Genomic DNA, 110456 nt, shown 5'->3' with positions numbered 1-110456 from the left:
CCTGCCCCCGCAACCAAAATCAACAAAATACCATTCAAACCCCGTAGAAAATCTACGGGGTTTTTTGACGTCTATAGCCAAAAATACAAATCAAGCCAGATCCCTACCCGGAAAAGCAATTCCGCGCGGATCCTCCGCGTCGATATCATCCAAGGGCGACGGACCAAGGTGGATTAGCACGTGATGGCGTCAGGCAACCAATTCAGAAAGCCTTCATCCGAAGTTTCAATGGTCTTTGGCTGACCGACACTTACCGAGTTCAATCAGACGACAATCTGCCGAATGATCCGGTCGCCGCGCGGCTGAAGAGGGGCCGCATCGCGACCCGCTGTTACCGCCGCACATACAGAAGCTCTAAATCACCGGAACGAACTTAAAACTCGATGAAGATTTGGCAGTTTCAGCTTTTATTACTCCGGTTCAATGCAGAAGGGCCAAATGAATGCGGGAGTTGAAGCTTCAACGATTCAAGTATATCGTTTAGAAATATGTAATTTGCATTACAATTGAAATGTAGTTCCATTTGTCAGTGTATCTGGAGGTGTTATGGCGTCTGTTGTTGCTCATAGTATCGAAAGCGCCATCCATCGCGCTACAGTTCAGGGTTCTGTGAAGTGGAGAAGCACCAAATCATTACGCATATGGCTGTTTGCGTCTGTCTCAATAGTACCTCTTCTAATTGGCTGGACCCAAGCGCAAGCTGCGTGTGATCCTGCGGGCCGGTCTCTCCCGAGCAATACAACAGTCACTTGCACCGGTACTGACAGTCAAGGGAGCCGGGCGGGCAGCAATACAACGGGCGTCTCAATTACAGTCGATTCCGGCGCGACAGTCACGCGATCCACCAACGACTCGGAACGAGTGCTTTCCGTGTTCAGCGAGAGCAGCATCACAAACAACGGCACTGTGACGAGCATTGGGGACAGCGCGCACGGAATGGAGGCGCGGGCTGGAAACAACATCCTCGTAAACAACGGCCTGATCAGTACAACGGGCCCTTCAGCAAGAGGGATGCGTATTCGCGCTGACGGCAGTGGCAGTACCATCATCAACAACGGCACTATTACCACGTCCGGGCACGATGGTGATGGCATGGACCTCTTTGGCAGCAATAACATTGCAATCAATAACGGCACCATCAGTCTGACGGGCATTGAAGCTGACGGAATGCAGGCGACCGGCGATTTTCTGACCGTCATCAATACCGGATCGATAACAACACGGCCACCAGCTGGTTCAAATCAGGATACGGACGGGATAATTGTACGGGGCAATAACAATACCATCCGCAATACGGGTACGATTGATGTCGATGGAAAGGATTCCCATGCTCTTGATATCGTCGGGACCAACAATACTGCGGTCAATGAAGGTGTTCTGATTGCAAATGGCCTGAATGAAAGCGCGGTCTATTTCGAAACGACCGCGGGGCAGATCAATAGCCTTGTCAACACAAGCACATCAAGCGTGACTAGCCGTCAATCAGTCGCGATCGTTGGTCTGGACGGAGATGAGCTGGTCGATAATTCCGGTACGGTGACAAGCGGTTCCGGTCCCGCCATTCAACTACAGGGTGGGAATGATGTGTTCATCATGCGAGCCGGTAGCCTGAATGCAGTCGGACCCGTTGCGGTTGATTTGGGTGAAGGCAATGATCGTTTCGACTGGATTTCCGGCGGAATTATTAATGGTCAGGTCTTGATGGGCAATGGCGATGACGTTGCCAATCTGAAGAAACTGGACGATGCCACCTTGCAGTTCACACCAGCCGTGGACGGCGGGCTTGGCACTGACACAATCACGCTTGCCAATGTAAATACATCAAACCCCGGGCGTTTTATAAACTGGGAGACCATCAATCTCATCACAGGTTCGCAATTGACCATGGGAAGCGACCTGATACTTGGCGACTCCGTAACCGGAACAGGAGTACTGAACATCGACGGTACCAGCACGGTTATTGCGAGCAATGGAAATCATTTCATCTCACCAAGCATTGCCGGGGCAGCCGTTGGTGTCAACAATGCCGGCCTGATTGATCTGGCTGCTGGCGGCAGCTCGGTGGGGGATCGTCTCACCATCAATGGAAACTATACAGGGTCGAGCGGTGAACTACGCCTCAACACAGTATTGGGTGATGACAATTCCGCAACGGACATGCTGATCGTTACCGGGGATACAGCAGGCAACACTTTGGTCGATGTTGTCAATGTCAACGGGACAGGTGCCATCACCAGTGAAGGCATCCGCATCATCAACGTCAACGGAGCATCGGATGGTTTATTCACACTCCTTGGCGACTATGAGTTTGAGGGAGGCCCTGCTGTTGTCGGCGGTGCTTACGCCTATCGGCTTTATAAAGGCGGCGTATCTACACCGAATGATGGCGATTGGTATCTCCGCTCGGCAATGACGCCCGTCGAACCAGAGCCAGGGCCGGAGCCTGAGCCAGAACCCGGAGAGGAATTGCCCCTCTATCAGCCGGGTGTTCCTGTTTATGAAGCCTATCCGCAGTTATTGCTTGGCTTGAACGGCCTTCCGACATTGCAGCAGCGCGTTGGCAATCGGTACTGGAGCCGTGCGGGCAACGTCATGCTTTCGGAAGGGGCCGACCCGATCGGCTCGCCCTATGCGCCGCCACAGGAAGCCGGCGTTCTCGTCGAAAACAATGGAATATGGGGACGTGTCGAAGGCATGCATACCAGCATGGAACCGCGCTTCTCAACGTCCCGCACGGATTATAATTTCAATACTTTTCGTATGCAGGCCGGACTGGACGGACTGTTCGTCGAGAATGAAAACGGCAAGCTGATTGGCGGTGTGACCGTACATTACGTACATGGCAAGGCGAAAACGCGCTCCGTCTATGGCGATGGCGAAATATCGACGGATGGCTACGGGCTGGGTGGAACACTGACCTGGTATGGCGAAAGCGGCTTTTATGTTGACGGACAGGCGCAGGCGACTTGGTATAAGAGCGATCTGAATTCCATGCTTGCCAATCTTGCCCTGACTGATGGCAATGACGGCTTCGGATACGCCTTGTCTCTGGAAAGCGGAAAACGCGTCATGCTCAACGAGCAATGGTCCGTCACCCCGCAGGCGCAGTTGGTTTACTCGAACGTGGATTTTGACAGCTTCAACGATGTATTTGATGCCACCGTCGATCTCAATCGGGGTGACAGCCTGCAGGGTCGTCTCGGATTAAGCATCGACCGTCAGAACTCATGGTACAACGACAAGGGATTGATCGATCGAACGTATGTGTATGGTATCGCCAATCTCTATTATGAGTTTTTGGATGGGACGAAGATCGACGTTTCAGGCACAAGCTTTACCAGTCGCAATGATCGTTTCTGGGCTGGTATCGGACTGGGAACCAGTTACAACTGGAACAGTGACAAATACTCTCTTTATGGAGAGGGCTCCATCAACACCAGTCTGAGCAATTTCGGCGACAGCTATGCCTATAAAGGAACAGTCGGTTTCCGGGTGAAGTGGTAGTTGATCTGTTTTAAAACACTGTTTGCAGGGATAATTAGAGCATAATCTGATCGGAGCGGAACGAGGATCGATAAGATTATGCTAAAAATTAAGATGTTAGAGCGCCGATCCGATCCAGTTAGATCGAAACGCGCTCTAAAGCATATCTCCCCAAAGCGGGAACTTTTTGGGGATGAGGATATGTGTGAGAACGAAGACTTAAAGCGTGTCGCAGGGATATAGTAAAACGCGACGCGCTTAAAATAGTACCTATCTGCTTCAATTGGACCGAAACTCTTATCGCATAAGAAACAACTCCTTGGGGGCTAACAATGCTTATTTGCGGCTGCTGTGTTTCATCTTCCAACAATGTCTATCAAGGTATAAATCCGTGTCGTTGCGCGGCGCCCGAAACGCTTGCTGCCTATCGACGGATACATGCAGATCTGTCGCGTCGGGAGATTCTTGGCGGGATGACTGCGGTTCTTGGTATGTTTGCCGGGTTCGGGTTATCGACAACACCAGCCAAATCACAAACGCCGCCTCGTCCGATACTCCTTACCAATTTACGCCTGTTCGACGGTGAGAATCTGAAGATTCGGGAGGACGTGGATATTCTGATCGACGGCGGACGCATATCCGCCCTACCTGCCAAGGGACAAGGGCCAGCGGATGCGGAGCGTATCGATTGCGGGGGACGAACGGTCATACCCGGCCTTATTGATGCCCATTGGCACAGCACCCTTGCCGCTGTAACCCAGACCACGGCAATGACAGGCGATATCGGCTATGTCCATATGGTGGCGGCAAAAGAAGCAGGTGCGACCTTGATGCGCGGCTTCACGACTGTGCGTGATATGGGGGGGCCGGCTTTCGCCCTAAAACGCGCCGTTGACGAGGGCGTCGTACCAGGCCCCCGTATTTTCCCATCCGGTGCAATGATTTCCCAGACCTCCGGCCATGGTGATTTTCGCACGCTGACCGAATTGCCCAGAACGAACGGAGAGTTGAGCTATCCTGAGAAAGTTGGCGTAGCTGCAATCGCCGACGGGGCTGATCTGGTCCTCATGCGCACCCGCGAACAGCTAATGCATGGTGCAAGCCAGATCAAAGTTATGGCCGGTGGCGGTGTGGCATCGCCCTACGACCCTCTGGAGGTCACACAGTATACTGAGCGCGAGCTTCGTGCAGCAGTGGAAGCCGCTGAGGATTGGGGCACATATGTTTGCTCTCACGCCTACACTTCCGCAGCCGTTCAAAGAGCGATACGCGCCGGCATCAAGAGCATCGAACACGGCCAACTGGTGGATGAAGAAACCGTGAAGATGATGGGGGATGCAGGTGTATGGTGGAGCTTGCAACCATTTCTGATGGACGAAGACGCTAATCAATACCCTGATGCCGAACGACAGGCAGCCCAGAAACAGGTGTCGGAAGGCACGGTCAGGGCGTTTGAATGGGCCAAGGAATATAAAATCCCAACAGCCTTTGGAACGGATATTCTTATGACCCCCGCAGGCACCGCGTCGCAAGGACGGCAGTTGGCCAAGCTTGCCCGTTTCATGAGCCCGCTCGAAGCGCTGCATATTGGTACGGGAGCCAATGGAAAACTGCTTGCCATGTCAGGCGGGCGATCTCCTTACAGTGGGAAACTTGGTGTTATAGAGCCTGGCGCTTTTGCCGATCTGCTTGTGGTGGAAGGTGACCCCGAGAAAGACCTTTCGTTCTTGTCGACGCCCGATGAAAATTTTCACCTTATCATGAAGGGTGGCCAGATTTTCAAGAACACACTTTAAAAGTGCCTGCCTGAGCGTGCGCATTCGTTCACTCTGATCGGCGCAGATTGTTGAGTGAACGATGCGTGCGGTTTGGGACGCTTCTGGACGATCACGATGAAAAAGCAAAAATCCCGGACAAAGCCGGGATCTTGATACCTGAAGCTGATCGGAAAAACTGGAGCGGGCGAAGGGATTCGAACCCTCGACCCCAACCTTGGCAAGGTTGTGCTCTACCCCTGAGCTACACCCGCTCGCGCCAGTCGTTTCGGAAACCATTCGTTTCCGTCAGGCAGGCGCTATATGGACCAACGCTCTGGAGATTGCAACAGGGAAATTTGCTTCTTTATATAAGATATTTTCCGACGCTCTCCAAAGCTGTGGATGAAGTCAGCGTCCAAGGCGTGTGACGCTGATCAGCGAGGCAAATAGCGCGAAGCCTGATGCGAAGAAGAGAATATAGGGAGTTCCTTCCACGCCCCATTGTGACAGCAGAAAGGCAACGAATGCCGCACCCAATGACTGGCCGAGAAGGCGTGCCGTGCCCAGCATTCCGCTTGCGGCACCGCTCCGTGAGCGCGGCGTTGAAGTAATCATCATGCGATTGTTCGGTGCCTGAAAAAGGCCGAAACCAATTCCGCAAATTGCCATGCGCCAGCAGATATCCGGGATAGATGGATGTTCCGGCAACATGCCGACCAGCGCAAGGCCGATGGAGAACGTGATGAGGCCAACCAGGCCCAGAATCGCTGGAGAGTGTTTGTCGGACAGTTTGCCTGAAAGCGGTGCGACTATGGCAAGTGCGATAGGCCAGGGCATCATCAGGAAACCGACTTCGATCGGCTTGAAGCCGAAGACGACCTGAAAGAGGAACGGCAGCGAGATGAATGCCATCATCTGTGCCAAGAACGACATGATCGAGGTGCAGATGGAAAGCGTGAAAACCGGAATGCGCAAGAGGTCGAGTGGTAGCAGCGGATCGGTCATACGCAGCGACCGCCGTGTGAGGAGAACAGCCGCAGTCACGCAGCCCGCCGCTTGCAGTAGCACAACGAAGGAGCCGATTTTGCTGCCTGCACTATCGATCGTCGTGACCAGTAGGCCAAAGGTGAGTGCAGACAATATGGCACTGACAACATCGAATTTACGCACAGAGCGGTCATTCTCAGGCAGGCTTTTGAAGCCCATCAGAACGGCTGCGACGCCGAGTGGAATATTGATCACGAAAAGCCACGGCCAGCTTAGGGAGGATAGCATGACGCCGGCAAGGGTCGGCCCGATGGTCGACGAAACCGCGACGAAGAGTGCATTGAGGCCAATAGCTGTGCCGAATTTCGCCTGTGGCACTGTATAGCGCAGAAGGGCTGTGTTCACACTCATCAGGCCGGCGGCACCCAGCCCCTGTATAATGCGGGCGAAAGTGAGTGCTTCCAGCGAGCGCGAGAAAACGCAGGCCACCGAAGCGACGGTGAATAATGCCACGCCGCCAAGATAAACGCGCCGATAGCCATAGATTTCGCCAAGTGCTGCAAGTGGAAGCAGGGTGACCACAATTGCAAGTTGGTAGCCGTTGACGATCCAGATCGAAGCGGCAGGACCAGCCGAGAAATCGGCGGCGATGGTTGGCAGGGCGACATTGGCAATCGTGCCGTCGATGACAGCGAGTGTGAGACCCACCACCAAAGTTGCCCATGCCCAATAGATTCGCGGCTTGGGCAAACCGTCCAGAGCCGAGGACGTGCTTTGGTGGATAGCAGTTTCGTGCTTCATTTCATGACCAGTATTCGGCACCAGAGCAGTTCTGACGAGCCCGTCTTAACGGGAACCGCTCCACGTGCCGTAAATAAACGACAGATTGCTGTACCTTAACCGCATTGGGAAGGTCAGCAAGCTATCTATCCGAAAACCGCCTGCCGAGAACTGTTTTCGGGCCATAAACCGGACAGGTAACGCTATTGTGTGCCAGTTTCGGCCTGAATCGGCAGTTCCATGACATACGCATATTGGCGCGGATTAAAGCTCAGATAGAGCGGGCAGATGCTTGCGAGCAGAACGAGATGCATGATCCAGCCTGATGCGAATGAACCGGTCAGGCCATGCAGGAAGGCGGTCGCGACAGGACCGAGAGCTGCGATCAGGAAGCCACCGCCCTGCATCATGGCAGCCAGTGCGCCTGCTTCTTCAGGTATGGGCAGGTGGTCGAGCGATGTAATAATGGCGAGGGCGAAGCTGCCGCCAAGACCCGCGCCGCAAATGGCTGACCAGAAGAAGGGCGAAAACTGTGGTGTGAAGGCGAGGCCCGCAAAGCCGACTGCCTGCATGGCCAATGTCAGCAATAGCCAAGGGCGGCGGTCAGTGTTGCGACGGGCGAACAGGGGTAGTCCGAAAGCAGCGATCGCCTGTGCGGCAGCCATCGCCGCGACGAGATTGCCGGTTGTAGAGGCCGCCAGCCCCAGCGACTGATAATAAGGAGCAAGCCATGCGACCATGGACGAATAGCCCGCATTGACGAAACCGAAAGCAGCCATCAGCATCCATGTGCGCGGGCGGCGCAACAGGTAGCCAGTTATGCCTGACTTTTTGCCCGGCGATGAAGATTCGCGGAGGATGGGAACCGCCGTCAGCAGGGCCAAAACCGCTGGAATCGCAAGGACGGCAAGTGCCAAGCGCCAGTTATGCTCCGATCCTGCAAGCCAGGGTGTTAACCGTGCCCCCAGAGCACCGCCGCCCATGATCGTGGCAGAATAGAGCCCGGTCACTGTGGCGATGCTTGCCGGGAAATTGGCCTTGATAAAGCCTGGCATCAATGCCTGAATCATCGCGACGCCCATGCCGCATAGAACTGCGGTCAGTATCAGCGAAACGCCATTCGGCACAAAGCCACGCAGGAGGGATCCTGCTGCAAGAATCGTAAGTGCTGCTAACATGCTGCGCCGGGTACCGAGCCGAAACTGAACGCGCGGAGCGGCGAAAGCGCCAAGCCCCATCAGCATCATTGGCACGAAGGTGAGCAGGGATAGTACACCGAAGCCCATTCCGGTGTCAGCAGCAATGTCAGAAAGTACCGGCCCCGGCGCGGTCAGGAACGGACGCAGGTTGAGCCCGATCAGGACGACAAGCGCGATGAGGGCAAGGCTTGATGTGTTCTCGTTGCTTGTCGCCGAACGACGGGTTGTCTGCATGTCTCAAGCGCCTGCCTTCTGCTTGTTGCTCCAGACCAGATAGAGTTCAGGATCGTTCTCCGGCGGGGAATGCTCGAAACTGATGCCTGTCTGTTCGCTGAAAGATTTGGCAAGTTCAGCGGCGATTCTGGCGGTGGAAAGACCGAAAGAGGCTGCCTGCTCGTTGGAATAGGCGAAGCGGTTTTTTTCGACCCCGGCCATGCGCATCGCGGCAAAACACATGGGGCAGGGCTGGCCGCTGGCATAGACTTCGCAGCCGTCGAGTCGCGGTGATAGCAGCGCCTTACCTGCTGCGCGCAATGCCAGCAATTCGGCATGGGCGGTCGGGTCACAATCGGCCTGCATGCGATTGACGCCTGTAGCGATGACTTTGCCGTCCTTGACGATCACGGCGCCGAACGGTCGTCCGCCTTGTTCAACATTGTCGAAGGCGAGCTTTATGGCCTGATCAAGATATGTGCTGTCGCTGCTCATTTCGCTCCTGCCTTTTCCAGCAGGACCACCATCGGCGCATAGCCCCGGTTGCGGGCATGTTGAAGCGGCGTAATGCCGTCCTTGTCTGCCAGACTGACGTTGGCACCGGCGTCGATGAGAAGCTTCACGATATCGATATGGCGCTGGCCGCCATCGCCGAGCATGATGGCTTCAAGGAGCGCCGTCCAGCCGAGATTGTTGACGTGATCGACCTTGACGCCAGCTTCGATTAGCGTGCGCACCGTTTCGACATGCCCGCGTTCGGAGGCGGGAATGAGTGCCGTTCCGCCATAGCGATTGGTGCTCGTCAGATCAGCCCCATGCGCGAGTGTCATCTTGAGGATTTCGAGGTGTCCGCGTGCACCCGCATAAAGATAGGGGCTGTCCTTGATGGCGTCCTTGGCATTGACATCAGCCCCCGCCTCAATCAGTGCGCGGGCAACATCGATGTGATTGGCATGGGTTGCCGCAAGAAGAGCTGTCTCGCCATTCTTGCCGCGCGCTTCAAGGTCTGCTCCGGTCTTGATGGCTGCATTGACCGAGGCCAGATCGCCGATTGCTGCGGCTTGAAGAAGAGGCGTTTCGGCATGGGCTGCGGTGGGATAAAAGGGTAATGTCGGTTCGGCCATAACGATCGTTCCTGCAATAAACACCAAGGCACTCAAGCTGAATCTGGTTTGACTCATCGGCGGGTTCTCCTGCTTGTTGTGTTCATACAAGCACGGTGGCATATTCGGAAATTAAATATTGAACTAACAATCAGTGGATTTATGAATACTTCTTTCAGCTTGGATCTTTTGCGGGCTTTCGTGGCTGTTGTCGACAGCCGTAGTTTTACGGCTGCGGCCTTTCAGTTGCACTCGACCCAATCGACAATAAGCCAGAAGATCATACGGCTGGAAGAAGCTGCCGGTCAGGCGCTTCTGGAGCGTGCCCGGCATGGTGTGCGCCCGACCGATGCGGGCGAAAAGCTGTTGGGTTATGCGCGCCGCATCCTGTATCTGCATGATGAGGCCGCATCCGCGATGGCCGGGACGGCGCTCACCGCTGCGTTTCGCCTCGGCCTGCCGGAAGATTTCGCTTCACGCCTGGTTACGCCTGTTCTGGCGCGTTTCATGCGCACGCACCCCAACACAAAACTTGAGGTGACAAGTGGGTTAAGCCGTGACCTGCAGAAAGGTTTCGAGACCGGTGAGTTCGACCTAGTCATGGTGAAGCAGAAGCGCGGTGAAACAGTCGGGACTATACATTGGCCTGAACCGCTGTCTTGGCTTGATAGCGCCGATTTTCCCGTTTCCCATGTCGATCCGCTGCCGCTTGTCGTGTTTCCACCGAACGGGCTTTATCGCAGCGACATGATGGAGGCTCTTGATCGCGTGGGCAGGCGGTGGCACGTGGTTTTCACCAGTTCCAGCTTGGCAAGTATCCAGAGTGCCATCGCCGAGGGGCTGGGCGTCAGCCTGCTGCCGACGCGTGTTGCGCTTCCCCGTCATCACGTGGTGCCTGCCGCCGCGGGATTGCCAGCTGTCGAACCCATGGAAATCGTTATCCGGCATATGGACAATGGCCCCGACCAGCTTCACCAGCTCGCCGAAATGCTAGCGGAAATCGTCGGCGAGTGAATGACTTGTGAAAGTTTGTCATTGGCCGTTGAGACGAATTGTATCGTTTCGAGGGGCATCTGTGAAATTTTCGGTCTCCCATTGCCCTTCTGATTTCTGAAAACATGTTCTTTTTTCAGATTGACTGATTTTGTATCCAGGATATTGTACCTAGAAAAGTTGGGAGGCTTTTCTATTGGCAGCTTTTGAATGGCGCAGTCAGACCCGTTTGCTGGACGAAGTGGCAGAGGCACTTCGCGAGCGAATCTATGCTGGTGACTATGCGCCGGGCGCGATACTCAGGCAGGAACATATTGCCGCGGAGTTCGGCATCAGCCGCACGCCCTTGCGTGAAGCCTTGCGCGTTCTGGAACGGGATGGGCTGGTCATCCACCTGCCAGGCAGGGGGGTGCGCGTCGCTTCTGCTGATCTTACCCGCCTGATCGATGCCTACGCGGTGCGTGAAGTGCTGGACGGTGTGGCCGCGCGTTTTGCCGCCGAGCGAGCGAGCGACACGGATATTGCAAAACTGCGCGCACATGTTGCGGGTCAGGGTACGGTCGTCGATCCGTGGGACCCGAAAGCCTATACCCAGTCTAATGTCGATTTTCATATGGCCGTCATGAACACGGCAGGTAACGCCTCGCTGATCGCCTTCGTGCCGCTTTTGCGCATGACGTCGCAGGTTTTTGCGCCATCCTTTTCGCTGTCAGTAGACCGGGCGCGCGAGGCAATTCGTGAACATGGAGCCATTGTCGAAGCCATCGCGTCGCGCGATGGGGAAGAGGCCGAGCGGCTGGCGCGCGCGCATATCCGCGCGACAACCGCAAGATTGGAGGCGGAAATGCCTCTTCGGGAGAATGAAAATGAAGCATGAAGACAGGACGGGAGGAGCTGGCTTGCTCCGTTATGGCAATTTCATCGCGGGCGCATGGCAGGATGCCGTTGGCGGCGAGCTTATCACCCTCCGAAATCCTTCCGATGGCAGCGAACTGGCGCTGATTGCACGCGGAACCAAAACCGATATCGATCTGGCGGTGGCTGCGGCGCGTGCCGCACTGTCTGGTGAGTGGGGCAAGCTGACGGCGACCGAGCGTGGTCGTTTGCTGCACCGTATTTCGGAAGAGGTTTTGAAGAATGTCGATCTCCTGACCGATCTGGAATCAAAGGATGTTGGCAAGCCGATCACGCAGGCACGTGCTGACGTCGTGGCGCTGGCGCGTTATCTGGAGTTTTATGGCGCTTCCGCCGACAAGGTGCACGGCGACACGCTTCCCTATCAGAACGGCTTTACGGTTCTGTCGATCTATGAGCCACATGGCGTCACGGGGCATATCATTCCGTGGAACTACCCTATGCAGATTCTGGGACGCAGTCTGGGCGCGGCGCTGGCTATGGGCAATGCCGCCGTGGTGAAGCCGGCTGAAGAAGCTTGTCTGACCATCTTGGAATTCGCCAGGATTGCCGAAAAGGCTGGCTTGCCGAAGGGAGCGCTCAATGTCGTGACCGGGCTTGGCGTGGAGGCCGGCGCGGCGCTTTCCGAACATCCTGACGTCAATCACATCTCGTTCACGGGATCAGTGCGCACGGGCGAGGCGGTTCAGGCCGCAGCAGCGAAGAACACTGTGCCGGTGACGCTGGAACTTGGTGGCAAATCTCCGCAGATTGTTTTTGCAGATGCTGATCTTGATCGCGCCGTACCTTTTCTGGTCAATGCGGGTATTCAGAACGCCGGTCAGACCTGTTCGGCGTCATCGCGTATTCTGGTCGAACGCAGCATCTATGAGGATGTCGTGGCGCGTATGAGCGAACGCTATCGCGCATTGAAAGTCGGTCCGGCCAGTGCCGATCTCTCGGTCGGCCCGGTGGTGTCGCAGCGCCAGAAGGCGATTGTCGAGAACTATCTCGACCTTGCCGGACAGGACGGTCTGGCAATTGCCGCGCAGGGCGTGCTTGTCGATGATGCGCCGGAAGGCGGCGCCTATGTGCTGCCGACGCTGATCCGCGACGTGCCCGCCGGTCATCGTCTTGCGCAGGAGGAGATCTTCGGTCCGGTGCAGGTCATCCTACCTTTTGATACGGAAGAAGAAGCCATCGCGGTTGCCAATGGGACTTCATACGGCCTTGTCTGCGGCATCTGGACCAATGACGGCGGACGCCAGTTCCGCCTGGCGCGAGCCATTCATTCAGGTCAGGTGTTCATTAATAATTACGGCGCCGGTGGCGGCATTGAACTGCCGTTCGGCGGCGTGAAGAAATCCGGCCATGGCCGCGAGAAGGGCTTTGAGGCGCTCTACGGGTTTGCCTCGTTGAAGACGATTTCCGTGTATCACGGCTGAAAATAGCATTCGGGAGAATTATAGTGTCGCTTGAAGGTAAGGTCGCGCTCATCACGGGAGCAGGTTCGGGGTTTGGCGAAGGCATGGCAAAGCGCTTTGCTGACGGCGGCGCAAAGGTCGTTATCGTTGACCGCAACAAGGCAGGCGCTGAGCGCGTCGCAGGCGAAATCGGCGACGCGGCGCTGGCCGTGGCTGCCGATATTTCCAAGGAAGCCGATGTCGATGCAGCGGTGGAAGCTGCTCTGTCGAAATTCGGGAAAATCGATATTCTGATTAACAATGCCGGCATTGGTCACAAGCCGCAAAATGCTGAGCTGGTGGAACCGGAAGAGTTCGACCGCATTCTCGGCGTCAATGTGCGCGGCGTCTATCTGATGACGCGCAAGCTCATTCCACATTTCAAGGACAATGGCGAGGGCGTAATCCTAAACGTCGCTTCGACCGGCGCTGGTCGTCCCCGTCCGAATCTCGCTTGGTACAATGCCACAAAGGGCTGGGTCGTGTCCGTCACCAAGGCGCTCGCTATCGAGCTTGCTCCAGCAAAGATACGTGTGGTTGCATTGAACCCGGTTGCAGGTGAAACGCCGCTTCTCACCACCTTCATGGGCGAAGACACCCAGGAAATCCGCAAGAAGTTCCGCGATTCCATCCCGATGGGTCGCCTGTTGAAACCCGATGATCTGGCTGAAGCGGCGGCTTTCCTTTGTTCGCCCGCTGCCTCTATGATTACCGGGGTTGCGCTCGACGTGGATGGCGGGCGTTCAATTTAAAAGAAGAGGCAAGGGGAGCCGGAGAGGAACGATGGGTAAACTGCTGAAGGCCGGGCTGATAACAGCCGCGATGCTGGCATCGATCAACGGTGCATTTGCAAAAGATACGCTGGTGGTTGGCGAAGTGCTCGAGCCGCCGGGCCTTGATCCGACGGCCAACGCCGCCGCCGGTATCCGGCAGGTTACCTATGCCAACCTTTATGAAGGTCTGGTGCGTATTGTCGAGGATGGCACGGTGAAGCCGCTTCTGGCTGAAAGCTGGACCGTATCCGACGACAGGAAGACCTATACGTTCAAACTGCGTCAGGGCGTGAAGTTTCATGATGGTACGCCGTTCGACTGTTCAGTCGTTAAGTTCTCCTATGAACGCGCGGTGGCTCCAGATTCCACCAATGCGCAAAAAGGGTTGTTTGAACCGATTGCCAGCACGGAATGTCCTGATCCAGCGACTGCCGTCATCGCGCTGAAGCGCCCGACCTCGAATTTCCTGTTCAATATGGGTTGGGGCGATGCGGTGATGGTTGCGCCGAATTCGGCTGCGGATAACAAAACCAAGCCGGTTGGCACGGGCCCTTTCAAATTCAAACGTTGGGTACAGGCCGACCGCGTCGAGCTGGAGCGCAATGCGGACTATTGGGGTGAGCCTGCAAAGCTTGCCGCCGTCACGTTCCGCTTCGTGAGCGATCCGTCGGCGGCGGCCGCTGCTATCCTTGCCGGTGACATCGACGTATTCCCGATGTTTCAGGCGCCGGAACTGATCAGCCGCTTCAAAAGCGATGACAATCTTCAGGTGGAAGTCGGCAATACGGCGGGCAAAGTTCTGCTGTCGCTCAACAATGCCAAGGCGCCGTTCGACAATGTGAAGGTGCGTCAGGCGCTGGCCCATGCCATCGACAGCAAGGCGCTGATCGAAGGCGTCTATTCCGGTTTTGGTACGCCAATCGGTTCGCATTATGCGCCGGTCGACCCCGGCTACGTCGATCTGTCGGAAACCTATCCGTACGATCCGGCCAAGGCGAAGCAACTGCTGGAAGAAGCTGGCGTTCCGGCTGGCACGTCGATCACCATCACGCTTCCGCCTCCGGCCTATGCGCGCCGCGGCGGCGAAATTATCGCGGCCATGCTGGCGGAAGTCGGCATTCAGGCCAATCTCGTACCGATCGAGTTTGCGCAATGGCTGGATCAGGTGTTCAAGCGTTCGGATTTCGACGCGACGATCATCGCTCATACAGAAGCGCGCGATCTCGATATCTATGCCCGCGACAAATATTACTTCAACTACAACAACCCGGAATATAAGGCGCTCTACAAGGCTTATGCCGAGGCGGGAAGCGATGAGGAACAGCTTGAACTCGTGAAGAAACTGCAGGAAAAGCTTGCTGCCGACGAGCCGAATATCTTCCTTTATGCGCTACCGAAAATTGGTGTTTGGAACAAAAACGTCAGGGGTCTGTGGAAGAACATGCCGATCCCGGCTGACGATCTGACGCAGGCCTATTGGGCTGAATAACCAGTTTGCCCCGTCGTTTGTTCGGCGGGGCGGCTTTAAGCGCATACCCGAAAAGTGTGAAGCGGTTTTCGGGTATGCGCATTGAATCAATTTGAACAGCCGCGCAGCCCATAGCGATAAAGGGCAGGGCGCGCAGCGAGTTGGAATGTGGAAAGCGGATATCCGTCTTTTCAGGGAGGTCGCTTTGCTGGCTTACATATCCGGGCGATTGGTTTCGCTTCTGCTTACGACGCTTGCGGCTTCCGTCATCGTCTTTCTGCTGATGCAGGTGCTGCCGGGTGATCCGGCGGCGGTGATCCTGGGCATCAATGCGCAGCCCGAAACACTGGCAGCGCTTCACAAGCAGCTCGGCCTCGATCAGCCACTCTGGTGGCGCTATCTTTCCTGGATTGGCGGCTTTCTGAAAGGCGATTTCGGTACGAGCTACACCTATTCCGTTCCGATAAGCGAATTGCTCGGCCCTCGCATCATGGTCACGTTACCGCTGGCGCTTCTTTCCATGGTGCTGTCGGTCGCGGTCGCTATTCCGGTTGGTGTTTACGCCGCTTCCAAGCGCGGCAAGATGGGCGATGTTTTGTCCATGGGGATGGCTCAGGTCGGTGTCGCCATACCGAATTTCTGGCTCGGCCTGCTTTTGATCCTGCTCTTTGCCTTGCAACTCGGCTGGTTTCCGGCTTCGGGTTTCGCCGGCTGGGAGGGTGGCTTCTGGATTGGCTTCCGTTCGCTGTTCCTGCCGGCATTGGCGCTTGCGCTGCCTCTTGCCGCCATTCTGGCCCGCGTAACCCGATCCGCAGTCATCGAAACGCTGGGTGAGGATTTCGTGAGGACAGCGCGCGCCAAAGGCCTGACACGCAAGGCCGCGCTCTGGCGTCATGCGGTGCCGAATGCGCTGATCCCGGTTGTCACCATCATCGGCCTGCAATTCTCCTTTCTGCTGGCAGGAACCATCATCATCGAAAACGTCTTCAATCTGCCCGGTCTTGGAAGACTGGTTTTTCAGGCCATTGCGCAGCGTGATCTCGTCACTGTTCAGTCGCTGGTGACGTTGCTTGCCGCGTCCGTGATTGCGGTCAATTTCATCGTCGATCTTGTCTACGGCTTTATCGATCCGCGCCTTTCGACGGGAGGCACCCGATGAGTGAAACGCAGGCTCTCCCGAAGCCAGGTGTGTTCAAAACGGTGCTGCTGAGCCGCAGCCTGGCCATTGGCTCTATCATTACGATCATTCTGGTCGCGATGGCCGTCATTTCCTACGTGTGGACGCCTTATTCGCCGACGGGCATGAATTTCCGTGACAAGTTGCAGGGGCCAAGTCTTAACCATCTGTTTGGCACAGATAATTTCGGGCGCGACGTTTTTTCCATGATCATGGTCGGCGCGCGCAACTCCATCGCCGTGTCGATCATTGCCGTTCTCGTTGGTGCTGGAATTGGTATTCCACTTGGTGCTTTCGCGTCTGCGCGCGGGGGCATGGTGGACGGCTTCGTTATGCGCATGACTGATCTGGCCTTCGCCTTTCCGGCACTTCTGACAGCGGTTATCATCACAGCAATCTTCGGTCCCGGTGCCGTGAATGCAATGATCGCCATAGGCATTTTCAATATTCCGGTCTTTGCGCGCGTCACGCGTGGAGCATCGCTTGGCTTGTGGAAGCGTGAATATGTGCAGGCGGCGCGGTGTGCCGGACGCGGCGATGTGTCGATCACGCTTTTGCACGTGCTACCCAATATAAATCATGTGCTGATCGTACAGGCGACGATCCAGTTCGCGCTGGCCATCGTGGCGGAAGCAGGACTTTCCTATGTCGGTCTTGGCACCCAGCCGCCGATGCCAAGCTGGGGCAAGATGCTCAACGACGCACAGACCTTTATTTATGACGCGCCTTGGCTCGCCATTTTCCCCGGCCTCGCCATCACGCTCGCTGTGCTTGGCCTCAACATGTTGGGTGATGGTTTGCGCGACGTACTCGACCCGCGCGTCAGGAGGCAAAGATGACGACACCTTTGCTCGAAATGGACAAGATGTCCGTCGAGTTGCCTATCGGCCTCAGGATCGCGGATATCGTGTCCGATATCACGCTGACACTCAATCGCGGTGAACGCCTTGGTGTGGTTGGTGAGTCCGGCAGTGGAAAATCGATTACCGCCCTTGCCGCCATGGGTCTGCTGCCTGATCGGATGGGTGTGCGCGGTACGCTGCGTTTCGACGGTGAGGATCTGGCAAACAAGCCGGAGGCGGAACTGTGCAAGATGCGTGGACGGCGCATGGCAATGATCTTTCAGGAACCGATGACGGCGCTCAATCCGGTTAAGACCATAGGCGCACAGATTGCAGAAGGTCGCCGTCTGCATTTGGGCGAAAGCCGCACCGATGCTGAACGCAGGGCGCGCGAATTGCTTGATCGTGTCGGCTTGCCAGCACCGCGTTTCAATCTCGATCTTTATCCGCACCAGCTTTCGGGCGGGCAGCGCCAGCGTGTGATGATCGCTATGGCGATTGCCTGCGAGCCGGACCTGCTGATTGCCGATGAGCCGACAACCGCTCTCGATGTGACCGTGCAGGCGCAGATTCTCGATCTGATGGACGAACTGATTGACGAAACCGGCACGGCTTTGATGCTGATCACCCATGATCTTGGCGTGGTTTCGGAAATGACCGACCGGATCGCCGTCATGTATGCGGGCCGCATCGTAGAGACCGGACGCACGGAAGAGGTGTTCAATCGCATGGCGCATCCTTATGCCCGGGGGCTGTTCCAGGCTTCTCCACATGGCGCTGCGCTGGTGCGCGCCCATGGCACGGGACGCCAACGCCTTGCCGCTATCCCCGGTGTCGTGCCCGATCCGCTGGCGCGTCCGCCTTATTGCACCTTCGCTGACCGTTGCGCATTCGTGCAGGACGATTGTCGACAGGTTATTCCGACGCTCGATCTGATCAGCGAAAGCAAAGGCATTGGGCATCGCGCCGCCTGTCTGCATCCACGCGCCGGTGACGTTGTGGCCGAGGTTCCCGCATGAGCAAGTTGATTTTGCAGGTGCGTGATGTCGTGCGCGAATACCAGCTTCCACGCGCATCGTTCTTTTCGAAACCCAGTGCTTTGCGCGTGTTGCATGGTGTGAATGTCGAGATCGAAGCCGGTCAAAGCCTTGGCATTGTCGGCGAGAGCGGTTCCGGTAAATCCACGCTGGCACGTGCCGTGATGGGGTTGGAGCGTCCGCAATCGGGGCAGGTTCTCATCAACGGGCAGGATATATATGCGCTTGATCGCTCGGGCCTGCGTGAGGCGCGCAAAGGCTTTCAGGCGATCTTTCAGGACCCATACGGTTCGCTCGATCCGCGCCATACGGTGAAGCGCATCATTTCCGAGCCCATTGTGGCGCTGGAAAGTGGTACCAGTTCCAAAGAGCGCGATGACCGCGTGGCGGAAGTGCTGGAAGCAGTTGGCCTTCCCAAGGAATCTGCGGAAAAGTATCCGCATGAGTTTTCCGGCGGGCAGCGCCAGCGCATTGCCATAGCGCGCGCGCTGATCACCAAGCCGGCGCTGATCGTCGCGGACGAGCCCGTTTCGGCGCTCGACGTTTCCATTCAGGCGCAGGTGTTGAACCTGATGATGGATCTGCAGGAGAAGTTCGGCCTCTCCTATTTGTTCATCAGCCACAACCTCGGTGTCGTGCGGGCTATCACCGACCGCGTTGCGGTGATCTATCGCGGCAATATTGTCGAGCAGGGGCCGACCAATGCGGTCTTCGACAACCCGCATCATGATTATACGCGGGCGCTGGTCGATGCCGTGCCAAAGCCATTTTCCGGTCGCCGCAAGCGAGCGCAACGCCTAAATCCCACACTGAAATTGCCTGAGTGATCTGAGGAAGTATCCAATGTCGAATCTAGCCGATTTGTCAGCCGTTGAACTCGTGTCGGCCTATAAGGCGAAATCGCTTTCGCCGGTCGAGGTCACGGAAGCTGTCATCACCCGCATCGAAGCCTATGAGCCGAAACTGAATGCGCTTTGGGCTTACGATCCTGATGCTGCGCTGCTGGCGGCCAAAGCCTCGGAAGCGCGCTGGGCGAAGGGCGAGCCTGCTGGACCCATCGATGGTGTGCCGCTGACGATCAAGGAGAATATTGCAACTCAAGGAACAGCGGTTCCGCTTGGCTGCGCGGCACTGCCGCTGAAGCCAGCTGCCGCTGACGCACCGCCTGCAGCGCGCAGCCGAGAGGCTGGCGGTGTGCTGCTCGCCAAGACGACCATGCCCGATCTCGGCATGTTGTCATCGGGCCTGTCGAGCTTCCACAAGCTTGCGCGCAACCCGTGGGACCTCAGCACGAATCCCGGCGGTTCGAGCGCTGGCGCGGGCAGTGCGGGTGCGGCCGGTTACGGCCCCTTGCATATCGGTACGGATATTGGTGGCTCCATTCGTCTGCCTGCGGGGTGGTGCGGCCTTGTCGGCCTGAAGCCGTCCTTCGGACGCATTCCTATTGACCCGCCATTCCTCGGTCGTGTCGCCGGGCCGATGACCCGCTCGGTTGCCGACAGCGCACTCTATATGTCTGTTCTGTCCCTACCGGATCGTCGTGACGGCATGAGCCTACCCCCGCAGAATATCGACTGGATGAACCTCGACATCGACGTTAAGGGTTTGAAGATCGGTCTTTGGCTTGATGCCGGTTTCGGCGAGCCTGTCGGCGGGGAAACGAAGGCCGCAGTAGAAGCGGCTGCAAAACTTTTTGCCGATGCTGGCGCGATAATTGAACCGGTGGCGCCATTCCTGAACCGCAGCATGATCGATGGTCTGGACCGATTCTGGCGGGCACGTTCCTGGTCGGACATCAGAAAAATGACGCCGGAAAACCGTGCGAAGATTCTGCCCTATATCTATCGGTGGACCGAGACGGCGGACGGGCTGACAGGAGAGGAAGTCTATCTTGGCTTTGCCCAGATGGATGCCATGCGCAATGCAGCGCTTGCGGCTTCCAAAGGCTTCGACTTCATCATCTCGCCCACCTCGCCGATGGCTACCTATCCGGCGGAATGGGCATCACCGGTCAACGATCCGCAGCGTCCGTTTGAACATATCGCTTTCACCGTTGCGATGAATATGTCGGAGCAACCTGCCGTCTCGATCAATTGTGGTTATACATCGACGGGCCTGCCGATCGGCTTGCAGATTTTCGGCCAACGTTTCGATGATATCGGCGTGTTGCGATTGGCGCGAGTCTATGAAGAGATGCGGCCTGAACAACGCCCTTGGCCTGTTATAACGTGATCAGCAAATCCTGCACCTTGTCCTGAGAAGGTGACCTTCTCAGGACAAGGGCAAGGTGGGCGCTCGGAATGTGGGAGCCGTTACTTCTTCGGGCGAAGCGGTGACCGCTCTTTGTAGCGGTCCATGGCAGTGAGCTTCTGGATTAGCGGATCGGCGTCGCGCCATCCATAAATCTCGGTACGGAGATATTCGAGTTCGGCTTCGAGTTCCTCTTCGCCAATTTCTGTCCACCATGACTTCGGACGTCCGTCGGTGCCATCCGACCAGCGATAGCCGCGTGCCTTCAGGTGATCCTTCATTTCGAACGGGCTGTTTTCGGCATAGACACGCATCCGCGCGCGCTGGCTTGTCTTGAGCAATTCGGCAAAGGGCGTGGTTTTGCCCGATTGCGCTTTCAGCACCGCGAGCAGGGCCTGACAATCGTCTTCAGCCCGGTGCCCGTTGTGGAAATAACCGCTTTGGCCAATCAGGTAGCCAAGCTTGGTGCCTTCAAAACCACGTGCGGTCCAGTCGATCTCCTTGACCGAGCATGCCCAGGGCTTGTTCGCGAAAGCGATTGAGAAGCGCTCGAGAAACGGGCGATCAAAACCCGCATTGTGCGCGATGATAATATCGGCTTCGGCGATGAGCGAATCCAGCTTCTCACGCGGGATCGTCTGGCCTTTTACCATCTCGTCGGTAATGCCGGTGATGCGGGTGATGTCAGCGGGTATCGACTTGGACGGCTGTTGTAACGCGCCGAACGTGGCGCAGATATCACCAATAGAGCCGTCGTCCGCATAGCGGAAAGCAACCGCACCGATCTCAATGATTTCCTCTTGTGCGGGATTGAGACCGGTTGTTTCCGTGTCAACGACGACGCCCAGCCGCGGAAAGGCCACCTTGTCGGCATCGGGAACGGTCGGTGGTGGATCGAGACGCTGCAAGATACGGTAACGCCCGCTGTCTTTTAGTCGCTTTACCATCTCCGCTTCATCAATGCCGGTCGTCTTGCCTGGCCTGATGCGTGCAGGGCGCTGTTCTGCCCGTTCATGCCTTTCCGCTGGTCCTTCCGCAGGAGAAGGAGCAAAAAGATCGAACTGATGGCGCATGGAACTTCTCCGCATGGGGGAACGGGTTTCACAAAGAATGCCATTTTGCGGTGCTGCAACCAAGGCCGCATTCGTATAAGTAACAGGTAATGACCCTGTCGAGCGTCAGCGAGGTGGCGTTTGCGCCGGGAAAAGGCATGAGGAGGGGACTTCGTGGCAGACTTTGATTATTGTGTTATCGGTGGCGGTATTGTCGGGCTTGCGACAGCAAAGGCCATGCAGGAGGCGGAGCCGGGCGCAAAGATCATTCTTTTGGAGAAGGAAAGCGATTTCGCACGTCATCAGACCGGACACAATAGCGGCGTCATCCATGCCGGTATCTATTACCAACCGGGTTCGTTGAAGGCACAGTTGTGCCGGGCAGGTGCCGAAGCCACGAAAGCCTTTTGCAGACAGTATTCCATTCCATTCGAAACATGTGGCAAGCTTCTGGTCGCAACCTCTTCTGACGAGGTCGAGCGCATGGAGGCTCTGGCCGGGCGCGCGGTCCAGAACGAGATTACGTTCCAGCATGTGGACCAGCTGGCTTTGCGCAAGCTCGAACCTGCTGTTGCCGGTCTCGAGGCACTCCTCGTTCCTGCGACAGGCATTGTCGATTATGCGAAAGTATCGCGGGCGATGGCTGCAGAAATTATTGAGCGCGGCGGTATTGTGCGGCTCAATGCGCCGGTTACGGCAATTCGGGAGGATGCCAGCGGCGTTACGATAACAGTGAAAGACCAGACCGTGCGCGCTTCCAAACTGGTCGCCTGTGCTGGATTGCAATCAGACCGCATTGCGCGGCTTGCCGGACTGGATATCACCCATCGTATCGTGCCGTTCCGCGGCGAGTACTACACCTTGCCGCAATCGAAGGCGACGATCGTCAAGCATCTGATCTATCCGATCCCTGATCCTGACCTGCCATTTCTCGGCATCCACCTGACCAGAACGGTTGACGGCGGCGTCACGGTCGGCCCGAACGCGGTTCTGGGCTTTTCGAGAGAAGGGTATAGCAAGGGTAGTTTCCACGCAGGCGATGTCGCGGATATGTCGACATTCCCCGGCTTCTGGAAAATGGCGATGAAGAACTGGCGCTCGGCACTATCCGAGTTCAGCAATTCCGCATCGCGCACGCGCTATCTGAAGGAGTGTCGCAAATATTGTCCGGCGCTGGAGCTTGCCGATCTCGGTGCGCCAGGCGCTGGAATACGAGCGCAAGCCGTTCTTGATGATGGCACGCTGGTGCACGATTTCCTTTTCAAGGAAACAGAGAGAATGCTGCATGTGTGTAACGCACCGTCACCGGCCGCGACCTCTTCTATTCCTATCGGCCGTATGATTGCCGAAAAGCTTCTGGGGATAAAGATTAAGGTAAAAACTGTGTGAAGAGACGTTTTCGCCGAATGATCTTGTTTTCAATTTATTTTTAGCATTTGCTTATTCTCGATGTTGCTCTTTTAGGGGGTGGTATTAAGCAATATTGCGATCCGAACAACTTGACTTTGATGCATCTTTGTCATTGCTCATTGGGTTCTGTTTGAAAGCACGTTTTCTCATTTTCGTTTTCAGCCGATTTAGGACCTGTTCGTGAAGTTTGTGCCGCCGTTGGTAGTGTTGCTGTTTGCTGCGACGATGTTGGGCGTTTGGATGCTCGACACGAAGCGAAGGCATCTTTTACTTTTCGGTCTGAGCTTTGCCAGCTTTGCTTTCGGGCTTCTGGTGCCGATATCGCTGATCTCCGACAGCCTCCTCCTGACCTCGCCAATTGCCACGACTTTTCATTTTATGGGCGGCTGGCTGCTTTGCGAAGGCGTGATGATACGCATGGGCAAGCATTACTCCCGCTTCGCTTCGAGCCTGATCGGCCTCGCTCTTCTGGGGGCAATGATTTATTTCATTGCGAATGACGCGGGCTATGCACGGATTGCTCCTGCGGTCCATCTGGCCCTGGGCGGTTTGGTGGCGGTTCTCTGCATTCAGGCGCGCGATCTTGCACACGGAAGCTGGATTGAGCGCGTTCTGTTTGGCGCCTTGTTGTTGTTGACAGTCCATTTCTATGTGCAGGCTGGCATGGCGCTGGGGCTCCCTGTTGAAATTTCACGACCTTCCGAGCTGATACATTCGCGCTATTGGCAGGGTGTTATGATTTTCGGTGCCTTTGCGGGCGTCTTTGCCGGACTCGTTCTTCTGGTTGTGACGACTTCCGATGTGGTGAAGGAATTGCAGGCGGAGCTCGACTCTGACCCGTTGACGGGTGTTTTGAATCGTCGCGGCCTCGAGCGTCATGCCCAACTGCGCTTGGCTGAAGCGCAGCGCGGTGATTATGGGGTTATCATCGCCGATATAGATCACTTCAAGTCGATCAATGATGAATTGGGCCATGCAACCGGCGATAAGGTTCTGGTGGAGTTCGCCCGTATCCTGCGTATGTGTTCGGCCAACACGACGGTTGTCGGGCGCGTCGGCGGCGAGGAGTTTTTGCTTCTGGTCCACGGCGACGCCGAGGCATGCGAACGACTAGGCAACAGGCTGTGCGGACGCGTCGCGCATTACAGTTTTCCGACGCTGCCTGTAGGGCGCCAACTGACATGCAGTTTCGGCATCGCCATGGTACGTGGCGGCGAAACTTTATGGGAAACGGCGGCCCGTGCAGATCTTGCTCTGATGCGGGTCAAAAGCCGCGGACGCAACCGCGTTGCGGTCGAGGGTCTTGAGTTTCCAAGTGCCAAACAAGGTACGTATCTCCTGAGCGCCTGATCCGATCTCTGGGATAAGCTGAATGGATTTCTTCATCGCGTAAAGGATTTGGTTACCATAATTGGCGATGCTGGAGATGACCTTCCAGTCACCGCCTTGCCATGTCTTGCTCGTCTTTTTGCCGAACTGACATGCGAGGCGGTGCCGTGAAAGTTGATTTCCAGACGGATTTTTTCTCATGGCGTGTGTAACAGAAGTGTATGGCTACGCGGCTCCGCGCAGCAATGGCATCAGGCTTCCATTCGGTTTCAAGCGCTTTACGCGCGTTGCGCTGTTCGCCGCGACGGGCCTTGTGGCCGGAAGCTGGATGATGACCGCGCTCGGAACGCTGGATATGGTCGTGCCGGCCTTCGCTCCTGTCGCGCCGATCATGCGCCGCGTTTCCCTGACTGCACCGCAGGTGCTTGCCGTCGTTGATCATAAAATCGCACCATCACGTCGTATTCGGCAAGGCTTCATCGATGCCTATACCACCGATACGGCCTATTCCAATCTCGATTGGCGTCGCACCAAAAACACGAGTGATGAGCCGATCGTCGCGGATATCGGTCCAGATTCCGTAATTGAAGACAAACCTGTCGATACGGCATCTCTCGTCGAGCCGCGCGCGGATCGTGTCCGGCGTGAAGGGCCCGTTGTGGCGAGTGCACGGACAGAACAACCTGCTGCGACTGTGGTTGCATATGCGCCTGTGCCGGCCACCTTGAACCTTAACAGGATTGAGCCGCTTTCGCAGGCCGAAGAAGTGGATGCGGCTGAGAAGCAGGCCCATCTTCCTATCGGAAATGCCGTTCCTGTTCCGCAACTTGCTCCTGGTTTGAAAAGGGACATGGCCGCAGAAGGCGAAGCCACACAAGACGCATTCCTGCCCGATGACGTGCCGCTGCCCGGCGCCAAGCCTTCGCTGCGCCGTTCCCGCTTGCATGAGAAGACCGAGCTTGCCTATGCGCCGGAAAGTGGTGCAACCGAAGAGCCGCGCCCTGGCCTGTTCAGCTCGCTTTTCACTCCGGCCGCACGCAGCAAGGTCGCTATCTACGACATCTCTGCGGCCACTGTTTATCTGCCGAGCGGCGAGCGTCTTGAAGCCCATTCCGGCCTCGGTCCGATGCGCGACAATCCGCGTTACGTAAACCAGAAAAACCGTGGACCGACGCCGCCCCATACCTATGATCTGCGCTTGCGCGAGGCATTGTTCCACGGTGTCGAGGCGATCCGCCTCACGCCTGTCGACGGCAACAACCGCTATAACCGCGATGGTCTTCTGGCGCATACTTTCATGCTAGGACGTCGCGGTGATTCCAATGGCTGCGTGGTATTCAAGGACTATCCACGTTTTCTGCGCGCCTTCAAGCGTGGCGAGTTCAACAAGATGGTTGTCGTGACGCGCATGCCGTCAGCGAAGTCTGCACGGATCGCTTCGCTTTTCTGATAAATCGCGTGGTTGGTCGATCTCTGGAATCAGGGGTACTTTCTTCACCAGGTACTTATGCTTTTGTGGTCCTCGGCTGCGACATCGGGTTGAAGCTTGAATTGAGCGCTTATCCCAAGACACTGAAGCTGTATGAGTGCGTGCTGGCCCGCCTGAAGTGCAAAATTCGTTCAAGGAAGAAGGTCTGAATTAGTGCGCATCTTGAGCTGATTCAATCAGGTCGACCTTCCGAATTGTTGCTTTGGACCAGACGTCGCTAAAACCGTTTCACACTCTCGGCATGCGTTTCAAATTGCAGCCAGAGCCGTAAACCTTCGGCCTTTAATTGCCTCAGCTAAGGATCTGTTAACCATCTAAGACAGATAACGCTCATCTGTTGTTGGAGAATAAAATGGCGGAGAGAGAGGGATTCGAACCCTCGATACGGTTTCCCGTATACACGCGTTCCAGGCGTGCGCCTTCAACCACTCGGCCACCTCTCCGTCTGCCTTGCTGTCTGGAAACCGTGTCTCACGGTGAAAACTGACTGCAAACGTGACACCGCTTTTCGAAACAGGCGCTGGTTAATCGCCAACTAGCGGGTGCGGCGCGAATATAGCCAGAAAATGCATATGTTCAACAGCTATTTGCAAGTTTTTGCCTCTAAATTGTCGAGCCTGTGCAAAGAGCGACAGTTTCACCATAACCATATGAAAATATTATATTTATTCTATGCAAGCAATTGTGTCCCGATGGGGCTTTGAGCCCGACTGGTTCTGTGTGCTATGCTTTAGTAATGTCAAAAAGACAAATCTTCGGGAGACCGGACTGAAATCCGGGGCCGAGATCAGGGTAAGAAATCCGGGACTGAGAATCGTGATCCGATTTGTATTGCGTAGTTTTGCGGTTGTTTTTCTGGCTTTTGCGGTGATTTTCGCAGTCCTTGACGGGGCGCGGTCAGTCGGCGCGTCGCAGTTCATAGCGAAGCCGCTTTTGTCCATGTGGTCGCGCAATGCGCCCGAAACATTGGCCGATGCAGAAGCCTTCGTAACGCACTATATAGGGGGAGGAGCTTGGGATGCCGTCTTTATCCCTTTGCTTGAACAGCCAGGCTGGCTTCTTTTCGGCATTCTCGCCCTGTTATTCTATATAATCGGTCATCGTCGGGAGCGCCCTCTGGGGCGGTTCACCGCTCGATAATCAGGAGGTGGAGACCATGAGTTTCTTGGACAGCTATCGCAAGAAGATGCAGATGCCTTCGACGGATGAGGCTCTGTCGGGACGCACGCAGCCGATCCCGACATCCGCCACTCACTTCGTTAATGGTCGTCCGCTGAAAGGACCTTGGCCGGAAGGCTACAAGCATGTTCTGTTCGGAATGGGCTGTTTCTGGGGCGCCGAGCGCTTGTTCTGGCAGGTGCCGGGCGTGTACGTGACTGCTGTCGGTTATGCGGGGGGAGTTACGCCCAACCCAACTTATGAGGAAACCTGCACAGGTCTTACCGGTCATGCGGAAGTTGTACTAGTTGTATATGACCCGAAAGTTGTGAGCCTTGATGAGCTGCTGACCCTTTTCTGGGAAGAGCACGATCCGACACAGGGTATGCGGCAGGGCAACGATATCGGCACGACCTATCGTTCGGTCATCTACGCATTCGACAAGGCTGATCTCGACGTTGCGAAGAAGAGCCGGGCGGCCTATTCGCAAGCGCTTGCGGGTCGTGGTCTCGGTCCGATTACCACGGAAATCGAAGATGCGCCGGAGCTCTATTATGCTGAAGACTATCACCAGCAATATCTGGCGAAAAACCCGAATGGTTATTGCGGTTTGCGTGGTACTGGCGTGAGCTGTCCGATTTCGCCGTCACATTAAGCGGGTTTTAATCAACAGATCGCGCGGTCCTTACCGCGCGATTTTCTTTTTCAGGATCAGCATCCCGGCATAGTCGCCTTCCAGATGCTCGAAATCGCTCCAGCCGATCTGCCGGTAAAGGTCCGGCTTGTCGGTGTAGAGAAAAGCTTCCGCATAGCCGAGTTCCTGCGCGGCGCCCTCAATGGCACGGACAAGGCTTTTCGCGATCCCCTTTCCGCGATAGTCAGGCGCGACGAAGACGCTTGCCACCCAGGGCTTCAGATAAGGATGCGTTTCGAGATCGCTGTGGATCAGAAGGGCAAGACCTGCGGGTTGGCCGTTCCAGAGCGCGACCCTTGCCGCTTGGCCGTCGTCTTCACGGGAAATATCACCAAAAGCCTCGGCGGTCTGCGCGAGGGATGAGCCGGTAAACTCGCCCCATTCCGCATGGTTCCATGCGGCGCAGATGGGTATGAGATCGGTGCGGTCGGTGAGGGAGACGATCTGGAGCATGATGTTACCAGTGCGGCGGTTTGGTGACCGGCACGTCCGGTGCGGTCTGTTCTTCTAGTTCCAGAAAACGGTCGGTCAATGCGCCGAGCTTTTTGGATAGCCGGTCTATGGTTTTCCATTGTTCGGCCAGGGCGGATGACAACTCGTCGATTGTCTTTTCCTGTTCGGCTACGCGAATTTCTAGCTCGGTCAGGCGCTGGTCGGGTGTCATGGCTGGCTTCCGTTACATAGTATTTTGCTGTCGGTGATCAGCGAGGTTTAGCCGCTTCCGGCCATTATCGGAAGCACGGTATTACATCATTGCGTCAGCACGAGTACACCGTTTGAAACTTCATAGTGGCGCAGACGCCTCAAAAAGCTCATGCCGAGAAGCGTGTCGGACAACGCGTCGTCACGAAGAACCATGGCTTCCACATCCTCCACACGAATGCGCCCGATTTCAATGCTTGGCAGGAGGGCGGATGCGGCGACTGCTTCGCCATTGGCGGTCGAAACGCGATATTTGAAATCTGCGGGTTTGAGGGAGAGGCCGATACGGCGCGCGGCACTGGTGTTGATCGCGACCAGGCTCGCTCCAGTATCCACCATGGCGCGGAGCGATTGACCGGCAATTTTTATGTCCGATATGAAATGGCCGCGACTGTCCGGCGCAATCTGTGTCCGGCGCCCGCTATAGGCCGAGAGGACTGGCGAAGGAGCGGTTGAAGCGCTCGAAGATGTGCTTGAGCCGGGCTTCGGTTGCTGACCGAACTTTTCAAACAGAAGCGGGAACGCAATTGCCAGTCCCGCAAATACCAGAAGGATTGTAAAAGCCCGCGCCATGCTGCCCCCGTTTGCGGGTATATTAGCAGGCGCGGGTTAATGCTTACTTCGTGCCGTACATGCGGTCGCCGGCATCGCCGAGACCTGGAACGATATAACCCTTTTCATCGAGACGTTCGTCGATGGAAGCCGTGAACACGTCGACATCTGGGTGGGCTTCGGTAAAGCGCTTGATGCCTTCCGGTGCCGCCAGGAGGCAGAGGAAGCGGATATTTGTCGCGCCGCGTTCCTTCAGCTTGTCTATTGCTGCGATTGCCGAATGACCCGTTGCCAGCATCGGGTCGACCACGATGATGAGGCGATTGACGATGTCTTCCGGCGCCTTGAAATAATATTCGACCGGCTGAAGCGTGTCGTGGTCGCGGTAGAGACCGATATGGGCGACGCGCGCGGCGGGCACCAGATCGAGCATGCCTTCCAGAAGGCCATTGCCGGCGCGCAGGATCGAGGCGAAGACAAGCTTCTTGCCTTCAAGGACCGGCGCGTCCATCGGCATCAACGGGGTTTCGATGGACATGGTGGTCAGTTCGAGATCGCGCGTCACTTCATAGCAGAGCAACAGCGATATTTCCTTCAGCAGCCGCCGAAAGCTGGCTGTGGACGTTTCCTTCTTGCGCATGATGGTAAGCTTGTGCTGGACAAGCGGATGGCTGACGACTGTAACGCCCATGTTCTTTCCACTTTTCTTGTTATCTTTTTGACTTTAGCGGCAGTTTGCGCCGGAGAAAACGCCGGGCCAAGCGCGCACACACAGTTTTATGTCTCTTTGGCTATTTTTAAACGCTAACGCAAGACAGTTCACAAGTGCCAGATCACAAAAGGGTATTGGAAGAAGGTCTCTGCTTGTATAGTCCGGGACAAGCTTTATATGCATATCAGCAATCGTTTTCGTCGTAATAATCAAAAGCAGGATGAGCTATGAGCCAGCAGAACGGCAATGCGGACCGCGTGGGCGCACAAGGTGGCATGGAGCATTCATTCGGCTTCAAGGCGGTTGATGAAAACGAAAAGCAGGGCCTGGTCAACGACGTTTTCCATAAGGTTGCCAGCAAGTACGATGTGATGAACGATCTCATGTCGGCGGGCCTGCACCGCGTCTGGAAAGATGCGATGATCGCATGGCTGGCGCCGTCGAAGCGCTCCGGCTGGACCTCGCTCGACGTTGCAGGCGGCACTGGCGACATTGCTTTCCGTATTGTAGAGGCTTCGGGTCGTCAGGCCCATGTCACCATTCTCGATATTAATGGCTCCATGCTCGGCGTGGGGCGTGAACGGGCGATCAAGAAAGGCCTTGCCGATAATCTCGAATTCGTTGAGGCCAATGCCGAAGAACTGCCGTTCGAGGATAACAGTTTTGATGCCTATACTATTGCTTTCGGCATTCGCAACGTTCCGCATATCGACAAGGCGTTGTCGGAAGCCTATCGTGTGTTGAAGCCAGGCGGTCGTTTCCTCTGCCTCGAATTTTCCGAGGTTGAACTGCCGATTCTCGACAAAGTCTACGACCAGTGGTCGTTCCACGCCATTCCACGCATTGGCAAGATGATTACCGGCGATGCCGATTCCTACAGCTATCTGGTCGAATCGATCCGCAAATTCCCCAAGCAGCAGGATTTTGCCGCGATGATCGAGAAGGCCGGCTTTGAGCGTGTGAGCTATCGCAATTTCACCGGCGGCATTGCCGCGCTTCATTCCGGCTGGAAGCTTTGATTGTGCCTGTGATGAATTGGGGTCGCGAACGGGGCATTGAGGCATGAGCAACCTATCCGCTGCTTTTCGGCTGATGCGGGCCGGATGGATATTGACGCGCGAGGGTGTCATCAGCGCACTTCCGGTGGAGGGGCTTTCCGGTCTTCCTGCTTTCGGGCATAAGATTGCGGGCATGCTGGCGCGTCCGCGGGCGCGGCATATGCAACGTTCGGAGCGCATGTCGCGCGCCATGAACAAGCTTGGTCCTTCCTATGTGAAGCTTGGCCAGTTTCTGGCGACGCGGCCTGATATTGTTGGTCGCGATGTCGCTGCCGATCTCGAACTCTTGCAGGACAGGCTCGACTTTTTCCCGCAGGCCGACGCGGTTGCCGCTATCGAAGGTTCGCTTGGCCGCAAGATTGATGATCTTTACCTGCATTTCGATGCGCCGATAGCGGCGGCGTCGATGGCACAGGTGCATCCGGCGGAAGTCATGAAGGACGGCGTGCGCCAGAAGGTTGCCGTCAAGGTTATCCGTCCGGGCGTGCGCCAGCGTTTTGCCCGCGACCTTGAAGGTTTCTACATGGTTGCGCGCATGCAGGAGCGCCACGTTCCATTCACGCGCCGTCTGCGCCCGGTTCAGGTTGTAGAGACGCTGCAGCAGACTACTCGCATCGAGATGGATCTGCGTCTGGAAGCGGCAGCACTTTCCGAGATCGCGGAGAACATCAAGGACGATGCGGGTTTTCGCGTTCCCAATGTTGATTGGGAGCGTACAGGCCGCGATGTGCTGACGCTTGAATGGATCGACGGCATCAAGATGTCGGATATTTCCGCGCTTGAGGCTGCGGGTTTCAATCTCAAGAAGTTGGCTGAAACGCTGATCCAGTCCTTCTTGCGCCATACGTTGCGTGACGGCTTTTTCCATGCCGATATGCATCCGGGCAATCTGTTCGTGGATCATCAAGGGCTGATTGTGGCGGTTGATTTCGGTATTACCGGGCGCCTCAACAAGCAGCAGCGCCGCTTCCTTGCCGAAATTCTCTATGGCTTTATCACGCGCGATTACATGCGCGTGGCGGAAGTGCATTTCGAAGCCGGTTACGTGCCGCACACGCATGATGTGGCAAGCTTTGCGCAGGCTATACGCGCCATTGGCGAACCGATCCACGGCCAGCCTGCCGAAACCATTTCCATGGCCAAGCTTCTGACGCTGTTGTTTGAAGTGACAGAGCTCTTCGATATGGAGACCCGGCCAGAACTGCTGATGCTCCAGAAAACCATGGTTGTCGTGGAAGGCGTGTCGCGTACGCTTGATCCGCATTTCAATATGTGGAAAGCGGCGGAACCAGTCGTCGGCGATTGGATACGCAAGAATCTCGGGCCGCAAGGCATGCTTATCGACGCAAAGGACAGCGCTTACTCGCTGCTGCATTTCACGCGCAAGACGCCGGAACTTGTGGCGCGCGTGGAGCGTGTGTCGGTTGCGCTGGATGACATGGCTGCAAATGGCCTGCGCTTTGACGAAGCGACGGCTGAAGCTATCGGTCGGGCCGAGGCACGCCACTCGCGTTGGGGGCGCATTGCACAGATCGTGATTGCGATCTCGCTCGCAGCGATCGCGGCGAAGCTTTATATTTGGCTGTAAAGTCACTTTTGAGGTGACATCCACCCTTTAAAGTGATTTCAATGATTGCACTTGTAACGAGCGAGTGCAATCAAATGGCCAGTCTCACCATTCGTAATCTCGATGATGCCGCCAAGGAACGGCTGCGCATCAGGGCAGCGCAAAACGGGCGTTCCATGGAAGAGGAAGCGCGCATTCTGCTGGCCGGGCAAGATGCAGCTCCACAGGCTGCCGCGGTGTCTCCCGCTGGCGTGGCTTCACTGGCTGGAAAACGCATTCTTCTCATTATTGGCGGTGGCATTGCTGCCTATAAGACACCGGATCTCATTCGCCGGTTGCGTGAGCGTGGCGCGCATGTGCGTCCCTTGATGACGGCGGCGGCGCAGCAATTCGTGACAGCATTGACTATTGGCGCGGTTTCGGCTGATCGTGTCTTCACCGATCTGTTCTCGCGCGAGGACGAACAGGATGTCGGGCATATCCGGCTTGCCCGCGATGCTGACCTGATCGTTGTCGCACCTGCGACCGCTGACCTGATGGCCAAGATGGCGAACGGGCTTGCCGATGATCTGGCCAGTGCGGTGCTGCTGGCCCGCAAAGTTCCAGTCCTTGTTGCGCCTGCGATGAATCCGGCCATGTGGGACAATCCCGCGACGAGACGCAACCGCTTGACGCTCGAAAAAGACGGCGTTCGCTTCATCGGCCCGGAGAGGGGCGAGATGGCGGAAAGCGGCGAGGCGGGAATAGGACGCATGAGCGAGCCGCTGGCAATAGTCGCTACAATCGAAAGCCTGCTGGCGCCGCAAGCAAGGTCGCTTGTCGGCAAAACCATTGTCATGACTTCCGGCCCCACGCACGAGCCAATTGATCCGGTGCGCTATATCGCCAATCGTTCGTCGGGCAAGCAGGGCCACGCTATCGCCGCAGCACTCGCGCGGCTTGGTGCTAAGGTGCATCTGGTGTCCGGCCCGGTCGCCATTCCCGACCCTGAAGGCGTGGACGTGATCCACGTCGAGACGGCGCGCGAAATGCAGGCTGCTGTGGAGCGGCATCTTCCCGCTGATGCGGCGATTATGGTTGCTGCCGTTGCTGATTGGCGCACGGCCAGCGAGGCTGGGCAGAAGATCAAGAAGAAACCCGGTGAAAGCGCTCCGACGCTTGCCATGGTCGAGAATCCCGACATTCTGGCCGGTGTCGGCCATAGCGACAAGCGGCCCGGCCTCGTCGTTGGTTTTGCGGCAGAAACGCAGAACGTGGCCGAAAACGCGCAGCGCAAGCTTGAGAAGAAAGGCGCGGACTGGATCGTCGCAAACGATGTCTCGCATTCCCCGGACGGTAGCAGCGTCATGGGCGGCGACCGCAATCATGTCCGCATTCTAAGCCGGACCGGCATCGAGGAATGGTCGGAAATGAGCAAGGAAGAAGTGGCCGAGAAGCTGGCAGAGAAGATTGCCGAGCGCCTTCTCGAAGCAAACAAGTAAGTTTTTCTGCGGTGCATGTCACATTCGGGCTGTCTGCTTCGTCTTGATAGTGAGCGACGATGGGTCGTTAACCTCAAGGAGACATGTGATGGAAGCGAGACTCGTTCCCTATAAGCTGGCACCAAAGATCATGCAGGCCATGATTGACCTGGACAAAGCCGTATCGGAAGCAGGGCTGGAATATAGTCTTTATGAACTCGTTCGCATTCGGGCATCACAGATCAACGGATGCGCTTATTGTATTCATATGCATACGCGCGATGCTCGTAAGGCCGGTGAAACCGAAGAGCGTCTTTACCTGGTGGCGGCATGGCGGGAATCGCCACTTTTCACGCCACGCGAACGAGCTGCACTGGCCTGGACTGAAGCGTTGACACTGCTTGCGCAGACGCGCGCGCCTGACGAAGATTTTGAGGCGTTGAAAGCGCATTTCACCGATGAGGAGATCGTCAAGCTGAGTATGGCCATCACTACGATCAATGCCTGGAACCGTGTCGCGGTCGGGTTTCGTACTGTGCATCCGGTTGCCGACGCGGCAACCAACTGAGTACGGAACCGGCGTTTCGAGCGAGGTCGGAGCGCCGGTCCGGTTAGAAAAACTCGTCCAGCAAACGGTAGTAGGCAATCTTCGCATCGTCGATTGCGGGACCGCCATAAATACCGATAAATGGCTGCACCCATTCCTCGCCCAGATTATGGCGAATGCTCCAGCACGCCAGTGCGAGATCCTGATGGCGGTCTGCAAGGCCGAGCCTGCCGCAATCAATAAAGCCGGTGAATGTGTTGTCGTTGGCCATGAAATTTGGCAGGCAAGCATCGCCGTGGGTGACGACTAAATCTTCCTGCAATGGTTTCAGGCGGTAAAGTTCGCAGAAAAGGTCTTCGGCGCTGCTACCTTCGCGCTCGGCATCGAAATCATCTTCATCGACGGCACCGGCTTCGACCCGCGTGCGGGCGTCGTCAATGCGACGGTCCAGCCGGTGGTTGAAGGGACAGGCGGCGGGATCGACGCTGTGCAGCGTCTTCAAGGCTACCGCAAGAATGGAGACAATTCTGGCTGCCGGGAGATCGCCGACAGACGAAGCGAGATCTGCCCCGGCAAGCCGTGTCATCAAAAGAAAATGCCGGTCGGTCTGCGTTTCGTAAGCAACGATCTTGGGGCACGGCAGTCCCTGCTTTGCGAGCCACTCGAGCCGGGCGCATTCCCCGGCAAGTTCGCTGACGGTACTTGCTGGTTCGATTTTCAGAACGAGCGGTTCGCGCGTATCATGATCGAGCAGAAACACATTGGCTGACGAACGGCCAAGTTCATCCTGCTGGCTGCTGTAACCCGTGAGCCGTTGACGTAGTGCATCGGGCAAATCGAGAGCAGCCAGAACAGGATCTGTCATATCACCTTACTCATCAGGACTTGTCGCGGACCTGATAGTCCTTGACGGTGGCAAAGCGGATATCCTTCCAGCGTTCGGCTTCGTAATTGAGCGAGAAGCCGTTCTGGGCGAGGAAGACGGGATCATTGTCGAGGTCATGCGCGATGTCTGCGCGATGAGAAGCAATGAAGCGGTCGAGTTCGGCTGGATTGTCGGCGGAAATCCACCGGCATACCGAGAAGCGCGACATTTCAAAGCCGACCGGCAGCGAATATTCCACCTTGAGACGCTCGGTCAGAACATCAATTTGCAGGGCTCCAACGACGCCGACAATGGCCGGAGATCCGTCATCCGGTACGAAAAGTTGCACGACGCCCTCTTCAGCCATTTGCTGTAGCGCTTCACGCAGCTTCTTGGCCTTCATAGCGTCGTCCAAACGTACGCGGCGCAGGATTTCCGGCGCGAAGTTCGGCACGCCGCGGAACAGGATTTCCTCACCCTCGGTCAGTGTATCACCTATGCGCAGCGTGCCGTGATTGGGGATGCCGACCACGTCGCCTGCAAATGCTTCATCGGCAATCTGGCGCGAGCGCGCGAAGAAGAACTGTGGTGCCGAGAGACTCATCGGCTTGCCGGTGCGCACCAGTTTCGCTTTCATGCCGCGCGACAGCTTGCCCGAACAGACGCGCAGGAAAGCAATACGGTCGCGGTGGTTCGGGTCCATATTGGCCTGAATCTTGAACACGAAGCCGGTCATCTTGTCTTCGGTCGCTGCCACCATGCGGGTGTCGGCCTGCTGGTCGCGCGGCGAGGGGCCGAAATCGCAGAAGGCTTCGATCAGGTCGCGCACGCCGTAGTTCTTCAGTGCCGAGCCAAAATAAACAGGCGTCATATGGCCTTCGCGGAAAGAGGCAAGGTCGAACGGTCGGCAGACGCCGCGCGCCAGTTCCAAACCGTCCAGCCAGGCTTCACGTTCGTTTTCGGGCAGTAAGGCCGCGGCTTCTTCGGGGCCGCTGACCTTGGTCGGCTGCTCTTCATTGTCCTGACGGCGCATTGTATCGTTATGAAGGTCGAATGTGCCTGCAAAGCTCTTGCCGGAGCCGATCGGCCACGTGATCGGTGCTGTGTCGAGCGCCAGCTTTTCCTCGATCTCATCCAGAATCTCAAGCGGGTCGCGCGCTTCACGGTCCATCTTGTTAACGAAGGTGACGATGGGAATGTCGCGCATGCGGCAGACTTCAAACAGCTTCAACGTGCGTGGCTCGATACCCTTGGCGGCATCGATGACCATGACGGCACTGTCCACTGCAGTCAGCGTGCGATAGGTGTCGTCCGCGAAGTCTTCGTGGCCCGGCGTGTCGAGCAGGTTGAAGATGCAATCCTTGTACTCGAAGGTCATCACCGAGGTGACGACCGAGATGCCGCGGTCGCGCTCGATGTTCATCCAGTCCGAACGGGTCTGGATACGATCCTTCTTGGCCTTCACCTCACCGGCGAGCTGGATGGCGCCGCCGAACAGCAGCAGCTTTTCGGTCAGCGTGGTCTTACCGGCGTCCGGGTGCGCGATGATCGCGAATGTGCGGCGCTTGGAAACGGGATGGTCAGCGGGCATGAAGAAACTCGTGATGGCGAAACGTTGGGCTGCGCGTGAAAGCGCGCCGCGAAGATGTTGGGCAGCATCTAGCAGGACTTGGCCGAAAGGTCGAGTTCAAATGAAAAGCGGCGCAGTGAGCGCCGCTTTGCCAGTGATGCGTGAAAGTTTATCGGCTCTTGATGCCAAGGCCGAAAGCAATGAAAGCCCAGCCCTGGAAGATCAGATCAATCGCGAGGAAGAGGCCAAGAATGAACAGGCTGTTGACTGGCCATTGCATGGCGATGATCAGCCCCAGCAGCACGGTGACGACACCACCTGCGACGATCCAGCCCCAACCGGCAGCCGGTTTCGACTTGAAGCCAAGCCAGATGCGGAAAGCACCGGAGCCGAGAAGAGCCGCGGCCAGAAGGAAAGTCAGCACGCCCGCCGCCAGCACCGGATTGATGAAGGCAACGATACCGGCTGCCGTATAAAGCAGACCGCTTAGTAGCCAGAAGAAGAAGCTGCCCCAGGTTTTGACGCCGAAGGAGTGGATGATCTCGATGACCCCGCCAATCAGCATCATCAGGCCGACATAGTAGACCGAGACCACAGTGGCCAGAACGAGATTGCCGAAGGCGATGCCTCCGAGGATCAGCAATGCGACCCCAAGGGCGACGAACCACCCCCACTTGCTGGAAAGTTCCTTTGGAAAGGTCGGCCGGTCGAAATCATTGTGAGCTGTTGCCATGAGACGTCCCTCAAATTGTCATGCCTCATGGTCAATATAAGGCATGCGCTGAATTTGACCAGCTTTTGTGGAGGGTAGAACTGATCACCATGGCGCCACTGTTCGTTTGCCCTTTTGAGCGTTATATCTCTTTGCTATCGCAGTCGTTTTCCGCGTAAAGTTCATGTGATGTTCGATCTCGTTTCCCACTATTGGCCGCATATCCTGTTTGTCCTGTCGGTTGTTCTCGGAGCGATCGCCGCTATCCATGCGACCATGACAAAGGAAGAGGTGCGCACCGCCATCGGCTGGGTTGGTGTTATTGTGCTGTCGCCTATCGTGGGGGCAGTGGTCTACGCCATTGCGGGCGTGAATCGTATCCGCCGTTCCACGCTTACCCACCAGCGTGCCAATATGGGCAAGATCGCTCTCTATCACCTGTCGCATTTCGATACCACGAATGACCTCGTGCGTGCCACCTTCGGGCGCCAGTTCGGGGCGATGAAGATACTGGGTGACGCCGTTAGCCTCTATGATTTCACCAGCGGCAACAGCATTGAGATGCTGGAAACGGGCGATGATGCCTACGCCGCAATGCTCGACGCCATTGGTAGGGCCGAGCGTAGCATCATGCTGGAAACCTATATTTTCGACCGGGACGGTATTGGCGAGAAATTTGCTGATACTCTGGGCGATGCGGTCAGGCGTGGTGTGGAGGTGCGTGTGCTGGTCGATGCGGTTGGGGCGCGCTATTCTTTTCCGAGTATCGTCAAGCTTTTGAAAGATAAAGGCGTCGCCGTCGATGTGTTCAACGGCAATATCATCATCGGGCTGCGTCTGCCTTATGCGAACTTGCGCACCCACCGCAAAATCCTGATCGTTGACGGCAAGATCGCCTTTACCGGCGGGATGAATATTCGCGCGGGTTTCGTGCGCCTGATTGCGGGCGATGCGGTTGCCTTCGATACGCATTTCAAGCTCAAAGGCCCGGCGATTGCCGATCTCTTTCATATCGCATCCGAAGACTGGCGCTTTGCGACCGGCGAACTGCTGACCGGAGAGGCATGGAAGATAGCCCCGCCGGAAAACCCGCCGGGAACCGGAACGCTGGTCCGTGTGGTCGGGTCGGGCCCAGACAAGAATGTTGAAACCAACCAGCGCATGATGATGGGGGCCTTTTCGATTGCCGAGCAGCATATTCTCATCATGACGCCATACCTTTTGCCGGATCGCGAACTCATCAGCGCGCTGGTGACGGCGGCGCGGCGTGGCGTATCGGTTGATATCGTCGTGCCGGGCGTCAACAATCTGAAGCTGGTGGACCGGGCCATGCGCGCGCAGTTCGACCAGTTGCTGAAGGATGGTTGCCGCATCTGGCGGGCGAGCGGCGCTTTCAATCATTCGAAGTTGATGACCATCGACGGCGCCTGGTCCTATGTTGGATCGTCCAACATCGATCCGCGCTCGCTGCGGCTGAATTTTGAGGTCGATCTTGAAATCCTCGACCACGATGTGGCGCGTCAGGTGGAGGAACGCATCGGCAAGGTGATAGAGGAGAGCCGCGAGGTCAATCTCGCGCGCCTCAAGAACCGGCCATTTCTGGAACGGCTTCTGGACCGGATTATATGGCTCGGTTCGCCTTATCTCTGAGAATCATCCCGTCCGGCTCGCGAATATTTCCGGGCTGTATTTTTCCAGAAGGTCCGTTGCCGATTTGAGATCGAGATGCGCCTTGATGGGCAGGTGATCGGATGCCAGGCGCGCAAGCGGCGTATTATGCACTTCAACCGATGTGATGAGATTATGCGGAGCGCCCAAGACGCGATCCAGCGCAAAAACCGGGAAGCGTGACGGGAAACTCGGGACAGCGGTAGCCACATGATTGAATGTCGGCATGAGGGCTGCGAGTGACGAGCGTTTGCCGATACGCCACTCGTTCAGGTCGCCGATCAATAGGGTAGGGAGCGTGTCGGCCTCCTGCAAAGCGGTAAGGATGCTTTCGGCCTGCTGTTCGCGGGAACGCTTCAGGAGGCCAAGGTGAGCGGCGATGATGCGTATGGGGCCTGCCGGGAACTGCAGGTCCGCGACCAGTGCGCCGCGCGGCTCGACGCCGGGAAGCTTGAGCTGCTGCACATTACGCACCACGCCTTCGCGAAACAGAAGCACATTGCCGTGCCAGCCATGGCCTTTTGGCATTGTTGCGGTTATCGGGACGGGCACGAGACCATGGCGGCGCTCAAGCAGCCCCAGGTCGAGCAGGCCGGAGCGTTCACCGAAGCGCCTGTCGGCTTCTTGCAGCGCGATCACATCTGCATCTATTTCACTGATGACTTCAGCTGTACGCTGTGGATTGAACTGCTTGTCGATGCCGATGCATTTGTGGACATTGTAGGATGCAATGACAATGTCGCCACCGGTAATATTGGCGTTGAGTGGCCTGAAGCCCGGCCTGTTCCGGATCGCAGTCAGAATGGACTTGGATATCCGGTTTGGTTCTTTCTTTTTCAGCACCCGTGATTCACCTGTCAGGTATTCGGTTCCGAAAGATTACGACTTGGGCCGGAGCGATGCCCCGGCGACCCGGTTATATATAATCAGATTGCAGCCCCGTTTGAATAGCGATTGCCTACACAATTGGGCGACCTTTTCTAAATGCAAAGCTTGCACATACGGTTCCCTGCTTCATCTTGCAATGAATCTGATCAGCCGGTCGGTGAGGCCGGTATAGGGCGGCTTGATAAGATCGCTCGGCGCAGGGGCGTATTTGGTCAGGATCGGCATCGCCTTGGAAAAGGTCAGAAAACCGTCATGGCCGTGATACTGGCCCATGCCGCTTGCACCTACGCCGCCGAACGGCAGGCTATTACAGGCGAAATGGTAGAGCGTATCATTTACACAGACGCCGCCAGACACGATGCGACCGAGCATCATTTCAATCTCTGCCGTATTGTCGCTGAAACAGTAAAGCGCCAGAGGACGATCAAGCTTGACAACAAAGCCGATCGCATCGTCGAGCAGGCGATAGCTGACGATTGGCAGAAGCGGACCGAAAATCTCCTCCTGCATGATCGCGCTGTCTGCAGCAGGTTCCAGCACGAGCGTTGGCGCCATTGATCGCGGCTGGCTGGAGCCCGCTGGAAGCTCAATGACCGCGTCGCTCCGGTTCTTGGCATCGGCTAGCAGTTGTGACAGTCGTGCTTGTTGAGCATCGTTGATGATTGTTGTGCAGTCTTGTTCCGCTGACACGCCGCCATAACGCGCCTGCATTTCGGCACGTAGAAGATTCACGAATTCGTCGCGCTTGCTGTGGTGGATGAGGACATAGTCCGGTGCGATACAGGTTTGCCCTGCATTGAAAAATTTTCCCGTCGCGATTGCGCGGGCTGCCCGCTTGAGATTAGCGTTCTCGCTGACGATGGCTGGCGACTTGCCGCCAAGCTCCAGCGTCACCGGGGTCAGGTTCGGTGCCGCAGCAGCCATGATCTTGCGTCCGACTCCAGTGGAGCCGGTAAAAAAGAGATGGTCGAACGGCAGCGACGCGAATTGCGCGGAAAGCGATGCATCGCCAAGCGCCACCGCGACCCTATCTTCAGGGAAGACTTCTGAAAGCAGGCTTTGCAGGAATTCGGCGGTGCGCGGCGTGTGTTCGGAAGGTTTCAGCAAAACATGGTTTCCGGCTGCAATGGCCGCGACAAGCGGTGCGAGTGCCAGGTTCACCGGATAATTCCATGGCGCGATTATTCCCACTACGCCAAGCGGAACATATCGGATTTCAGCCTTGGCTGGCCACATTTTCCACCCTGCCTTGCGCCGTTTCGGTTTCATCCAGCGCTTGAGGTTGTGCAGGGCATCGTCGATTTCGGCGAAGACGACGCCGGCTTCACCAAGCAGGGTTTCATGCAGCGAGCGATTGCCGAAATCCCCGCTGATGGCTTTTGCCATTTCATCCCGTCTTGCTTCCAGTTTTTCACGCAGGCGTTTCAGGTCGTCCAGACGCTGCTCGTAGGCGGGGCGGTCTTCAAGCCAAGCCTGCCGCAGGCGCTCGAATGCGGGTTGCAATGTCTGTTCTTCAGTCGGCATAAGCAAAATCCTCGGTCGAGCGGGCAAAGAGGAATTGCGCGGCATAATAGGTCGCAAGCACCCAGAGGCCATTCATCGGAATATCGAGGCTGAACCGTCCATAGGCAAGCAACGTATCGCTTGTCATGAAGAAGAGGCCACCCGCTGCGGCAAGCCAGGCGCCGTAGCGTTGCGGCGTTTCCGGTTCCGTACCGAGCGCGCGGCTCATTGCCTGTGCCGCCATGATGCAAAGCGCGGCTGCATAGATAATGACGGGTATTTTCAGGGCATCAGGCAGCGACGACCAAAGCCCGGTTATTATGGCAAGGGCGGCGATGGCGAAAAGGACGAAAATGCCTTTATGCGCTGCAAAGCGCGTATTGCGGCAAAGCGCATAGATATAGGCGCAATGGGTGATGAGAAAGCAGATCAGCCCCGCCATGAAGTAATCGCCAGGTAGCATCAGGAAAAAGTCGCCGAGCGCGGCGAAAGCCAGACCAAAGGCGACCGCAAAACCATAGAATTTTGATTTGGGGCGCGCCGCGCAAAGCACGGCGGCGAGCAGCAACAGAGTCGCGGTCGGCTTGGTCAGATAGTGCAGCCAGCGCCAGGCAGAATCCTCGCCGCTATAGCTCATGAGACTGCCCGCGATGGCGCAGACTGTACAGAACAGAAACAGGCCGTAAAGTGTTCCGTTCCCTTCAAATTCCAGCAAGCCTTTTCGGCGCATATTTGCTCCCCGATATTATAATTGTAAGCAAATGGTTTAAGGACGCCGGATTGTGCCGCCAATTGCGAGATCAGCGCAATAGGCACAATTTATCGGGCTGTTGACAAAGCCTTGCCGAAGAAATCCGGTTGAAATCAGGAAAGGTTCTTACGCCTCTCGATTTCTTCTTCTGAAGGGTGGTCCATCGCAAAAGAACCGGTTTTGAGATTGCCTGAACGCTGATAATTGGCAATGATGACGCCACTTGGCGACGTCGTGGAGCTGATAAGCTTGAAGGCCGACGGTACTGATTGCTCGTCGAAGAGGCGTTTGCCCTTGCCGAGGACCACAGGATAGATCAGCAGTCGTAACTCGTCGACCAGATCGTTGGCAAGCAATTGATGAACCAGCTCGCTGCTGCCTGAGACTGACAGGTCCGGGCCTTCGGTGGACTTGATGGCTTTCAACGAGGCTACGATATTGTCGCCCAAGAGTTCACTATTCTGCCAGTTCAGACTTTCCGGCCTGTGTGTCGCAACATACTTCGTTACATCATTGAACATCTTGGCGATCTCGCCTTCGCCAGGCACAAAGCCGGGGGCGTTGGGGTCTGTTTCCTGATGCGGCCAATGGGCAGCAAAAATATCGTAGGTGCGTCGGCCCAACAACAGGTCGAACGGTTTGGAGAAGCTTTCTCCCATGGCTGCGGCAACCACATCGTCCCAATAGGGCACTGTCCAGCCGCCATATTCGAATTGGCCGCTGCGATCCTCTTCCGGTCCACCTGGTGCCTGCATGACGCCGTCGAGGCTTAGAAACGTCCCAACAATGATCCGTCGCATGATTTTCCTCCCAATAAAGCCCGCCTCGCAGGGCCGATCTTACAGGTTAGGCGCGGATCGGGATAGGCGAGGGCTGTCAGAACTTGATCCTGCCGCTTTGCGGCGCGTGCCTTCTAGAAACGGCGCCAGACCGTCGCGTTGTTTTTCTGCCAGCCGTTTCTGTGCAACAGCGGCGTATCATTATCGGTGTGTGTGGCCTGCGGCCAGCCGATGCACACATAAAGGCTGAAGCGCCAGCTGCTCTCGACCCGGAAAAGTCTTTCCATAGCGTGTGGATCGAGAATGGAAATCATGCCGACGCCGAGCCCGAATGATCTTGCCGCCAGATTGAGATTCTGGACTGCCATTGCCGTGCTGTGCTCCAGAGTCATGGCCATGGACTGTCTGCCGAGGCCGTGCCCTTCGGCGGGTGCGGTTTCGGTAAAAATGGCAAGCTGCACGGGGGCGACTTTGATGCCTTCCAGCTTCAAGTCGCGGTAACGCTCTGCGCGCGCCCCATCATAGATTTGTGCGGCTGATCGGTTGGCTTCCAGAAAGTTATCGTGGACTGCTGCGCGCGCTGCGGGACTCTCAACTGCAATCACGCGCCAGGGACGGGCATTGCCGACGGAGGGAGCATAATCCATCGATTCTCGCAAAGAATCGATAATTCCGTCATCTACCGCTTCGCCGCTAAAGTGACGAATATCACGCCGCCATTTCAGTAATTCGAAGAAAGTCTCGCGTTCGGAGGGAGAAAACTGCATTGCCTGCCAAATCTGTTGATCGGACTAATCGGCATAAAGCCTGACTTCGCTGGAACGACGTTCCAGAAACAAAAAAGCCCGCTTTCGCGGGCTTTTTGGGGTGCTTCTGGACCTTGGTAGTGGTCTGAAGACTTGGAAATGGTGCCCAGAAGAGGACTCGAACCTCCACGCCCTTGCGAGCGCCAGCACCTGAAGCTGGTGCGTCTACCAATTCCGCCATCTGGGCGACGAGGACCCATCTAAGGGGTCGACCTGCCTCTGTCAATCGCGATTTCGACATTCAGTCAGCTTTTTTTAAGCCAGTGCTTTTTTCGCGTTGAAAAGAGGGACGGGCGCTCGGACGCGCCCGACAAGTCCACAGCCAGGCCGCGATCAAGCTTCGAGAATTTCCTTCGAAGCGACAGTCGAATCAGCATTGAGCCGGTAAATAACAGGAACGCCGGTGTTAAGTTCCTGCTTGAGAATCTGTTCCGGCGTCAGACCGTCGAGCGCCATGATCAGCGCACGAAGCGAATTGCCGTGGGCGGCAACCAGAACCGTCTCGCCGCGCAGTACATGTGGTTGCACCGTATGCAGATAATACGGCCATACGCGCGCGCCGGTGTCCTTCAGACTTTCACCTCCCGGAGGTGGAACGTCATAGGAACGGCGCCAGATATGGACCTGTTCTTCACCCCATTTTGCGCGTGCATCGTCCTTGTTGAGGCCGGACAGATCGCCATAGTCACGTTCGTTCAGGGCCTGATCGCGGATTGTCTTGAGATCAGACTGACCGAGTTCATCAAGAATGTGCTGGCAAGTCACCTGTGCGCGTGACAGCGCGGACGTGTAGGCGATGTCGAACTTGAGACCAGCAGCCTTCAGGCGCTGGCCAGCAGCCTTGGCTTCGGCATGGCCCTGTTCGGTCAGGCCCGGATCGCGCCAGCCGGTGAACAGGTTCTTGAGGTTCCATTCGCTTTGACCGTGGCGGACCAGGACGAGAGTACGAGACATATGCAACGCTCCGTTAATAAAGAAAATCAGTCGTTCAGCCCGAGAACATCGAGCATGGAATAGAGACCGGGCTTTTTGCCATAGGCCCAAAGTGCAGCCTTGATGGCGCCGCGCGCGAAGATAGAACGATCCTCGGCATGATGTGAAAGAACGACGCGTTCACCGGGGCCGGCAAGAATCACGGAATGATCGCCGATGACCGAACCGCCGCGCAAGGTTGCAAAGCCGATGGAGCCGGTTTCGCGCGGTCCCGTATAGCCGTCGCGTATGCGAACACTGTTTTCCGCCAGTGCAATATTGCGTCCTCTGGCTGCGGCTTCTCCGAGAAGCAGCGCGGTGCCGGACGGGGCGTCAACCTTATGCTTGTGGTGCATCTCAAGAATTTCGATGTCGAAATCTGCGGGGTCGAGTGCTTGCGCCGCCTTCCGCACCAGAACCGATAGAAGATTGACGCCAAGGCTCATATTGCCGGATTTGACGATGGTTGCATGACGGGCGGCGGCGCGGATTTTCTCTTCGTCGTCATCCGAACAGCCCGTCGTGCCGATGATGTGTACGATACGCGCCTGCGCAGCAAGCCCTGCAAATTCTACGCTTGCCGCAGGGCTTGTGAAATCGAGGACGCCCTGCGCCTTGGCAAAAACCGGCAGCGGATCGTCAGTGATTGTTACGCCGAGCGGACCTATGCCGATGACTTCCCCCGCATCCTTGCCCAGAAAGGGAGAGCTGGAGCGTTCGATAGCACCGACCAGCTTCGCGCCTTCAATGGTTTGGATGGTTCGGATCAAGGTTTGCCCCATGCGCCCGCCAGCACCGACGACGACGAGGCCCACTTCGCTGTTCTGCGTATCTCCGCTCATCGGGTTTCTCCTGTCCGCAATTCTTCTGCCGTCTGCTCGGTGATGATATCGCCGCTGCCACTCTGCAATTGATAGAAGCGCGCATAGACGCCGTTCTGGATCGCGATCAGATCGTCGTGACGGCCTTCTTCCACCACGCGACCGGCTTCCATCACCACGATGCGATCTGCATTGACCACCGTGGAAAGGCGGTGCGCAATCACGATAGTGGTGCGGTTCTGCATGATGCCTTCCAGCGCCTGCTGGACCCGCTTCTCCGATTCGTTGTCGAGCGCGGAAGTCGCTTCATCAAGCAGGAGAACCGGCGCATTGCGCACGATGGCGCGAGCGATGGAAACCCGCTGGCGCTGGCCGCCGGAGAGCGTCACACCATTTTCGCCGACCGGTGTATCGTAGCCCAGTGGCTGCTGCAGGATAAACTCATGCGCATGGGCGAGCTTGGCCGCCTCGATTATTTCCTCGTCCGTGGCGTCAGGGCGGCCATAGCGGATATTGTCGGCAATGGTACCCTCGAACAGATAAGGCTGTTGCGAAACATAGGCGATGGCGTGGCGCAGCGAGCGCTTCTTGACCTGCGCGATATCCTGTTCGTCGAACAGAATCTTGCCGCTGTCGACATCGTAGAAGCGCTGGACGAGATTGATGAGCGTCGATTTGCCTGCACCTGAGGCGCCGACCACGGCTGTGGCCTCACCTGCCTTGGCGACGAAGCTGACGCCATGCAGCACCGGAGCGGTTTCATTATAGGAGAAGTAGATATTCTCGAAGCGGATTTCACCGGGACCTGCTTTAAGTTCCACGGCACCCGGAAGATCGCGCTGGCGCGGCTCTATGTCTAGCACTTCATAGATCATGCGTGCATTCACGAGCGCTTTTTCCAGCCCGACTTGGAGACGGGCAAGGCGACGCGCAGGGTCATAGGCAAGTAACATTGCGGTTATGAAGGCAAAGGTTGCGCCGGGGGGCTGTTGTTCAAGAATGGCGCGATAGCCGCTATAGGCCAGCACGCCCGCTACGGCGAAACCGGCCAGCATTTCGGAAATGGGCGTCGTACGTTCGGAGACCTTGGCGATCTTGTTGCTGCGGCCTTCGGACTGGTCGATGAGCTTGCCGATCTTGGCGCGTAGCTGATCTTCCATCGTGAAGGCCTTGACGATGGCGATGCCCTGAATCGATTCCTGCATCGCGCCCAGCAGATGGGAGTTGAGATGGACAAGATCGCGGGTGACGGAGCGAATACGACGCGAAATATAGGCAACGGCCAGAATGAGTGGCGGTCCGATGAGGAAAATCGCAACGGACAGTATCGGGTCCATATAGAACATCGTGCCGATGAGGCCGATAAGCGAGATGAGGTCGCGCGCGATCGACGAAATCGTCATGTTGAGAAGGTCACGAATGCCGGAAACATTCTGGTTGATCTGTGCAGCCAGATGACCCGAACGTGTATCATTGTAGAAATCGAGACCGAGCTTCATTAGATGGTCAAAAATGCGCTTTTGATAGCGCGCGACCAGATTATTACCGATCTTGGCAAGCTCCACGGCCTGTATGTAGCCGGAAAAGCCGCGCAGTATGAAGATGACCAGCAATGTGCCGCAAATAACCCAGACCAGACCGAGATTCTGCTCGTAGAATATCTTGTCGATCATCGGCTTCATCAGATAGGCCAGCGCACCGTTTGATCCGCCGACGATGAGCGATGCGAGGATGGCGATAATGTAATTATTCTTATATTCGCGGATGTTTTCTGACATCATCCGCCGGATTACGCGGGTGGCTTCGCCCGTATCGATCTTCTTGTTTTTCTTCTTGAATAGACTCACGTGCAAAAGCGCTTTTTATCTCTTAGCCTTCCGGCATGCCGGCGGCTCTCGTTGAAAAATACGACTTCCCATACGGAAACGCTGCATTGAAAAAGCCGTCGGCAATTTCAGTGCAGCGTTTCTATAACGTTATCCGTGCGGCTTGACCATCCTCAAGCTTTGCGGGTCAACCGGTCTGCCAGCGGCGTCCTTCGGTCGAGACCTCAAAGCGGGCAGGTGCCTGTGCGAAGGCGGAAAGCCCCGCAAGGGCTGCAAGCTGATGCGTGATCACACGGACAGGAATATCGCGCATGATGACCTTGTGAGGAGCCTTGTCCTCGAAAGCTTCGCGGAACGCGCCTGTCTTGAGTGCGGAAAGGATACGCTGCGGAATGCCGCCTGAAAGATAGACGCCGCCATGCGCCATGAAAATCAACGCCAGGTCGCCTGCGACCCGCCCTAGATAGGTGACGAACAGATGCAAGGTTTCTTCCGCCTGCGCATCGCTTCCGTCAAGCCCGGCTGAGGTAATGTCGGCGGGGGTTTCCAGCGTCGGCGTCACCTTGTCGGCGGCGCATATGGCAAGATAAAGATTACGCAAGCCGCGACCGCAAAGGATCTGTTCGCCAGCGACGCGGCCTTCGATGCGTTCGATATGCGGGAACACCTGATAATCGCGTGTTGTGCGCGGACCAATATCGATATGGCCGCCTTCACCTGGCACCGGCACCCACGCATGACGTGTGCGGACAAGACCGGCCACCCCCAGCCCCGTGCCCGGCCCGAGCACAACGCGGGTGGCAATCACTTCTTCCGGCTTGCCGCCGATCTGTTCCAGATGACCGCTGCCGAGAGACACAACGGCGAGCGCCTGTGCCTCGAAATCGTTGAGCACCGTCACGTCCTCGAAACCGAGATTGGCGATCATCTTTTTCGGGCGCACGACCCAATCGCAATTGGTGAGGTCGATCTCGTCACCGTCGACGGGACCGGCCACTGCGAGAATCGCGGAGCGTGGCCGGATCGAGGTGTGATCGAGAATGGCGCTCTGTATTGCCTCGTCGATGGTCGCATAATCCGCCGTCTGGAGAACGGGAAACTCCTTTGGCTCGGCATTGGAATCCACCAAGATAGCAAAACGGGCATTGGTGCCGCCGATATCGCCGACAAGTACTGGAAACCGGAAACCCTGTTCGGTCCGCTCTATTTCTTTGCTTTCACGCATGTCTTTTTCCCAAAACCGGTTCCCACTTTTGGGAGACATGCCGTCGTCTCTGGCATGTCCTTCTCCCTGGTCATGTCTTTCGCCTGCAATGATCCTAGGCCGGCGAGGCTGTCTTGTGTCGGATTTAATCAAGCGCCTTGATGAGCTTCTCGGCAGTGGCGCGATTGAGCGCCATTGGAATATCGTAGACGCTGCCAAGGCGTGTCAGCGCCTTCACATCAACATCGTGTGGGAGCGGGGACAGCGGGTCGATGAAGAAGATAAGCACTTCCACCGTGCCTTCCGCGATCATTGCGCCGATCTGCTGGTCTCCTCCGAGTGGCCCGCTTTTCACACGCTGAACGCTGAGTGAAGGGCAAGCATCCAGAATGAGACCGCCAGTCGTTCCCGTCGCGACGATGTCATAACGGGCCAAGGCCAGCTCATGCGCTTTGGCGAAGGCGACCATGTCATCCTTCTTCTGGTCGTGGGCAATCAGAGCTATGCGCAGGCGTTCTGTCATGAATGAGCAACCTTACAAGTTGATAACCTTGTCATTAACATCCTAAATCGTTTTAAATCTATAGCGAAGCACAATGGGCCTGAAAAGAGGATTTGCGATAAAGCCCTTTTACTGCACGCCGTAGGTGACTTCCGCGACCGAATTCGGCGCAGGGCCGTTGAGGACGGCAGCACACGCCTTCGGTAGATCGGAGACCATAACCGGACGCGGCTTTTTCGGTGGTTCCTTCGACGGCTTCGCAGGCTTCCATGGTTCGTCGGTGAACCACCAGGCAAGCGACTTGTCACAACCGTCGCCTGCAGCAACTTTCGGCTGCGGCTTGCACTGGGGCGAGCCGGGCTGGCATGTCAGGCGCACGTGGAAATGGTAGAAGTGACCCCAATAGGGGCGAACCTTGCCGAGCCAGCTTCGATCACCTGTCACTGTGTCGCAAAGCTGCTTCTTGATGCCGGGATGCACGAATATGCGCTCAACTTCCGGATAGCTTGCGGCATGTTTGATAAGGGCTGTGCGGGCAGGGGTCCACTTCTTCGGGTCCACATAAAGAGAATCCGGCTTCAGCATCGAAACGGCGGAAACATTCTCGCGCTCGGCATCGGTAAACCGCTTTTTCGGCATCGGCGTCAGCCAGATGTCGGCATCGAGACCAACCTGATGCGAGGCGTGGCCGGTGAGCATCGGGCCGCCGCGCGGCTGCGAGATGTCGCCGACGAGCAGGCCGGGCCAACCGTCTTTTGCTGCGTCTCGGGATAATTTTTCCAGAAGAGCGATCATACGCGGATGGCCCCAGCGTCGGTTGCGCGAAAGGCGCATAACCTGCCAGTTTGGTCCATCCGTCGGCAACGCGACAGCGCCGGCGAGACATCCCTTGGCATAAAAGCCGATAGACTGCGGCTGCTGCGCCAATACGGGAAGCTTTTCGCTGCCGAAGGCCTGTTTGGCTGGCATGTCTTCCGCCATGCTCACCGGCACAAAGTCGGGCGCAATCATTGCGGTCAGCGATGCTGCAAGAATGATCTTCTTCAATTTTTTTGCGATCATGGGGCAATTCCATGTTTTCCTACAACATCGGCTCGAAAATCGGTTACGGTTTTCGGAAAGCACGATGCGCGGCTTCAATTGGTTAGAGCGCCGGGCTGCGAATCAAGGCAGTCGGATTGCGGGCATTATGCTGTGTGAATGGCGGGGCTTCAATGGCAGTCGACAGTTCACGCTGCCGACTGCCATTTCACTCAGCTCTGTTGTAGCCTCGCAAGCATGGCCATAACCAGCAATGGCATGAATGTGCAGAAGATGATCAACGGCCATGCGGTATCGCCGGGCAAGAAGATGACCAGTGCGGTTCCCGCGAGACTGACGATCAGGCTCTGGATGCAGAAATAGACCGCGACCGCCATGCCTGCACTGTCGTCAAAGGCAGCAAGCGCACCATTTGCTGTCATCGAACCGGTGAGGACGATCCCAACAGCGGCAAGCCACATCGGAACGATGAGGCTTGTAAATGATGGCTGCAGCAATTTCTCACCCGCCACAAGCAGGAGCCCACTGGCGAGGAGCACGGCCATGCCAAGGGACACGCTTGTACGAGCGCCCCATTTCAGTGTGTGACGTGGCAGGATGCGCGTGGCGGCGATCATGACGATGGCGACACTTGCGAAGGCAAAACTAAAGGTAGTTTCGCCGAAGCCGCCGCGTTCGATCAGAATGCGTGGCGCCGTGGAAAAGAACACGAAGAAAGTGCCCATCGCCGTCGCAAAGCCAAGCGTATAGGTCCAGAAGCGGAAATCACTTATGATCCGGACTATACTGCCCGCGCGTGGAGGGCTGTTGTTTGGGCGCGTCTCGTGCCAATGGTGCAAGGCCCGCCATGTCGCAACGAGACCGAGCACACCCAGCAACGCAAAGATTGTCCGCCATCCGAAACCCTTTGCAATCAGCGCACCGGCAATCGGCCCGAGGGCCGGGACGAAGGAAAGCATAGCGCTGAAAAGGCTGTAGATTGTCGCACCTTCGGGACGCGCCGCGTAGACATCGCGGACCGTCGCGAAAGTGGCGACAAGCGCCGCCGAAGCTCCCGTTGCCTGGACGAGCCGAAGTGCTACGAAGAGTGGTGCATTGTCGGTAATCGCCAGGCCAAAGGACGAAAGAGCGAATACCAATCCGCCGCCAAGCAGGATGGGCCTGCGTCCGAAGCGGTCCGATAATGGGCCGAACAGTAGTTGCCCGACACCCAGCATCACCATGTAGAGGCTAAGCGTCAACTGCACCATCGCGGGCGTCGTTTGCAGGATGGCGGGCATGGACGGCACGACCGGCAGGTAGATGTCCATGGCCAGTGAGGCGAGAATGTCGAAGGGGGCCATCAACGCGAGCGCGAATGGCAGGGAATAGCTCCAGTCCGGAGTTTGCTTGTTATTAAAAGGCATGACGGAACATCCGCTCGAGAAAGTAATCGGGCGGCGATCTGCCTTATTTATAAGGCGCACCTTATCCCAAAGCCGTTACACATTTTCGGGGTGCGCTTTAATGGAGATTTATCCGGGGCAGATGCCGCAACAGGTCGGAAAAGCTGTTGCGGCTTATTTCTCTGCTGATTTTTCGTTACGCATCGTTTTATCCCGGTTTGACACCGTTGCATTTTTAGCAGCCGCACAAGAGTAACGCAAATCAGCGCCAGCTATCGTCGCGCCACATGGCCGAAAATGCCGTCTTATAGTCAGGATAGACAAATTCGTAGCCCAGATCCCTGATGCGCTGGTTGGAGACGCGCTTGTTCTCGCCATAGAAGGAGCGCGCCATCGGTGTCATGTCGGCTTCCGCGAAGGCGATCGCTGGCGGCGGCGTCACGCCCATCAGTTCGGCTGCATAGGTGACGACATCCTGCGGGGGGCTTGGTTCATTGTCAGTGACATTGAAGATGCCGCCCGTATTGGTTCCCGCCAGAAAACGCAGGCTACCGGCGATGTCCTCGACATGGATGCGGTTGAAGACCTGATCGTCTTTAACGATGCGCCGTGCCGTGCCCCGCTTCAGATTGACGAAGGCGTTGCGGCCCGGCCCGTAGATGCCGGAAAGGCGCAGGATCGCAAGCGGTGTTCCATGCCGTTCACTCAATTGTCCCCATGCTTCTTCGGCCTCGACGCGCTCTAGACTGCGACGGGACACTGGCTTGCAGATCGCGGTTTCATCCACCCAGTCGCCTTGATGATCGCCATAGACGCCGACTGTAGACAGATAGCCGATCCAGCGAATGGTGTTGTCCGCGCGGCGAAGCGCTTCCTCAACAACAGCGACCGCCGGGTCTCCGCCTTCGCCGGGAGAAATCGAAACCACTACGTGGGTGGATTGGGCAAGCCGGTCGAGAAGTTCGGGCGAGGGCGTCTCACCATCGAAAAGCAGGGGCTTTATGCCTGCCTGTTCAAGAAAAGGGAATTTCTGCTCGTGCCGTGTGGTTCCGTCGATGCGTTCCGCTTCGCCGATGATCCTTTGAGCAAAGGCCTGGGCAGAATAACCGGCTCCGAACAGAAAAACGCGCATCAAGCTTCCTCCTTTATCCACTCTGCCCTTACCGTAGCATCCTCTTCTGAGGAGGCCAGACGTTTCTGCATTTCGGCCACGCGGTCGGGGCTGGCCAGTTGTTGCATGGCCCATACTGCAGCACCGCGCACAACCGGCGCTTTGTCTTCCAGTAATCGTTCGACATCTGGCAGAAGAGTGACGTCGCCGGAATTGCCAGCGGCGATCAGCACGTTGCGTATGAAGCGGTCACGCCCGATCCTTTTCACCGGCGAGCCGGAAAACAGGGTGCGGAAAGCCGGATCATCCAGTGCCAGCAAATCGGCCAGACGTGGTTCCTTAAGGTCAACACGGGCTTTCAGCTTCATTTCCCTGGTCGTCTGCGCGAACTTGTTCCACGGACACACGGAAAGGCAGTCATCGCAGCCATAGATGCGGTTGCCCATCGCCTTGCGGAATTCCTGCGGTATCGGCCCCTTATTCTCGATTGTGAGATAGGAGATGCAACGCCGTGCATCAATGCGATAGGGCGCAGGGAAAGCCTTGGTGGGACAAGCGTCCAGACAGGCGCGACAGGAGCCGCAGTGATCGCGTTCAGGCTGGTCGGGCGGGATTTCCGCCGTTGTGAAGATGGAGCCAAGGAATAGCCATGAGCCAAGTTCGCGGCTTACCAGGTTGGTGTGCTTGCCTTGCCACCCGAGCCCTGCGGCCTCAGCCAGCGGCTTTTCCATGACGGGTGCAGTGTCGACGAAAACCTTCACGTCCTGTCCGGCGCGCGCGGCAAAACGGCTCGCCACATGCTTGAGCTTGCCCTTGATGATGTCATGATAGTCGCGGTTCTGCGCATAGACCGAGATTGCCGCGCGATCTTGTCTTTCCAGAATGGCCAGCGGATTGACGTCCGGTCCGTAATTCATCGCGAGCATCATGATCGAACGGACTTCCGGCCATAGCACGCTTGGATCGCTGCGGCGGGCCTCGGTCTCCTCCATCCATTCCATGTCGGCGTGGTGGCCCTCGGCAATGTACTGGCGCAACCGTTCCGGCGCTTGCGGAATTGCATCCGGCGTCGTGAAGGCGACGGCATCGAAACCGACCGCCTTCGCTTCTTCGGTCAGGAAGCGCTTGAGTTTCTGCTCGCGGCTATCAGAAGTCGAGGTCGCCATAATGGGCCACCGGGGCAAGCCCGCGCACGCGGTCAGAAAGCAACGGGCGGAAAGCCGGACGCGATTTCATCCGCGCATACCAGTCGCGCGCTGCTTTGGTTTCGCCCCATTCAATTTCACCGAGATAGTCTAGCACGGAAATAGAGGCAGCCGCAGCCATGTCCGCGTAGCTCGGATGCGCGCCGCCAAGCCAGTCACGGGTCGCGGCCAGCCAGTCGATATATTTCATATGCTGGCGGATGTTGGTGCGGGCGGCACGGATGGCGGTCGAATCCGGCGCGCTGCCACCCATTTCGGCAGCCATCTGCAGCTTGAACACGCGTTCGCGGGCTATGTGACGGGTCACTTCATTTTCGAGTTTCAGCAGAAACCAATCGACAAGACGGCGCACTTCGGCGCGTTCCATCGGGCTTTCCGGCAGAAGGCGGCGACTACGCTTCAGCGCCCCGCGTGTTTCATCGAGATATTCGGCGATGACCGTTGCGCCGACGACTGGAAGGTCGTTCTCCGCCAGAAGTACAGGCAGGGTCCCTGCCGGGTTCAGTGCAAGAAATTCCTTGCGTCGCGACCACGGTCGTTCCTCGATAAGCTCCGCTTCAACGCCATACTCACCGAGGATGAGCCGCACATAACGCGAACCCGAAGACATGGGATGATGAAAAAGCGTAAGCATGATCGACGCGAGACTCTCGACTGAAGCTTGAATTGAACGTCCGGAGTTTGCACGGCGGCTGGCCTTTGCGCATGTAGCAGGCTATTCCTGCTACCAAGCGATTCGGCACCGCCTCAACGGAACATAAGGTCTATAAGGGCTATGCCTGCGAGAGACAAGCAATCGCTTGAGCGTGTCTCCTGAAAGTGGGAACCGGTTTCGGGACACAGACGTGCTTAAACCCAAGTGAACTGAGCTTCCTTTGTGCGCCTGTGAGGACGCCCAAAAGGAAGCTCTAGAAGTATGTTTTCGTCTGATCGTTCCGCAATCGCGGTCTTGCTGCCATCATGGTGCCCAATATTCTAAGGTGCTGACTTCATGGATGTTTTTAATCTGCTGGAAGCCGCGTTTCTCGGTCTTGTAGAAGGCTTGACCGAGTTTATTCCGGTTTCCTCTACCGGACATTTGCTGCTGATCGGCCATTTTCTCGGTTTTGAATCCACAGGAAAGACCTTCGAGGTTCTGATCCAGCTTGGTGCCATTCTGGCCATCCTGACTGTCTATTCGGCAAAACTCCTCAAAATCCTGACCGACTTCCCCCGCGATGCCCGCACGCGGCGCTTTGTCTTGGGCATTCTGGTCGCCTTTCTGCCAGCCGCGGTGATCGGCGCGCTGGCGCATGGATTCATCAAGAGCGTGCTGTTTGAAACGCCGATGCTGGTTTGCGTCATGCTTATCATTGGCGGGTTCATCCTGCTCTGGGTGGACCAGCTCGACCTGCGTCCGCGCTATCATGATGTCATGGATTATCCATTGCCGATCTGCCTTGCCATAGGGTTCATCCAGTGCCTGGCCATGATACCCGGCGTGTCGCGTTCCGGGTCCACCATTGTCGGTTCGTTGCTACTTGGCGCTGACAAGCGCTCGGCGGCAGAGTTCTCTTTCTTTCTCGCCATGCCGACCATGGCAGGCGCTTTTGCCTACGATCTTTACAAAAGCCGCAATATCCTGTCCTTCAACGACGGCGCGCTGATCGGCGTCGGCTTCGTCATGGCCTTTATCTCGGGCGTCTTCGTCGTGCGCTATTTGCTCGATTACGTGTCGCGCCACGGTTTCAAGCTGTTCGCCTGGTGGCGTCTGATCGTGGGCTCCGCCGGTCTCGCTGCTTTGTTGATCTGGAACTGACCAAAGAAAAGGGGCCTTTCGGCCCCCTATTCATTTCTGCTTTATGTTGCTGCTCACGCAAAACCGGTCTTGGTGTACTGACCGGCGACGCGGTATCGCCACAGATAGGATGGCAGGATGGCGTCGACGCTTTCAGGCGTGATGCCGATGCCTTCCAGTGTGCGGCCTTCCTTGATTGCTTTTTCAGAAACGACATTGTCGAATTTCAACAGTGTCACCTGATCATTTGTGAGCATCGGGTTCGGTAGCAGGCCGAGGATTGAAGCCTGCAAACGGGCAACCCACCAAGGCACGGAAATGATGAGGCGTTTGCGGGCGATCACGCCGAGCATGTCTTTCATCCAGTTCTTGAATGGCTGCACATCCGGGCCACCGAGCTCATAGACGCCACCCGGCATCAGCTTGCCGTCGACTGCACGGGCGACGGCTTCCGCCACGTCACCGACATAGACCGGCTGGAGCCGGGTTTCGCCACCGCCGATCGCTGGCAGGAATGGCGAAAAGCGGGCCATGTTGGCAAAGCGATTGAAGAAGTGATCTTCCGGCCCGAAAATGATCGACGGGCGGAGGATAACAGTTTCCGGCAGAACGGAAAGAACGGCATTTTCCCCTTCAGCCTTGGTGCGTGCGTAATCAGAAGGCGAATTGACGTCGGCAGCAAGCGAGGACACATGCGTCATACGGATGCCAGCGGTCTTGGCGGCTTCGGCAATGTGCTTCGCGCCCAGCACCTGAACGGTGTTGAATCGCTGGCGACCGCTTTCGGCGAGAATGCCAACGAGGTTCACGACATGGTCTGAACCCTTGACGACGTGTTCGACCGAAGCGCGATTGCGGATATTGGCCTGCACCATCTGGATCTGGCCGACGTTGCCGAGCGGAGCCATGTAATAGGCAACTTCCGGTTTGCGCACGGCGACACGCACACGATAGCCGCACTTGGTGAGTGCGGCGACGACCGCGCGCCCTACAAAGCCGGAGCCGCCGAAAACGGTGACAAGTTTCGGCCTGTTGTGGACTTCGTTCGGTTCGGTCTTCATCCTAAACTCCTGCATGAAAGCCAGATGCGCCGCTTACAATGAGCGGTCGCGATGCGTCTATATTGCCGGTGATTTATCGCCTTTTGGCCACAAGGCAAAGGGGACTTGTTGTCACGATCACGATAGCGAGGCTTTTTCCCATGTTCGTTTTTTTGTTTCAGCATGATCTAATCGGAAAACTGCGTCACACTTTTCGGGATCACGCTCGAATACCGCTTTGAGATTCTGCTTCTTGCTGTTAAATCGCGCGCATGAGCACACCACTTGACCATATTCGCAATTTTTCGATCGTCGCCCATATCGACCACGGCAAATCGACGCTGGCCGACCGCCTCATTCAGTTGACCGGCGGGCTGGATACGCGTGAGATGAAGGATCAGGTCCTCGACTCGATGGATATCGAGCGCGAGCGCGGCATCACCATCAAGGCGCAGACCGTCCGCCTCAGCTATAAGGCGAAGAACGGCGAAGATTATGTGCTGAACCTGATCGACACGCCCGGACACGTCGACTTCGCATATGAAGTCTCGCGCTCGCTGGCCGCGTGCGAGGGGTCGCTTCTGGTGGTGGATGCGTCCCAGGGCGTGGAAGCGCAGACCCTGGCCAATGTCTATCAGGCCATCGACAACAATCATGAAATCGTGGTTGTGCTGAACAAGATCGACTTGCCCGCCGCCGAGCCGGAGCGCGTCAAGCAGCAGATCGAGGAAGTGATCGGCATTGATGCATCGCAGGCCGTGCATATTTCCGCCAAGACCGGCCTCGGCATCGAGGATGTGCTGGAAGCCATTGTCACGCAGTTGCCCGCGCCGAAGGAAGGCGATCGCAATGCGCCGCTCAAGGCCATGCTGGTCGATAGTTGGTATGACTCCTATCTGGGCGTGATCGTTCTTGTGCGCATTATCGATGGTGTCCTGAAAAAGGGCCAGACCATTCGCATGATGGGCACGGGTGCGAAATATCCGGTGGAACGTACCGGTGTCTTTACGCCGAAGATGGTTCAGGTCGACGAACTTGGCCCCGGTGAGCTTGGCTTCATAACCGCTTCGATCAAGGAAGTGGCTGATACCCGCGTCGGTGATACGATCACCGAGGATCGTCGCCCGACGAGCAAGATGCTGCCCGGCTTCAAGCCTGCGCAACCGGTCGTGTTCTGCGGCCTTTTCCCGGTCGATGCGGCTGATTTTGAAGATCTCCGCGCTGCCATGGGCAAGCTGCGTCTCAACGATGCTTCGTTCTCGTTCGAAATGGAAACGTCCGCGGCGCTCGGTTTCGGCTTCCGCTGCGGTTTCCTCGGTCTTCTGCATCTGGAAATCATTCAGGAACGTCTTGAGCGCGAGTTCAATCTTGACCTCATCACGACAGCGCCTTCGGTTGTCTATCGCCTGAACATGCAGGACGGATCGCAGAAAGAGCTTCACAACCCGGCCGATATGCCGGATATCGTGAAGATCAACGCGATTGAAGAGCCCTGGATCAAGGCAACCATCATGACGCCGGATGACTACCTTGGCGCGATCATGAAGCTTTGCCAGGAACGCCGTGGCATCCAGATTGATCTGACCTATGTCGGCCCGCGCGCCATGATCACCTATGATCTGCCGCTCAACGAAGTGGTGTTCGATTTCTACGACCGTCTGAAGTCGATCTCGAAGGGCTATGCTTCATTCGACTACAATCTTTCGGATTACCGTGAAGGCGATCTGGTCAAGATGTCGATCCTCGTGAATGAAGAGCCGGTGGATGCGCTTTCGATGCTGGTGCACCGCTCGGCGGCTGAAAAGCGTGGCCGCGCGCTCTGCGAAAAGCTGAAAGAGCTGATCCCGCAGCACATGTTCAAGATTCCGATCCAGGCGGCTATCGGTGGTCGCATCGTGGCGCGCGAGACGATTTCGGCGCTGCGCAAGGACGTGACGGCCAAGTGCTACGGCGGCGACGTGACGCGCAAGCGCAAGCTTCTGGAAAAGCAGAAGGAAGGCAAGAAGCGCATGCGCCAGTTCGGCAAGGTTGAAATCCCGCAGGAGGCCTTTATTCAGGCGCTCAAGATGGGCGATGATTGATTCCAAGGTTGTTTCAGGGGCACTTCGGTGCCCCTTTTTATTTCTGCTTTTTCTTGAATATTTTATAAGGAGTTGAGCATGTTTGGGCTGGTGAAAGCATTTATTGAACTTTGCAATTTGGGTTTTAATTTTTTTATAGCGCGATCGGAAAAGACAGAAAAAAGCCGACAGGCAGAAGAGCAGAAAGCTTGGCAATGGTTAGAACATCATTTGCCAGCATTGGAAAATGCGGCGCGAGATGCTTATTCCTTCATTCTGCAAAAATCATCTGAACAGGTTCCGGGAGAATATTCAGAAGCGACTTATCCATTTGTTGAAAAGTTGAACACTTTCCCATTAGACGACCGGAATGCCATTAAGGCCAATTTTCAACAGCTTCGTGGACGGGATTCTAAGAGAGCTTGGGCGAAGTGCAAATCCTATGTTGACCTATGGGCAAAGTGCATGAGCCAGTTTCCTGGTGATCTGCCGGATTTTCCATATGAAATTGAGAGTTTCAATAAGGCTTATCGTGTTTTCAAAACAGTGACAGAAACCAAGTAATCTGGACGAGCTGAACATGCCTCCATCGATCTCCATCACCTATTGCACCCAATGCAATTGGCTGCTGCGGGCGGCGTGGATGGCGCAGGAATTGTTGCAGACTTTCGGGCAGGACTTAGGCGAAGTGGCGCTTCGTCCGGGAACCGGGGGTGTTTTTGAAATCCGCGTTCAAATGCCGGACGGCAGCGAAGAGCTGATCTGGGAGCGCAAGCGCGACGGCGGTTTCCCGGAAGCCAAGGTGTTGAAGCAGCGCGTGCGCGATCTGGTCTGGCCGGAACGCGATCTCGGTCATTCGGACCGACCAGCCAATCTTTGAGGGCGAGGTCGCCCTCAACTCCCGGCAAGCTTAGGGTGAGCGCTGGCGGTGAACGGTTACCCTCATCCTGAAGAGGTGCATAGCACCGTCTCAAAGGACGAGGGCAACAGAAGCATGGTCAATCTTCATCCACTACGCGCAGGCGCATTTGGGTGGGAGCGCTTTCCGCCTGTCTTGCCTGTGGGCGGGATGCCTCCTCAGCAGGCGCAGGGCCGAATTCCAACGCCTCGATCTTCGCGCCGCGTTTGGTGACTTTGCTGGACGAGACCAGAATATCGTCAATATCCTTGTTGGCCTGCACGAAATGCGTCTGCAGCTTGCGCACGCGCTCATCCAGGCGGCCGACATCTTCCATCAGCCGGATCACTTCGCCCTGAATGACATGCGCCTGCTCGCGCATGCGGGCATCCTTCAGGATCGCCTGAATGACCTGAATGGAGAGCATCAGCAGCGAAGGTGAGACAATGACCACCCGCGCCCGGTGCGCACGCTGGATCAGTGCCTCGAAATGCTCGTGAATATCCGCAAAGATCGATTCCGAGGGCACGAACAGGAAAGCCGTATCCTGTGTTTCTCCGGGGATGAGATATTTGTCGGACACGTCCTTGATATGGATTTCCATGTCGCGGCGGAACTGGGCGACTGCTGCCTTGCGCGCCTCCGGCTGTTCCGTTTCGCGCATTGAATTCCAGGCTTCGAGCGGAAATTTCGCGTCGATCACCAATGAGGGCGCATTGTTCGGCATCCGCACAAGGCAATCGGGACGGGTGCTGTTGGAAAGCGTTGCCTGAAACTCATAGGCCCCCTGCGGCAGGCCATCGGCAATGATCGCTTCCATGCGCGACTGGCCGAAAGCGCCGCGCGTCTGCTTGTTGGCGAGGATCGCCTGCAACTGCACCACCTGTCCGGCAAGAGACTGGATATTGTTCTGCGCCGTGTCGATGACGGCGAGGCGTTCCTGTAATTTGGCGAGGTTCTCATGCGTCGAGCGGGTCTGTTCGGTCATGGTCTGCCCGATGCGATGCGTCATGCCGTCGAGCCGTTCGCGGATCGACTGGTTGAGTTCCGCCTGCCGCGAGCCGAACACCTCCGCCATAGTCTGCATCCGGCCTTGCATTTCTGCTTGTGCCTTCAGGATTTCGGCCATGCGATATTCCGCATCGCGGGCGCGGTCCTCGGCCTGCGCTTCCGCAACTGCGCGAAGCCGGGCGGAGCGCGCTGCCGCAATCAGAAAAAGGCACAAGCACAATACCAGCACGACGATGCCCGCGAGCAGGATGTTCCCGAGCGTGAAGGAGGTGGCGCCGAGCTGAAGAAGCGGCTCATTCAAGAGATTCTGGTTTTCCATGAAGTGAGCTTAACTGATTCGTGTTGTCTTGATGAGATCAAAACAAGAACATTTTACAAAGTGTAATTGACGATTCTCGCGTGAGCCATTACGTGAAACGCCATGTCTGTAAAACCGCTTGTCATCCTTCCCGATCCCGTCCTGCGTCAGGTTTCCGCGCCTGTGGAACGCTTTGACGACCAGTTGCGCAAATTTGCCGGCGACATGTTCGACACCATGTATGATGCGCCGGGCATCGGTCTTGCCGCCATTCAGGTCGGTGAGCCGATCCGCATGCTTGTCATCGACCTTGCCAAGGAAGGTGAGCCGAAAGCGCCGCATGTCTTCATCAATCCCGAGATCGTCGGTGTGACGGATGAAGCCAGCACCTATGAGGAAGGCTGCCTTTCAATCCCGGATTATTATGCCGAGGTGGAACGGCCGGCCGGTATCAAGGTCAATTACTTCGATGCTGACGGCAAGCCGCATTCCGTGGAGGCCGATGGGCTGATGGCCACCTGTCTGCAGCATGAGATCGACCATCTGAACGGTGTGCTCTTCATCGATCATATTTCCAAGCTGAAACGCGATATGGTCATCAAGAAGTTCAGGAAACTCGCCAGCCAGCGAGCATCGAAGAAAGTTCTTTAATGCGTGTCGTTTTCATGGGGACGCCGGAATTTTCCGTGCCGATCCTCACCGCCATCATCGGTCACGGTTATGAGGTTGTTGCGGTTTATACGCAGCCGCCGCGCCCGGCAGGCCGCCGCGGGCTTGAGCTGACCAAGTCGCCAGTGCACGAAAAAGCAGAACAGTTCGGCATTCCGGTGTTTACGCCGAAGAGCCTCAGAAACGCGGAAGAGCAGGAGATTTTCGCAAGCCTCGAAGCCGATGTCGCGATTGTTGTGGCCTATGGCCTGCTGCTGCCACAAGCCATTCTGGATGCGCCGCGTCTTGGTTGCTATAATGGCCATGCATCCTTGCTGCCACGCTGGCGCGGTGCCGCTCCTATCCAGCGCGCCATCATGGCGGGCGATGCGGAAACCGGCATGATGATCATGAAAATGGATGCGGGGCTTGATACCGGTCCTGTTGCAATGGCTGAAAAGGTTGCCATCACGCCTGACATGACGGCAGGCGAGTTGCATGATCGCTTGAGCATGATTGGCGCCGACCTGATGATCCGTGCGTTGGGCGCGCTTGAGCGTGAAAGCCTTGCCTTGCAGCCGCAGGCGGAGGAAGGCGTGACCTATGCCGCCAAGATCGACAAGGCCGAGGCACGTATCGACTGGTCTAAGCCTGCCAAGGACGTGCACAACACCATTCGCGGCCTGTCGCCTTTTCCGGGCGCATGGTGCGAAATGGAAATCAACGGCGCTGTCGAGCGGGTGAAGCTTCAGCGCTCGACGCTGGGCGAGGGCAAGGGCGCGCCGGGCACCGTACTGGATGATCGCCTGACGGTTGCCTGCGGCGAGGGTGCTGTACGGCTCGTCACGCTGCAACGTTCCGGCGGCAAGCCATTGCCAGCGCAAGAATTTCTGCGTGGTGCACAGGTCATGAAGGTTCTGTAGGCGGTGCCGCGCTACAAGCTCACTGTCGAATATGACGGCACGCCCTATGTCGGCTGGCAGCGGCAGGAAAATGGCCATGCGGTACAGAATGCCATTGAACTGGCATTCAAGAAATTCTGCGGCGAAGAGCTGACATTAAGCGCTGCGGGCCGCACCGATGCAGGCGTGCATGCAACCGCGCAGGTTGCTCATGTCGATCTCACCAAGGATTGGGATGCGGGCAAGGTGCGTGATGCGGTCAATGCGCATCTGGTCATGGCGGATGAGCGCGTCAGTATCCTGAATGTGGAGAAGACGACAAACACGTTCGACGCGCGTTTTTCCGCACGTGCGCGGCATTATCTCTACCGTATCCATAATCGCCGTGCGCCTCTGGCTATCGATTATCAGCGCGCCTGGTGGGTGCAGAAGCGGCTTGATGCCGAAGCGATGCATGAAGCCGCGAAACGGCTCTTGGGTGAGCACGATTTCACGACTTTTCGCGCCACCCAATGCCAGGCCAAGAGTCCGATCAAGACGCTCGACCGGCTCGATGTCACCCGCGATGGCGATTATGTTGAAATGCGCGTTTCAGCGCGGTCCTTCCTGCATAATCAGGTCCGGTCCTTCGCAGGCAGTCTGATGGAAGTGGGCGTCGGGCGCTGGACGGCTGATGATCTACAAGCCGCGCTGGAAGCCAGAGATCGCAAGGCCTGCGGGCAGGTTGCCCCGCCCTATGGGCTTTATCTGGTTGGTGTGGACTACGCCTTTCCGTTTTAAAACGCGGTGCAGGAGCATGAAGCGCCTGAAGCACGCGCCTTAATAAGCGTGCGGGTCGAAGCCGATCCCGAAGAGTTGCTGCAGCAGGACGGTCAGGAACAGCGAACCAAAGACGGTGCAGGCAAAGAAGGGTGCCGTATAGGTATGCGGGCGCTGCAACGCGACAAAAGTCAGCCGATAACCAAACACGATGGATATGCCGAACAGAATAAAGGCAAACAATGTCGATACGTCCGCCTGTCCGGGAAAGAACAGTTGCAGCAACGTGATCGGTGCGAATATCCACGAAATCAGGGCGCTGCCCCAGTTGGTGGCAATCACGAAGGCCGCATAACGTTTGGCAATGCCGATCCGCTTGGCGAGAAGACCTATGATGACAAGCGGTATAATCCAGGCTGCGATCTCTACGACCGCCGCGCGAGTGACAATGGTGAAGCGCAAGCCTGCTTCGTCACGACCAGCCGTCAGATCCGCCGCAAAGGACGCCCAGTTCGCGAACATGGGAGGCAGCGCGATCGCAACCGCAAAGAAGGATGACCAGAAGCCCTCGGCGGAAATGTCGAGATAACCCAGTCCCTCTTTACGCCCGAGCATCATTTTCCAGACGCCCCAGAAATATCTGAAAATATCGTCCAGGCTTGGCATGAATGTCCCAATTTTTCGCGTAATCCGTGTGAAAAGTCATCCAACTTTCCGGGATTATGCTCTACCCAAAGAAATCGGCGATGAAGCGTTCATAAATCTGTGTCAGTCCTTCGAGGTCGGCAAGGGCCACGCGCTCGTCAACCATATGCATGGTCTGCCCGACAAGGCCGAACTCGACTACAGGACAATAATCCTTGATGAAACGGGCATCGGACGTGCCGCCTGATGTCGACAGTTCCGGGCGCCTGCCGGTTACCGCCTCGACCGAATCCGTCAGCGTGTCGATCAGTTTCTCGTCGCGGGTCAGGAATACATGGCTTGGGTGCTCGCGCCAGGTGAGTTCATAATTGATCGGCGTTTCGCGACCTGGCCGCAGGCGATTGTCGCGGGCAGCCTTTTCAAGACGCGCGATGATCTCGGCCTGCAAGGTCTCTGCAGTCCAGGTGTCGTTAAAGCGGATGTTGAACGAGGCCGTTGCCTTGTTCGCAATCACATTGGTAGCCTTGTTGCCGACGTCGATGCTCGTCACTTCCAGATTGCTGGCTTGAAAATTGGCCGTGCCTTCGTCGAAAGCCGGGTAAAGCAGGCTGTCGACAAGCGTGGTTATGCCGCGAACCGGGTTTTCGGCCAGATGCGGATAGGCCGCATGACCCTGCACACCATGGACGGTGATCATCCCGGACAGCGAACCGCGTCGCCCGATCTTGATCGCGTCGCCGAGCGCGTTCGGGTTGCTCGGCTCTCCGACAATGGACGCATCCCAGCTTTCGCCGCGCTGTTTCGCCCAGTTGAGAAGCTTGACCGTGCCGTTGATGGCCGGACCTTCCTCATCGCCGGTGATGAGGAACGAGACGCTGCCCTTGATGCTGCCATGCTTTTCGATGTGACGGGCAATCGCGGCCACGAAACAGGCAACACCGCCTTTCATGTCCACCGCACCGCGACCGTACATCACGCCGTCTTCGATGGCGGCTGAGAAGGGCGGATGTTTCCAATCGCCTTCATTGCCGGGCGGCACGACATCGGTATGCCCTGCAAACATCAGATGCGGGCCATTGCCCGACTTGCGGGCATAGAGATTTTCGATATCGGGCGTGCCTTCCTCGCGGAAGACTGGCCGCTCCACCGAAAACCCCATTGGCTTCAACATCGCTTCAAGTGCCGTTAGCGCACCGCCTTCGGCAGGTGTTACGGATGCACAACGGATGAGGGCGGCAAGGTTATCGGCGGGATTGACGGCTAAGCTCATGAGATCGGGACTTCTTGAAAAGGGAATCGTCTGAGGGCGAGATTATCGCGCATCCCGAAAAGTGCGAAGCGGTTTTCGGATCAAGATGCGCGTGAAAGACAAACTGCATCCCGAAAAGTGCGAAGCGGTTTTCGGATCAAGATGCGCCTTGAAACAAATAGATAGAAGTCGGCGAGCAGAACAGCAATCCGGCGGTTGCGCGCAGCATCTACAATTTCGCCCTTCACTTGTTTTTCTCACCTGGTTTCAATTTGGGAACGAAATTTCCTTGACCGAAGGGCCTCTGTCATCGTTAGTTAGAAATAAGTTGATAACGAGACCCGCAAAGGGCCGCTCAACGGGGACTCTTTTAAAATGGGAAATTGCGCATGCGTTTTGTCACTTCTGCGATAGCAGGCATGATGGCGCTCTTCGGGGCGACGACAATACCGGCCAAGGCCGCGCAATGGAGTGAAGCTGGCGGGCTGACAAGCATTCCTTACGGACACAAGAACTACTGCGATCGCAATAAGCGCGATTGCGGTACGCATCGGGTGTTGCCGCCGATGAAAATGACCCCGCAACGCTTGAAGCTGCTGCAATCGGTCAGCAGCTCCGTCAATCGCCGCATCAAGCCGGTTTCGGATCAGGACAATTATGGCAAGCGTGATTACTGGACCTTGCCTGTCAATGGCAAGGGCGATTGCGAAGACTATGTGCTGATGAAACGCGCCCAGCTTATGGCTCGTGGCATCAGCGCTTCGCAGCTCCTCATCACCATGGTGCAGGGCAGCGAGCCGCATGTCGTTCTCGCCGTCCGTACCGACCACGGTGATTACATCCTCGACAATCTGCGAGACGACGTGTTGCCGGTTGAGAAGACGTCATATCGCTATATCAAGATGCAATCGCCCGGCAATTCCGGTCAGTGGGTTTCCATCGCCGGGCGTTCGGTCGCTGTCGCAAACAACTGATCGGGTGGCGTTCATGTGAATGCCGGTTCATTTTATCCATCAAATCTTATCAAGCCGCATTTCGATGCGGCTTTTTCTGTTGAGCAGGGGCTTATGTGATTGCCGATCAATGCCAGAGACAAATCAATATGCCATCTGGACGAAGTCCGCTTCGCTTCTTTCGATGTCGATCTTGAGAAAACGGCCTCATTGTTCACTCACATTGGACAATATATTGGGACAGATTGTTCGTTCTTTTTGAACAAAAGCACTGCTGTAACAGCTGTGTGATTACTGGTATATCAAGTATCATATTGTTATTATTTGTTTTTTAGAAGAAGGTACATATTATTTCGAGAAAATTCTCGCACGAATGTGTGATTAACTAAACATTTTTGTGACTGGAACTTTTCCCCACTGTCACCCATTTGAGGTGCATCGGAACGACGAACAAACGCCGCTCCACTTTCCAAGGAGATAGGAAAATGAAAAAGATTGTTCTTGCTGCCGCTGCCCTCGCTCTTAGCGCCGGTGCTGCCTTCGCTGAAAACCCGCATGTCGGTGAACCTGCCGATCTTTATGCACATGACCGCACCCCTGTTGCAGTGCAGGGCCAGAAGCTCGACTACACGGCCCCGGCTTCGATCAACAAGTCAACGGTCCATCAGGATGGTTCGGCTCACCGTTTCGGTGATGCGTCTCCTTCCTCTTACCAGAACTAAAAGTCCGCACGGATTTGGTCTTTCCGGTTCCTACGGACCGGGCATGAATGAAATAACTACATCGCATGTATTCCCGATGGTGTCGGGGCATTTCCTCCCAGATGTGCCTGACACCTTGGGGCGGGCCACGAAGGCCCAGCTAACAGAATGTCCCCTGCAAGCCCGAGACGTAGTCTCAAGGTTCGGTTGATCGAACACCGATCTGAAAACTGAAATCGGGGGACGCTATGGAGAAAAGGAATAGAAAAATGAAGAAGTTTGCTCTCGCCGCTCTGGCTGTCGCCCTGAGTGCTGGCGCTGCCTATGCCGAAAACCCGTTTGTTGGTCAGCCGCCTGCAATGGCCGCTCAGGACAAGGCCTTCGTCCTTCCTGGCGTAACTCCGGTCGCTTCGACCCGGAGCAATATCGACTATACGGCTCCGGCAGCCATCCATCGGTCTACGCCGGTTAATCAGGACGGTTCGGCTCATCGCTTCGGCGACGCTTCCCCATCCAGCTACCAGAACTAGTTTGTTTTGATGGCAGAGTCCTTCGGTTGCCCTGCATCGTCAAGTGCGTTCCTCCCCTCACGCATAAGACACGCAGGACAACCGAAGGGCTTCCAAAAAATCTCCCCGGAGGATGGCGTCAATGTCTCCCCGGACTGCCCGGATCAGAGGCATTGCGCCATCCGAAGGGGCGACCAGTCATAAAAAAGGCGACGCCAACAGCGTCGCCTTTTGCTTTCAAGAACGTTTGCGGTGCGCTCAATCACGCAGCAATTCGTTGATAGAGGTCTTTGAGCGGGTCTTTTCATCGACGCGCTTGACGATGACGGCACAATAGAGGCTCGGCCCCCAGTTTTCTCCGGGAACGTTCTTGCCCGGCATGGTGCCAGCGACGACGACAGAATAGGGCGGCACTTCACCGTAGAAGACTTCGCCGGTTGCGCGATCCACGATCTTGGTCGACTTGCCGATGAAAACGCCCATGCCGAGGACCGAGCCTTCGCGCACGATGCAGCCTTCAACCACTTCCGAGCGGGCGCCGATGAAACAATTGTCTTCGATAATGGTTGGGCCTGCCTGCATCGGCTCCAGAACGCCGCCGATGCCGACGCCGCCGGAAAGATGAACATTCTTGCCGATCTGTGCGCAGGAGCCGACTGTCGCCCAGGTGTCCACCATGGTGCCTTCGTCGACATAGGCGCCGAGATTGACGAAGGATGGCATCAGGATTGCGTTTGGCGCGATATAGGCCGAATGGCGTACGACGCAGTTCGGCACAGCGCGGAAGCCGGCTTTCTCAAACTCGTTGGCCGTCCATCCGTCAAACTTTGAAGGAACCTTGTCCCACCAGGATGACTGGCCCGGACCGCCTTTGATAACTTCCATGGGGTTGAGGCGGAAGGAGAGCAGAACCGCTTTCTTCAGCCATTGGTTGACATGCCAGTTGCCGTCCGCCTGTTTTTCTGCGACACGAGCTTCACCGCGGTCGAGCAGAATGAGCGATTGTTCGACGGCTTCGCGCACTTCGCCGCGCGTTGCCGTGTTGATACCGTCGCGCTCGTCAAAAGCCTTGTCGATTGTCTTCTCAAGGGAGGCGAGGTCTGGCTTGGTCATAGGGTGCGATCTCCATGAAAGGGCGGCGGAAGGCAGGCACGGACAGTTCCGGCCAGTTGCTGGGGAATTGATTAAGCGAAGGCGTCATGGGGGTCAATGTCGTTCATGATCCGATTGCAACGCCATGTTTGAGACAGATTAAGCAATTAGCGCCAGAATGGATGCTGTTATGCGTCGAATGGCGATATGAAAGAGCAGGTGAGACGAATGAATCCCATGGAAAAGTCCGGCTGGACGCCGTTCCCCAATTCAGAGGAAGCGGTCAAACAAGCGCGAACCGTACCGCAGACGCCCCAGACCGAAGCTCCTGCTTATCGCCTTGCTTTCACAGACGATGATTTCATGACCCGGCGCGATCTGCGTCCGGTCCGGTTGCAGCTTGAACTGCTCAAGCCCGAAATGATTCTGGCCGACCGGGGCATCAAGTCCACCGTCGTCATGTTCGGCGGCGCGCGGATTCCCGAGCCAGGCGGTGAGGCATGGGCGGCCAAGAACGAGGTCCAGAAAAAGAACCTCGAAGCCAATGCACATTACTACGAGGAAGCGCGCAGGTTTGCGCGTCTTTGCTCCGAATATTCCGCGACGACCTATTATCGCGAATTCATCGTGGTGACCGGCGGCGGTCCCGGCGTTATGGAAGCCGGCAATCGCGGAGCTGCCGATGTCGGCGCCCCGACGATCGGGCTCAATATTGTCCTGCCGCACGAGCAGGCGCCCAACGCCTATGTCACGCCGGACTTGTGCTTCAACTTCCACTACTTTGCGATCCGCAAGATGCACTTTCTGATGCGCGCCAAAGCGATCTGCGTGTTCCCGGGTGGTTTTGGGACGATGGACGAGCTTTTCGAGGCGATGACGCTGATCCAGACCAACCGTATGGAGCGCGTGCCGCTGATCCTGTTCGGTAAGGAGTTCTGGACAAAGGCGATCAATATCGAGTTTCTGGCCGAGCAGGGCACGATTTCGCCTGCCGACATTGAGTTGCTTAATTTTGTCGAAACCGCCGACGAAGCCTGGGAGCAGATCAAGAATTTCTATAAGTTCTGATTGCTTCAGCTATTCTGTTCGATGCGCCCGGCCAACTGGTCGGGCGTTTTATTTGGCGTCTCTTCTTCCGCTTGATAGGGACGAGGCCGGTGAACAAGTGTCACCAGCACGACGGAGATAATCATCAGCAAATACCATGAGCCGAGCTTGCTCATCGAAACCAGTTCCCAGCCATTGCGCTGGTTTGGATAAAGCCAGGCCTTCGACCATGTGCCAATGTTCTCGGCAACCCAGATGAAGAGCGAAGTCAGCAGGAAGGCGACCAGCAGCGGCATCTTGTGCCGAAAACGGAAGACGCGGTAGTGCATGCTGGTGCGCCAGAAAAGGGCGAAGGTCGCGGCAAACAGCAGCCATCGCATGTCCCAGATGAAGTGGTGCGCGAAGAAATTGATGTAGATCGCGGTCGCCAGAACGATGGTCATCCAGAGCGGTGGATAGTGGTTCAGCCTTATATCGAATATGCGGTTGATGCGCGCCATATAGGAGCCGACAGCGGCATACATGAAGCCGGAAAACAGCGGCACACCGCCGATGCGGAAGAAATTCTCCTCCGGGTATATCCATGAACCCGCATGCGTCTTGAACACTTCCATCGCCGTGCCGACGACATGAAAGATCAGGATGACCTTGGCTTCCTCCCACGCCTCCAGTTTGAAGAGCAGCATCGCGAGCTGGATCGCAAGCGCGGACAGGAACAGGAAATCGTAGCGCGTGATAAAGCCCGCGCCGCCATCTGGCCAAAACCAGCGGGTCATAATGATGAGCGCCAGCATGGCGCCGCCGAAGAGGCAGGCCCATGCCTGTTTCAGCCCGAAAACCAGAAACTCGATCAGCGCATCGCTGATCCTGTGACGGGGTAGATTGTCGAGGAGGCGGTGGGCGGTCTTGTCGATGCGTTTTTCAAGACCGGTGAAATGCCTATCTGTGTGCAACGATTTCTTCCAGAAACCGGGTCAGATTGTCGGTCACATAATCCACCTGATCGGTGAATTCGGGGTCGCTTTCCCATATTTCGGAAAATGTGGGCTCAAAATTGTTCGGTACGACCAATACCGTTTTCATGCCGAGAGCTTTGGGAACAACCAGGTTTCGAGCCAAATCCTCGAACATGACAGCTTTGCCCGCATCGATGCCGAAGGTGCCAAGAAAGCGGTCATAGGTGGCCTGTTCGGGCTTCGGTGTCAGGCCTGCTGCGACAATGTCGAAAATGTCGTCGAAATCATCAAGAATCCCGAGCTGGCTGGCAGCGCGTTCGGCATGGCCGCGGTCGCCATTGGTAAAGATGAAACGACGACCCGGCAGGGCTTTGATTGCCCGTCCGAGCGCAGGATCGGGAGTCAGCCATGTATAGTCGATATCATGGACTTGCCTGAGAAAATCGTCCGGATCGATCTGATGGCATTCCATCAGGCCTTTCAGCGTGGTGCCATATTCCAGATAGAACTGCTTCTGAATCTTGCGCGCTTCGTCACGCGGCAGCTTCAGCAAGGTCTCGACATAGGTCGTCATCTTCACGTCGATCTGCGAGAACAGATTGGCAGCGTGCGGGTAAAGCGTGTTGTCGAGGTCGAACACCCAGTCAGTGACGTGGGCGAAGGCAGCTCTGTCCGGAATATCCGTCATGGTTGATCCTTACGGCACGATAAACGCGCATCTTATCCGAAAACCGTTTCACACTTTTCGGGTTGCGCTCTACGGCACGATAAACGCGCTTCTTCCTATTACGGCACGATAAGCGTGCCGGCACCATGCTCGGTGAAAAGCTCCAGCAGCACGGCATGGGGGGTTTTGCCGTTGAGGATGACGACGCCTTCGACGCCGCGACGGATCGCATCGATACAGGTTTCCACTTTCGGGATCATGCCGCCGGAAATCGTACCGTCCTTGATCAGCGCCTGCGCATCGGCAACCGAGAGTTCCTTGATGAGGTTCTTGTCCTTGTCGAGAACGCCTGGAACATCGGTCAGGAAAAGGAGGCGCGTTGCGGCCAGTGCGCCGGCAATCGCGCCTGCGAAAGTGTCGGCATTGATGTTGTAGGTGTGGCCATCGCGACCCGGTGCGACCGGTGCAATGACCGGGATCATTTCGGAGCGCGCCAGGAGATCGAGCAGGGTGCGATCCACTTCTGCCGGTTCACCGACGAAGCCGAGGTCCAGCACTTTCTCGATATTGGAATCAGGATCGATGACGGTCTTGTGCGCCTTCTGCGCGAAGACCATATTGCCGTCTTTGCCGCAAAGACCGATCGCCCATTCGCCTTCGGCATTGATGAGGGCGACGATTTCCTTGTTGATGGAACCGGCCAGAACCATCTCCACCACTTCTACAGTCTTTTCGTCGGTGACGCGCAGGCCGCCTTCAAAACGCGATTCGATGCCGAGCTTGGTCAGCATGGCCTGAATCTGCGGTCCGCCGCCATGAACGACAATTGGATTGATGCCCGACTGTTTCAAAAGTGCGATATCGCGGGCAAAAGCCTTGCCAAGCTCCGGGTTGCCCATGGCGTGGCCACCATATTTTACGACGACATGCTTGTTCTCGTAACGCTGCATATAGGGCAAGGCAGCGGACAGGAGTTGCGCTTGCATTTCGGGATTTTCAAGTGTCGTCATCGCGGGCTCCATGGCTGGCGACAGGGCAGGAAGAAACAGGTTTTTCTAGACTGGTTTTGTAGCAATTGGAATCCGCAGATGTTTATTTTCCGGCTGTTCGTTCGCGATTATTTGAATTTGCTGCCTGAAACTTGCCCAGTAAAAGGCCAATGCGGGATCTATGCGGATCTTGAAGCCGAACGATTTTCACAGAAGCTGTTTCCATGGACAAAATATTTCTCGCCGCTCTTGTCTCCCTGCTTGGCACATCTGCATCCCATGCTGCGCCTGCACCAACGACCGAGACAATCATTCTCGTTCGTCACGGCGAAAAGCCGGAGGGCGGATTGGGACAGCTCAGTTGCCGGGGGCTTAATCGTTCCTTGAAGCTGCCTGCCGTCATAGCAAGGGATTTTGGCAAGCCCGACGCCATTTTTGCGCCAGATCCCGCGAAAGAAAAGATGGATGGCGGTGCTTCCTATGCCTACAATCGTCCGCTTGCGACTGTGGAGCCGACCGCCATCCGTTTTCAGATGCCGGTCGATACCCGCTTCGGCTATAATGAGATCGATAAGCTGCAGGCAGCACTTCAGCAACCGCAATACAGCAATGCGACGATACTGGTCGGCTGGGAACACAAGCAGCTCTACAAACTGGCCAGAAATCTGCTCAAGGACAATGGCGGCGACAAGGCTGCGGTGCCGAGATGGCGCGGCGACGACTTCGACAGCATCTATGTGCTGCATATCAAGCGCGGCGAGGGGCATGTGAGCACCCGTTTTGAGCGTCTCAACGAAGGACTGGACGGGCAGCCGGAAAGCTGCTCGGACTGATAATCAGGCTTCCTTGATAAGCAATGCGATTGCTGCACGCAGCTCGTCGAGGCCCACGCCTTTTTCTGACGATGTTGCGATGATGCCGGGAAAGCAGGCAGCGCGCTTGTAGGTAAGCTTGTGGGTTTCTTCCAATAGGCGCGGCACGCCCGCAGGCTTGATCTTGTCGATCTTGGTGAGCACGATCTGATAGGAAACTGCGGCTTTGTCGAGAAGGTCCAGCACTTCCGCATCGTTCTTCTTGATGCCGTGGCGGGCGTCGATCAGCACATAGACGCGCTTCAGCGTGGTGCGTCCACGCAGATAATCGAACACAAGGCGTGTCCAGGCATCGACCTGTGCTTTCGGCGCCTCGGCAAAGCCATAGCCCGGCATGTCAACCAGTGCCAGCGGCGGAAGATCGCCGTTCTCACCGGAATAGCCGTCCGGCACGAAATAGTTCAGTTCCTGTGTGCGGCCCGGCGTGTTGGAGGTGCGCGCAAGACCCTTCTTGTTGACGAGCGCATTGATGAGCGACGACTTGCCGACATTGGAGCGGCCCGCAAAGGCGATTTCCACCGGGCCTTCCGGCGGCAGAAATTTCATGGACGGCACGCCACGGATGAAGATCCATGACTTTTTGAAGAGCAGGCGTCCTTCCTCGACGAGTGCCGCCTGGGCTTCCCGGACTGCATCCGCCGCTGCCTGAGCGGCCCTGATCGCCGCTTGCTTCTTATCCTGCTCGCTCAATGGTTCTGTCCCAATGGTGTATTCTATTGAGTACACGCATCAAGGTTATGAGCCGCATTGTCAACATGAGGGCACAAAAAACCCCGCCGAAGCGGGGTTCTTTTCAAGTCTATTTCTTCGCTTCTTTCGGCTTTCGCTTGAAGAGGCTCTTGAGATTGTCGAAGAGCTCGATCTTCACGCCCTGACGCTTCATGATAATGCCCTGCTGGGTGATGGAGAGTAGGTTGTTCCATGCCCAGTAGATCACCAGACCAGCCGGGAACGAAGCCAGCATGAAGGTGAAGATCACCGGCATCCAGGTGAAGATCGCAGCCTGCGTCGGGTCCGGTGGCGTCGGGTTCATGCGCATCTGCAGGAACATGGTGATGCCCATCAGGAGCGGCCAGACGCCGATCATCAGGAAGTGTGGCACACCGAAAGGCAGGAGGCCGAACAGGTTGAAGAGCGAGGTCGGATCGGGCGCAGCAAGGTCCTGAATCCAGCCAAAGAACGGCGCATGACGCATTTCGATGGTGACATAAAGTACCTTGTAAAGTGCGAAGAACACCGGAATCTGCACCAGCACCGGCCAGCAACCGGCAAGAGGATTGATCTTCTCTTCCTTGTAGAGCCGCATCATTTCCTGCTGCTGCTTCATCTTGTCATCCGCATATTTCTCGCGGATTTCAGTCAGCTTCGGCTGCACCAGCTTCATACGTGCCATCGACTTGTACGACTTGTTGGCAAGCGGGAAGAACAGGCCTTTCAGGAGAACGGTGACGACCAGAATGGCGACGCCGAAATTGCCCGAGAACTTGTAGATCCAGTCGATGAGATAGAACATCGGCTTGGTGATGAAGTAGAACCAGCCCCAGTCGATCAAAAGTTCGAACTGCTTGATGCCAAGCTTTTCTTCATAAGTCTTGATGTTGGAAACCACTTTCGCGCCGGCGAAGACATGGTTTTTCAGCGTCTGAGCCTGGCCTGGCGCAATGGTCATCGGTGCGCTGAGGAAGTCGGTCTGATAGCGCGGACGATCATTGGTGAAGTGCGAGAAACGGCCAGTGAATTTTTCATCCTGCGGCGGAACAAGTGTTGCCGCCCAGTACTTGTCGGTTATGCCAAGCCAGCCGCCGTTGACGTCCTTGAACGAAATGTCCTTGTCGTCCTCGACCTTGGAATATTTGATTTCCTGCAGGCCATCCTGACCCATGACGCCGATCAGGCCCTCATGCAGCACATAGGTCGCGCTTGCATGTTCCGGCTGGTTGAAGCGGGTCACGCGGCCATAGGAAGCCAGCGAAATGGCTGCGCCGGTATTGTTGGTGATCGTGTCGTCAACAGCAAACATATAGGCGTCGTCAACAGAGATGACGCGCTTGAAGGTGATGTTCTTCTCGTTGGTATAGGTCAGTGTGACCGGCGTTGAAGGCGTCAGCTTGTTGTTGCCTTCCACGGTCCAGACTGTGTTTGGACCCGGCACCGAGCCAGTCGTCTCATTGCCGGTGAAGCCGAGTTCGACGAAATAGCCCTGCTTCAGCGCCGAGGGCGCGAGCAGTTCGATCTGAGGTGAATTGTCGTCGACGGTCTCATGATACTTCTTCAAGAAGAGATCATCGAGGCGCGCGCCAGTCAGGTTGATCGAACCGCGCAGCGAAGGCGTGTCGATCTCGACGCGCTGCGTCTGGGCAATGGCTGCCTCGCGGCTCAGCGTGCCGCCTGCGGCTGCAACATCGCTGTGACCAGGAATGTTTCCTGAGGCGGCGGGCATCTGCGGCGTGTCGCCACTCTGGCTACCTTGCGCCTGCTGTTGCGTTACCTGTTGTTTCTGCTGCTCCTCGATGCGTGCCTGCTCCCGCTGGGCTTCCGTTTTCGGACCCAGATAAAAAACTTGCCACAGCGTTAGCACGAGGATGGACAGGGCAATGGTGATGAAGAAATTGCGATTATTTTCCATTGACGGGTCCTGATTCCGGTCTTTCCGTTCGGCGTTTCCCATCGCCCCGCCGTTCACCCTTCGCCTTGATGCGGCGGGAGAGTTCTTCGGTCAGTCGCGAAAAGGGCGCAGTGAGGGCTTGCTCGCGCGCTACGATCACATAGTCCGTCGAAGGCGCCATGTCACGCCCTGCGTGACAACGAACCGCTTCTCGCAGCCTGCGGCGGATGCGATTTCGTATCACGGCATTGCCGTTTTTCTTCGTTACGGTGAAACCTGCACGGGGTTTTTCGCCGATTTTAGCGGCTTGCGATTCTTCTTCGGTCCGCTCTCGGACTTCGAGAAGAAACAGGGGACCACGTCGTCTTTCACCATTCCTCAAAGCCAAAAACTCCGCTCTCTTGCGAAGGCGGAGTATTTGTTTCGGCTTGTTCATGTCTTTATTCACCGCGCTTGGCCTTAGACCCAAATTGCGCGGGAACAAATTAAGCGGAAAGCCGCTTACGGCCGCGCGAGCGGCGAGCGGCGAGAACCTTGCGGCCGCCGGTGGTTGCCATGCGTGCACGGAAACCGTGACGACGCTTGCGGACGATTTTGGATGGCTGGTAAGTGCGCTTCATTTATTTAATACCGCGGTGTGCGGCCCTTCTTAATTCTGTTTTTCTTTTGAACACGATCTTGTCCGAAAACCGTTTTTCACTTTTCGGGATCATGTTCTATTGAACAGGAGCTGGTTCTTTTCCCGGCAGTGGACAGCACAAAACCATCCGTAAACCGCGCGGGCGAACGTGTCGCGGCTTATAGGGGGAGGGCGGGAAAGAGTCAATGGTGACGGGCGCTATATCACAGTTGCGCTTCAATCGCTGCCTTGTCGATGACTGACCAGACTTTCCTTATCAGCGTATTCTCGAATTCGTAAAAAACATTTTCTGCAAACCGGACCCGTTTGCCGTTAACCGGAAGACCGAACAGTAGCGCCTTCGGCGTGCAATCGAACTGGAGTCGGCTCGCAATATAGGGCGGTTCACTGACAAGCAGCTCAATGTTGAAGCGCAGGTCGGGGATAGCTTCGAAATCCTGTTCCAGTATCGCGCGATAGCCGGAAAGTCCCAAAGGCCTGCCGTTATGGATTGCCTCCTCGTGTACATAAAGCCCGAGGTCGTCCCAGTCCTGCCGGTTCAGGCATGCAATATAATCGCGATAAATCTCGGCGAGTGGTTCCGACATGACTGTCCTCCTCTTTTTACTGAAATTGCATCATTCAGGCGGGCAATGGCATTGCCAAAGCAGACTAGGGCTTTAATAAGGATGCGCAACATTTTCACATGCGGAACTGGTTCCGCAGAAGAGCATTATGGAGAGGAGTTCACCATGAGCATCCGTCGCATCGGAGTCGGTCCGCGCATGAGCCAGGCCGTAATTCACGGCAATACCGTTTATCTCGCCGGTCAGGTGGGAAACCCGGGCGCCAGCGTCACCGAACAGACCAAGGCCGTTTTGGCTGAGGTGGACCGCCTTCTCAAGGAAGTTGGTTCCGACAAGACCAAGATTCTCCAGGCCATCATCTGGCTTGCCGACATGAAGGACTTTGCCGAAATGAACGCTGTCTGGGACGCATGGGTCGATCCGGCTCATACGCCCGCCCGTGCCACCGGTGAAGCCGCGCTGGCAACGCCTGACTACAAGGTTGAAATCATCATCACCGCTGCGGTGTAATTTCTTCTTGCAGATTCAACCCCGTCGAGATTTCGGTTTCGGCGGGGTTTTTCTAGAGCTGTTCCAGTCCAAAACGGAACCAGTAGATCCGGTCTATATTTTTGTTTTTACGCATCAAGGTGGGATGAAAATCAGTTCGATGCACTGATTCCCTGCGTAAATGCTTCGTACTTTCGCTGGAAATGCCCTATTCGCGGATACGTTGCGAAAAACCGTCGCGTCCGGCTGAAAGCGCTCTTGCGTCAATCGACGCGCGTTCCCGTGCCTCCTCCAGCGTGCCACCGTTTTCGATCCAGCCGTGGTCGTGCAGGTAGCCGGGCAGATAGCCCGATAGAAGAACGCGATAATCAAACGGGAAGGTCGGGTCCAGCACACGGGCCATGTGGAAGATGATCGTGGTGCAATTCGCGGTCAGCGTATTGTAAAATTTAGGTTGCTCTGCCAGCTTGTTGCCGAGCTCGACATAAGACAGGAAAAGTTCGCGCGCGCCCACAGACGGCAATTTCACGCGATAGCGATAGACGTTTTCCTTGCGGACATTGGTGCGCAGATAAATGATGTCCTGCTCTTCGGCGGCAATCATCGCCAGCTCGTACTTGCGGAAAAAGCCGGCGATCGGCGAATAGACCTCATGATGTTCGCGGCGGATTTCGCCGGAGAAGACCACGTGACGACCATCCTCGAAACCGAACGACAAAAGCGTATGAGCGATTGCCGGGCTTGACCAGTAGGAAAGAAAAACGTCCACGGACGTTATCTTGCTGAGATCGTAGGTTTCTTCTTTCCAGTTCGGCGTAAAATCTTCCGCGGTCCGCCAGATGAAATCACGGACATTGGAGAGAGTAACGATGTCGCCATTGATCTGTCCGGTCACCGTGCGGGCGACATCTGGCGCCCAGATGCGATTGAGGGAGGGGCGGACCGTGGACCATGCCCCCAACATTACCAGCGCGAGAAGGCAGAAGAACAGGCGTCTGCGCCAGCACCTGTAATGTCTTTCGCCTGCAATTGCCCCAAGACAGAGCAGAAGCCAGACGGCAATGATCGATCCGCGCACGGCATCGCCGAAGGGTAACTGGAACCACATGGCGAAGCTGGCCCAAGTCGCAAAGACAAGGACGAATAAAATGAAGACGAATTTGCCTGCGATGCGGACGGGAGCCGATTTCAGGAGAGATGACATATGCATTCCGTATTCGTCGGTTGCCGCTGCCGGGAATTATTCTGCGTGCGGAAATCGCGGCGATACTGACATGATTTGCATCGTCATGTCATCGGGTAACCATCACAATAGTAGATTTAAGTTTCTATATTAGGGAGTGTGGAAACTTATCAGCTTATCATGGCCTATTTCTTTACCGCCATTGCTTCACCGCGAGGACGGGACACAGGTTTGCGGTTGCGGCCGTGAGGACGCACCAGTCGCCATAAAAGCAGCGCGCTGACGATGCCGGCATAGATGACTGGTTCGGCAGGCCAGCTTTTAACCGACATGATGAAATGGATCGCGCCGCCAGCGATTGCGACGTAGACCAGCTTGTGCAGGCTGTTCCAGCGGCGACCGAGCTTGCGGATCGACCAGTTGTTGGAGGTGAGCGCCAGCGGCACCAGAAGCACCAGGCTGATCATGCCGATGGTGATGAAGGGGCGGCGCACAATATCGGTGATGATGGCGGAAATGTTCAGGCCCTGATCCAGCACCACATAGGTGGCGAAGTGCATCAGTGCATAATAGAAGGCAAGCAGGCCGAGCGCCCGGCGGTAGCGCAGAAAAGCCATGCCGGTCAGGTCGCGTATCGGGGTGACCATAAGGGTCAGAATCAGAAAGCGCAGAGCCCACAGGCCCAGTGTGTGTTCAAAAGCCTTGACCGGATCAGCGCCAAGATTGCCGCTTGCGCCCAGATAGAATGTCCAGACCGCCGGGACGAAACCGATCGCGTAGAGCAACCAGATTTTCCATTCGCCGGGGCGGGTTTTTTTCTTCCTGGCTGTCTCGGGCGTTGCTGCCATGTCAGTAATTCACCTTCAGGTCCATGCCTGCATAAAGCGATGCGACTTCCTCGCCATAACCGTTGAATGGTAATGTCGGACGGCGGCCCGAACCCAGAAAACCGCCTTCTCCGATACGCCGTTCGGTCGCCTGGCTCCAGCGCGGATGATCGACCTCTGGATTCACATTGGCGTAGAAGCCATATTCATTGGCCGCCTGTTGTTGCCATGAGGTTGGCGGCTGCTTTTCAACGAAGCTGATCTTTGTAATCGCCTTGATCCCCTTGAAACCATATTTCCAGGGCACCACGAGCCGGATCGGAGCACCGTTCGCATTGGGCAATGTCTCGCCGTAAAGGCCGACCGAAAGGATAGTGAGAGGATGCATGGCCTCGTCGAGACGCAGCCCCTCGATATAGGGCCAGTCAAGAACCTGGAAGAGACCGGTCTGGCCCGGCATTTCCTCCGGTCGCACGACGCCGGTAAAGGCGATGTACTTTGCCGATCCGAGCGGCTCCACCTGCGACAGAAGGCTTGAAAGCGGAAATCCGATCCACGGAATGACCATGGACCATGCCTCGACGCAGCGCATCCGATAGATACGCTCTTCAAGCGGCATTTTGGCAATCAGGTCCTGAATGTCGAATTCCTTCGGCTGTTTCACGAGACCATCGACCGTAAGCTTCCACGGCAGTGGCTTATAATTACCGGAATTGGCGGAAGGGTCGCTCTTGTCCGTGCCGAACTCGTAAAAATTATTGTAGGTCGTGACCGCATCCTGCGGCGTCAGCTTCTCGTCCACCTTATAGGCGGAATCCTTTGCCTTGAGTGGTTCGGCAAAGGCCGATGATGCGACACCGGTAGCAGCCAGAGCACCCGCGCCGATCATGAAAGAACGACGGTTCACATAAAGGCTTCTGGGCGTTACCGCGTCGTAAGTGAGGCGGGCAGATGAAAAACGTCCCGGTTTAAAGCTGCTCATGGTCACTCCCACTCCCAAACAATTGACCCTTAACTTGTAGACAGGTTCCCACGCAAAGGCGTCAAAAGCATGGATAATTTACGAACATGCTGCTGTTCACGCTTTGTTGAAGTCATGCGAGGATGTAACGGAATTGTAACACGATGTAACTTTTCGTGCATCCTGCCATATTCTCGCTAAAACTCTCCTGTTAACGGCATTACAGTAGCGCATCCCGAAAGGGCCTGAAGCAATTTCGGACAGATGTGTTGGGTTATGGGATTGTCGCCGGCAGGGGTGGAGACGCACCTGGGAGGAGCTGCCTTCAAACCTTCGTTAACGTCTCATTGGCTATGTTGAGATCATGGTAAAGAAGATGTTTATTGCCGCTTTTGCGGCTGTGGCAGTGACGGTAACGGCTGGCTCGGCTCTAGCCGAAGGACAGCCGATTTCGACGAGCGGTCAGGGCAAGGCTCTGAGCGCTATTGCCGCATCGATGAAAGAAGAGCAGGGCGCTCCCAAGCTCGGTGAAGGTGTGACAATGCGCGAGAAGAAGATGGATACGGAAGCAACCCCGGAGCAGAATTTTTCGCGCAGCAGGCAGTTCATCCACCGCTTCTACAAGCCGGAAAACGCATCAAATGAACTGGTGATTTTGCTGCACGGTTCGGGCGGCAACGAAACCAGCCTTGTGCCGCTGGCTTCCAGGATCTGGCCGCGCGCCACATTGCTCGGCATTCGCGGTCGCGTGATGCAGGATGGCGGTACGCGCTGGTACAAGCGCATCACACCGGTGAAGTTCGACCAGAAGGACATCAAGCTTGAAGCCAATGCCTTCGTGACCTTCCTCACCCGACTGGCTGACGATAAGGACCTCGACCTCACCCATGCAACCTTCGTAGGCTATTCCAACGGTGCCAATCTTCTGGCGGCAACGATGATGCTCCATCCCGATCTGGTGAAGCGCGCTGTCCTGATGCGCTCGATGCCGGTTTTGGACAATGCGCCCGTCGCCAATCTGAGCAAGACGCGTGTTCTCACGATCACGGGCGAAGAGGACAAGCTCTACTCACCGTTTGCGCCAGCGCTTTCATCGCTACTGCGCTCCGGGGGCGCGCGCGTCGATGCTCGCACCATAGATGCGGATCATATGCTGGGTGAAAAGGATGTTGCCGCCATTACCCAGTGGGTGGCGTCGCTTGGACCCGATGGGGCGCCTGCTGTTTCCATGAAAAGGCAGTAGTGCAACAGGGCAGCAGGAGAATTTGATTTGACTGCGGCTGATCGCGACAGCCAAATCAGTCTCTCTGTCCTACGCCCTAATCGGCTATCGCAACCACACCGCAATCCCCAGCTTCCGAGCCGAAAACAAGGCGGTGGCCCTGTTCATCCCAGCCCATGCTGGTGACAGCGCCTTTGCCGGGGCGGCGCAGCAGAACTTCCTTACCGTCGGCGAAACGTGCGATCAGGATCATGCCGTCATTGTAGCCGATGGCGACGATATCCTCGACCGGATGGCAGGCAACGGATGTCACCATGCTATCGCCGCGAAGACCAAGTTCCAAGGGAGCCTTGCCCATAGGGCCGTCCTTGCCTGCAAAAGGCCAGACGATCGCTGCAGGAGCGCCGGAAGTGGCTAGCCACTTGGCTTTGGCGCTCCACGACCAATCCTTCACCTTTGCGGGATAACCGGTCATGCGCATGTGCTTGATGTCTTCAAGGCGCCAGCCATGCAGCGCATTTTCCTGCATCGAGGTGATGAGAAAGCGGCCATCGGGCGAGAAGATCACGCCGATATGTGCGCCTTTCCATTCCAGTTCAACGGGTTTTGCCGCCGTTCCGGTCCAGATCAGGGTTGCGCCGTTATAGCGGGCAATTGCCAGCCGCTGCCCCTTTGGCGCAAAGGCTATGCCTTCGACGCTGCGCTCTTGCGCAAATTCCTGCACCTTGCCATCAGACGTGCGCACCCAGGCAGTGCGCCCCGAAGCAAAGCCGACAGTTCCGCCGGGGCCGGTTGCCACCGCCGTTATCCATTTGCGCGGTATCCTTGCAAGTTCGGTCACGGTTCCGTCGGCATCCGTGCGACAGACGCGGCCATCTTCGCCGCCGGTTACAAGCGACTTTCCATCAACGGAAACAGCCGCACTCAACAGCCCATCATGGGCTGTTGAGGTCTTGTTGCCGTTGTTGAACTGATGGATCGAGCCATCTGCCATGGCAAAGAAGGGAATGCCGCCGACAAAGCGCGCATAAAAACAATGACCCTCAAGGTCTAGCGGTGCAACTGTAGGCATCGGCTTCCGATATTTCTTGTTTTATTTTGCTTTTATTACTGGGCTTGGCAGTTTTCAAAGCCAGCTTTGAGGGCGGCTGGATCGAGTTCACGTCCGATGAAGACGAGGCGGCTTTCGCGCTTTTCATCTTCCTTCCAGGCACGCTGGTGGTCACCCTCGATAATCATGTGCACGCCCTGCACCACATACCGGTCCGGGTCGTCCTTGAAGGCGATAATGCCCTTGAGGCGCAGAATGTTCGGTCCCTGCGTCTGGGTGATGTTCTGAATCCACGGGAAGAATTTCGCCGGGTCGATTTCAGCAGCCCTGAGCGATACAGACTTCACCGTCACATCATGGATTGGCGAGGCATGATCGTGGTGATGGTCATGATCGCAGTCGGGACCGCACACATGGTCATGGTCGTGATGGTGGTCATGATGATCGTGATCGTGGTCATGATGATGGTGGCCATGGTTATGATGGTCGTGCCCATGATCGTGGTCGCAATCCGGTCCGCATACATGATCGGGGTGATCGTGGTCGAGGAAGTGCGGGTCGTTGTCCAGAACACGCTTCAGATCGAATGCACCGCGGTCCAGCACACGGTCGAGCGGGATGGAAGCGCGCTCGGTGCGATGGATAATGGCGTGCGGATTGATGGCGCGCACGGTCGCTTCAATAGCGGCGAGTTCATCCGGCGTCACGAGGTCGGTCTTATTGATGAGCACCACATCGGCAAAGGCGATCTGGTCTTCCGCCTCGCGGCTGTCCTTCAGGCGCAGCGGCAGGTGCTTGGCATCGACAAGAGCGACGACGGCGTCGAGCCCAGTCTTGGCGCGCACGTCGTCATCCATGAAGAAGGTCTGTGCGACCGGGACAGGATCGGCAAGGCCGGTGGTTTCCACGACAATGGCGTCGAAACGGCCTGGACGGCGCATCAGTCCTTCCACAACGCGGATCAGGTCACCGCGCACGGTGCAGCAGATGCAGCCATTGTTCATTTCGTAGATTTCTTCGTCCGACTCGACGATCAGGTCGTTGTCGATGCCGATCTCGCCGAATTCATTGACGATGACAGCATAACGCTTGCCGTGATTTTCGGTCAGGATACGGTTGAGAAGGGTGGTCTTGCCCGAACCCAGATAACCGGTCAGAACGGTCACAGGAATGCGGCCAGCTTCAGTGGTCGTCTCGGTTGCAGACGGAGCTTCGGTTTGGGCTTCAGCCTGGCTCATGATTATGCCTCTTGAAGTTGTGGCCTTTTGAAATCGTGGCCCGAGGTGGCCAGTGCGCAGCCAGCGCAAAGCGGCACAGCACCGAAACCTCGGACAGGACATTTCATATAAGGGAAGGGCGGCGTGAATGCCATATGCAATGCTATAATATTACATTGATCTAATCACATTCCCGCCACTGGTCCTGCGAGTATTGTTGACCTATCCTGCCTGCCTGGTGAGACGTTTCGATTTGAACCGGTCAAGATCGAACCTGTCGACATCGCGCAGCAATTCAATAAAGCCGGACACCGCGTTGGCGATGAGCTTTTCCCCGGCTTCGGCTGTTGCCGCAGAGGCATTGCCCGCCACCCCCTCGGGGTTGAGATCGTGCATCTTCCAGCCGAAGGCATGAGGGCCATAGGCGCGCAGGAACTTGAATTCCTCGGCGTAGCGTGACTGGGCGTTGGAGAAATTGCTTGCCTTTGACATGTCCACCAGATCAGGGCGCAGCGCCAGCATCACCGATGTCTCAATGAAGCCGCCATGAATATCGAGCGCTTTTTCCTCCGGTGTAATCAGTCCTTCCGGCAGGCCGAAGCGGGTCCAGCTTGTGGCGACCGCCAGCATGTCGAGCCGCGTACGCAATTCCGTCGCGACAATTGTCATCAACGGTGAATTCCCGCCATGCGCGTTCAGCATGACCAGTTTGCGAATGCCGCCCGCATGAAGGTTTTCACCAATGCCGATCCACTGGTTCACGGCCTCGGCAAAGGCGAGGCTCTGGGTTCCTTCCGTGTCCATGTGTTCGATGGAATAGCCAACTGGCTGGGCGGGCAGAAAATTAACGTTGAGTTCGGCAGGCAGCGCATCGCTGACGCGCGCGACAATACCTTCAGCGATAATCGTATCCGTTTCAAACGGCAGGTGAGGCCCATGCTGTTCGTGAGCGCCAAGGGGCAGAACGACAATCATGTCGCTGTTTTGATCGCGCAGGTCGGTCATGTTTTCCTCGCTTTATTTGCTTTATTGGGTCCTGACCCTAACGTCCGTTAGCCATGACAGCAACCGGGCCTTGTTGTTTCATAAGTCGGACAATATTTTAAGATATATGAATGGATGGGACTATCGATCAGGCGACAGGAACTGGTTTATTTTGAACAGCGTATCTTGTCCGAAAACCATTGGATGTTTTTCGGGATGCGTATCAAAGTGGCAAATAGGGCGAGGTGGCGATGAGCAAGGACAATAAGGCGGTTGTACTATACCGGCTGCAATCCGTGGCGAGACTGTCGCGGACGGTGCTGGCCACGCGGCTTCTGGAGCAGGGGCTCTATGCGGGGCAGGATGCGGTCATGCTGCAACTGGCTGCCGAAGATGGGCTGACGCCGGGCGTTCTCGCGCAGCGGCTGGGTGTCCGTCCACCGACCATCACCAAAACCATTGCGCGCCTGCAAAGTCAGGGGTTCGTCGCCAAGCGCGCTTCCGAAACCGATCAGCGCCAGTCGCATGTTTATCTCACGCAGGCCGGTCTTGAGACAATCAAGGCAATCGAGAAGTCCATTCGCAAGACCGAAAAGGACATGCTGAAGGGCCTCGACAAAAAGGATCGCAAGACCTTCCTCAAGATGTTAGGCCGGATGGAGAGCAATCTTGCGCTTCGCGGCGTCGCGCGCCTTCCAGAAGAGCCCGAAACGGAAGTGCTCGAAGAGGACGAAGCGGAATAAGCCTGTCATTTATCAAGCTCTAACTATTTGTTTTGACGCGCATCTTGGCGCGAAAGCCTGAAACACTTTTCATGATGTGCGCTATCGAAAATGCTTCCAATTCAAGGATTGCAATGGCATAACCATTCGCAGGACGAACGGTCGTGTCTCACCTTGTCAGGTTGCGGCCGCGTCTCCGACTGCGGCACGGACCATTTTGGGGAGGCGACTTGGCCCAGAAAATAAAGCTATCGACCATCGCTGATGCGCTTGGTGTTTCGACAGCCACAGTTTCGCTCGCTTTGCGAGACAGTCCCCTTGTTGCAGACCAGACCCGCGAGAAGATCAAGGAACATGCCCGCGCCATCGGTTATATCTATAACCGTCGCGCTGCGAGCCTGCGTACATCACGTTCGGGGATTGTCGGCGTCGTGGTGCATGACATCATGAATCCGTTCTTCGCGGAAATTCTCAAATCCATCGAAACGGAACTCGACCGGTCGCGACAGACTTTCATCCTGTCCAACCATTACGACCAGCTCGAAAAGCAACGCACCTTCATGGATACGCTTCTGCAGCTCGGCGCGGACGGGGTCATCATGTCGCCCGCCATTGGCACGCCGCCGGAAGACATTCAGCTTGCTGAAGATAACGGCCTGCCGGTTGTGCTCATCGCGCGTAGCGTCGAGGGCGTTCATGCGCCGGTTTTTCGCGGTGACGACGCCTATGGCATCGGCCTTGCCACCAATCACCTGATTTCGCTCGGTCATACGCGCATTGCCATGATCGGCGGTACAGATCAGACCTCGACGGGCCGTGACCGTTACCGCGGCTATGTGCAGGCAATGGAAAAGGCCGGCCTCGAAGTTCGTCCCGACTGGCGTATTGCCGGACCACGCACGAAGCAGGGCGGTTTTGAAGTCGCGCCGCAATTTCTGGCATTGAAAGACAAGCCGACCGCCGCAGTCTGCTGGAACGACCTGACGGCCATCGGCTTGATGAACGGCATTGCCCGCGCCGGGCTGGTGCCGGGCGAGGACATTTCCGTGACCGGCTATGACGATCTTGAGGAAGCGGCGATCGCGACGCCAGCGCTCACGACCGTCTGGAATGGGCAGCGTGAAGTGGGACGCCGTGCCGCACGCGCGCTGCTCGACCAATTGAACGGCGTCGAGGTTTCTTCAATGCAGGAACTCATCAAGCCGGAACTGCATATCCGACAATCGACGTCCAAGCCGAAAAACGGCTGATTCCCCCACACCGGCCATCCTCTTACAGGTCGGTTTCTCTTCCTGCATGAGGAATGCCATGACAAAACGCGACGCGACAATTCTGGTGCTCGGCAATTTCGACGATTATGCCGTGCAGAGGCTTTCGGGCGAGTTCAAAGTCCAGCGTATTGCGCGCGGCGACACGGCACTTCTGGATGCTGCATGGGCAAAGGACGTGAAGGGTATCGCCAGCATGTCGACCGTCGATGCGGCGCTGATCGACGCTTTGCCCAACCTTGAAATCGTCGGTAATTTCGGCGTCGGTTACGATGCGGTGGACGCGAAACATGCCGGTGCGAAAAATGTCATGGTGACCAACACACCGGATGTGCTGACCGAGGAGGTGGCTGATACCACCATCGGCCTCCTGATCGACACGGTGCGCGAATTGTCGAAGTCGCAGGAATTCCTACGCGCGGGCAACTGGGGCAAGGAAGGCCGCTATCCGCTGTCCAGGCTTTCGCTGCGCGGCCGCAAGGTCGGCATTTTCGGCCTTGGCCGTATCGGCAAGGCGGTGGCCCACAGGATTGAAGCATTCGGCCTGCCGATTGCCTATCACAATCGCCGCAAGTCGCCCGATGTCGCCTACGAATATCATGCGAGCCTCAAGGCGCTCGCCGAGGCTGTCGACACGCTCATTCTGGTCGCGCCGGGCGGCACGGAAACGGCCAAGGCCGTGAATGCGGAAGTGCTGAAGGCGCTTGGGCCCGAAGGTGTGCTGATCAATATCGGACGCGGTTCGGTGGTGGATGAAGATGCGCTTGCCGAAGCGCTGCAAAACGGAACGATTGCCGCAGCCGGCCTTGATGTGTTTGCAAACGAGCCGCACGTGCCGCAGGCTTTGCTCGATGCGCCGAACACGGTCCTGCTGCCGCATATCGGCTCTGCCTCGGTCCAGACCCGTCGTGGCATGGCCGATCTGGTGATCGACAACCTTATCGCGTGGTTCGACACGGGCAAGCCGATCACGCCGGTGCCGGAAACTGCGCATGTGAAGAAGTGAAAGGATAGGCTAACACTCGTCTTTAGCCCATCCGCTTCTTTTCGTTATTCCGCCAAACTATGCTGTCGCACCGCCTCTCCAAAAGCCTCGAAGATCTTGCGGGAAGGGGCATCGGAATGCGCCCAATATTCCGGGTGCCACTGGACACCGACAACAAATCCCTTGGCGTTCTTCACCGAAACGGCTTCTACCGTTCCATCTTCGGCCACGGCTTCGACTTCAAGCTGCGGGGCGAGCTTGTCGATGGCCTGGCGGTGAACGGAATTCACACGCACGCTTTCTTCTTTCAGGATTTCTGCAAGGCATGAGTTCGGGTTCAGCTTGATCGGGTGCTGGATGGCGAAACGCTCGGCCTGGCTTTCCGATTCCGGCGCGCGGTGATCCATCCGGCCTTCTAGGTCCTGGATTTCGGTGGCGAGCGTGCCGCCCAATGCGACGTTCAGTTCCTGTATGCCGCGGCAGATGGCCAGCACCGGCACGCCCTTTTCGATGGCTGCGCGGATGAGTGGCAGTGATGTCGCATCGCGTGCATTGTCATAGGGCTCGAAAGCCGGACCCGGCTCGACGCCGTAAAGCGCGGGATGAACATTCGATTTGGAGCCCGTGATGAGAACACCGTCGACTGCATCCAGAATGGCGTCGAGATCCATCTTGTCACCAAAACTTGGCACCAGCAGCGGGGTTACTTCCGCAACGTCGATGGCCGCTGCCAGATATTGCTGGGGTGCTGCGTGCCAGGTGTAGTTTTCAAACGGCTTCACATCGGTCGGCACGGCGACGAGAGGGCGAGAAGTCTTGGGCATAATGTTCGTATCCACCAGTCGGATTATGCTCTTATTTGCTCTGTTCCTTACTGCTCCGCAATGGGCCGCGCAATCACGAACAGGTGTCGTCTTGCGGCTGCGCCATGGGTCTTTCCTCGTGCCTTCTGTGTATTGTGTTGATTTGAACCGATTTTTACGCTCCAACATGGTTCAAATGCCGATCTCTATATTCTAGAAAGCGATAAAGAGGGATTGGCGGTTGAGGGGATGAATGACTGACGATCAGCTTTTCTCCGTCAAGGGCAAGGTCATTGCCGTGACGGGTGGGTCTTCGGGGTTGGGCCTCAGAATGGTGCATGTGCTGGCAGGGCACGGTGCGCGCGTGATTTCGATCTCGCGCACCCATGCAGGCGAAGGCATTTGCCCGTCGGGCGGCGAAGTGCTGGAAATCATGGCGGATGTGACCCATCCAGATGAAGTCATTCGCGCTTTCGACGAGGCGGAACGGCGTTTCGGACCGATAACGACGCTTTTCAACAATGCCGGTGTGGCTCATATGGCGCGCGCGCTCGATACGACCCGCGACATGCTTGAGCATATATTCGAGGTCAATGTCGCCGGTGCCTTTTTCGTGGCGCAGGAAGCAGCGCGCCGTATGATCGAGCACGGAATGGGTGGCTCCATCGTAAACACAACCAGCATTCTGGGCGAGCGTCCGCAGAAAGGTGCCGCCGCCTATTCCATGTCCAAGGCTTGCGTGACGCAGATGACGCGGGCGCTGGCGCTCGAATGGGCTGCTCACGATATTCGCGTCAACGCGATTTCGCCGGGATGGTTTCCGACGCGAATCAATGAAGATCAACTGCGAGGTCCTGCGGGGGGCTACTTCAAAGGGCGGAACCCGATGCGGCGCCTCGGCGAGCCGGAGGATCTGGACGGGGTTGTACTGATGCTGGCTTCTGATGCCAGCCGCTACATGACCGGCTCGATCATCACTGTGGACGGGGGACACCAACTCTGACAGGGTTGGAATGTTTGTTTTCTGGCTATTTCCCGCGCTGAGTCTCGTAAGACCGGGTTTTTCTCTAGCAGGAGGCTGTCTCTTGGTAGAATATCCACTTCGATTAATCTGGATTAATTCTCGCGCATGCTGAAACTAACCAGATTCTCTTCTCCTATTGTGTCCATCTCAGTAATATTGGGGTCACTAAAACATTGATGCCTGCAACTGTAATTGCCGGTCACCGGTCGTGCGGCGGTGGTTTTCCTTAAAAATATCTGAATACATCTTATGGTGGTTGTCGTAACAGCTTGTGGTTTAATATCCCGAAAGATATTTTTAAGTCATTAGTGCGATATTGCCTCCCCATGTAAGGGATTAATGCGTCGAATGTGGCAAAGCCGTAAACCTGAGATACCTGCAGATGTGCGGCTATCTTTTCTCAGAGCGCTGTACGGCAATCGTACGACGCTTTGGTTTGGTTTGCTTGCTCACGTTGTGGCCTGCGTCGTTATCTATGTGAAAACCGACGACTGGCGCTACCTCGTCTTCGCCGGTGTCTTCGCGGTCATCGCAGTGGGCCGCATCTTCGATATGCACAAGTTCGATCAGGCGAAACAGCAATCACTGTCCCATGCGGATCTCGACCGGTGGGAAACGCGCTATCTGGTCGGCGCATCGGCCGTCTGCCTGACGCTTGGCATGCTGTGCTTCTTCTCAAGCTATGTGCTGCGCGATTCCTTCGCCGAGCTTGCCAGTCTGACCGTTCTGCTTGCTTCGGTCGTGTCCATTGTGGGCCGCAACTATGCTTCGGCCAAAGCCGTTGTCCTGATGTCGGCCTGCACGCTCATTCCGGTTCTGGCGGGGCTTATTCTGGCAGGGACGCCGTTTCACGTCATCATCGGTCTGCTGCTGATCCCCTATTTCCTGTCCAATATCCAAATGGCGAACGGCCTGCGCGAGTTTCTCTTCGCCGCAGTTATGGGCAAGCGGCGCCTCTCCATCGTGGCAGGGCGTTTCGATGCGGCGCTCAACAACATGCCGCAGGGCCTGCTGATGTTCGACAGCCAGCAGCGCATTGCAGTTATCAACAACAAGGCCAAGGCGATGTTGCAGATCGCCGAGCACACCAAGCTGCATGGTCGCAAGCTAGACGTTCTGCTGCGCTATTGCGCCAAGAAGGGACTGTTTCCGCAGAACGACCTGAAAAACGTGCACGTGCGCATGCAAGACCTTCTGCTCGGCAAGCGTACGCGTGACATTTTCGAGCTTTCAAACCGACGTTACGTTGAATGTATCGGCAACCAGACCCTCAACGAAGGGGCGGTTCTGATGTTCGAGGATGTGACCCAGCGCGTGGAAGCTGAAGCGCGTATCCAGCATATGGCACGCTATGACGGCCTGACCGGCCTGCCCAACCGGAACTATTTCGAGACTCTGGTACGATCGTTGCGGGCAAGCCAGGAAAAGGGCACGCGGGCCGCGCTCATCGTTATCGACATCAATCATTTCAAGCATGTCAACGACACGCTCGGGCATCATAACGGCGACGTGTTGTTGCGCCTGTTTGCGGAACGTCTGAACTCGCTCGATCCGCAACGTTTCGTCACCTCACGCTTTGGCGGCGACGAGTTCGTGGTGTTCGTCTTTAATCTCCGCAGTGAGGCCGATGTAACGGGTGTGATGGATCGCATCATGACCGTTGTGACGGGCGTTTACGATCTCGACGGCGATCAGGTGGACATCGATATCAGTGCGGGCATTGCGCTTGAGGAGGTTGATAGATGCGATGTCGGCAGCATGCATATCAGGGCCGATCTCGCCCTCTATGAAGCCAAGAGCAGGGAAGACAAACCTTGGTCTATCTTCATCGATGCGATGGATACCAAATATCGCGGACGCCAGAAGCTCAAAGCCGACTTGCGGCTCGCCATCAAGCATGGCGAGATCAAGGTCGTCTATCAGCCCATTGTCAGCGCTCAATCCCTGCGTGTTGTAGCGTGTGAAGCGCTGGCCAGGTGGGAACACCCGGAGCTGGGGTTTGTCCCGCCAGCGGAGTTCATCCCGCTTGCAGAAGAAATGGGGATCATCACCGACATCACCCGTTTCGTGCTTGCTCAGGCTTGTGCCGACTGCCTCTCCTGGGGCGACCGGATCGGCGTGTCCGTCAATCTCTCCGCCATCGATCTGAAAAGCAGTGACATCGCGCGCGACATCGCCAATGTCTTGCAGAAATCGGGGCTTCCAGCACATCGCCTTGAAGTGGAAGTGACGGAAAGTGCTATCATTTCAGATCGAAACAAAACCTCTATGGTGCTGCAGCGGCTCAAGAATGCCGGGATCAATATCGCGCTGGACGATTTCGGTACCGGTTATTCCAGTCTCAGCTATCTCAACACCCTGCCACTAACCAAGGTGAAGGTCGACCGCTCTTTTGTGCGCGACATCACCACCGACCGGCGATCGCTGATGCTGCTTCGCGGCGTCACCCAGCTTTCGCATGAGCTCGGATTGGGGGTGACGGTTGAAGGGGTAGAAACCGAGGAACAGCTTGCGCTGATCCGTGTGGCCGCAGGTGCCGATCTCGTGCAAGGCTATCTTCTCGGTATGCCTGTGCCTGTCGAAGCGATCAGCACCATGACCGCAAAAGCCGCAGCGCGCCGTGATGGCGGACGTACCGTCGCCTGATCGCTCCAGGACATTTAGCGTCGCGAAAACCGTTTCGCATTCCTCCTGACATGCTCTGAAGGTTAACTGCTGCTCTCCTTCCAGCGGATGGGACGCATAGCAAGGTTTTTTGGAACATCTTGCGAGTATTGGTTCTTTTGTAGAACACGAAAATTTGAATATCATTGAATTAATAGGGATATTTTTCGGTTACTCTATCATGATCCTATTGTCCTAGGAGGGTTTATATATGTATATTTATATATACTTATATAAACTATGGCAAATGGATTTATTTAAGGGAGGGGCGATGAAACGATTTCTTCGTTATGCTTTGTATGGGTTGATTGGTATTGTTGCTATTGCCGGTGTCGGCACTGCTGTCTTCTGGAAGAAGATTCATGAAACCTGGGCGGTTTATCAGTATGCGCAACTATTCAAGCCCGCACATATTTTTGAAAACTTCCGCAGTCTTTATAAGATCTATCCTTCTGTGCGCATCCCGCGTGAAGGTGAAGTCAGCCCGCTGCCGAAAGCGGAACGGCCCCTGCCGGAAACTTTTGTCTACAAGGGTGAAACCCGCAAGATTTCCGACTGGCTGCAGCGTGGCGGCACAACGGGCTTCATTGTCCTGAAGGATGGTGTGATCGTTCATGAAGAATATCGCCACGGCAATACTGAGGCGACGCAGGCAATTGCATTTTCAGTCTCGAAATCAGTTGTTTCTTTCCTTGTCGGCAATGCCGTTCGGGATGGCTTGATCGATATTAACCAGCCGGTCGATCATTATGCGCCCGTGCTGGCTGAGGGCGGCTACAAGGGCGTGACCGTCAAGAACGTGCTGCAGATGGCATCCGGTATCGGATTTAATGAAAACTATGGTGATCTCAGTTCTGACATCGTTCGATACGCCGTCGAACTTCTGACCGGTTCGATCACGAGTTTCACCGCCCATCTGAAGAATGCACGCCCGCAAGGAACTCTCAGCCATTACGTGTCGGCGGATACCCAGGTTCTTGGGTTGGTTCTGGAAGGCGCGACCGGTGTTCCTTTTCAGGATTACTTGAAGGACAAGCTCTGGTCGAAGCTTGGGGCGGAGGCGGATGTCTATTGGGCGGTGGACCCGCAGGGCGAGGCTGCGGCTTCGGCAGGTATGAATGCTGTCCTTCGTGACTACGCACGCTTCGGATTGCTCTATCTGAATGAGGGTCGCAACTTCAAAGGAGAGCAGCTTGTACCAGCGCAATGGGTGCACGATTCGATTACGCCGGATGCGCCCTATCTGATGCCCGGTCGCAAGGATGCGCTTGGCAAAATTCCTTTCGGCTATGGCTATCAGTGGTGGACGCCCGTTGATTGGCAAGGTGACTATAGCGCTGTGGGCATTTATGGGCAGTTCATCTACGTCAATCCTGCCAAAGGCGTGGTTATTGCCAAGACCTCTGCTCAGGCCAGCTTCAATGTGGACGGACAGGATATGAAAGACGAGTCGATGCATGCATTTCAGGCTATCGCCAACGCGCTCTGAAGCCCTGCTTTTGAATCAAGGCAAAATTGCGAAATGGCCTGTAACAGGGCCATTTTGCATTTTCAGCCTGCTTGTTGCGCGTAAAAGCGCAATTCAATTGTGGCGACGGAGTGTCGATTGAATGGTAATAGAAAGGCACTGCAAAAAGTTATATCTTTACACACTGATAAAGCCGCATATTCTGCGCACTGATTTGTGGGGTGCGGAAAACCGATTGCATGACGAATACGGCTGTTACAGGCGACAAACCGCCATTGTCCAACTTCGCGCGACAGCTGTTGCAGTTTCTCGATCGGGTGGAGTATCGCCGTATCGTGCATGCGGAGGACCTCGAGGAAATCGGTCGTCTGCGCTACCGTTCCTATCGAACGCGCAATGTCATGCATGAGGCGGAAGTGCCATCCATCGTTGATGATATCGACCGCGACAGCCATGCCTTTGTCTATGGCGTGCATGTGGACGGGCAGCTGGTCAGCACGCTGCGTATCCATCACATCACGCCAGATCATCGTCGCGGCACGAGCTATGCGCTGTTCCCCGATATTCTCGATCCGCTGCTCAATAGCGGTATGCATTTTGTCGATCCGACCCGCTTTGCCGCCGATCCAGAGCTTCTGAGCGAATATCCGGCCATTCCTTACATCACATTGCGCATTGCAGCGATGGCGTCCGAATTTTTCGCGGCGGATCAATGTCTTGCCTCGGTCAAGCCGGAGCATATGGCCTTCTATAAACGCATTTTCGGAACCTCCGTCATGGCCGATGCGCGTGAACATGAGGGCTATGGAATTAAGGTCGGGCTCGGTGCTGCTCCCATCCGCAATATTCGCGATGCGGTGGCGGTACGCTTTCCGTTTTTCAAATCACAGCCGCATGAGCGCCATGCGATGTTTGGGGATATGCGCGGTGGTGCCGTGCCGCTGACAATCCTGCCGACAGCTAAATATACCGGCCTTGGCGTATAAGAATCTAAAAGATCGCCGCAGATTAAACAATTAAATCTAGCCAGAAGGGTTGTTTCGCTTTACGAAGATTGCGGAACCGCTTGAGCGGAGAGAGGGTAGCTGCGACGAAAAGCCGTGCTTTCAAGGCATGGGTTTATTCGCTCGCACATTGAAGATTGCAGTTATTTTCGCTTAACATGACGGTGTATAGGCGGAAATTCTGAGTGGGTGGAACTAAAATGGCAGAACATCATACGACGGCTCCGGCTGAACTTGGCGCACCGATGGACTATGCTGAGCATGAGAAAACTTATGCCGGTTTTGCGGGCCTGGTTAAATGGAGCACAGTGGCGCTCGTCGCCCTTATGATTGCCATGGCGTTCGGCTTTTTTGCTGGTGGTTTCTTCTCCGCGACCGTTCTTTTCATTCTAGTTTGTGTCGCTGCCTGGTTCATCCTTTAGTGCATCTTTCCGCTGTCGGATGAGGTCATCCGGCGGCGCACCGATGCAGCTCGGAAGTCGCCGGACTGGAATTAAACCGCACGATTTGATCGAATGCCTTGGCATGGAGTACCGTGCCGAGGGTTTATGTGTGTCTGTATCTTAGTTTTTTTTAACAAGCCTCTGGAGCCGTCTTGCGCTCCAACCAATACTCAAGCCGCATTTATGCGACGCCATATGGAAACATTGGGCTGCAGAATGCTCCGAAGCTTGCATGTTTGCATGACCGGAATCAATTCCGGATGAACGCCACGAAAGGGAAACCAGCTTGGCCCAGACGTTATTTATCCCGAAAGAGAGTGACCCCAACGAGACGCGCGTTGCGGCATCGGCGGAGACGGTGAAGAAATTCATCGCGCTCGGCTTCGATGTCGTGGTGGAAAAAGGCGCGGGTGAGAAATCGCGCATTCCTGATGCCGAGTTTACGGCAGCCGGTGCGCGGGTCGGTACAGCGACAGACGCCAAAACGGCGGATGTCGTGCTCAAGGTGCGACGTCCGACGGACGCAGAACTCAAAGGGTATAAATCAGGCGCAGCACTTTTCGCCATGCTTGATCCCTACGGCCATGACGACGCTGTCGCGGCACTCGCCAAGGCTGGCATTTCGGCTTTCACGATGGAATTCATGCCGCGCATTACCCGTGCACAGGTGATGGATGTCTTGTCGAGCCAAGCAAACCTCGCCGGTTATCAGGCGGTGATCGATGCGGCGGAAGTCTATGACCGCGCCATGCCGATGATGATGACGGCAGCAGGCACCGTGCCCGCCGCAAAGGTGTTTGTGATGGGGGCGGGTGTTGCCGGTCTTCAGGCCATCGCAACCGCGCGCCGTCTCGGTGCTGTCGTCACGGCGACCGATGTGCGCCCGGCCGCCAAAGAGCAGGTCGCCTCGCTTGGCGCGAAGTTTATCGCCGTCGAGGACGATGAGTTCAAGGCCGCGGAAACCTCCGGCGGCTATGCCAAGGAAATGTCGAAGGAATATCAGGCGAAGCAGGCGGCACTTGTTGCCGACCATATCGCCAAGCAAGATATCGTCATCACGACGGCGCTTATTCCAGGCCGTCCGGCACCGCGGTTGGTTTCCAAGGAAATGGTCGCTTCCATGCGTCCTGGGTCTGTGCTGGTCGACCTCGCGGTTGAGCGTGGCGGCAATGTCGAAGGCGCTATCCCAGGCGAGGTTGCTGACATAAACGGCGTCAGGATTGTCGGTCATCTCAATGTGTCGGGACGCATTGCGGCGAGCGCGTCTCAGCTTTATGCGCGCAACCTGATCGCCTTTGTCGAGACACTGGTCGACAAGGAAAGCAAGCTTTTGAAAATCGACCCGGAAGAAGAGCTGGTAAAGGCAACGCTCCTGACCCATCAGGGCAAGATTTTGCATCCGGCTTTTGCCAAGGTCGAAACAGCAGCGGCACCGGTTGCCGTCGCGGAAAAAACGGAAAAGCCAAAGGCCGCGTCGAAGCCGAAAGCGGAGAAACCGGTGACAAAAACCGCCACGCCCAAGGCGGCTGCCAAGCCCGCAAAAAAAGCAGCAGCGAAAGCGCCGAAGACGACGTCTTCCCCCAAATCTCCCGTTGACGGAGGAGAGGCATAATGGTCGATACAAATCTCGATAAAGCTCTTGAGAGCCTCAATCAAGCCGTGGACGCCGTGCGTCAGGCTGCTGAAAATGCGGGGGGGCTCGGTGACGCAGCAGCGGCTGCCGCTCATGCCGCCTCGGGCGGGGCGATCGATCCGTTCGTGTTCCGCTTTGCGATCTTCATTCTGTCGATCTTCGTCGGCTATTATGTCGTGTGGTCGGTTACACCTGCGCTGCACACCCCGCTGATGGCCGTTACCAACGCCATTTCATCAGTGATCGTGGTGGGTGCACTTCTGGCTGTTGGCCTTTCACTTTCGGGATGGGCAACCGGCTTCGGTTTCATTGCGCTCATTCTGGCGAGCGTCAACATTTTCGGCGGCTTTCTGGTCACCCAGCGCATGCTCGCCATGTACAAGAAAAAAGAAAAGTGAGGCTGAACCATTATGAGCGTTAATCTCGCAGCCTTCCTTTATCTCGTTTCCGGTGTTCTGTTCATTCTGGCACTGCGCGGCCTGTCGCATCCGACAACCAGCCGTCAGGGCAATATGTATGGCATGATCGGTATGGCGATCTCCATCGTAACCACGCTTCTGCTGGCGCGTCCAAGTTTCGGCGGTCTGGTTCTGATCGCCATCGGTATCGCAATTGGTGGTGGTATTGGTGCCGTTATTGCCCGTCGCATTGCCATGACGGCCATGCCGCAGCTTGTTGCTGCGTTCCATTCGCTGATTGGTCTTGCTGCCGTGCTTGTGGCCGCTGCCGCACTCTATTCGCCGCATTCCTTCGGGATTGGCGAAGTGGGCCAGATCCACGGCCAGGCGCTCGTGGAAATGTCGCTGGGCGTTGCCATCGGCGCCATCACCTTTACTGGGTCAATCATCGCCTTCCTCAAGCTTGACGGCCGCATGTCAGGCAAGCCGATCATGCTGCCGGGACGCCATGTCATCAATGCGGCCTTGGCCGCAGCCATCGTGCTGCTGATCGTCGTGCTTACGAATACCGAGAGCCATTTCGTGTTCTGGCTGATCGTGCTTCTGTCGCTGGTCTTCGGCGTGCTTATCATCGTGCCTATCGGTGGTGCGGACATGCCGGTTGTCGTCTCCATGCTCAATTCCTATTCGGGCTGGGCAGCGGCGGGCATTGGCTTCACGCTTGGAAATCTGGCGCTGATCATCACCGGCGCGCTTGTCGGTTCGTCCGGTGCGATCCTGTCCTATATTATGTGCAAGGGCATGAACCGCTCGTTCATTTCGGTCATTCTCGGCGGTTTCGGCGGTGATACGTCCGGCGGTCCGGCAGGAGAGGTCGAGCAGCGGCCGGTCAAGCAGGGTTCCGCCGACGATGCGGCCTTCATCATGAAGAACGCTTCCAAGGTCATCATCGTGCCGGGCTATGGCATGGCGGTTGCGCAGGCCCAGCACGCACTGCGTGAAATGGCCGACAAGCTCAAGGCCGAAGGCGTCGAGGTCAAATACGCCATTCATCCGGTGGCCGGTCGTATGCCAGGCCATATGAACGTGCTTCTGGCCGAGGCCAACGTGCCTTATGATGAAGTGTTTGAGCTGGAAGACATCAATTCGGAATTCGCACAAGCCGATGTTGCTTTCGTGATCGGCGCAAATGACGTCACCAATCCGGCTGCGAAAACCGATCCGAAGTCACCGATCTTCGGCATGCCGATCCTTGATGTCGACAAGGCAGGCACGGTTCTGTTCATCAAGCGGGGCATGGGCTCTGGCTATGCGGGCGTGGAAAACGAACTGTTCTTCCGTGACAACACCATGATGCTCTTCGCCGATGCGAAGAAGATGGTAGAGAGCATTGTGAAGGCCCTCGATCACTAGGCAAGACCAAGCCCTATCCTGAACCGGTGCGAAGCACCGTGTCGAAAGGACCGGGCTTGGAACTTTCTGGGCCCTCGAACTGCGACGGGCTTCGGATGATGCTAAGCTTCGCGCCGCACCTCAGGATGAGGTTGCTGGTGCAAACTGAAAAAGGCGGCTTCGAGCCGCCTTTTTGTTTGTGTCTTGAGGTTGGGTCAGCCGTAGATCATCTTGTCCTGCAAAGCGCGTAGTTCGGCGATCTTCGAGCCGGGCTGCGGCGCAGCATTGGCATAGGTGATGAGTTCACCTTTTTTGATCGGCGCGATGACGGTGCCATTCTGCAGCAGGCCGCAGGGAATGGCCTTGGCCGCGCGCGCTTCCGGCGTCGTCATGATCCACGAGCGGTAACAATATTGCCCGATAGCGTCCAGATGGTCGCCGGGCTGCAAGTCTTTCTTGGCAACTGCACAGACTTCGGCCACCGGCTTTGGCAGCGGCACCATATCGGTCTTGCCATGCAGCACGACACGCGCCACCGTCAGTGGCACTTCCAGCGAGGTGAGGTGAAAAGGGCGGTGGAAGGTGAAATAGGGGCCTTTGCCCATTTTCAGGTCTTCCAGACGCTCAACAAGGCGCGGATGTTCCATCTTGGCGATAACGAAGACACCGGGCGACACACCGCGCCCGATGGAGTAGTCAACCACACCGGTTTTGTTGAGGACGCCGCCGTCTTCTTTCGGAATCAGCGTGCGGTTCAGCTCGTCGATTGCAGCCTTTGGACCATGCATCCCTGCAATATCCGGCACAAGGCCGGTTGCATTGGCAATGGCCGCCATCTCTACCATGGTCTTGGAACCGTCGACGAACTCGACCAGCAGGCGGACATTCATGTTCCGGCGGTCGGCCTCTTCCTGATAATCATCTGGTGTGGCGTCGAAATTGAGCGGGTTGTTCTTGCCCTTGCCAGCGGCCACGACCTTGTGGCCCATGGCGGAAACGAACTCGATCAGCTCCATGCAGGATGAAGGCTCATCGCCTGCGCCAAGGGAATAGATCACGCCCTGTTTGTCAGCCTCGGCCTTGAGGTATGGCCCGATGGTCACGTCCGCCTCAACGTTCATCATGACAAGATGCTTGCCGTTGTGAATGGCCTTGATGCCGGTCTGGGCACCCACTTCAGGAATGCCGGTCGCATCGATGATGACATCAAGCAGCGGATTGGAAAGGATCAGGTCATTGTCATCGGTGACGGCGATCTTGCCGCTTTCGATTGCACTGGTCATTGCGGATTGGGTGCGGGTTTCTTGGGCCATGTCTTCGTCGCCATAGGCGGTGCGGACGGCCTTGAAGGTGTTGGGCAGTCTGCGAGCTGAAAGCGCACCGACTTCGATACCCTGCATTCGCGCAACCTGCGTGACGATGTCGGTGCCCATTTCGCCAGCGCCGATAAGACCGATGCGGATCGGCTTGCCGGTTTCTGCCCGCGCCGCGAGATCGCGCGCCAGTCCAACCAGTGCCACATTTGTCGTCATGAAACTCTCCGCAAAATGTCAAAGCCACACAAGCGAGATAAATTTGTCACGCCTGTGTTGATATAGGTGCGTAATAGGTGAACAGTCTCTATATCAACACTGGCATGCGCGCACCTTCAAACTGCGCGACAAAATATGCATATCCCAACGGGTGTGCCACCGGAGTTCCCATGATCAATGCATCTTCCTTCGACCTTGTGATTTTCGACTGTGACGGCGTTCTCGTCGACAGCGAGCCGCTTTCCTGTCTTGCCTTCGAGCAGGTCTATGCCAATCATGGCATGAAACTGCCGAAAGGTACGGTCGCCAAGGGCATCGGCATGAAGCAGGCCGATATCATGAAGATGATCGAGGACATGACCGGGCATCGCCTGCCGGAGGAAGCCACGAGCCAGTTCTGGCCCGAAACGAAAATCCTGTTCGCGGAAGCCTTGCAGCCGACCGTCGGAATTGCCGATTTCCTGCGCGAGCTGCCGCAGAAGCGCTGCGTGGCGTCGTCCTCGCAGCCGGAGCGTATCGCGTTCAGTCTGGAGAAGACCGGTATCAGCCAATATTTCGGCGATGCGGTCTATTCGTCCAGCATGGTCAAGCGCGGCAAGCCGGCACCGGATCTGTTTCTGTTCGCAGCCGACAAGATGGGTGTCGATCCCGCGCGCTGTGTGGTGATCGAGGACTCACCTTTCGGTGTCGAAGGTGCGATCGCCGCAGGTATGACGGCATTCGGCTATACGGGCGGCGGGCATACCTATGCCGGGCACGCCGAAAACTTGACGGGCAAGGGTGCACATCGGGTTTTCTCGCACTGGGACGATATTGCCCGGGAAATTCTGGTTGCCGCCTGAGCTTTATTGGTTAAACACAAGGCAAATCACATCAGCAGGAATAGCCAGCGAATGAAAGATGCAATCACGCTCGACCAGTTGCGCGAGGCAATCGGCACGGAAATCGGATGTTCCGAGTGGCGCGAAGTCACGCAGGAAATGATCAACCAGTTCGCGGATGCGACTGACGACCATCAGTTCATTCATGTGGACCCGGAGCGCGCCGCCAAGGAAACGCCGTTCGGCGGAACCATCGCCCATGGCTTTCTGACGTTGTCGCTGCTCTCAACGCTGGCCTATGAAGCGCTTCCGATGCTGGAAGGTGCCACGATGGGCATCAATTACGGCTTCGACAAGCTGCGCTTTATGTCGCCGGTCAAGACCGGCTCGCGCGTGCGCGCCCGCTTCAAGCTTGCCGATGCGGATATTCGTCCGTCAGGTCGCGTGGTCAATCACTATGATGTCACGCTGGAAATCGAAAACTCGCTGAAGCCTGCGCTGACTGCGACCTGGCTAACGATTGCCGTCGTAGCGCCACCGGAAGGTTAAGCTGCCGCTTCACAGCACTGGACTGGAAGTCGTCCTTCTTCATCGAGAGGGGCGGCTTTTCCTTTGTGCTCAGTCATCAGCTCGCGGAAGAAGAATGGGCCATGCAGGAACATGCCGAAGTCGTAGAAATTCTTCTTCTCAGCCCCACGCATGTAAAGCAGATGCATCAGGAAGAAATTGCCTTTTGAGCGCTTATAGCGGTTTTCGCTGTGCACGTTCTTGAAGCGGATGCGGTTGATGAGTGGCGGGGTTGCGGCCTTCAGCTTGAGGGTCTTGGCCGGGTCCGAGCCGTAGAAGTGAATGATGTCTGTCAGCACCTGAAATTCCGACCAGAAAGCCGGGCTTTCCTCTATCACCACGCGCACATCCTCACGCAGAGACTTTGCTCTGGGGTGAAGCGCGATCATCATCAGGCATGAACCGATGGCAAGCAGTGAAACTGGCTGCCTTGTCAGAAGGTCCGGACGTTCGCGCTGGAGATCGGCAAGTGCTTCCACTGCGGGAACTGTGCCCAGACTATGCGCAACGATGATGACCTCATCGGCTTGGCTTTTTTCGATCTTCCGCTTCAGGGCTTCGGCAAAAGCCTTGCGCCGCTGGTTGAGCTTCTCGTTGCGTCCGTGAATACGGTCATAGGCTGCCGACCAGTCATCCAGCAGATAGGACATGAAGAACCGGTCGCCAGGTTTGCGTACAAGCAGGGTCGCGACGATGGCTGACAGCGGAGCAGACCACAAGATATGCAGCACTGAAAGGTTTGCGGCGATCGGTGCATAGGCGAGCAGGGCAGCGATAGCGAGAATCGCCAGCGACAGCAGAAACGGCCACAGGAAAAACAGGACAAAGCGCCAGCTTGTCGTCAGATAGCGCCACAGCGTTCCGGTGAAGAGGATGTTCAGGAATGCGTGAAAGCCGGTCAGCATCCGCTTTGGTGTCGAGCGCGCGGCGTAATCGTCGAAAATATCCGCTGTGCCGAACTGGCAGAACTCTGTTTCCGTCTGCCAGCCATTGCCCATGGTGACGGCAGTGGTCGTGCCGCAATCATCAGGCTCTTCCGTCATGGGCGGCAGCTTGGTCTTTGCCTTCCACAGGCGGTCGAAATCCTTCAGGGCCTGGGCGTGGCGCACGCGGACGGCTTTCGGGTGCAGGCCTTCATAGCCTGTGAACTGGATAACGAGTCGTTTGCGGAGGGGCATCAGGAGAATCGGATAAAATGAGAGGGGCATTATCGGTTTGCTGGCAAAATGCTATGCGTAGCCATTGAGGCCGAATTATGCGGGAAACGTGCGCCATTTAGCCTATTCACGCGATTGCGACCATAGTAAATCGTGTGCAAGCCGGTGAATCACGCAAGCCGGTGGGCAAAATTGCATCTTGAGGTGGACAGGCTGGGCTCTTTCTGGTAATAGCCACGACCAATTTGCAGCGTATCCGTTGCGAAGCTTGGGAGCCTTTAGGCGTTGATCGGCCGGTCAGACCGGCTGAAATCGTTAAAAGACCCCCTAACGGCCTCAGGCTTAACCGAAATTCTAACCGATACGGGAATACACGTGCAGGTACTCGTCCGCGATAATAATGTTGATCAGGCTCTCCGCGCTCTCAAGAAAAAGATGCAGCGCGAAGGTATCTTCCGCGAAATGAAGATGCGCGGCCACTATGAAAAGCCGTCCGAAAAGCGCGCTCGCGAAAAGGCAGAAGCCGTTCGTCGTGCACGCAAGCTGGCCCGTAAGCGCGCCCAGCGTGAAGGCCTCATCGGCGGCCGCCCGGGCGCTCGCTGATCGACCCTGAAAACAGGCGCTGTTGAGCAGCGCCTTTTTTTCTTCCGGTGCCAGCCTTCGCTTGCGCCGGATTTTGCGTGTTTTCAGTTTAAGTTTTTAAGGTCGTTTCCAGCTCAATGTGAAGCGATTTTGTGTCGGCGAGATATATTTTCACTAATTCCGCTTCCATATTTAATGCAGCGTTACAGAAAGTTTCTGGACTTCTCACGCACCATTATGTGTAAAAACAAATGATTGGGATGTCCAACCATCAGGTGGACCATCCAAAGATAAGCCAAGCTTAAGCGTATGCCGCCTTTTTGCTGTTTTTATCTGCGGATTGCGACCACTATAATACCGTGACAGGCATAATAGTCCGGTACGAGCAAGCCCTGAAAACCGGGCTGGCACGGGATGGAGAAGAAGTAGAGGGGTCTTGCACCCTATGCGAGCGAAAGGAATGCAGCCGTTGCTCAAGCGCTTGAAGATGATGCAATTGTCAGGAACGAAAATTTCGGGAACTGAAGCATTGGATGGGGCAGGTCGAAACGGCCTTCTCATTGCCGTCGCACTTCTGGGTTTGACCGTTGCCGGCTGCCAAAGCTCTACGACCACGGCACTCAGCTCTGTCGACAAGGCCCAGGGATCGAGCGAGAATATCAGTTCGCTGACGAGCGTGATCCAGAGCAACCCGCGCGATCCGGAAGGCTACAATGTGCGTGGTTCCGCCTATGGCAAGTCCGGGCGCTATAAGGAAGCGCTACGTGATTTCGATCAGGCAATTGCGCTCAATCCGAATTTCTATCAGGCCTATGCCAACCGCGCGCTAGTCTATCGCTATATGGGCGACAGCACCAAGGCCGTGCAGGATTACAGCAAGGCCATCCAGCTCAATCCGCAATATGATGCCGCCTATATTGGCCGCGGCAATGTCTATCGGCAAGCCGGACGTCTCGATCAGGCGCTCAGCGACTTCAATCAGGCTATAGCCCTGCAGACGACCGATGGTCGCGCCTACCACAATCGTGGTCTAATCTATCAGGCCAAGGGCCAGCACAAGCAGGCCATTGAGGACTTCTCCAAGGCAATTTCGCTTAATTCTACGGCGCCGGAGCCTTATAACGGTCGTGGCATTTCCTATGTGGCGCTGGGCGATTACGACAACGCTTTCGACGATTTCAACACCGCCATCACGCTTGATCAGAATATTGCGGAAAGCTGGGCCAATCAGGCGCTTGTCTATGAGCATAATGGCGACAAGGCCAAGGCTGCCAATTCCTATGCCCGGGCTGTGCAGCTTGATCCGAAATACCAGCCTGCGAAAGATGGTCTGGCACGGACGCGCGGATAACCTTTTAGAGCCTGTTCCAAAAGTCGCCCTGTGTGACTGCAAGTGGCAATTTATCTGCGTTCCGGTGCTGATGTAGGTCTCAAAGACGCATAGTCTTATCCGAAAAGTCTGCAACTTTTCGGGACTATGGTTAGATGTACGCTCCGCTCCGGTACTCGAAAATCACCATTTTCGCGCACACATACCGCCTTTTTGATTCAGGCTCTCATATTGCCAAGTATTGATGATTGATAGCGGCGCTTTCCAAATTGGCGAGTGCCGCTTTTCTTTGTGATTGGCCGCGATATATTGAAGCTCATGTCGCTCTTCGATCACATCGGATTCAAAGCCCGTAACGTCAGTCGCAGCCTTTCTTTCTACGAAAGCTGCATGCCTGAACTTGGCCTGGAGGTCATTGCCCGGTCAGGCAGCGGTTTCTTCGTCAGCGGGGGAGAGCGGGCACTGGTTCCATTTCTCTGGATTCATGGCAGTCGCGATGGGGTGGCGGACGGCGAGGGCAAGCCCGGTGACCGCCTGCATCTCATGTTTACAGCCGGAAGCCGCGAGGCTGTGGAGGCGTTTCACGAGGCCGCGCTGAAAGCAGGCGGCAAGGATAGCGGCGCTCCCGCCTATCAGGGGCCGGAAGAGATGGGCTATTACGCGGCACTGGTCTTCGATCCTGACGGAAACACGCTGGAAGCGGGTTTCCGCGAGAGGAAAAGATAAGCGGACGGGAAGGATCAGGCGCGCAGATTGCGCTTGTCGAGACGGCTCACGAGCCGGTCGCCGATCCACTGGACGCCGCAAACCATGATGATGAGGATGATCACGACCGCGATCATGATCTGCGTCTCGAAGCGCTGATAGCCGTAGCGAATGGCAAGGTCGCCGAGACCGCCTGCGCCGATGGCACCAGCCATTGCCGATGCGCCCACCAATGTGATGATCGTGACCGTGAAGCCTGCTACGATGCCCGGTAGGGCTTCGGGGACAAGCACTTCGCGCACGATGGCCCATCGGCTTGCGCCCATGGAGCGGGCAGCTTCGATGAGGCCATGATCCACTTCACGCAGCGACACTTCCGCAATACGAGCATAATAGGGAATCGCGGCGATCGACAATGGCACGATGGATGCCCATGTGCCGATGGACGTGCCGACGATGAAGCGCGTGACGGGAATGAGCGCTACCAGCAGAATGATGAACGGAACCGAGCGGAAGCCATTTATGATAGCGCCGAGGACGGTGTTCAGTGTCAGGTTTTGTGCAAGGCCACCCCGTTCCGTCAGGATCATGATGAGCGCAAGCGGCAGACCGACGACGAGCGAGATCAGGCTCGAAAAGCCGGTCATGATGATGGTCTCCCAGAAGGAGCGCCAGAGAAGATCAAGCATTGCCTGAGACATAGCCGAGTACCTCCGTGGCGTCTGCATGGGTGTTGAGATAGCTGATTGCGACGTCGAGTTTCGCTTTGTCCTGTGCGGGTAAGCCAATGAAGAGCGTACCGACCGGCTCGCCCTGGATCGTATCCATGCCGCCATGGATGAGCTGCGGTGCCACACCAGTGGCAGCAGAAACTTCGTTGAAGAAAGCGCCTTTTGCCGCGGCCCCCGACAGTTTGACTTTCAGCACGGCGAGGTTGCCGGCTTTTTCAAGCCGGTCGCGCCATATGGCTGGCAGTTCGGGCGTCAGCACCTGCAACATGCTTTGGGTTACGGGAGATTGCGGATTGGCAAAAACTTTCCAGACCGGACCTTCTTCGGCAATTGAGCCGTGGTCCAGCACGATCACGCGGTCGGCAATCCGGCGGATTACTTCCATCTCGTGTGTGATAAGCAGGATGGTAAGGCCGAGCTTGGTGTTGATGTCTTTCAGCAGCGCCAGAATGGACTGGGTGGTTTCCGGGTCGAGTGCGGATGTCGCTTCGTCCGAAAGCAGCACAGCCGGTTCGGCGGCAAGGGCGCGTGCAATGCCGACGCGCTGTTTCTGGCCGCCGGAAAGCTGGGCCGGATAGTGCTTTGCCTTGTCGGAAAGGCCGACCAGTTCCAGAAGTTCCGCTACGCGCTTGACGCGTTCGGCCTTCGGCTTGCCCGCGATTTTCAGCGGCAAAGCGATGTTTTCCGCAACGGTCTTGGCCGAAAGCAGGTTGAAATGCTGGAACACCATGCCGATGCGGCGGCGCACGGGCCGGAGCGCATCTTCGCCAAGGCCAGTGATTTCGTGCCCTTCGATCAGGATCGAACCGGTATCCGGCTTTTCAAGGCCATTGACGCAACGGATCAGCGTGGATTTGCCCGCGCCGCTGCGACCGATGATGCCAAGGATTTCGCCGCGTGCGACGGCAAGCGAAACGCCATTGATCGCTGCCGTATCACCGAACATTCGGCGCACGTCTTTCATCTCGACGATGGGCGCTGATGCGGCGGGTGGCTTTTCAATGGTCACGGTCGTTTCTTCTATGTCTGGATAGGCCGCTGAGGGCAGCGGCTTGCTGTACTCGATAAGGCTTCAAGGAAGGATGATGCCTAGCTCAAGCCGTCAGCTCTTGCTGTGGCGATGCTTTAGGGCAATTTTTATCGGTACGTCAATAAAAGCCGTGCCGGAAACGGTTCCGGCACGGTCTTTCAAGCTTCAAGAGCAATTACTTCCAGGCGGGGATGCCGGTGCCCTTGTAGGCGCGGTCGATTTCGGCCTTCACGGCGTCGTTCTGGAACGAAGCCACAAGGTTCTTCACCCATTCGGCGTTTTCATCTTCGGTGCGGACCGCGATGAAGTTGTTGTACGGATTGTTTTCCTTCGATTCCCAGCCGATCGCTTCTTCCTTGTTGAGACCTGCCTTCGCTGCCCAGTCGTTGTTCACGATAGCTGCATCAAGGTCATCGATAGAACGGCCGACAACACCGGCGTCGAGTTCCTTGATTTCAAGCTTCTTCGGGTTTTCGACGATGTCGATGGGGGTCGCCAGAATGCCTGCATCCGGCTTCAACTTGATGAGGCCCTTTTCTTCCAGAACACGGAGCGCACGGCCTTCGTTCGACGGATCATTCGGCACGCCGACGACCGCACCTTCCTTCAACTCGTCAAGGCTTTTGTGCTTGCGCGAATAGATACCGATCGGCCAGACGGCGGTGTAGCCAGCAATGCTGATCTTGTAGCCGTGTTGCTTGATCTGCTCGTCGAGATAAGGCTTGTGCTGGAACGCGTTGGCGTCGATTTCCTTGCGTTCCAGAGCTTCGTTCGGCTGGTTGTAATCGTTGAAAGTCACGCGCTCGATGTTGAGGCCGTGCTTTTTGCCTTCCTCGGCAACGACTTTCCAGACGTCTTCGTCTTCACCGCCCATGATGCCGACCTTGATGGTCTTGTCTTCTGCGTGGCTCGGCGCCGACGCGAAGCCAACGGTCAGTGCGGCAGCGGTGAAGAGAAGGGCTTTCAGACCGGCGCGACGGGTCAGCGTATATCGGGAAAGAACTGACGACATTTTGTTTTCCTTGTTTAGAGCATAATCCGACCGGAATGAAACGAGGATCCATAAGATTATGCTTGAAATGAAGAACTTAGAGCGCCGATCTGATGCAATCAGATCGAAACGCGATCTAAACACTTTGGCGAGCTGGTCCCGGAAAGCGATCTTTTGAGATGATCTTTCTCCTCCTGTCCACCTGTTTGCCGATAATTCCCTTTTGTCGGACAAGAAACAAGGAAAATTATTTCAGAATTTATCGCAGCGATGATGCCGAAATTGCGTTCACAGACACGTGAGCGGATTGCAATTTCCGTCGGCTGGATGCTCGGAAAATCTGGTTTTATCTGTTGTCTGCAATAATCATCTGTGCGGCCTTCTCGGCGATCATGAGAGTCGGTGAGTTGGTGTTACCGGAAGTGATGGTGGGCATGACCGAGGCGTCGGCGACGCGCAAGCCCGCAATGCCGTTGAAGCGCAGACGCGGATCGACAATCGCTTCCGCATCAGCACCCATGCGGCAGGTGCCGACAGGATGAAAAATAGTCGTTCCGATATCGCCCGCGGCCTTTTCAAGCTGTTCCTGTGTTTCATAGCTCGGTCCGGGCTTGAACTCTTCCGGACGGAACTTCTGCAAGGGTGCCTGTGCCACAATTTGGCGGGTGAGGCGAATGGCATCGGCGGCGACACGGCGATCACTTTCGGTCGTGAGATAGTTCGGCCTGATGGCCGGTTGTATACGGTGATCGGACGATTTGATATGGATCGAACCGCGACTATCGGGCCGCAGATTGCACACGCTTGCTGTAAAGGCCGGGAAGGGGTGAACACCCTCGCCGAATTTTTCAAGGCTGAGCGGCTGCACGTGATATTGCAGATTGGCGGTTTCGTAGGACGGGTCGGAACGGGTGAATACGCCGAGCTGGCTTGGCGCCATCGACATTGGCCCCGACCTGCGCAGCAGATATTCCAGCCCGATCATCGCCTTGCCGACAAGCTTGCTGGCTTTTTCGTTGAGTGTGGAAATACCGCTTACCTTATAGGCGCAGCGCAGTTGCAGATGGTCCTGCAGGTTCTCGCCAACGTGGTTGCGCTCCAGAATAACGGGAATTTCAGCCTGTTGCAGAATATCGCCACGCCCAATGCCCGAAAGCTCCAATATGTGTGGCGAGCCGACAGCACCGGCAGCAAGAATGACTTCACGCTTTGCCTTCACCGTGCGGGTGGTGCCGTTCTGGTCAAATGTGACGCCGGTTGCGCGTAAATCCTTGATCTCGATGCGTCGGACATGCGCGTCTGTTTCGACACGCAAGTTCTTGCGATTAAGTGCCGGGCGCAGAAAGGCTTTGGCGGTATTCCAGCGAATGCCCCGCTTCTGGTTGACCTTGAAATAGGACACGCCTTCATTGTCGCCACGATTGAAATCGTCGGTTGCCGGGATTCCTGCAGCAACTGCCGCATCGCGAAAGGCATCGAGAATATCCCAGTGCAGTCGAGCGGTCTCCACACGCCATTCGCCGCCTGCGCCATGCAGATCGTCTGCGCCTGCATAATTGTCTTCGGATTTTTTGAAGAAGGGCAGCACGTCGTCCCACCCCCAGCCATCGCAACCGGCTTGACGCCATAGATCATAATCGCGGGCCTGACCGCGCATATAGATCATGCCATTGATGGATGAACAGCCGCCAAGCACCTTGCCACGCGGATAGCCCAGCGAACGCCCGTTCAGGCCCGGTTCGGCTTCCGTATTAAAACACCAGTCGGTGCGCGGATTGCCGATACAATAGAGATAGCCGACCGGGATGTGAACCCAGGCGTAATTGTCCTTTCCGCCGGCTTCGAGCAGAAGCACGGAACGGTTTGGGTCAGCAGAAAGGCGGTTCGCAAGGGCGCAGCCAGCCGTGCCCGCGCCAACCACGATGTAATCGTAGGTGTCGGTCATGATCTCATATCCAGTAAAAGACAGAGCCGCTGTCGGATCGACAAGCGGCTCTGGTGGTGTCGGTTATCCGAACAGTTTCTTGCCAATACGCGATGCGTAGAATTCACCCACGATCCCTTTTCGGAATAGAAGGACGCATGCCATGAAGATGATTCCGGTGACGATTGTCACGGGGAAGTCTGACGTTGCGAGATAGTTTTGCAGTGCGACGACGAAGGCTGCGCCGACGATGGGTCCGATGAGCGTTCCGATGCCCCCGAGCAACGCCATCAGGATCACTTCGCCTGACATTTGCCAGCCCACATCCGTCAATGTTGCAAACTGGAAGACGAGTGCCTTCATGCCGCCTGCAAGTCCAGCAAGTGCTGCCGACATCACAAAGGCTGCGAGTTTGTAGTGATTGACGGAATAGCCCAGTGAAACGGCACGGCTTTCATTCTCACGCACAGATTTAAGAATCATGCCGAAGGGCGAATTGATGATGCGCCAAATGGCAAAGACTCCAAGCATGAACAGTGCAAGCACCAGATAATACATGTTCATCGGCTGGTTGAGATCGATGATACCAAAGAGATAGCCGCGCGGTACGCCCTGCAACCCGTCTTCGCCATGGGTGAAGGCCGCTTGCAGACAGAAGAAGAAGAACATCTGTGCCAGCGCCAGTGTGATCATGGTTGAGTAGATA

107 protein-coding genes, 3 tRNA genes and 1 pseudogene are annotated in these 110456 nt (G+C 56.4%); 54 read left to right on the top strand and 57 right to left on the bottom strand.

What is annotated here, in order from left to right; genetic code table 11:
• The first annotated feature begins 1011 nt into the window (after positions 1 to 1011).
• Together FJQ48_RS22190 and FJQ48_RS22185 are read left to right on the top strand one after the other, a co-directional pair.
• On the top strand, positions 1012 to 3504 hold the full coding sequence (locus FJQ48_RS22190; protein ID WP_247870437.1) for an autotransporter outer membrane beta-barrel domain-containing protein: 2493 nt from the start codon (positions 1012 to 1014) through the stop codon (positions 3502 to 3504).
• 452 nt (positions 3505 to 3956) lie between these two features.
• A complete protein-coding gene (locus tag FJQ48_RS22185; RefSeq protein ID WP_210236272.1) occupies positions 3957 to 5279 on the top strand; it encodes an amidohydrolase family protein in 1323 nt (440 codons plus the stop codon).
• Between the two features lie 158 nt (positions 5280 to 5437).
• Here the strand turns inward: FJQ48_RS22185 and FJQ48_RS22180 are convergent.
• The 5 genes from FJQ48_RS22180 to FJQ48_RS22160 form a co-directional block, all read right to left on the bottom strand.
• A tRNA-Gly gene (locus FJQ48_RS22180) sits at positions 5438 to 5512 on the bottom strand.
• A 136-nt stretch (positions 5513 to 5648) separates the two neighbouring features.
• Positions 5649 to 7028: an MFS transporter gene (locus tag FJQ48_RS22175; protein WP_139977070.1), complete on the bottom strand. Its 1380-nt coding sequence runs from the start codon at positions 7026 to 7028 to the stop codon at positions 5649 to 5651.
• Between the two features lie 182 nt (positions 7029 to 7210).
• Complete coding sequence (locus FJQ48_RS22170) at positions 7211 to 8440, bottom strand: cyanate transporter (RefSeq protein ID WP_139977069.1); 1230 nt, start codon at positions 8438 to 8440, stop codon at positions 7211 to 7213.
• Between the two features lie 3 nt (positions 8441 to 8443).
• Positions 8444 to 8914 carry a nucleoside deaminase gene (locus FJQ48_RS22165; RefSeq protein ID WP_139977068.1) on the bottom strand — a complete coding sequence of 157 codons (471 nt, stop codon included), beginning with the start codon at positions 8912 to 8914 and terminating at the stop codon, positions 8444 to 8446.
• Positions 8911 to 9600: an ankyrin repeat domain-containing protein gene (locus FJQ48_RS22160; RefSeq protein ID WP_139977067.1), complete on the bottom strand. Its 690-nt coding sequence runs from the start codon at positions 9598 to 9600 to the stop codon at positions 8911 to 8913. The genes FJQ48_RS22165 and FJQ48_RS22160 overlap by 4 nt, the downstream gene beginning before the upstream one ends.
• Before the next feature lie 84 nt (positions 9601 to 9684).
• Here FJQ48_RS22160 and FJQ48_RS22155 point away from each other — a divergent pair, with 84 nt between their 5' ends.
• The 10 genes from FJQ48_RS22155 to FJQ48_RS22110 all read left to right on the top strand — a co-directional run bounded on the left by FJQ48_RS22155 (position 9685) and on the right by FJQ48_RS22110 (position 20401).
• Positions 9685 to 10536, top strand: coding sequence for a LysR substrate-binding domain-containing protein (locus FJQ48_RS22155; RefSeq protein WP_139977066.1), 852 nt, complete (start codon positions 9685 to 9687; stop codon positions 10534 to 10536).
• A gap of 175 nt (positions 10537 to 10711) precedes the next feature.
• Positions 10712 to 11392: a GntR family transcriptional regulator gene (locus FJQ48_RS22150; protein ID WP_139977065.1), complete on the top strand. Its 681-nt coding sequence runs from the start codon at positions 10712 to 10714 to the stop codon at positions 11390 to 11392.
• Entirely contained in the window at positions 11382 to 12854 is a 1473-nt protein-coding gene (locus FJQ48_RS22145) for an aldehyde dehydrogenase family protein (protein ID WP_139977064.1), read from the top strand. Before FJQ48_RS22150 ends, FJQ48_RS22145 begins: the two co-directional genes overlap by 11 nt.
• 23 nt (positions 12855 to 12877) lie before the next feature.
• Complete coding sequence (locus FJQ48_RS22140; protein WP_139977063.1) at positions 12878 to 13624, top strand: SDR family oxidoreductase; 747 nt, start codon at positions 12878 to 12880, stop codon at positions 13622 to 13624.
• A gap of 31 nt (positions 13625 to 13655) precedes the next feature.
• Positions 13656 to 15134, top strand: coding sequence for an ABC transporter substrate-binding protein (locus FJQ48_RS22135; protein WP_139977062.1), 1479 nt, complete (start codon positions 13656 to 13658; stop codon positions 15132 to 15134).
• Positions 15135 to 15318: 184 nt separating this feature from the next.
• Positions 15319 to 16272, top strand: a complete 954-nt coding sequence (locus tag FJQ48_RS22130) for an ABC transporter permease (RefSeq protein WP_139977091.1) — start codon at positions 15319 to 15321, stop codon at positions 16270 to 16272.
• Complete coding sequence (locus FJQ48_RS22125; protein WP_139977061.1) at positions 16269 to 17129, top strand: ABC transporter permease; 861 nt, start codon at positions 16269 to 16271, stop codon at positions 17127 to 17129. The genes FJQ48_RS22130 and FJQ48_RS22125 overlap by 4 nt, the downstream gene beginning before the upstream one ends.
• Complete coding sequence (locus FJQ48_RS22120) at positions 17126 to 18151, top strand: ABC transporter ATP-binding protein (protein ID WP_139977060.1); 1026 nt, start codon at positions 17126 to 17128, stop codon at positions 18149 to 18151. The genes FJQ48_RS22125 and FJQ48_RS22120 overlap by 4 nt, the downstream gene beginning before the upstream one ends.
• On the top strand, positions 18148 to 18996 hold the full coding sequence (locus FJQ48_RS22115) for an ATP-binding cassette domain-containing protein (RefSeq protein WP_139977059.1): 849 nt from the start codon (positions 18148 to 18150) through the stop codon (positions 18994 to 18996). Before FJQ48_RS22120 ends, FJQ48_RS22115 begins: the two co-directional genes overlap by 4 nt.
• 16 nt (positions 18997 to 19012) lie before the next feature.
• Complete coding sequence (locus FJQ48_RS22110; RefSeq protein ID WP_139977058.1) at positions 19013 to 20401, top strand: amidase; 1389 nt, start codon at positions 19013 to 19015, stop codon at positions 20399 to 20401.
• Positions 20402 to 20481: 80 nt separating this feature from the next.
• On the opposite strand, the gene FJQ48_RS22105 is transcribed toward FJQ48_RS22110, so the two are convergent.
• Positions 20482 to 21492 (bottom strand): 3'-5' exonuclease, encoded by a 1011-nt coding sequence (locus FJQ48_RS22105; protein WP_139977057.1) that lies wholly within the window; start codon positions 21490 to 21492, stop codon positions 20482 to 20484.
• Positions 21493 to 21645: 153 nt separating this feature from the next.
• Here FJQ48_RS22105 and lhgO point away from each other — a divergent pair, with 153 nt between their 5' ends.
• The 4 genes and pseudogenes from lhgO to FJQ48_RS22810 form a co-directional block, all read left to right on the top strand.
• The gene (gene lhgO / locus FJQ48_RS22100) at positions 21646 to 22860 is read left to right on the top strand and encodes an L-2-hydroxyglutarate oxidase (RefSeq protein ID WP_139977056.1); all 1215 of its coding nucleotides are present in this window, start codon (positions 21646 to 21648) and stop codon (positions 22858 to 22860) included.
• A gap of 201 nt (positions 22861 to 23061) precedes the next feature.
• Positions 23062 to 24231, top strand: coding sequence for a GGDEF domain-containing protein (locus FJQ48_RS22095; protein WP_180350278.1), 1170 nt, complete (start codon positions 23062 to 23064; stop codon positions 24229 to 24231).
• Positions 24232 to 24409: 178 nt separating this feature from the next.
• Positions 24410 to 25660 (top strand): DUF2778 domain-containing protein, encoded by a 1251-nt coding sequence (locus FJQ48_RS22090; RefSeq protein WP_139977055.1) that lies wholly within the window; start codon positions 24410 to 24412, stop codon positions 25658 to 25660.
• A gap of 56 nt (positions 25661 to 25716) precedes the next feature.
• Positions 25717 to 25853 (top strand): annotated as a pseudogene (locus FJQ48_RS22810) (glutathione S-transferase); the annotation flags it as partial.
• 199 nt (positions 25854 to 26052) lie between these two features.
• On the opposite strand, the gene FJQ48_RS22085 reads toward FJQ48_RS22810, so the two are convergent.
• Positions 26053 to 26142: transfer RNA gene (locus tag FJQ48_RS22085), tRNA-Ser, on the bottom strand.
• Positions 26143 to 26515: 373 nt separating this feature from the next.
• Between FJQ48_RS22085 and FJQ48_RS22080 the strand changes: the two genes are divergently transcribed.
• Entirely contained in the window at positions 26516 to 26839 is a 324-nt protein-coding gene (locus FJQ48_RS22080) for a hypothetical protein (RefSeq protein ID WP_139977054.1), read from the top strand.
• A 16-nt stretch (positions 26840 to 26855) separates the two neighbouring features.
• On the top strand, positions 26856 to 27512 hold the full coding sequence (msrA, locus tag FJQ48_RS22075) for a peptide-methionine (S)-S-oxide reductase MsrA (protein ID WP_139977052.1): 657 nt from the start codon (positions 26856 to 26858) through the stop codon (positions 27510 to 27512).
• 30 nt (positions 27513 to 27542) lie between these two features.
• Here the strand turns inward: msrA and FJQ48_RS22070 are convergent, their stop codons facing one another.
• The 4 genes from FJQ48_RS22070 to upp all read right to left on the bottom strand — a co-directional run bounded on the left by FJQ48_RS22070 (position 27543) and on the right by upp (position 29496).
• Positions 27543 to 28004, bottom strand: a complete 462-nt coding sequence (locus FJQ48_RS22070; RefSeq protein ID WP_139977051.1) for a GNAT family N-acetyltransferase — start codon at positions 28002 to 28004, stop codon at positions 27543 to 27545.
• Between the two features lie 4 nt (positions 28005 to 28008).
• Positions 28009 to 28215 carry a SlyX family protein gene (locus FJQ48_RS22065; RefSeq protein ID WP_139977050.1) on the bottom strand — a complete coding sequence of 69 codons (207 nt, stop codon included), beginning with the start codon at positions 28213 to 28215 and terminating at the stop codon, positions 28009 to 28011.
• Between the two features lie 86 nt (positions 28216 to 28301).
• On the bottom strand, positions 28302 to 28826 hold the full coding sequence (locus tag FJQ48_RS22060; protein WP_139977049.1) for a TIGR02281 family clan AA aspartic protease: 525 nt from the start codon (positions 28824 to 28826) through the stop codon (positions 28302 to 28304).
• Positions 28827 to 28869: 43 nt separating this feature from the next.
• A complete protein-coding gene (upp, locus tag FJQ48_RS22055) occupies positions 28870 to 29496 on the bottom strand; it encodes a uracil phosphoribosyltransferase (protein WP_139977048.1) in 627 nt (208 codons plus the stop codon).
• 248 nt (positions 29497 to 29744) lie between these two features.
• Here upp and ubiE point away from each other — a divergent pair, with 248 nt between their 5' ends.
• From ubiE to FJQ48_RS22035, 4 genes are all read left to right on the top strand, one after another.
• Positions 29745 to 30536, top strand: a complete 792-nt coding sequence (gene ubiE / locus FJQ48_RS22050; protein WP_139977047.1) for a bifunctional demethylmenaquinone methyltransferase/2-methoxy-6-polyprenyl-1,4-benzoquinol methylase UbiE — start codon at positions 29745 to 29747, stop codon at positions 30534 to 30536.
• 43 nt (positions 30537 to 30579) lie between these two features.
• Positions 30580 to 32163: a 2-polyprenylphenol 6-hydroxylase gene (ubiB, locus tag FJQ48_RS22045; protein WP_139977046.1), complete on the top strand. Its 1584-nt coding sequence runs from the start codon at positions 30580 to 30582 to the stop codon at positions 32161 to 32163.
• 230 nt (positions 32164 to 32393) lie between these two features.
• Positions 32394 to 33623 carry a bifunctional phosphopantothenoylcysteine decarboxylase/phosphopantothenate--cysteine ligase CoaBC gene (gene coaBC / locus FJQ48_RS22040; protein WP_139977089.1) on the top strand — a complete coding sequence of 410 codons (1230 nt, stop codon included), beginning with the start codon at positions 32394 to 32396 and terminating at the stop codon, positions 33621 to 33623.
• Positions 33624 to 33711: 88 nt separating this feature from the next.
• On the top strand, positions 33712 to 34170 hold the full coding sequence (locus FJQ48_RS22035) for a carboxymuconolactone decarboxylase family protein (RefSeq protein ID WP_139977045.1): 459 nt from the start codon (positions 33712 to 33714) through the stop codon (positions 34168 to 34170).
• A 43-nt stretch (positions 34171 to 34213) separates the two neighbouring features.
• Here the strand turns inward: FJQ48_RS22035 and FJQ48_RS22030 are convergent, their stop codons facing one another.
• The 3 genes from FJQ48_RS22030 to FJQ48_RS22020 all read right to left on the bottom strand — a co-directional run bounded on the left by FJQ48_RS22030 (position 34214) and on the right by FJQ48_RS22020 (position 37317).
• Positions 34214 to 35014: an APH(3')-II family aminoglycoside O-phosphotransferase gene (locus FJQ48_RS22030; RefSeq protein WP_139977044.1), complete on the bottom strand. Its 801-nt coding sequence runs from the start codon at positions 35012 to 35014 to the stop codon at positions 34214 to 34216.
• A gap of 13 nt (positions 35015 to 35027) precedes the next feature.
• Positions 35028 to 36605, bottom strand: coding sequence for a peptide chain release factor 3 (locus tag FJQ48_RS22025; RefSeq protein WP_139977042.1), 1578 nt, complete (start codon positions 36603 to 36605; stop codon positions 35028 to 35030).
• A gap of 148 nt (positions 36606 to 36753) precedes the next feature.
• Entirely contained in the window at positions 36754 to 37317 is a 564-nt protein-coding gene (locus FJQ48_RS22020) for an HdeD family acid-resistance protein (RefSeq protein WP_139977041.1), read from the bottom strand.
• A 168-nt stretch (positions 37318 to 37485) separates the two neighbouring features.
• Here FJQ48_RS22020 and cls point away from each other — a divergent pair, with 168 nt between their 5' ends.
• A complete protein-coding gene (cls, locus tag FJQ48_RS22015) occupies positions 37486 to 38946 on the top strand; it encodes a cardiolipin synthase (RefSeq protein WP_139977040.1) in 1461 nt (486 codons plus the stop codon).
• A gap of 3 nt (positions 38947 to 38949) precedes the next feature.
• Here the strand turns inward: cls and FJQ48_RS22010 are convergent, their stop codons facing one another.
• From FJQ48_RS22010 to cml, 13 genes are all read right to left on the bottom strand, one after another.
• Complete coding sequence (locus FJQ48_RS22010; RefSeq protein ID WP_139977039.1) at positions 38950 to 39807, bottom strand: endonuclease/exonuclease/phosphatase family protein; 858 nt, start codon at positions 39805 to 39807, stop codon at positions 38950 to 38952.
• A gap of 171 nt (positions 39808 to 39978) precedes the next feature.
• The gene (locus FJQ48_RS22005) at positions 39979 to 41376 is read right to left on the bottom strand and encodes a coniferyl aldehyde dehydrogenase (protein WP_139977038.1); all 1398 of its coding nucleotides are present in this window, start codon (positions 41374 to 41376) and stop codon (positions 39979 to 39981) included.
• Positions 41366 to 42085, bottom strand: coding sequence for a lysoplasmalogenase (locus tag FJQ48_RS22000; RefSeq protein ID WP_139977037.1), 720 nt, complete (start codon positions 42083 to 42085; stop codon positions 41366 to 41368). The genes FJQ48_RS22005 and FJQ48_RS22000 overlap by 11 nt, the downstream gene beginning before the upstream one ends.
• Positions 42086 to 42219: 134 nt before the next feature.
• On the bottom strand, positions 42220 to 42906 hold the full coding sequence (locus tag FJQ48_RS21995; protein WP_139977036.1) for a dihydrofolate reductase family protein: 687 nt from the start codon (positions 42904 to 42906) through the stop codon (positions 42220 to 42222).
• Between the two features lie 113 nt (positions 42907 to 43019).
• Positions 43020 to 43652, bottom strand: a complete 633-nt coding sequence (gene bluB, locus FJQ48_RS21990; protein WP_139977035.1) for a 5,6-dimethylbenzimidazole synthase — start codon at positions 43650 to 43652, stop codon at positions 43020 to 43022.
• Positions 43653 to 43791: 139 nt separating this feature from the next.
• Positions 43792 to 43878: transfer RNA gene (locus FJQ48_RS21985), tRNA-Leu, on the bottom strand.
• 146 nt (positions 43879 to 44024) lie between these two features.
• On the bottom strand, positions 44025 to 44645 hold the full coding sequence (locus FJQ48_RS21980) for a 2,3-bisphosphoglycerate-dependent phosphoglycerate mutase (RefSeq protein ID WP_121981677.1): 621 nt from the start codon (positions 44643 to 44645) through the stop codon (positions 44025 to 44027).
• A gap of 26 nt (positions 44646 to 44671) precedes the next feature.
• Entirely contained in the window at positions 44672 to 45505 is an 834-nt protein-coding gene (gene dapB / locus FJQ48_RS21975) for a 4-hydroxy-tetrahydrodipicolinate reductase (RefSeq protein WP_139977033.1), read from the bottom strand.
• Positions 45502 to 47331 carry an ABC transporter ATP-binding protein gene (locus tag FJQ48_RS21970; RefSeq protein ID WP_139977032.1) on the bottom strand — a complete coding sequence of 610 codons (1830 nt, stop codon included), beginning with the start codon at positions 47329 to 47331 and terminating at the stop codon, positions 45502 to 45504. The genes dapB and FJQ48_RS21970 overlap by 4 nt, the downstream gene beginning before the upstream one ends.
• Before the next feature lie 166 nt (positions 47332 to 47497).
• Positions 47498 to 48535, bottom strand: a complete 1038-nt coding sequence (locus FJQ48_RS21965; protein WP_139977031.1) for a glucokinase — start codon at positions 48533 to 48535, stop codon at positions 47498 to 47500.
• A gap of 124 nt (positions 48536 to 48659) precedes the next feature.
• The gene (locus tag FJQ48_RS21960) at positions 48660 to 49037 is read right to left on the bottom strand and encodes a methylglyoxal synthase (protein WP_139977030.1); all 378 of its coding nucleotides are present in this window, start codon (positions 49035 to 49037) and stop codon (positions 48660 to 48662) included.
• A 108-nt stretch (positions 49038 to 49145) separates the two neighbouring features.
• On the bottom strand, positions 49146 to 50078 hold the full coding sequence (mepA, locus tag FJQ48_RS21955; protein WP_139977029.1) for a penicillin-insensitive murein endopeptidase: 933 nt from the start codon (positions 50076 to 50078) through the stop codon (positions 49146 to 49148).
• A 191-nt stretch (positions 50079 to 50269) separates the two neighbouring features.
• Positions 50270 to 51463, bottom strand: a complete 1194-nt coding sequence (cml, locus tag FJQ48_RS21950; protein ID WP_139977028.1) for a CmlA/FloR family chloramphenicol efflux MFS transporter — start codon at positions 51461 to 51463, stop codon at positions 50270 to 50272.
• Positions 51464 to 51563: 100 nt separating this feature from the next.
• On the opposite strand from cml, the gene FJQ48_RS22885 reads away from it, so the two are divergent.
• Positions 51564 to 51698 (top strand): hypothetical protein, encoded by a 135-nt coding sequence (locus FJQ48_RS22885; protein WP_273793649.1) that lies wholly within the window; start codon positions 51564 to 51566, stop codon positions 51696 to 51698.
• A 6-nt stretch (positions 51699 to 51704) separates the two neighbouring features.
• On the opposite strand, the gene FJQ48_RS21945 is transcribed toward FJQ48_RS22885, so the two are convergent.
• The 3 genes from FJQ48_RS21945 to FJQ48_RS21935 are packed head-to-tail and all read right to left on the bottom strand — an operon-like array spanning position 51705 to position 54392.
• A complete protein-coding gene (locus FJQ48_RS21945; RefSeq protein WP_139977027.1) occupies positions 51705 to 52574 on the bottom strand; it encodes an SDR family oxidoreductase in 870 nt (289 codons plus the stop codon).
• Positions 52574 to 53719 (bottom strand): tRNA epoxyqueuosine(34) reductase QueG, encoded by a 1146-nt coding sequence (gene queG, locus FJQ48_RS21940; protein WP_139977026.1) that lies wholly within the window; start codon positions 53717 to 53719, stop codon positions 52574 to 52576. The genes FJQ48_RS21945 and queG overlap by 1 nt, the downstream gene beginning before the upstream one ends.
• Positions 53700 to 54392 carry a glutathione S-transferase family protein gene (locus FJQ48_RS21935; RefSeq protein WP_139977025.1) on the bottom strand — a complete coding sequence of 231 codons (693 nt, stop codon included), beginning with the start codon at positions 54390 to 54392 and terminating at the stop codon, positions 53700 to 53702. The genes queG and FJQ48_RS21935 overlap by 20 nt, the downstream gene beginning before the upstream one ends.
• A 357-nt stretch (positions 54393 to 54749) precedes the next feature.
• Between FJQ48_RS21935 and FJQ48_RS21930 the strand changes: the two genes are divergently transcribed.
• The gene (locus FJQ48_RS21930; RefSeq protein WP_139977024.1) at positions 54750 to 55556 is read left to right on the top strand and encodes an undecaprenyl-diphosphate phosphatase; all 807 of its coding nucleotides are present in this window, start codon (positions 54750 to 54752) and stop codon (positions 55554 to 55556) included.
• A gap of 53 nt (positions 55557 to 55609) precedes the next feature.
• Here FJQ48_RS21930 and FJQ48_RS21925 read toward each other — a convergent pair whose 3' ends face one another.
• Positions 55610 to 56596, bottom strand: coding sequence for a complex I NDUFA9 subunit family protein (locus FJQ48_RS21925; RefSeq protein ID WP_139977023.1), 987 nt, complete (start codon positions 56594 to 56596; stop codon positions 55610 to 55612).
• A 251-nt stretch (positions 56597 to 56847) separates the two neighbouring features.
• Between FJQ48_RS21925 and lepA the strand changes: the two genes are divergently transcribed.
• The 3 genes from lepA (at position 56848) to FJQ48_RS21905 (ending at position 59515) form a co-directional block, all read left to right on the top strand.
• Positions 56848 to 58656, top strand: coding sequence for a translation elongation factor 4 (gene lepA, locus FJQ48_RS21915; protein WP_139977022.1), 1809 nt, complete (start codon positions 56848 to 56850; stop codon positions 58654 to 58656).
• Positions 58657 to 58734: 78 nt separating this feature from the next.
• Entirely contained in the window at positions 58735 to 59199 is a 465-nt protein-coding gene (locus FJQ48_RS21910) for a hypothetical protein (RefSeq protein ID WP_139977021.1), read from the top strand.
• Positions 59200 to 59209: 10 nt separating this feature from the next.
• Positions 59210 to 59515, top strand: coding sequence for a SelT/SelW/SelH family protein (locus FJQ48_RS21905; protein WP_139977020.1), 306 nt, complete (start codon positions 59210 to 59212; stop codon positions 59513 to 59515).
• A gap of 118 nt (positions 59516 to 59633) precedes the next feature.
• Here FJQ48_RS21905 and FJQ48_RS21900 read toward each other — a convergent pair whose 3' ends face one another.
• The gene (locus FJQ48_RS21900) at positions 59634 to 60863 is read right to left on the bottom strand and encodes a DNA recombination protein RmuC (protein WP_139977019.1); all 1230 of its coding nucleotides are present in this window, start codon (positions 60861 to 60863) and stop codon (positions 59634 to 59636) included.
• A 102-nt stretch (positions 60864 to 60965) separates the two neighbouring features.
• On the opposite strand from FJQ48_RS21900, the gene def reads away from it, so the two are divergent.
• The 3 genes from def to truA are packed head-to-tail and all read left to right on the top strand — an operon-like array spanning position 60966 to position 63172.
• On the top strand, positions 60966 to 61493 hold the full coding sequence (gene def, locus FJQ48_RS21895) for a peptide deformylase (protein ID WP_139977018.1): 528 nt from the start codon (positions 60966 to 60968) through the stop codon (positions 61491 to 61493).
• Positions 61493 to 62413, top strand: coding sequence for a methionyl-tRNA formyltransferase (fmt, locus tag FJQ48_RS21890; RefSeq protein WP_139977017.1), 921 nt, complete (start codon positions 61493 to 61495; stop codon positions 62411 to 62413). The genes def and fmt overlap by 1 nt, the downstream gene beginning before the upstream one ends.
• Before the next feature lie 3 nt (positions 62414 to 62416).
• Complete coding sequence (truA, locus tag FJQ48_RS21885) at positions 62417 to 63172, top strand: tRNA pseudouridine(38-40) synthase TruA (protein ID WP_139977016.1); 756 nt, start codon at positions 62417 to 62419, stop codon at positions 63170 to 63172.
• 39 nt (positions 63173 to 63211) lie between these two features.
• Here the strand turns inward: truA and FJQ48_RS21880 are convergent, their stop codons facing one another.
• Both FJQ48_RS21880 and dapE read right to left on the bottom strand, forming a co-directional pair.
• Positions 63212 to 63817 (bottom strand): hypothetical protein, encoded by a 606-nt coding sequence (locus FJQ48_RS21880; protein WP_139977015.1) that lies wholly within the window; start codon positions 63815 to 63817, stop codon positions 63212 to 63214.
• A gap of 61 nt (positions 63818 to 63878) precedes the next feature.
• Positions 63879 to 65066 (bottom strand): succinyl-diaminopimelate desuccinylase, encoded by a 1188-nt coding sequence (gene dapE / locus FJQ48_RS21875; RefSeq protein WP_139977014.1) that lies wholly within the window; start codon positions 65064 to 65066, stop codon positions 63879 to 63881.
• A 401-nt stretch (positions 65067 to 65467) separates the two neighbouring features.
• On the opposite strand from dapE, the gene FJQ48_RS21870 reads away from it, so the two are divergent.
• The 3 genes from FJQ48_RS21870 (at position 65468) to FJQ48_RS21860 (ending at position 67229) form a co-directional block, all read left to right on the top strand.
• Positions 65468 to 66019, top strand: coding sequence for a transglutaminase-like cysteine peptidase (locus tag FJQ48_RS21870; protein ID WP_139977088.1), 552 nt, complete (start codon positions 65468 to 65470; stop codon positions 66017 to 66019).
• Positions 66020 to 66483: 464 nt separating this feature from the next.
• On the top strand, positions 66484 to 66720 hold the full coding sequence (locus FJQ48_RS21865) for a hypothetical protein (RefSeq protein WP_139977013.1): 237 nt from the start codon (positions 66484 to 66486) through the stop codon (positions 66718 to 66720).
• A gap of 248 nt (positions 66721 to 66968) precedes the next feature.
• Positions 66969 to 67229: a hypothetical protein gene (locus FJQ48_RS21860; protein ID WP_139977012.1), complete on the top strand. Its 261-nt coding sequence runs from the start codon at positions 66969 to 66971 to the stop codon at positions 67227 to 67229.
• A 237-nt stretch (positions 67230 to 67466) separates the two neighbouring features.
• Here the strand turns inward: FJQ48_RS21860 and dapD are convergent, their stop codons facing one another.
• Positions 67467 to 68321 (bottom strand): 2,3,4,5-tetrahydropyridine-2,6-dicarboxylate N-succinyltransferase, encoded by an 855-nt coding sequence (gene dapD, locus FJQ48_RS21855; RefSeq protein WP_109988689.1) that lies wholly within the window; start codon positions 68319 to 68321, stop codon positions 67467 to 67469.
• A gap of 207 nt (positions 68322 to 68528) precedes the next feature.
• On the opposite strand from dapD, the gene FJQ48_RS21850 reads away from it, so the two are divergent.
• Positions 68529 to 69368 (top strand): LOG family protein, encoded by an 840-nt coding sequence (locus FJQ48_RS21850; RefSeq protein ID WP_139977011.1) that lies wholly within the window; start codon positions 68529 to 68531, stop codon positions 69366 to 69368.
• Positions 69369 to 69373: 5 nt separating this feature from the next.
• Here FJQ48_RS21850 and FJQ48_RS21845 read toward each other — a convergent pair whose 3' ends face one another.
• The 3 genes from FJQ48_RS21845 to argB all read right to left on the bottom strand — a co-directional run bounded on the left by FJQ48_RS21845 (position 69374) and on the right by argB (position 71980).
• A complete protein-coding gene (locus tag FJQ48_RS21845; protein ID WP_139977010.1) occupies positions 69374 to 70300 on the bottom strand; it encodes a DUF817 domain-containing protein in 927 nt (308 codons plus the stop codon).
• Complete coding sequence (locus tag FJQ48_RS21840) at positions 70287 to 70991, bottom strand: pyrimidine 5'-nucleotidase (protein WP_139977009.1); 705 nt, start codon at positions 70989 to 70991, stop codon at positions 70287 to 70289. The genes FJQ48_RS21845 and FJQ48_RS21840 overlap by 14 nt, the downstream gene beginning before the upstream one ends.
• A gap of 98 nt (positions 70992 to 71089) precedes the next feature.
• Complete coding sequence (argB, locus tag FJQ48_RS21835; RefSeq protein ID WP_139977008.1) at positions 71090 to 71980, bottom strand: acetylglutamate kinase; 891 nt, start codon at positions 71978 to 71980, stop codon at positions 71090 to 71092.
• 203 nt (positions 71981 to 72183) lie between these two features.
• Between argB and FJQ48_RS21830 the strand changes: the two genes are divergently transcribed.
• Positions 72184 to 72792, top strand: a complete 609-nt coding sequence (locus FJQ48_RS21830) for a hypothetical protein (RefSeq protein ID WP_139977007.1) — start codon at positions 72184 to 72186, stop codon at positions 72790 to 72792.
• A gap of 3 nt (positions 72793 to 72795) precedes the next feature.
• Here the strand turns inward: FJQ48_RS21830 and yihA are convergent, their stop codons facing one another.
• The 5 genes from yihA to FJQ48_RS21800 all read right to left on the bottom strand — a co-directional run bounded on the left by yihA (position 72796) and on the right by FJQ48_RS21800 (position 76663).
• On the bottom strand, positions 72796 to 73491 hold the full coding sequence (gene yihA / locus FJQ48_RS21825; protein ID WP_051556925.1) for a ribosome biogenesis GTP-binding protein YihA/YsxC: 696 nt from the start codon (positions 73489 to 73491) through the stop codon (positions 72796 to 72798).
• Positions 73492 to 73630: 139 nt separating this feature from the next.
• On the bottom strand, positions 73631 to 75457 hold the full coding sequence (gene yidC / locus FJQ48_RS21820) for a membrane protein insertase YidC (protein WP_139977006.1): 1827 nt from the start codon (positions 75455 to 75457) through the stop codon (positions 73631 to 73633).
• Positions 75447 to 75872 carry a ribonuclease P protein component gene (rnpA, locus tag FJQ48_RS21815; protein WP_139977005.1) on the bottom strand — a complete coding sequence of 142 codons (426 nt, stop codon included), beginning with the start codon at positions 75870 to 75872 and terminating at the stop codon, positions 75447 to 75449. Before rnpA ends, yidC begins: the two co-directional genes overlap by 11 nt.
• A gap of 49 nt (positions 75873 to 75921) precedes the next feature.
• Positions 75922 to 76056, bottom strand: a complete 135-nt coding sequence (rpmH, locus tag FJQ48_RS21810; RefSeq protein WP_006467565.1) for a 50S ribosomal protein L34 — start codon at positions 76054 to 76056, stop codon at positions 75922 to 75924.
• 223 nt (positions 76057 to 76279) lie between these two features.
• A complete protein-coding gene (locus tag FJQ48_RS21800; RefSeq protein WP_139977004.1) occupies positions 76280 to 76663 on the bottom strand; it encodes an ester cyclase in 384 nt (127 codons plus the stop codon).
• Between the two features lie 144 nt (positions 76664 to 76807).
• Here FJQ48_RS21800 and FJQ48_RS21795 point away from each other — a divergent pair, with 144 nt between their 5' ends.
• Positions 76808 to 77152 carry a RidA family protein gene (locus FJQ48_RS21795; protein WP_139977003.1) on the top strand — a complete coding sequence of 115 codons (345 nt, stop codon included), beginning with the start codon at positions 76808 to 76810 and terminating at the stop codon, positions 77150 to 77152.
• A 187-nt stretch (positions 77153 to 77339) separates the two neighbouring features.
• On the opposite strand, the gene FJQ48_RS21790 is transcribed toward FJQ48_RS21795, so the two are convergent.
• The 3 genes from FJQ48_RS21790 to msrP form a co-directional block, all read right to left on the bottom strand.
• The gene (locus FJQ48_RS21790; protein ID WP_180350281.1) at positions 77340 to 78335 is read right to left on the bottom strand and encodes a DUF4105 domain-containing protein; all 996 of its coding nucleotides are present in this window, start codon (positions 78333 to 78335) and stop codon (positions 77340 to 77342) included.
• A 164-nt stretch (positions 78336 to 78499) separates the two neighbouring features.
• Positions 78500 to 79162: a protein-methionine-sulfoxide reductase heme-binding subunit MsrQ gene (gene msrQ, locus FJQ48_RS21785; protein ID WP_139977001.1), complete on the bottom strand. Its 663-nt coding sequence runs from the start codon at positions 79160 to 79162 to the stop codon at positions 78500 to 78502.
• A 1-nt stretch (position 79163) separates the two neighbouring features.
• Positions 79164 to 80123: a protein-methionine-sulfoxide reductase catalytic subunit MsrP gene (gene msrP / locus FJQ48_RS21780; protein ID WP_139977000.1), complete on the bottom strand. Its 960-nt coding sequence runs from the start codon at positions 80121 to 80123 to the stop codon at positions 79164 to 79166.
• A 343-nt stretch (positions 80124 to 80466) separates the two neighbouring features.
• On the opposite strand from msrP, the gene FJQ48_RS21775 reads away from it, so the two are divergent.
• Positions 80467 to 81345, top strand: a complete 879-nt coding sequence (locus FJQ48_RS21775; RefSeq protein WP_139976999.1) for an alpha/beta hydrolase — start codon at positions 80467 to 80469, stop codon at positions 81343 to 81345.
• A gap of 76 nt (positions 81346 to 81421) precedes the next feature.
• Here FJQ48_RS21775 and FJQ48_RS21770 read toward each other — a convergent pair whose 3' ends face one another.
• The 3 genes from FJQ48_RS21770 to FJQ48_RS21760 all read right to left on the bottom strand — a co-directional run bounded on the left by FJQ48_RS21770 (position 81422) and on the right by FJQ48_RS21760 (position 84597).
• On the bottom strand, positions 81422 to 82396 hold the full coding sequence (locus FJQ48_RS21770) for a WD40 repeat domain-containing protein (protein WP_139976998.1): 975 nt from the start codon (positions 82394 to 82396) through the stop codon (positions 81422 to 81424).
• A gap of 35 nt (positions 82397 to 82431) precedes the next feature.
• Positions 82432 to 83613, bottom strand: coding sequence for a GTP-binding protein (locus FJQ48_RS21765; RefSeq protein WP_139976997.1), 1182 nt, complete (start codon positions 83611 to 83613; stop codon positions 82432 to 82434).
• 201 nt (positions 83614 to 83814) lie between these two features.
• A complete protein-coding gene (locus tag FJQ48_RS21760; RefSeq protein WP_139976996.1) occupies positions 83815 to 84597 on the bottom strand; it encodes a creatininase family protein in 783 nt (260 codons plus the stop codon).
• 230 nt (positions 84598 to 84827) lie between these two features.
• On the opposite strand from FJQ48_RS21760, the gene FJQ48_RS21755 reads away from it, so the two are divergent.
• The 3 genes from FJQ48_RS21755 to FJQ48_RS21745 all read left to right on the top strand — a co-directional run bounded on the left by FJQ48_RS21755 (position 84828) and on the right by FJQ48_RS21745 (position 87572).
• Positions 84828 to 85319, top strand: coding sequence for a MarR family transcriptional regulator (locus FJQ48_RS21755; RefSeq protein WP_139976995.1), 492 nt, complete (start codon positions 84828 to 84830; stop codon positions 85317 to 85319).
• Between the two features lie 209 nt (positions 85320 to 85528).
• On the top strand, positions 85529 to 86548 hold the full coding sequence (locus FJQ48_RS21750) for a LacI family DNA-binding transcriptional regulator (RefSeq protein WP_139976994.1): 1020 nt from the start codon (positions 85529 to 85531) through the stop codon (positions 86546 to 86548).
• A 58-nt stretch (positions 86549 to 86606) separates the two neighbouring features.
• Positions 86607 to 87572: a 2-hydroxyacid dehydrogenase gene (locus FJQ48_RS21745; protein ID WP_139976993.1), complete on the top strand. Its 966-nt coding sequence runs from the start codon at positions 86607 to 86609 to the stop codon at positions 87570 to 87572.
• Positions 87573 to 87616: 44 nt separating this feature from the next.
• Here FJQ48_RS21745 and FJQ48_RS21740 read toward each other — a convergent pair whose 3' ends face one another.
• On the bottom strand, positions 87617 to 88390 hold the full coding sequence (locus FJQ48_RS21740; protein ID WP_180350277.1) for a gamma-glutamyl-gamma-aminobutyrate hydrolase family protein: 774 nt from the start codon (positions 88388 to 88390) through the stop codon (positions 87617 to 87619).
• Positions 88391 to 88607: 217 nt separating this feature from the next.
• On the opposite strand from FJQ48_RS21740, the gene FJQ48_RS21735 reads away from it, so the two are divergent.
• From FJQ48_RS21735 to FJQ48_RS21700, 8 genes are all read left to right on the top strand, one after another.
• Positions 88608 to 89357, top strand: coding sequence for an SDR family oxidoreductase (locus FJQ48_RS21735; protein WP_139976991.1), 750 nt, complete (start codon positions 88608 to 88610; stop codon positions 89355 to 89357).
• A gap of 369 nt (positions 89358 to 89726) precedes the next feature.
• Positions 89727 to 92024: an EAL domain-containing protein gene (locus FJQ48_RS21730; protein WP_139976990.1), complete on the top strand. Its 2298-nt coding sequence runs from the start codon at positions 89727 to 89729 to the stop codon at positions 92022 to 92024.
• Between the two features lie 289 nt (positions 92025 to 92313).
• Complete coding sequence (locus FJQ48_RS21725; protein WP_139976989.1) at positions 92314 to 93531, top strand: serine hydrolase; 1218 nt, start codon at positions 92314 to 92316, stop codon at positions 93529 to 93531.
• Positions 93532 to 93749: 218 nt separating this feature from the next.
• Positions 93750 to 94496: an acetyltransferase gene (locus tag FJQ48_RS21720; RefSeq protein ID WP_139976988.1), complete on the top strand. Its 747-nt coding sequence runs from the start codon at positions 93750 to 93752 to the stop codon at positions 94494 to 94496.
• Between the two features lie 218 nt (positions 94497 to 94714).
• Positions 94715 to 94936, top strand: coding sequence for an aa3-type cytochrome c oxidase subunit IV (locus FJQ48_RS21715; RefSeq protein WP_139976987.1), 222 nt, complete (start codon positions 94715 to 94717; stop codon positions 94934 to 94936).
• Between the two features lie 307 nt (positions 94937 to 95243).
• The gene (locus tag FJQ48_RS21710) at positions 95244 to 96569 is read left to right on the top strand and encodes a Re/Si-specific NAD(P)(+) transhydrogenase subunit alpha (protein ID WP_139976986.1); all 1326 of its coding nucleotides are present in this window, start codon (positions 95244 to 95246) and stop codon (positions 96567 to 96569) included.
• Entirely contained in the window at positions 96569 to 96988 is a 420-nt protein-coding gene (locus FJQ48_RS21705; protein WP_139976985.1) for a proton-translocating transhydrogenase family protein, read from the top strand. Before FJQ48_RS21710 ends, FJQ48_RS21705 begins: the two co-directional genes overlap by 1 nt.
• Positions 96989 to 97000: 12 nt before the next feature.
• A complete protein-coding gene (locus FJQ48_RS21700; RefSeq protein ID WP_139976984.1) occupies positions 97001 to 98401 on the top strand; it encodes an NAD(P)(+) transhydrogenase (Re/Si-specific) subunit beta in 1401 nt (466 codons plus the stop codon).
• A gap of 194 nt (positions 98402 to 98595) precedes the next feature.
• Here FJQ48_RS21700 and FJQ48_RS21695 read toward each other — a convergent pair whose 3' ends face one another.
• Entirely contained in the window at positions 98596 to 99912 is a 1317-nt protein-coding gene (locus FJQ48_RS21695) for a 1-deoxy-D-ribulose 5-phosphate reductoisomerase (protein WP_139976983.1), read from the bottom strand.
• Between the two features lie 170 nt (positions 99913 to 100082).
• Here FJQ48_RS21695 and FJQ48_RS21690 point away from each other — a divergent pair, with 170 nt between their 5' ends.
• Positions 100083 to 100754: an HAD family phosphatase gene (locus FJQ48_RS21690; protein WP_139976982.1), complete on the top strand. Its 672-nt coding sequence runs from the start codon at positions 100083 to 100085 to the stop codon at positions 100752 to 100754.
• Between the two features lie 51 nt (positions 100755 to 100805).
• Positions 100806 to 101282 (top strand): MaoC family dehydratase, encoded by a 477-nt coding sequence (locus tag FJQ48_RS21685; RefSeq protein ID WP_122001410.1) that lies wholly within the window; start codon positions 100806 to 100808, stop codon positions 101280 to 101282.
• Here the strand turns inward: FJQ48_RS21685 and FJQ48_RS21680 are convergent.
• Positions 101279 to 102478, bottom strand: a complete 1200-nt coding sequence (locus tag FJQ48_RS21680) for an alpha/beta hydrolase (protein ID WP_139976981.1) — start codon at positions 102476 to 102478, stop codon at positions 101279 to 101281. The two genes, FJQ48_RS21685 and FJQ48_RS21680, sit on opposite strands and share 4 nt — an antisense overlap.
• Positions 102479 to 102832: 354 nt before the next feature.
• On the opposite strand from FJQ48_RS21680, the gene rpsU reads away from it, so the two are divergent.
• The 3 genes from rpsU (at position 102833) to FJQ48_RS21665 (ending at position 105095) form a co-directional block, all read left to right on the top strand.
• Positions 102833 to 103060, top strand: a complete 228-nt coding sequence (rpsU, locus tag FJQ48_RS21675; protein WP_010659458.1) for a 30S ribosomal protein S21 — start codon at positions 102833 to 102835, stop codon at positions 103058 to 103060.
• A gap of 439 nt (positions 103061 to 103499) precedes the next feature.
• Positions 103500 to 104390: a tetratricopeptide repeat protein gene (locus tag FJQ48_RS21670; RefSeq protein WP_139976980.1), complete on the top strand. Its 891-nt coding sequence runs from the start codon at positions 103500 to 103502 to the stop codon at positions 104388 to 104390.
• Between the two features lie 297 nt (positions 104391 to 104687).
• Entirely contained in the window at positions 104688 to 105095 is a 408-nt protein-coding gene (locus FJQ48_RS21665; RefSeq protein ID WP_139976979.1) for a VOC family protein, read from the top strand.
• Positions 105096 to 105109: 14 nt separating this feature from the next.
• Here the strand turns inward: FJQ48_RS21665 and FJQ48_RS21660 are convergent, their stop codons facing one another.
• The 5 genes from FJQ48_RS21660 to FJQ48_RS21635 all read right to left on the bottom strand — a co-directional run.
• Positions 105110 to 105775, bottom strand: coding sequence for a methionine ABC transporter permease (locus FJQ48_RS21660; protein ID WP_139976978.1), 666 nt, complete (start codon positions 105773 to 105775; stop codon positions 105110 to 105112).
• On the bottom strand, positions 105756 to 106814 hold the full coding sequence (locus tag FJQ48_RS21655) for a methionine ABC transporter ATP-binding protein (RefSeq protein ID WP_139976977.1): 1059 nt from the start codon (positions 106812 to 106814) through the stop codon (positions 105756 to 105758). The genes FJQ48_RS21660 and FJQ48_RS21655 overlap by 20 nt, the downstream gene beginning before the upstream one ends.
• 196 nt (positions 106815 to 107010) lie before the next feature.
• Positions 107011 to 107847, bottom strand: a complete 837-nt coding sequence (locus FJQ48_RS21650) for a MetQ/NlpA family ABC transporter substrate-binding protein (RefSeq protein WP_139976976.1) — start codon at positions 107845 to 107847, stop codon at positions 107011 to 107013.
• A gap of 325 nt (positions 107848 to 108172) precedes the next feature.
• Positions 108173 to 109771: a GMC family oxidoreductase N-terminal domain-containing protein gene (locus tag FJQ48_RS21640; RefSeq protein WP_139976975.1), complete on the bottom strand. Its 1599-nt coding sequence runs from the start codon at positions 109769 to 109771 to the stop codon at positions 108173 to 108175.
• Between the two features lie 63 nt (positions 109772 to 109834).
• Positions 109835 to 110456 (bottom strand): branched-chain amino acid ABC transporter permease (locus tag FJQ48_RS21635; RefSeq protein ID WP_139977086.1); only part of this gene is annotated, 622 nt, incomplete at its 5' end.

The sequence above is a fragment of the Ochrobactrum sp. CGA5 genome, assembly GCF_006345815.1.
Classification (GTDB): Bacteria; Pseudomonadota; Alphaproteobacteria; order Rhizobiales; family Rhizobiaceae; genus Brucella.
Note: the sequence above shows the minus strand (reverse complement) of the source record. Positions and strands in the feature narration are given on the sequence as shown.

Coding starts and splice junctions, on each gene's coding strand:
- FJQ48_RS22190 (WP_247870437.1), top strand. CDS start 1,012: ATGCGTATTCGCGCTGACGGCAGTGGCAGTACCATCATCAACAACGGC.
- FJQ48_RS22185 (WP_210236272.1), top strand. CDS start 3,957: ATGACTGCGGTTCTTGGTATGTTTGCCGGGTTCGGGTTATCGACAACA.
- FJQ48_RS22175 (WP_139977070.1), bottom strand. CDS start 7,028: ATGAAGCACGAAACTGCTATCCACCAAAGCACGTCCTCGGCTCTGGAC.
- FJQ48_RS22170 (WP_139977069.1), bottom strand. CDS start 8,440: ATGCAGACAACCCGTCGTTCGGCGACAAGCAACGAGAACACATCAAGC.
- FJQ48_RS22165 (WP_139977068.1), bottom strand. CDS start 8,914: ATGAGCAGCGACAGCACATATCTTGATCAGGCCATAAAGCTCGCCTTC.
- FJQ48_RS22160 (WP_139977067.1), bottom strand. CDS start 9,600: ATGAGTCAAACCAGATTCAGCTTGAGTGCCTTGGTGTTTATTGCAGGA.
- FJQ48_RS22155 (WP_139977066.1), top strand. CDS start 9,685: ATGAATACTTCTTTCAGCTTGGATCTTTTGCGGGCTTTCGTGGCTGTT.
- FJQ48_RS22145 (WP_139977064.1), top strand. CDS start 11,382: ATGAAGCATGAAGACAGGACGGGAGGAGCTGGCTTGCTCCGTTATGGC.
- FJQ48_RS22135 (WP_139977062.1), top strand. CDS start 13,656: ATGGGTAAACTGCTGAAGGCCGGGCTGATAACAGCCGCGATGCTGGCA.
- FJQ48_RS22125 (WP_139977061.1), top strand. CDS start 16,269: ATGAGTGAAACGCAGGCTCTCCCGAAGCCAGGTGTGTTCAAAACGGTG.
- FJQ48_RS22120 (WP_139977060.1), top strand. CDS start 17,126: ATGACGACACCTTTGCTCGAAATGGACAAGATGTCCGTCGAGTTGCCT.
- FJQ48_RS22115 (WP_139977059.1), top strand. CDS start 18,148: ATGAGCAAGTTGATTTTGCAGGTGCGTGATGTCGTGCGCGAATACCAG.
- FJQ48_RS22110 (WP_139977058.1), top strand. CDS start 19,013: ATGTCGAATCTAGCCGATTTGTCAGCCGTTGAACTCGTGTCGGCCTAT.
- FJQ48_RS22105 (WP_139977057.1), bottom strand. CDS start 21,492: ATGCGCCATCAGTTCGATCTTTTTGCTCCTTCTCCTGCGGAAGGACCA.
- FJQ48_RS22090 (WP_139977055.1), top strand. CDS start 24,410: ATGGCGTGTGTAACAGAAGTGTATGGCTACGCGGCTCCGCGCAGCAAT.
- msrA (WP_139977052.1), top strand. CDS start 26,856: ATGAGTTTCTTGGACAGCTATCGCAAGAAGATGCAGATGCCTTCGACG.
- FJQ48_RS22070 (WP_139977051.1), bottom strand. CDS start 28,004: ATGCTCCAGATCGTCTCCCTCACCGACCGCACCGATCTCATACCCATC.
- FJQ48_RS22065 (WP_139977050.1), bottom strand. CDS start 28,215: ATGACACCCGACCAGCGCCTGACCGAGCTAGAAATTCGCGTAGCCGAA.
- FJQ48_RS22060 (WP_139977049.1), bottom strand. CDS start 28,826: ATGGCGCGGGCTTTTACAATCCTTCTGGTATTTGCGGGACTGGCAATT.
- upp (WP_139977048.1), bottom strand. CDS start 29,496: ATGGGCGTTACAGTCGTCAGCCATCCGCTTGTCCAGCACAAGCTTACC.
- ubiE (WP_139977047.1), top strand. CDS start 29,745: ATGAGCCAGCAGAACGGCAATGCGGACCGCGTGGGCGCACAAGGTGGC.
- ubiB (WP_139977046.1), top strand. CDS start 30,580: ATGAGCAACCTATCCGCTGCTTTTCGGCTGATGCGGGCCGGATGGATA.
- FJQ48_RS22035 (WP_139977045.1), top strand. CDS start 33,712: ATGGAAGCGAGACTCGTTCCCTATAAGCTGGCACCAAAGATCATGCAG.
- FJQ48_RS22030 (WP_139977044.1), bottom strand. CDS start 35,014: ATGACAGATCCTGTTCTGGCTGCTCTCGATTTGCCCGATGCACTACGT.
- FJQ48_RS22025 (WP_139977042.1), bottom strand. CDS start 36,605: ATGCCCGCTGACCATCCCGTTTCCAAGCGCCGCACATTCGCGATCATC.
- FJQ48_RS22020 (WP_139977041.1), bottom strand. CDS start 37,317: ATGGCAACAGCTCACAATGATTTCGACCGGCCGACCTTTCCAAAGGAA.
- cls (WP_139977040.1), top strand. CDS start 37,486: ATGTTCGATCTCGTTTCCCACTATTGGCCGCATATCCTGTTTGTCCTG.
- FJQ48_RS22005 (WP_139977038.1), bottom strand. CDS start 41,376: ATGCCGACTGAAGAACAGACATTGCAACCCGCATTCGAGCGCCTGCGG.
- FJQ48_RS22000 (WP_139977037.1), bottom strand. CDS start 42,085: ATGCGCCGAAAAGGCTTGCTGGAATTTGAAGGGAACGGAACACTTTAC.
- FJQ48_RS21995 (WP_139977036.1), bottom strand. CDS start 42,906: ATGCGACGGATCATTGTTGGGACGTTTCTAAGCCTCGACGGCGTCATG.
- bluB (WP_139977035.1), bottom strand. CDS start 43,652: ATGCAGTTTTCTCCCTCCGAACGCGAGACTTTCTTCGAATTACTGAAA.
- FJQ48_RS21980 (WP_121981677.1), bottom strand. CDS start 44,645: ATGTCTCGTACTCTCGTCCTGGTCCGCCACGGTCAAAGCGAATGGAAC.
- dapB (WP_139977033.1), bottom strand. CDS start 45,505: ATGAGCGGAGATACGCAGAACAGCGAAGTGGGCCTCGTCGTCGTCGGT.
- FJQ48_RS21965 (WP_139977031.1), bottom strand. CDS start 48,535: ATGCGTGAAAGCAAAGAAATAGAGCGGACCGAACAGGGTTTCCGGTTT.
- FJQ48_RS21960 (WP_139977030.1), bottom strand. CDS start 49,037: ATGACAGAACGCCTGCGCATAGCTCTGATTGCCCACGACCAGAAGAAG.
- mepA (WP_139977029.1), bottom strand. CDS start 50,078: ATGATCGCAAAAAAATTGAAGAAGATCATTCTTGCAGCATCGCTGACC.
- cml (WP_139977028.1), bottom strand. CDS start 51,463: ATGCCTTTTAATAACAAGCAAACTCCGGACTGGAGCTATTCCCTGCCA.
- FJQ48_RS22885 (WP_273793649.1), top strand. CDS start 51,564: ATGGAGATTTATCCGGGGCAGATGCCGCAACAGGTCGGAAAAGCTGTT.
- FJQ48_RS21945 (WP_139977027.1), bottom strand. CDS start 52,574: ATGCGCGTTTTTCTGTTCGGAGCCGGTTATTCTGCCCAGGCCTTTGCT.
- queG (WP_139977026.1), bottom strand. CDS start 53,719: ATGGCGACCTCGACTTCTGATAGCCGCGAGCAGAAACTCAAGCGCTTC.
- FJQ48_RS21935 (WP_139977025.1), bottom strand. CDS start 54,392: ATGCTTACGCTTTTTCATCATCCCATGTCTTCGGGTTCGCGTTATGTG.
- FJQ48_RS21930 (WP_139977024.1), top strand. CDS start 54,750: ATGGATGTTTTTAATCTGCTGGAAGCCGCGTTTCTCGGTCTTGTAGAA.
- FJQ48_RS21925 (WP_139977023.1), bottom strand. CDS start 56,596: ATGAAGACCGAACCGAACGAAGTCCACAACAGGCCGAAACTTGTCACC.
- lepA (WP_139977022.1), top strand. CDS start 56,848: ATGAGCACACCACTTGACCATATTCGCAATTTTTCGATCGTCGCCCAT.
- FJQ48_RS21910 (WP_139977021.1), top strand. CDS start 58,735: ATGTTTGGGCTGGTGAAAGCATTTATTGAACTTTGCAATTTGGGTTTT.
- FJQ48_RS21900 (WP_139977019.1), bottom strand. CDS start 60,863: ATGGAAAACCAGAATCTCTTGAATGAGCCGCTTCTTCAGCTCGGCGCC.
- def (WP_139977018.1), top strand. CDS start 60,966: ATGTCTGTAAAACCGCTTGTCATCCTTCCCGATCCCGTCCTGCGTCAG.
- fmt (WP_139977017.1), top strand. CDS start 61,493: ATGCGTGTCGTTTTCATGGGGACGCCGGAATTTTCCGTGCCGATCCTC.
- FJQ48_RS21880 (WP_139977015.1), bottom strand. CDS start 63,817: ATGCCAAGCCTGGACGATATTTTCAGATATTTCTGGGGCGTCTGGAAA.
- dapE (WP_139977014.1), bottom strand. CDS start 65,066: ATGAGCTTAGCCGTCAATCCCGCCGATAACCTTGCCGCCCTCATCCGT.
- FJQ48_RS21870 (WP_139977088.1), top strand. CDS start 65,468: ATGGCGCTCTTCGGGGCGACGACAATACCGGCCAAGGCCGCGCAATGG.
- FJQ48_RS21865 (WP_139977013.1), top strand. CDS start 66,484: ATGAAAAAGATTGTTCTTGCTGCCGCTGCCCTCGCTCTTAGCGCCGGT.
- FJQ48_RS21860 (WP_139977012.1), top strand. CDS start 66,969: ATGAAGAAGTTTGCTCTCGCCGCTCTGGCTGTCGCCCTGAGTGCTGGC.
- dapD (WP_109988689.1), bottom strand. CDS start 68,321: ATGACCAAGCCAGACCTCGCCTCCCTTGAGAAGACAATCGACAAGGCT.
- FJQ48_RS21850 (WP_139977011.1), top strand. CDS start 68,529: ATGAATCCCATGGAAAAGTCCGGCTGGACGCCGTTCCCCAATTCAGAG.
- FJQ48_RS21840 (WP_139977009.1), bottom strand. CDS start 70,991: ATGACGGATATTCCGGACAGAGCTGCCTTCGCCCACGTCACTGACTGG.
- argB (WP_139977008.1), bottom strand. CDS start 71,980: ATGACGACACTTGAAAATCCCGAAATGCAAGCGCAACTCCTGTCCGCT.
- FJQ48_RS21830 (WP_139977007.1), top strand. CDS start 72,184: ATGGACAAAATATTTCTCGCCGCTCTTGTCTCCCTGCTTGGCACATCT.
- yidC (WP_139977006.1), bottom strand. CDS start 75,457: ATGGAAAATAATCGCAATTTCTTCATCACCATTGCCCTGTCCATCCTC.
- rnpA (WP_139977005.1), bottom strand. CDS start 75,872: ATGAACAAGCCGAAACAAATACTCCGCCTTCGCAAGAGAGCGGAGTTT.
- rpmH (WP_006467565.1), bottom strand. CDS start 76,056: ATGAAGCGCACTTACCAGCCATCCAAAATCGTCCGCAAGCGTCGTCAC.
- FJQ48_RS21800 (WP_139977004.1), bottom strand. CDS start 76,663: ATGTCGGAACCACTCGCCGAGATTTATCGCGATTATATTGCATGCCTG.
- FJQ48_RS21795 (WP_139977003.1), top strand. CDS start 76,808: ATGAGCATCCGTCGCATCGGAGTCGGTCCGCGCATGAGCCAGGCCGTA.
- FJQ48_RS21790 (WP_180350281.1), bottom strand. CDS start 78,335: ATGTCATCTCTCCTGAAATCGGCTCCCGTCCGCATCGCAGGCAAATTC.
- msrQ (WP_139977001.1), bottom strand. CDS start 79,162: ATGGCAGCAACGCCCGAGACAGCCAGGAAGAAAAAAACCCGCCCCGGC.
- msrP (WP_139977000.1), bottom strand. CDS start 80,123: ATGAGCAGCTTTAAACCGGGACGTTTTTCATCTGCCCGCCTCACTTAC.
- FJQ48_RS21775 (WP_139976999.1), top strand. CDS start 80,467: ATGGTAAAGAAGATGTTTATTGCCGCTTTTGCGGCTGTGGCAGTGACG.
- FJQ48_RS21770 (WP_139976998.1), bottom strand. CDS start 82,396: ATGCCTACAGTTGCACCGCTAGACCTTGAGGGTCATTGTTTTTATGCG.
- FJQ48_RS21765 (WP_139976997.1), bottom strand. CDS start 83,613: ATGAGCCAGGCTGAAGCCCAAACCGAAGCTCCGTCTGCAACCGAGACG.
- FJQ48_RS21760 (WP_139976996.1), bottom strand. CDS start 84,597: ATGACCGACCTGCGCGATCAAAACAGCGACATGATTGTCGTTCTGCCC.
- FJQ48_RS21755 (WP_139976995.1), top strand. CDS start 84,828: ATGAGCAAGGACAATAAGGCGGTTGTACTATACCGGCTGCAATCCGTG.
- FJQ48_RS21745 (WP_139976993.1), top strand. CDS start 86,607: ATGACAAAACGCGACGCGACAATTCTGGTGCTCGGCAATTTCGACGAT.
- FJQ48_RS21735 (WP_139976991.1), top strand. CDS start 88,608: ATGACTGACGATCAGCTTTTCTCCGTCAAGGGCAAGGTCATTGCCGTG.
- FJQ48_RS21730 (WP_139976990.1), top strand. CDS start 89,727: ATGTGGCAAAGCCGTAAACCTGAGATACCTGCAGATGTGCGGCTATCT.
- FJQ48_RS21725 (WP_139976989.1), top strand. CDS start 92,314: ATGAAACGATTTCTTCGTTATGCTTTGTATGGGTTGATTGGTATTGTT.
- FJQ48_RS21720 (WP_139976988.1), top strand. CDS start 93,750: ATGACGAATACGGCTGTTACAGGCGACAAACCGCCATTGTCCAACTTC.
- FJQ48_RS21715 (WP_139976987.1), top strand. CDS start 94,715: ATGGCAGAACATCATACGACGGCTCCGGCTGAACTTGGCGCACCGATG.
- FJQ48_RS21705 (WP_139976985.1), top strand. CDS start 96,569: ATGGTCGATACAAATCTCGATAAAGCTCTTGAGAGCCTCAATCAAGCC.
- FJQ48_RS21700 (WP_139976984.1), top strand. CDS start 97,001: ATGAGCGTTAATCTCGCAGCCTTCCTTTATCTCGTTTCCGGTGTTCTG.
- FJQ48_RS21695 (WP_139976983.1), bottom strand. CDS start 99,912: ATGACGACAAATGTGGCACTGGTTGGACTGGCGCGCGATCTCGCGGCG.
- FJQ48_RS21690 (WP_139976982.1), top strand. CDS start 100,083: ATGATCAATGCATCTTCCTTCGACCTTGTGATTTTCGACTGTGACGGC.
- FJQ48_RS21685 (WP_122001410.1), top strand. CDS start 100,806: ATGAAAGATGCAATCACGCTCGACCAGTTGCGCGAGGCAATCGGCACG.
- FJQ48_RS21680 (WP_139976981.1), bottom strand. CDS start 102,478: ATGCCCCTCCGCAAACGACTCGTTATCCAGTTCACAGGCTATGAAGGC.
- FJQ48_RS21670 (WP_139976980.1), top strand. CDS start 103,500: ATGCAGCCGTTGCTCAAGCGCTTGAAGATGATGCAATTGTCAGGAACG.
- FJQ48_RS21665 (WP_139976979.1), top strand. CDS start 104,688: ATGTCGCTCTTCGATCACATCGGATTCAAAGCCCGTAACGTCAGTCGC.
- FJQ48_RS21660 (WP_139976978.1), bottom strand. CDS start 105,775: ATGTCTCAGGCAATGCTTGATCTTCTCTGGCGCTCCTTCTGGGAGACC.
- FJQ48_RS21650 (WP_139976976.1), bottom strand. CDS start 107,847: ATGTCGTCAGTTCTTTCCCGATATACGCTGACCCGTCGCGCCGGTCTG.
- FJQ48_RS21640 (WP_139976975.1), bottom strand. CDS start 109,771: ATGACCGACACCTACGATTACATCGTGGTTGGCGCGGGCACGGCTGGC.